The organism is Rhizobium sp. BT04, assembly GCF_030053135.1.
GTDB classification, from domain to species: Bacteria; Pseudomonadota; Alphaproteobacteria; order Rhizobiales; family Rhizobiaceae; genus Rhizobium; species Rhizobium binxianense.
The window spans coordinates 1-114,452 of sequence record NZ_CP125648.1; the positions used below are offsets into that span (position 1 = coordinate 1).

Annotated in this window: 99 protein-coding genes, 1 pseudogene and 1 riboswitch (1 of these 101 running past the window's edge); of the genes and pseudogenes, 63 read left to right on the forward strand and 37 right to left on the reverse strand. The window is 61.7% G+C overall.

All coding sequences use genetic code 11. From position 1 onward, the window contains the following. From QMO82_RS01315 to QMO82_RS01325, 3 genes are all read left to right on the forward strand, one after another. The gene (locus QMO82_RS01315; RefSeq protein WP_183610220.1) at window positions 1-1,347 is read left to right on the forward strand and encodes an LLM class flavin-dependent oxidoreductase; all 1,347 of its coding nucleotides are present in this window, start codon (window positions 1-3) and stop codon (window positions 1,345-1,347) included. A gap of 139 nt (window positions 1,348-1,486) precedes the next feature. Then, window positions 1,487-1,723 (forward strand): type II toxin-antitoxin system Phd/YefM family antitoxin, encoded by a 237-nt coding sequence (locus tag QMO82_RS01320; protein WP_246718404.1) that lies wholly within the window; start codon window positions 1,487-1,489, stop codon window positions 1,721-1,723. Then, window positions 1,723-2,154: a type II toxin-antitoxin system VapC family toxin gene (locus tag QMO82_RS01325; RefSeq protein WP_183610218.1), complete on the forward strand. Its 432-nt coding sequence runs from the start codon at window positions 1,723-1,725 to the stop codon at window positions 2,152-2,154. Before QMO82_RS01320 ends, QMO82_RS01325 begins: the two co-directional genes overlap by 1 nt. Here QMO82_RS01325 and QMO82_RS01330 read toward each other — a convergent pair. After that, a complete protein-coding gene (locus QMO82_RS01330) occupies window positions 2,151-3,488 on the reverse strand; it encodes an LLM class flavin-dependent oxidoreductase (protein WP_183610217.1) in 1,338 nt (445 codons plus the stop codon). The genes QMO82_RS01325 and QMO82_RS01330 overlap by 4 nt on opposite strands. A 320-nt stretch (window positions 3,489-3,808) precedes the next feature. On the opposite strand from QMO82_RS01330, the gene QMO82_RS01335 reads away from it, so the two are divergent. Continuing rightward, complete coding sequence (locus QMO82_RS01335) at window positions 3,809-5,026, forward strand: SfnB family sulfur acquisition oxidoreductase (RefSeq protein ID WP_183610216.1); 1,218 nt, start codon at window positions 3,809-3,811, stop codon at window positions 5,024-5,026. A 77-nt stretch (window positions 5,027-5,103) separates the two neighbouring features. Here the strand turns inward: QMO82_RS01335 and QMO82_RS01340 are convergent, their stop codons facing one another. Continuing rightward, on the reverse strand, window positions 5,104-6,312 hold the full coding sequence (locus tag QMO82_RS01340; RefSeq protein WP_183610215.1) for an acyl-CoA dehydrogenase family protein: 1,209 nt from the start codon (window positions 6,310-6,312) through the stop codon (window positions 5,104-5,106). Window positions 6,313-6,388: 76 nt separating this feature from the next. Next, window positions 6,389-7,435 carry a substrate-binding domain-containing protein gene (locus tag QMO82_RS01345; protein WP_183610214.1) on the reverse strand — a complete coding sequence of 349 codons (1,047 nt, stop codon included), beginning with the start codon at window positions 7,433-7,435 and terminating at the stop codon, window positions 6,389-6,391. A 233-nt stretch (window positions 7,436-7,668) separates the two neighbouring features. Between QMO82_RS01345 and QMO82_RS01350 the strand changes: the two genes are divergently transcribed. The 11 genes from QMO82_RS01350 to QMO82_RS01400 all read left to right on the forward strand — a co-directional run bounded on the left by QMO82_RS01350 (window position 7,669) and on the right by QMO82_RS01400 (window position 20,602). After that, window positions 7,669-9,153, forward strand: coding sequence for a sugar ABC transporter ATP-binding protein (locus QMO82_RS01350; protein WP_183610213.1), 1,485 nt, complete (start codon window positions 7,669-7,671; stop codon window positions 9,151-9,153). Further along, window positions 9,150-10,211, forward strand: a complete 1,062-nt coding sequence (locus QMO82_RS01355) for an ABC transporter permease (protein WP_183610212.1) — start codon at window positions 9,150-9,152, stop codon at window positions 10,209-10,211. Before QMO82_RS01350 ends, QMO82_RS01355 begins: the two co-directional genes overlap by 4 nt. A 17-nt stretch (window positions 10,212-10,228) precedes the next feature. Further along, window positions 10,229-11,626, forward strand: coding sequence for an LLM class flavin-dependent oxidoreductase (locus tag QMO82_RS01360; protein WP_183610211.1), 1,398 nt, complete (start codon window positions 10,229-10,231; stop codon window positions 11,624-11,626). 122 nt (window positions 11,627-11,748) lie between these two features. After that, window positions 11,749-13,359, forward strand: coding sequence for an ABC transporter substrate-binding protein (locus QMO82_RS01365; RefSeq protein WP_183610210.1), 1,611 nt, complete (start codon window positions 11,749-11,751; stop codon window positions 13,357-13,359). Between the two features lie 40 nt (window positions 13,360-13,399). Further along, on the forward strand, window positions 13,400-14,389 hold the full coding sequence (locus QMO82_RS01370) for an ABC transporter permease (protein WP_183610209.1): 990 nt from the start codon (window positions 13,400-13,402) through the stop codon (window positions 14,387-14,389). After that, on the forward strand, window positions 14,386-15,219 hold the full coding sequence (locus QMO82_RS01375; protein WP_183610208.1) for an ABC transporter permease: 834 nt from the start codon (window positions 14,386-14,388) through the stop codon (window positions 15,217-15,219). Before QMO82_RS01370 ends, QMO82_RS01375 begins: the two co-directional genes overlap by 4 nt. Then, window positions 15,216-16,004 (forward strand): ABC transporter ATP-binding protein, encoded by a 789-nt coding sequence (locus tag QMO82_RS01380; protein WP_183610207.1) that lies wholly within the window; start codon window positions 15,216-15,218, stop codon window positions 16,002-16,004. Before QMO82_RS01375 ends, QMO82_RS01380 begins: the two co-directional genes overlap by 4 nt. Then, complete coding sequence (locus QMO82_RS01385) at window positions 16,001-16,783, forward strand: ABC transporter ATP-binding protein (RefSeq protein ID WP_183610206.1); 783 nt, start codon at window positions 16,001-16,003, stop codon at window positions 16,781-16,783. The genes QMO82_RS01380 and QMO82_RS01385 overlap by 4 nt, the downstream gene beginning before the upstream one ends. A gap of 11 nt (window positions 16,784-16,794) precedes the next feature. Beyond that, window positions 16,795-17,895, forward strand: a complete 1,101-nt coding sequence (locus tag QMO82_RS01390) for an alanine--glyoxylate aminotransferase family protein (RefSeq protein ID WP_183610205.1) — start codon at window positions 16,795-16,797, stop codon at window positions 17,893-17,895. A gap of 62 nt (window positions 17,896-17,957) precedes the next feature. Further along, window positions 17,958-18,821 carry a glycerophosphodiester phosphodiesterase family protein gene (locus QMO82_RS01395; RefSeq protein WP_183610204.1) on the forward strand — a complete coding sequence of 288 codons (864 nt, stop codon included), beginning with the start codon at window positions 17,958-17,960 and terminating at the stop codon, window positions 18,819-18,821. 125 nt (window positions 18,822-18,946) lie between these two features. Next, complete coding sequence (locus QMO82_RS01400; RefSeq protein ID WP_183610203.1) at window positions 18,947-20,602, forward strand: diguanylate cyclase; 1,656 nt, start codon at window positions 18,947-18,949, stop codon at window positions 20,600-20,602. A gap of 52 nt (window positions 20,603-20,654) precedes the next feature. Here the strand turns inward: QMO82_RS01400 and QMO82_RS01405 are convergent, their stop codons facing one another. From QMO82_RS01405 to QMO82_RS01435, 7 genes are all read right to left on the reverse strand, one after another. Next, a complete protein-coding gene (locus QMO82_RS01405) occupies window positions 20,655-21,464 on the reverse strand; it encodes an inositol monophosphatase family protein (RefSeq protein ID WP_183610202.1) in 810 nt (269 codons plus the stop codon). Beyond that, a complete protein-coding gene (locus QMO82_RS01410) occupies window positions 21,464-22,468 on the reverse strand; it encodes a LacI family DNA-binding transcriptional regulator (RefSeq protein ID WP_183610201.1) in 1,005 nt (334 codons plus the stop codon). The genes QMO82_RS01405 and QMO82_RS01410 overlap by 1 nt, the downstream gene beginning before the upstream one ends. Continuing rightward, the gene (locus QMO82_RS01415) at window positions 22,452-23,231 is read right to left on the reverse strand and encodes a glycerophosphodiester phosphodiesterase (protein WP_183610200.1); all 780 of its coding nucleotides are present in this window, start codon (window positions 23,229-23,231) and stop codon (window positions 22,452-22,454) included. Before QMO82_RS01415 ends, QMO82_RS01410 begins: the two co-directional genes overlap by 17 nt. Next, window positions 23,231-24,286 carry an ABC transporter ATP-binding protein gene (locus tag QMO82_RS01420; protein WP_183610199.1) on the reverse strand — a complete coding sequence of 352 codons (1,056 nt, stop codon included), beginning with the start codon at window positions 24,284-24,286 and terminating at the stop codon, window positions 23,231-23,233. The genes QMO82_RS01415 and QMO82_RS01420 overlap by 1 nt, the downstream gene beginning before the upstream one ends. Then, a complete protein-coding gene (locus QMO82_RS01425) occupies window positions 24,286-25,128 on the reverse strand; it encodes a carbohydrate ABC transporter permease (protein ID WP_183610198.1) in 843 nt (280 codons plus the stop codon). Before QMO82_RS01425 ends, QMO82_RS01420 begins: the two co-directional genes overlap by 1 nt. A 2-nt stretch (window positions 25,129-25,130) precedes the next feature. Beyond that, entirely contained in the window at window positions 25,131-26,432 is a 1,302-nt protein-coding gene (locus QMO82_RS01430) for a carbohydrate ABC transporter permease (RefSeq protein ID WP_183610197.1), read from the reverse strand. 66 nt (window positions 26,433-26,498) lie between these two features. Beyond that, window positions 26,499-27,845: an extracellular solute-binding protein gene (locus QMO82_RS01435; RefSeq protein WP_183610196.1), complete on the reverse strand. Its 1,347-nt coding sequence runs from the start codon at window positions 27,843-27,845 to the stop codon at window positions 26,499-26,501. A gap of 273 nt (window positions 27,846-28,118) precedes the next feature. Between QMO82_RS01435 and QMO82_RS01440 the strand changes: the two genes are divergently transcribed. After that, the gene (locus QMO82_RS01440) at window positions 28,119-28,577 is read left to right on the forward strand and encodes a YbaK/EbsC family protein (protein ID WP_183610195.1); all 459 of its coding nucleotides are present in this window, start codon (window positions 28,119-28,121) and stop codon (window positions 28,575-28,577) included. A 98-nt stretch (window positions 28,578-28,675) separates the two neighbouring features. Next, window positions 28,676-29,689, forward strand: coding sequence for a Tim44 domain-containing protein (locus QMO82_RS01445; protein ID WP_183610194.1), 1,014 nt, complete (start codon window positions 28,676-28,678; stop codon window positions 29,687-29,689). Window positions 29,690-29,837: 148 nt separating this feature from the next. On the opposite strand, the gene QMO82_RS01450 is transcribed toward QMO82_RS01445, so the two are convergent. Then, entirely contained in the window at window positions 29,838-30,869 is a 1,032-nt protein-coding gene (locus tag QMO82_RS01450; protein WP_183610193.1) for a hydroxyacid dehydrogenase, read from the reverse strand. A 313-nt stretch (window positions 30,870-31,182) separates the two neighbouring features. Between QMO82_RS01450 and QMO82_RS01455 the strand changes: the two genes are divergently transcribed. From QMO82_RS01455 to cydX, 7 genes are all read left to right on the forward strand, one after another. Further along, window positions 31,183-31,782, forward strand: a complete 600-nt coding sequence (locus QMO82_RS01455) for a HupE/UreJ family protein (protein ID WP_183610192.1) — start codon at window positions 31,183-31,185, stop codon at window positions 31,780-31,782. Window positions 31,783-32,070: 288 nt separating this feature from the next. Next, the gene (locus QMO82_RS01460; protein ID WP_183610191.1) at window positions 32,071-32,649 is read left to right on the forward strand and encodes a GbsR/MarR family transcriptional regulator; all 579 of its coding nucleotides are present in this window, start codon (window positions 32,071-32,073) and stop codon (window positions 32,647-32,649) included. Between the two features lie 4 nt (window positions 32,650-32,653). Continuing rightward, on the forward strand, window positions 32,654-34,381 hold the full coding sequence (gene cydD / locus QMO82_RS01465) for a thiol reductant ABC exporter subunit CydD (RefSeq protein ID WP_183610190.1): 1,728 nt from the start codon (window positions 32,654-32,656) through the stop codon (window positions 34,379-34,381). Next, window positions 34,378-36,072: an amino acid ABC transporter ATP-binding/permease protein gene (locus QMO82_RS01470; RefSeq protein WP_183610189.1), complete on the forward strand. Its 1,695-nt coding sequence runs from the start codon at window positions 34,378-34,380 to the stop codon at window positions 36,070-36,072. The genes cydD and QMO82_RS01470 overlap by 4 nt, the downstream gene beginning before the upstream one ends. Window positions 36,073-36,147: 75 nt before the next feature. Beyond that, window positions 36,148-37,728, forward strand: coding sequence for a cytochrome ubiquinol oxidase subunit I (locus tag QMO82_RS01475; RefSeq protein WP_183610188.1), 1,581 nt, complete (start codon window positions 36,148-36,150; stop codon window positions 37,726-37,728). A gap of 6 nt (window positions 37,729-37,734) precedes the next feature. Beyond that, window positions 37,735-38,889, forward strand: a complete 1,155-nt coding sequence (gene cydB, locus QMO82_RS01480; protein WP_183610187.1) for a cytochrome d ubiquinol oxidase subunit II — start codon at window positions 37,735-37,737, stop codon at window positions 38,887-38,889. Between the two features lie 100 nt (window positions 38,890-38,989). Next, complete coding sequence (cydX, locus tag QMO82_RS01485; RefSeq protein ID WP_130767251.1) at window positions 38,990-39,112, forward strand: cytochrome bd-I oxidase subunit CydX; 123 nt, start codon at window positions 38,990-38,992, stop codon at window positions 39,110-39,112. A gap of 43 nt (window positions 39,113-39,155) precedes the next feature. Here the strand turns inward: cydX and QMO82_RS01490 are convergent, their stop codons facing one another. The 5 genes from QMO82_RS01490 to QMO82_RS01510 all read right to left on the reverse strand — a co-directional run bounded on the left by QMO82_RS01490 (window position 39,156) and on the right by QMO82_RS01510 (window position 45,356). Beyond that, entirely contained in the window at window positions 39,156-41,159 is a 2,004-nt protein-coding gene (locus QMO82_RS01490; RefSeq protein ID WP_183610186.1) for an aldo/keto reductase, read from the reverse strand. Between the two features lie 38 nt (window positions 41,160-41,197). Then, window positions 41,198-42,280, reverse strand: a complete 1,083-nt coding sequence (locus tag QMO82_RS01495; RefSeq protein WP_183610185.1) for an ABC transporter ATP-binding protein — start codon at window positions 42,278-42,280, stop codon at window positions 41,198-41,200. Between the two features lie 24 nt (window positions 42,281-42,304). Beyond that, window positions 42,305-43,141: a carbohydrate ABC transporter permease gene (locus QMO82_RS01500; protein ID WP_130704935.1), complete on the reverse strand. Its 837-nt coding sequence runs from the start codon at window positions 43,139-43,141 to the stop codon at window positions 42,305-42,307. Then, window positions 43,138-43,998 (reverse strand): carbohydrate ABC transporter permease, encoded by an 861-nt coding sequence (locus QMO82_RS01505; protein ID WP_017992298.1) that lies wholly within the window; start codon window positions 43,996-43,998, stop codon window positions 43,138-43,140. Before QMO82_RS01505 ends, QMO82_RS01500 begins: the two co-directional genes overlap by 4 nt. 83 nt (window positions 43,999-44,081) lie before the next feature. After that, entirely contained in the window at window positions 44,082-45,356 is a 1,275-nt protein-coding gene (locus tag QMO82_RS01510) for an extracellular solute-binding protein (RefSeq protein ID WP_018247019.1), read from the reverse strand. Between the two features lie 86 nt (window positions 45,357-45,442). Here QMO82_RS01510 and QMO82_RS01515 point away from each other — a divergent pair, with 86 nt between their 5' ends. The 8 genes from QMO82_RS01515 to atzF all read left to right on the forward strand — a co-directional run bounded on the left by QMO82_RS01515 (window position 45,443) and on the right by atzF (window position 56,379). Next, window positions 45,443-46,360 (forward strand): helix-turn-helix domain-containing protein, encoded by a 918-nt coding sequence (locus QMO82_RS01515; RefSeq protein WP_183610184.1) that lies wholly within the window; start codon window positions 45,443-45,445, stop codon window positions 46,358-46,360. 212 nt (window positions 46,361-46,572) lie between these two features. Further along, window positions 46,573-46,681, forward strand: a riboswitch (guanidine-I (ykkC/yxkD leader). Between the two features lie 74 nt (window positions 46,682-46,755). After that, the gene (locus QMO82_RS01520; RefSeq protein WP_047622182.1) at window positions 46,756-47,829 is read left to right on the forward strand and encodes a putative urea ABC transporter substrate-binding protein; all 1,074 of its coding nucleotides are present in this window, start codon (window positions 46,756-46,758) and stop codon (window positions 47,827-47,829) included. A 65-nt stretch (window positions 47,830-47,894) separates the two neighbouring features. Beyond that, window positions 47,895-48,713, forward strand: coding sequence for an ABC transporter permease (locus QMO82_RS01525; RefSeq protein ID WP_183610183.1), 819 nt, complete (start codon window positions 47,895-47,897; stop codon window positions 48,711-48,713). Further along, on the forward strand, window positions 48,710-49,540 hold the full coding sequence (locus tag QMO82_RS01530; protein ID WP_183610182.1) for an ABC transporter ATP-binding protein: 831 nt from the start codon (window positions 48,710-48,712) through the stop codon (window positions 49,538-49,540). The genes QMO82_RS01525 and QMO82_RS01530 overlap by 4 nt, the downstream gene beginning before the upstream one ends. Next, complete coding sequence (locus tag QMO82_RS01535) at window positions 49,537-50,358, forward strand: urea amidolyase associated protein UAAP1 (protein WP_183610181.1); 822 nt, start codon at window positions 49,537-49,539, stop codon at window positions 50,356-50,358. The genes QMO82_RS01530 and QMO82_RS01535 overlap by 4 nt, the downstream gene beginning before the upstream one ends. Before the next feature lie 12 nt (window positions 50,359-50,370). Continuing rightward, entirely contained in the window at window positions 50,371-51,021 is a 651-nt protein-coding gene (locus tag QMO82_RS01540; RefSeq protein WP_062941840.1) for an urea amidolyase associated protein UAAP2, read from the forward strand. Window positions 51,022-51,024: 3 nt separating this feature from the next. Further along, complete coding sequence (uca, locus tag QMO82_RS01545) at window positions 51,025-54,564, forward strand: urea carboxylase (protein ID WP_183610180.1); 3,540 nt, start codon at window positions 51,025-51,027, stop codon at window positions 54,562-54,564. Window positions 54,565-54,567: 3 nt separating this feature from the next. Next, the gene (gene atzF / locus QMO82_RS01550; RefSeq protein ID WP_183610179.1) at window positions 54,568-56,379 is read left to right on the forward strand and encodes an allophanate hydrolase; all 1,812 of its coding nucleotides are present in this window, start codon (window positions 54,568-54,570) and stop codon (window positions 56,377-56,379) included. 269 nt (window positions 56,380-56,648) lie between these two features. Here the strand turns inward: atzF and QMO82_RS01555 are convergent, their stop codons facing one another. Next, a complete protein-coding gene (locus QMO82_RS01555; RefSeq protein ID WP_272784564.1) occupies window positions 56,649-57,323 on the reverse strand; it encodes a GntR family transcriptional regulator in 675 nt (224 codons plus the stop codon). A 339-nt stretch (window positions 57,324-57,662) separates the two neighbouring features. Between QMO82_RS01555 and QMO82_RS01560 the strand changes: the two genes are divergently transcribed. Genes QMO82_RS01560 through QMO82_RS01595 form a run of 8 tightly spaced genes read left to right on the forward strand, consistent with a single transcriptional unit; the run spans window position 57,663 to window position 65,167 of the window. Further along, complete coding sequence (locus tag QMO82_RS01560; protein WP_180695574.1) at window positions 57,663-58,790, forward strand: BMP family ABC transporter substrate-binding protein; 1,128 nt, start codon at window positions 57,663-57,665, stop codon at window positions 58,788-58,790. A 20-nt stretch (window positions 58,791-58,810) separates the two neighbouring features. Then, on the forward strand, window positions 58,811-59,938 hold the full coding sequence (locus QMO82_RS01565; protein WP_183610177.1) for an ABC transporter permease: 1,128 nt from the start codon (window positions 58,811-58,813) through the stop codon (window positions 59,936-59,938). Then, window positions 59,938-60,864: an ABC transporter permease gene (locus QMO82_RS01570; RefSeq protein ID WP_183610176.1), complete on the forward strand. Its 927-nt coding sequence runs from the start codon at window positions 59,938-59,940 to the stop codon at window positions 60,862-60,864. The genes QMO82_RS01565 and QMO82_RS01570 overlap by 1 nt, the downstream gene beginning before the upstream one ends. Before the next feature lie 12 nt (window positions 60,865-60,876). Further along, window positions 60,877-61,893: a formamidase gene (locus QMO82_RS01575; protein ID WP_183610175.1), complete on the forward strand. Its 1,017-nt coding sequence runs from the start codon at window positions 60,877-60,879 to the stop codon at window positions 61,891-61,893. Window positions 61,894-61,904: 11 nt separating this feature from the next. Further along, a complete protein-coding gene (locus tag QMO82_RS01580; RefSeq protein ID WP_183610236.1) occupies window positions 61,905-62,606 on the forward strand; it encodes a cysteine hydrolase family protein in 702 nt (233 codons plus the stop codon). Further along, a complete protein-coding gene (locus tag QMO82_RS01585) occupies window positions 62,603-64,153 on the forward strand; it encodes an ABC transporter ATP-binding protein (protein WP_183610174.1) in 1,551 nt (516 codons plus the stop codon). Before QMO82_RS01580 ends, QMO82_RS01585 begins: the two co-directional genes overlap by 4 nt. Further along, window positions 64,153-64,821, forward strand: coding sequence for a cysteine hydrolase family protein (locus QMO82_RS01590; protein ID WP_183610173.1), 669 nt, complete (start codon window positions 64,153-64,155; stop codon window positions 64,819-64,821). Before QMO82_RS01585 ends, QMO82_RS01590 begins: the two co-directional genes overlap by 1 nt. Continuing rightward, on the forward strand, window positions 64,814-65,167 hold the full coding sequence (locus QMO82_RS01595; protein WP_183610172.1) for a cupin domain-containing protein: 354 nt from the start codon (window positions 64,814-64,816) through the stop codon (window positions 65,165-65,167). Before QMO82_RS01590 ends, QMO82_RS01595 begins: the two co-directional genes overlap by 8 nt. A gap of 202 nt (window positions 65,168-65,369) precedes the next feature. On the opposite strand, the gene QMO82_RS01600 is transcribed toward QMO82_RS01595, so the two are convergent. Then, complete coding sequence (locus tag QMO82_RS01600; protein WP_183610171.1) at window positions 65,370-65,936, reverse strand: recombinase family protein; 567 nt, start codon at window positions 65,934-65,936, stop codon at window positions 65,370-65,372. A gap of 166 nt (window positions 65,937-66,102) precedes the next feature. After that, a pseudogene (locus tag QMO82_RS01605) lies at window positions 66,103-66,312 on the reverse strand (helix-turn-helix domain-containing protein); the annotation flags it as partial. A gap of 99 nt (window positions 66,313-66,411) precedes the next feature. Here QMO82_RS01605 and QMO82_RS01610 point away from each other — a divergent pair. Together QMO82_RS01610 and QMO82_RS01615 are read left to right on the forward strand one after the other, a co-directional pair. Beyond that, entirely contained in the window at window positions 66,412-67,527 is a 1,116-nt protein-coding gene (locus tag QMO82_RS01610; RefSeq protein WP_183610169.1) for an efflux RND transporter periplasmic adaptor subunit, read from the forward strand. After that, window positions 67,524-70,637 (forward strand): efflux RND transporter permease subunit, encoded by a 3,114-nt coding sequence (locus QMO82_RS01615; protein ID WP_183610168.1) that lies wholly within the window; start codon window positions 67,524-67,526, stop codon window positions 70,635-70,637. The genes QMO82_RS01610 and QMO82_RS01615 overlap by 4 nt, the downstream gene beginning before the upstream one ends. A gap of 172 nt (window positions 70,638-70,809) precedes the next feature. Here QMO82_RS01615 and QMO82_RS01620 read toward each other — a convergent pair whose 3' ends face one another. After that, window positions 70,810-71,673 carry a class I SAM-dependent methyltransferase gene (locus tag QMO82_RS01620; RefSeq protein WP_183610167.1) on the reverse strand — a complete coding sequence of 288 codons (864 nt, stop codon included), beginning with the start codon at window positions 71,671-71,673 and terminating at the stop codon, window positions 70,810-70,812. Further along, window positions 71,670-72,353, reverse strand: a complete 684-nt coding sequence (locus QMO82_RS01625; RefSeq protein ID WP_183610166.1) for a TetR/AcrR family transcriptional regulator — start codon at window positions 72,351-72,353, stop codon at window positions 71,670-71,672. Before QMO82_RS01625 ends, QMO82_RS01620 begins: the two co-directional genes overlap by 4 nt. Before the next feature lie 221 nt (window positions 72,354-72,574). On the opposite strand from QMO82_RS01625, the gene QMO82_RS01630 reads away from it, so the two are divergent. From QMO82_RS01630 to QMO82_RS01650, 5 genes are all read left to right on the forward strand, one after another. Further along, a complete protein-coding gene (locus QMO82_RS01630) occupies window positions 72,575-73,468 on the forward strand; it encodes an NAD(P)/FAD-dependent oxidoreductase (protein WP_047640528.1) in 894 nt (297 codons plus the stop codon). Window positions 73,469-73,525: 57 nt separating this feature from the next. Next, window positions 73,526-73,903, forward strand: a complete 378-nt coding sequence (locus tag QMO82_RS01635) for an antibiotic biosynthesis monooxygenase (RefSeq protein WP_037222386.1) — start codon at window positions 73,526-73,528, stop codon at window positions 73,901-73,903. Window positions 73,904-73,941: 38 nt separating this feature from the next. Then, window positions 73,942-74,415, forward strand: a complete 474-nt coding sequence (locus QMO82_RS01640; RefSeq protein ID WP_037222385.1) for an isoprenylcysteine carboxylmethyltransferase family protein — start codon at window positions 73,942-73,944, stop codon at window positions 74,413-74,415. A gap of 144 nt (window positions 74,416-74,559) precedes the next feature. Beyond that, window positions 74,560-75,405 carry an alpha/beta fold hydrolase gene (locus tag QMO82_RS01645; protein ID WP_183610165.1) on the forward strand — a complete coding sequence of 282 codons (846 nt, stop codon included), beginning with the start codon at window positions 74,560-74,562 and terminating at the stop codon, window positions 75,403-75,405. 124 nt (window positions 75,406-75,529) lie between these two features. Then, window positions 75,530-76,345, forward strand: coding sequence for an oxidoreductase (locus tag QMO82_RS01650; RefSeq protein WP_183610164.1), 816 nt, complete (start codon window positions 75,530-75,532; stop codon window positions 76,343-76,345). 201 nt (window positions 76,346-76,546) lie between these two features. Here the strand turns inward: QMO82_RS01650 and QMO82_RS01655 are convergent, their stop codons facing one another. From QMO82_RS01655 to QMO82_RS01670, 4 genes are all read right to left on the reverse strand, one after another. Next, complete coding sequence (locus QMO82_RS01655; protein WP_183610163.1) at window positions 76,547-79,456, reverse strand: Tn3 family transposase; 2,910 nt, start codon at window positions 79,454-79,456, stop codon at window positions 76,547-76,549. Window positions 79,457-79,930: 474 nt separating this feature from the next. Beyond that, window positions 79,931-80,341 carry a VOC family protein gene (locus QMO82_RS01660; RefSeq protein WP_183610162.1) on the reverse strand — a complete coding sequence of 137 codons (411 nt, stop codon included), beginning with the start codon at window positions 80,339-80,341 and terminating at the stop codon, window positions 79,931-79,933. A 16-nt stretch (window positions 80,342-80,357) separates the two neighbouring features. Continuing rightward, the gene (locus QMO82_RS01665) at window positions 80,358-81,443 is read right to left on the reverse strand and encodes a Gfo/Idh/MocA family protein (protein ID WP_183610161.1); all 1,086 of its coding nucleotides are present in this window, start codon (window positions 81,441-81,443) and stop codon (window positions 80,358-80,360) included. 10 nt (window positions 81,444-81,453) lie between these two features. Then, window positions 81,454-82,464: a Gfo/Idh/MocA family protein gene (locus tag QMO82_RS01670; RefSeq protein ID WP_183610160.1), complete on the reverse strand. Its 1,011-nt coding sequence runs from the start codon at window positions 82,462-82,464 to the stop codon at window positions 81,454-81,456. 368 nt (window positions 82,465-82,832) lie between these two features. Here QMO82_RS01670 and QMO82_RS01675 point away from each other — a divergent pair, with 368 nt between their 5' ends. Further along, a complete protein-coding gene (locus QMO82_RS01675) occupies window positions 82,833-83,993 on the forward strand; it encodes a fumarylacetoacetate hydrolase family protein (RefSeq protein WP_183610159.1) in 1,161 nt (386 codons plus the stop codon). 1 nt (window position 83,994) lies between these two features. On the opposite strand, the gene scpA is transcribed toward QMO82_RS01675, so the two are convergent. Then, on the reverse strand, window positions 83,995-86,133 hold the full coding sequence (gene scpA, locus QMO82_RS01680) for a methylmalonyl-CoA mutase (protein ID WP_183610158.1): 2,139 nt from the start codon (window positions 86,131-86,133) through the stop codon (window positions 83,995-83,997). Window positions 86,134-86,231: 98 nt separating this feature from the next. Here scpA and QMO82_RS01685 point away from each other — a divergent pair, with 98 nt between their 5' ends. Further along, the gene (locus QMO82_RS01685) at window positions 86,232-87,590 is read left to right on the forward strand and encodes an LLM class flavin-dependent oxidoreductase (RefSeq protein ID WP_183610157.1); all 1,359 of its coding nucleotides are present in this window, start codon (window positions 86,232-86,234) and stop codon (window positions 87,588-87,590) included. A gap of 1 nt (window position 87,591) precedes the next feature. Here the strand turns inward: QMO82_RS01685 and QMO82_RS01690 are convergent, their stop codons facing one another. From QMO82_RS01690 to QMO82_RS01710, 5 genes are all read right to left on the reverse strand, one after another. Continuing rightward, window positions 87,592-88,245: a methionine ABC transporter permease gene (locus QMO82_RS01690; RefSeq protein ID WP_183610156.1), complete on the reverse strand. Its 654-nt coding sequence runs from the start codon at window positions 88,243-88,245 to the stop codon at window positions 87,592-87,594. After that, a complete protein-coding gene (locus QMO82_RS01695) occupies window positions 88,226-89,311 on the reverse strand; it encodes a methionine ABC transporter ATP-binding protein (RefSeq protein ID WP_183610155.1) in 1,086 nt (361 codons plus the stop codon). The genes QMO82_RS01690 and QMO82_RS01695 overlap by 20 nt, the downstream gene beginning before the upstream one ends. Window positions 89,312-89,399: 88 nt before the next feature. Continuing rightward, window positions 89,400-90,239 carry a MetQ/NlpA family lipoprotein gene (locus QMO82_RS01700; RefSeq protein ID WP_183610154.1) on the reverse strand — a complete coding sequence of 280 codons (840 nt, stop codon included), beginning with the start codon at window positions 90,237-90,239 and terminating at the stop codon, window positions 89,400-89,402. Window positions 90,240-90,479: 240 nt separating this feature from the next. Then, window positions 90,480-91,040, reverse strand: a complete 561-nt coding sequence (msuE, locus tag QMO82_RS01705) for an FMN reductase (protein ID WP_183610153.1) — start codon at window positions 91,038-91,040, stop codon at window positions 90,480-90,482. Window positions 91,041-91,258: 218 nt separating this feature from the next. Then, window positions 91,259-92,461, reverse strand: a complete 1,203-nt coding sequence (locus QMO82_RS01710) for an MFS transporter (RefSeq protein WP_183610152.1) — start codon at window positions 92,459-92,461, stop codon at window positions 91,259-91,261. A gap of 358 nt (window positions 92,462-92,819) precedes the next feature. Between QMO82_RS01710 and QMO82_RS01715 the strand changes: the two genes are divergently transcribed. From QMO82_RS01715 to QMO82_RS01750, 8 genes are all read left to right on the forward strand, one after another. Then, complete coding sequence (locus QMO82_RS01715; protein WP_183610151.1) at window positions 92,820-93,278, forward strand: helix-turn-helix domain-containing protein; 459 nt, start codon at window positions 92,820-92,822, stop codon at window positions 93,276-93,278. A gap of 26 nt (window positions 93,279-93,304) precedes the next feature. After that, entirely contained in the window at window positions 93,305-95,254 is a 1,950-nt protein-coding gene (locus QMO82_RS01720; protein WP_183610150.1) for an SARP family transcriptional regulator, read from the forward strand. A 129-nt stretch (window positions 95,255-95,383) separates the two neighbouring features. Further along, window positions 95,384-95,623: a hypothetical protein gene (locus QMO82_RS01725; protein WP_183610149.1), complete on the forward strand. Its 240-nt coding sequence runs from the start codon at window positions 95,384-95,386 to the stop codon at window positions 95,621-95,623. Between the two features lie 310 nt (window positions 95,624-95,933). Then, on the forward strand, window positions 95,934-97,148 hold the full coding sequence (gene repA / locus QMO82_RS01730; protein WP_183610148.1) for a plasmid partitioning protein RepA: 1,215 nt from the start codon (window positions 95,934-95,936) through the stop codon (window positions 97,146-97,148). Window positions 97,149-97,190: 42 nt separating this feature from the next. Then, window positions 97,191-98,243, forward strand: coding sequence for a plasmid partitioning protein RepB (gene repB / locus QMO82_RS01735; protein ID WP_183610147.1), 1,053 nt, complete (start codon window positions 97,191-97,193; stop codon window positions 98,241-98,243). A 149-nt stretch (window positions 98,244-98,392) separates the two neighbouring features. Continuing rightward, on the forward strand, window positions 98,393-99,685 hold the full coding sequence (gene repC / locus QMO82_RS01740; RefSeq protein WP_183610235.1) for a plasmid replication protein RepC: 1,293 nt from the start codon (window positions 98,393-98,395) through the stop codon (window positions 99,683-99,685). 252 nt (window positions 99,686-99,937) lie between these two features. Then, complete coding sequence (locus tag QMO82_RS01745; protein ID WP_183610234.1) at window positions 99,938-100,504, forward strand: sugar transferase; 567 nt, start codon at window positions 99,938-99,940, stop codon at window positions 100,502-100,504. A gap of 122 nt (window positions 100,505-100,626) precedes the next feature. Then, window positions 100,627-102,621, forward strand: coding sequence for a nucleoside-diphosphate sugar epimerase/dehydratase (locus QMO82_RS01750; RefSeq protein WP_183610146.1), 1,995 nt, complete (start codon window positions 100,627-100,629; stop codon window positions 102,619-102,621). 76 nt (window positions 102,622-102,697) lie between these two features. On the opposite strand, the gene QMO82_RS01755 is transcribed toward QMO82_RS01750, so the two are convergent. The 3 genes from QMO82_RS01755 to QMO82_RS01765 form a co-directional block, all read right to left on the reverse strand. After that, complete coding sequence (locus tag QMO82_RS01755) at window positions 102,698-103,972, reverse strand: O-antigen ligase (protein ID WP_183610145.1); 1,275 nt, start codon at window positions 103,970-103,972, stop codon at window positions 102,698-102,700. A gap of 363 nt (window positions 103,973-104,335) precedes the next feature. Continuing rightward, window positions 104,336-104,587, reverse strand: a complete 252-nt coding sequence (locus QMO82_RS01760; protein WP_183610144.1) for a hypothetical protein — start codon at window positions 104,585-104,587, stop codon at window positions 104,336-104,338. Between the two features lie 36 nt (window positions 104,588-104,623). After that, a complete protein-coding gene (locus tag QMO82_RS01765; protein WP_183610143.1) occupies window positions 104,624-105,037 on the reverse strand; it encodes a DUF2934 domain-containing protein in 414 nt (137 codons plus the stop codon). Window positions 105,038-105,289: 252 nt separating this feature from the next. On the opposite strand from QMO82_RS01765, the gene QMO82_RS01770 reads away from it, so the two are divergent. Then, on the forward strand, window positions 105,290-106,009 hold the full coding sequence (locus QMO82_RS01770) for a GntR family transcriptional regulator (protein ID WP_183610142.1): 720 nt from the start codon (window positions 105,290-105,292) through the stop codon (window positions 106,007-106,009). Window positions 106,010-106,054: 45 nt separating this feature from the next. Further along, window positions 106,055-107,242: a mannonate dehydratase gene (gene uxuA / locus QMO82_RS01775; RefSeq protein WP_183610141.1), complete on the forward strand. Its 1,188-nt coding sequence runs from the start codon at window positions 106,055-106,057 to the stop codon at window positions 107,240-107,242. A 137-nt stretch (window positions 107,243-107,379) separates the two neighbouring features. Here uxuA and QMO82_RS01780 read toward each other — a convergent pair whose 3' ends face one another. Beyond that, on the reverse strand, window positions 107,380-108,027 hold the full coding sequence (locus QMO82_RS01780) for a TetR/AcrR family transcriptional regulator (RefSeq protein WP_183610140.1): 648 nt from the start codon (window positions 108,025-108,027) through the stop codon (window positions 107,380-107,382). A gap of 133 nt (window positions 108,028-108,160) precedes the next feature. On the opposite strand from QMO82_RS01780, the gene QMO82_RS01785 reads away from it, so the two are divergent. Then, window positions 108,161-109,345 (forward strand): HlyD family secretion protein, encoded by a 1,185-nt coding sequence (locus QMO82_RS01785; RefSeq protein WP_183610139.1) that lies wholly within the window; start codon window positions 108,161-108,163, stop codon window positions 109,343-109,345. Window positions 109,346-109,369: 24 nt separating this feature from the next. Further along, the gene (locus QMO82_RS01790) at window positions 109,370-110,959 is read left to right on the forward strand and encodes a DHA2 family efflux MFS transporter permease subunit (RefSeq protein WP_183610138.1); all 1,590 of its coding nucleotides are present in this window, start codon (window positions 109,370-109,372) and stop codon (window positions 110,957-110,959) included. Window positions 110,960-110,996: 37 nt separating this feature from the next. Here QMO82_RS01790 and QMO82_RS01795 read toward each other — a convergent pair whose 3' ends face one another. Next, a complete protein-coding gene (locus QMO82_RS01795) occupies window positions 110,997-111,866 on the reverse strand; it encodes an aldose 1-epimerase family protein (RefSeq protein WP_183610137.1) in 870 nt (289 codons plus the stop codon). Between the two features lie 94 nt (window positions 111,867-111,960). Then, window positions 111,961-112,290: a DUF6665 family protein gene (locus tag QMO82_RS01800; RefSeq protein WP_183610136.1), complete on the reverse strand. Its 330-nt coding sequence runs from the start codon at window positions 112,288-112,290 to the stop codon at window positions 111,961-111,963. 144 nt (window positions 112,291-112,434) lie between these two features. Here QMO82_RS01800 and QMO82_RS01805 point away from each other — a divergent pair, with 144 nt between their 5' ends. Together QMO82_RS01805 and QMO82_RS01810 are read left to right on the forward strand one after the other, a co-directional pair. Continuing rightward, a complete protein-coding gene (locus QMO82_RS01805; RefSeq protein ID WP_183610135.1) occupies window positions 112,435-114,057 on the forward strand; it encodes an ABC-F family ATP-binding cassette domain-containing protein in 1,623 nt (540 codons plus the stop codon). A 101-nt stretch (window positions 114,058-114,158) separates the two neighbouring features. Continuing rightward, window positions 114,159-114,452, forward strand: the 5' portion of a protein-coding gene (locus QMO82_RS01810; protein ID WP_183610134.1) for a VOC family protein. The gene runs 99 nt beyond the window's last position; the window shows 294 of its 393 coding nt (coding positions 1-294); it begins with the start codon at window positions 114,159-114,161; the stop codon falls past the right edge of the window.

A 114,452-nucleotide genomic window follows, 5' to 3' on the forward strand; every position in this document is an offset into this window, starting at 1 on the left:
ATGTCAAGCAAGGGCAGACAACTCAATCTGAACCTGTTCATCTATCCGGGCGGCCATCACGAAGCCGGTTGGCGCTACAAGGACTCTTCGCCGGAGCGGATCCTCGACATCAAATATTACCAGGCGCTCGCGCAGCGCGCGGAAGCCGCGAAGTTCGACGCGCTGTTCTTCGCCGACGGCCCGGCGCTTACGGAAAACATCCGCTATGCGAGCCGGCCGCGGCTGGAGCCGCTCACATGGATTTCGGCAATGGCCGCCGTCACCGAGCGGATAGGCTTCATTGCAACCGCCTCGACGACCTATAACCAGCCCTATAATTTCGCGCGTTTCTTCGCCTCGATCGATCACCTGAGCAACGGGCGCGCCGGCTGGAATATCGTGACGACAGGGGATGCCGGTGCCGCGCAGAATTTCGGCCTCGACCAGCATCCGACCCATGCCGATCGCTATGACCGGGCAGGCGAATTCGTCGACGTGGTCACCAAGCTCTGGGACAGTTGGGAGGACGACGCACTTGTCGGCGACAGGCAATCCGGTATCTTCGCCGACGACCAGAAGATCCATCCGATCAATCACATCGGCAAATACCACCGGGTGCGCGGACCGCTGACCTTGCCCCGCTCGCCGCAGGGCCGCCCGGTCTATGTGCAGGCCGGCTCCTCCGAAGACGGGAAATCCTTCGCCAGCCGCTACGCCGAGGCGATCTTCACCGCGCATCAGACGATCGCAAACGCGCAGGAGTTTTACAGCGACATCAAGGCACGCGTCAAAGCCGTCGGCCGCAATCCCGACCAGGTGAAGGTGCTGCCTGGTATCAGTCCCTTCATCGGTTCAACGGAAGCCGAGGCAAAGGCGCTGTATGACGAATTCAACGAGTTGATCCAGCCGGAATATTCACTGGACCAACTCCGCCGCCTTCTCGGGATCGATCTTTCCGGCCATGATCTCGACGGCCCGTTCCCGCGCGAGCTGATCAGGATCGAAGGAGAAGTCGGCGTCAGCAGCCGCTTCCATGTCGTCCTCGACATTGTCGACAGGGAGAAGCCGACGATCCGCCAGCTTCTGCATCGCCTCGCCGGCGCGCGCGGCCACTGGGTGGAAAAAGGCACGCCCGAGCAGATCGCCGACAAGATCCAGCTCTGGTTCGAGAACGGCGCCGCCGACGGCTTCAACATCATGCCGCCCTACCTCACAGGCGGCTTCGATATCTTCGTCGACGAGGTCGTGCCGATCCTGCGCAAACGCGGTCTCTTTCGTCTCGACTACGAGGGAACGACACTGCGCGAGCATTTCGGTCTCGACCGGCCCGAGAGCCAATATAGCCTGGCGCAAAGCGCCATTGCTTGAGGGACGAAAGACATCAGGGGCGGCTCTTGGGCGGCCCCTTTTGCTTGATGCGGTAAACTCGGCTCGTCTTGCAATCCAGATGAAATCTAGTATATTTCTTACCGGATGTAGTATGGTGATTTCGATGAGAATGTCCTTCATGACCAGCGCCTCCTTTAACCAGAACCCCAGCAAGGCGAAAAGGGAAGCGAGCGAACGGCCGCTGGTGATCACCGATCACGGCGAGGCGACCTATGTTCTCGTCAGCTATGCGGAATTCCAGGCGAATTGGAAAGCGCCGAAGACGCTCTTCGAAGCGCTGCGCGATCCCCAAGCTGATGAAAAGGAATTCGAGCCGGCACGGCTGGACTTCGATAGCAGGACCGTCGAATTCTGATGGCATTCCTGCTTGATACGAATGTCATTTCCGCCGCGCGAAGGGTCGAGCGGCAGGCGCAGGAATTCCAGGACTTCATGACGGAGTTTTCCGTTGCCGATGCCTATCTCTCGGCGATCACGATCATGGAAATACAGTTCGGCATCCAGCGCGAGCGGTCAAGAGATCCTGGTTTCGCCAAGGATCTCCACCGCTGGATGGATGAGATCGTGCTTACCGAATTCGCCGAGCGCATCCTGCCTTTCGATACCGCAACGGCAAGCCGGGCTGGCCTGCTGCCGACCGCCGACAAACGCCCCTCCGCCGATGCGATGATCGCCGCCACCGCGCTGGAACATGGGCTGAAACTGGTCACGCGCAATGTCGCGCATTTCATCCCGCTCGGGGTCGAATGCATCGATCCCTGGCGCTTCGCCGGCGTGCAAACCTAAGCGCCAGCAGGGAAGAACCGGTTCTCCGGCCGCGGCAATCCGAGATGCTCGCGCAGCGTCGTGCCCTCGTATTCTCTGCGGAAGAGGCCTCGGCGCTGCAGCTCGGGAACCAGCCGTTCGGTCACGTCGGTGAGGCCCTGCGGCAGATAGGGGAAGACGACGTTGAAACCATCAGAACCTTCCTCATCCAGCCAGCGTTCCATCTCGTCAGCGATATTTGCCGGCGTGCCGACGAAGGCAAGGCCGGCATAGCCGCCGTAGCGCTGCGCCAGCTGGCGCACCGTCAGATTTTCCTCCGCCGCAAGCTTCAGCACTTGGGCGCGGCCGGTCTTGCTGGCATTGGTGTCGGGAATGTCCGATGGCAGCGGCGCGTCGGGATCGAAGCCGGAAGCGTCATGGCCGAGCGCGATCGAAAGCGAGGCGATGGCACTGTCGTAATGCACCAGGCTGTCGAGGGTGGCGCGTTTGGCGCGGGCCTCCTCGAGACTGTCGCCGACGATGACGAAGGCGGCGGGCAGGATCTTCAGATGGTCGCGGTTACGGCCGATCGCTTCCATGCGGCCCTTGATATCGGCATAGAGCGCCTTGCCGGCGGCAAGATCGCGCGGCGAACAGAAGACCATCTCGGCGGTTTCCGCGGCCAGCTGGCGGCCGGGGTCCGACTGGCCAGCCTGGACGATCACGGGCCAGCCCTGCGGCGGGCGGGCGATGTTGAGCGGCCCGCGCACGCTGAGTTCTTCGCCCTTGTGGCTGAGCACATGCATCTTCTCCGGATCGAAGAACAGGCCGCTCTCGCGGTCGCGGATGAAGGCATCGTCGGCGAAGCTGTCCCAAAGCCCGGTCACGACATCATAGAATTCCCGGGCGCGATGATAACGCTCGCCATGCTCCACATGTTCGTCCAGCCCGAAATTGAGAGCTGCGTCCGGGTTCGATGTCGTGACGATGTTCCAGCCGGCGCGGCCGCCGCTGATATGGTCGAGCGAGGCGAAACGCCTTGCGATGTGATAGGGCTCATCGAATGTTGTGGAGGCGGTGGCGACGAGGCCGATGCGCTGCGTCACCGCCGCCAGCGCCGACAGCAGCGTGAAAGGCTCGAAAGAAGTGACGGTGTGGCTGCGCCTGAGCGCCTCGACCGGCATATTGAGCACGGCGAGGTGATCGGCCATGAAGAAGGCGTCGAATTTCGCCCGTTCCAGCGCCTGCGCGAACGACTTCAGATGTGCGAAATTGAAATTGGCGTCGGGGTAGGAACCGGGATAGCGCCACGCGCCGGTATGCAGGCTAACGGGACGCATGAAGGCGCCGAGGCGCAACTGCCGTGAACGTGTCATGATTTCCTCATGGATCGGGCAAGGCGGCCGCCTGCTCCGCATTGGGCGTTCTGTCTGGGACCGCTGCGACGACGCATCGGATAGCGGTTACGTAGGAACTCGACGAATTCAAATCGAGGCCGGCTCCGCTAATTTCCGGTCGCGATTTCGGCGCTTTTCCGGCCACATTTTCGCGGAACCGCTGGACTGAGACACTAATCGCGGCAGCCAGAAGCCGATAAGCAAACACTTTTCATTTTCGACCACATCTATAGAATTTGTACTCTTATCTCGGCGCTCGATTTCTTTCACCGATAGCATCGTCAGAAGTGGAGACATCGATGAACACCGTGCTTAGGCAAGCAGACCAGATCCGGCCCGTGGCCCCACGTATCGGCAGCGACGAGGAAGCGATCGCAACCGCCCGCAGGCTGGCGGCGCAATTTGCCGCGCGCGCCGCCGAGCGCGATGCCGACCGGATCCTGCCGTTCGCCGAACTCGATCTTCTCGCGCAGTCCGGCCTGCTGGCGATCACCGTGCCCTCACAATATGGCGGGCTCGATGTTTCGAACGCAGTACTGGCCGAAATCACTGCGATCCTGTCGGAGGCGGATGGTTCGATCGGTCAGATTCCGCAGAACCATTTCTATATTCTTGAAGCTCTCAGGACCGACGGCAGCGAAGAGCAGCAACGCTATTTCTTCGGCCGCGTGCTCGCCGGCGACCGTTTCGGCAATGCGCTATCCGAGCGCGGCACGAAGACGGTCGGGCACTACAACACGCGCATCACCCGCGATGGTCCGGGTTACCGGATCAACGGCCGCAAATTCTATTCCACAGGCGTCCTCTTCGCCGACTGGATCACCATCTTCGCGCTCGATCCGGAGGATCGGCTGACCATGGCCTTCGTGCCGAAGGGCACCGAAGGCGTCGAGATTGTCGACGACTGGGACGGCTTCGGCCAGCGCACCACCGGCAGCGGCACGACCATCCTCGACAACGTCTATGTCAGCGCCGATTCCGTGGTCTTCCATCACAAGGGCTTCGAGCGGCCGACGACGATCGGCTCGGTCGGCCAGATCATCCATGCCGGCGTCGACCTCGGTATCGCGCGGGCGGCCTTTGCCGAAACGCTTGAGTTCATCAGGACGAAATCGCGCCCCTGGATGGATAGCGGCCTGGACCGCGCCTCCGACGACCCGCTGACGATTGCAAAGGTCGGCCAGATCGCCATTCGGCTGGAAGCCGCAACCGCTCTCGTGGAGCGCGCCGGCCACAAGGTCGATGCCGCGCAGGTCGAGACGACGGAGGAAAAGGTGATCGCGGCCACACTTGCGGTTGCCGCCGCCAAGGTGCTGACCACCGAAGTGGCGCTCGAGGCCTCAAACACGCTCTTCGAGCTTGCCGGGACCTCGTCGGTACAAACAGGCCTCAATCTCGACCGCCACTGGCGCAATGCCCGCACCCATACACTGCACGATCCCGTTCGCTGGAAGTATCATGTCGTCGGCAACTACCATCTGAACGGCGTGACGCCGCCGAAGAACGGCGCGCTCTGAAATTTTCGTTGCTTCAAAATGAAAACCCCACCGCCGACGCCGGCGGTGGGGTTTTGCTTTTGTAAATGACAGTCGCCTCAGCTGTAGAGACTGACCTCCGGTATTCTGTCGTTCAGCACGAATTCGCCGACTTCTCTCGCCTTGTAGAAAACGGGATCGTGCAGCGTATGGGTTCGGACATTGCGCCAGAACCGGTCGAAGCGGTATTTGTCGGCCGTCGAGCGTGCGCCTGTCAACTCGAAGACGCGTGAGGTGATGTCGAGCGAGACGTGGGTGGCGTGCACCTTGGCGGTGTAGGCTTCCGCTGCCGCCTCGCCGCGCTCGCGGGCCGTCACGTCGCGGCCGCGGGCAAGACCCGCCTGCACGGCGGCCGCCGCGCTGTCGGCAAGAGCCGCCGAGGCTTTTAGCGCCGCGGTGAATTCACCGACGCGTTCGAGAATATAGGGATCATCTGCCGCCCGCTCGACACCGGAGGTGATCCACGGCCGGGTTGTCGTGCGGACGTAATCGACGGCGGCCTGTAGCGCACCTTCGGCGGTGCCGAGGTAGAAGTTGACGAAAACAAGCTGGATGAACGGCGTGTTGAAGGTCGAAAGCACCGGCGGTGCTGCGTCCGGTGCGGCTGGCGCGCCGACGAAATCCTCCTCATAGACAGGGAAGTCGCGGAATTCGACACTGCCGCTGTCGGACAGGCGCTGGCCGATATTGTCCCAGTCGTCATTGGCGATATAGCCGGGGCGATTGGTCGGCACGGCGAAGCCGGCGATCTTGTCGTCGAGCGTCGCATTGGCATTGATATAGTCGGAGACCCGCGCCGCCGTGGAGAAGGACTTGCGCCCATTCAGCACATAACCGTTGCCGCGCCGGGTGAGCACCAGCCCGGGATCGCGCGGATTGACGGCCGCACCCCAATAGAGGTTCCTGGCGACGGTATCGCTGCCCAGCGCATGGGCGCGCGCGGGGTCGAGCGCCCAATAGATGTACTGGCTGTTGACATAGTGGTAGCCGAGCAGCTGGCCGATCGAGCTTTCGCCGCGGGCGAGGATACGCACCAGTTTCAGCCCGTCGACCCAGTCGAGGCCGCCGCCGCCGATCTCGGGGGGATGCAGCGCATTGAGCAGCCCGGCATTTTTCAGCTTGATGATCTCGGCAAGCGGCGGGCGGCCTTCGCGGTCGAGGTCTGCGGCGCGCCTGGAAAGGTCGGCAGAGATCTCTTCGGCACGGGCAAAGAGGTCTTCTCGCGTCGGATTGCGGCTCACCGCGAAGACGACATTGGACTGGCTCATGGGCGAAACTCCAATTCTCCAAAAGATGATCCGGCGGAAGCCGAGGCTCCCGCCGGAAGGATCGAGGGTGACCTCCTCAGAAGAGCTTGTCCGGAATCCAGCTCGCGGTTGCCGCATCGCTCGTGCTGAAGGCCGGGATTTTCGCGGCCAGGTCCTCGATCGTCTTGACGCCGGCCGCACGCAGGCTTTCCTGCGTCAGAAGCGTCGGCTTCACGGTGATCTGGTGGGGAACTGTCTGTCCGGCGATTTCGAGGGCTGCGGCGCGGATGGAGACGGCGCCGACGACGGCCGGATTGGTCGCAACGGTCGCGACCCATGGGCTGCCTTCCTCGGTGATCTCCTGAATATCGGCGGTCGAGACGTCAGCCGAATAGATCTTGAGCTTCTTAGCGATGCCGAGGTCGTTGGCTGCGAGCTTCACGCCGCGGGCGAATTCGTCATAGGGGGCGAAGACCACCGAAATTTCGGGATTGGCGGTGAGCGCGGCCTTTGCCTGATCGGCGGTCGAGGTCGCCGTCGTATCGCTGACATTGCCGAAACGGGCCTTTTCGATGACGCCCTTATTCTCCGACTTGAACTTGTCCCAGACCTCGTTGCGGCGGTCGAGCGGCGCAAAACCCGCGACATAGACATAACCGGCTTTGAAGTCTTTGCCGTTGTCCTTCACCACCTGTTCGAGCGCCAGCGAGGCGAGCTCGTGGTCGCTCTGCTCCACCTGCGGGATCTTGGGGTTGTTGAGGTTGACGTCGAAGGCGACGACCTTGATGCCCTTGTCGAGTGCCTGCTGCACGACGTCGCCGAGCGATTCCGGCAGGCCGTGGTCGATGACAATGCCGGAGACGCCGAGATTGATCGCCTGCAGGATCTGCTCGCGCTGCTCGGCGGCGTCCTGCCGTCCGGGGAAGACGCGCAGGTCGATATCCAGCGCCTTGGCCTGGGCTTCAGCCCCCGCCTGGTAGGCCTGAAAGAAGTCACCGGCCGAGATGTAGCTGATCAGAGCCACCTTGACGCCGCCCTTGTCGAAGGGGGCTGGAGCGCCGGACAGGCCGTCGGCTTTTGCGCCTTGAATGAAAATGAACGGAATGACGGCGGCAGACAGTGCGAGCCGTGCGAGGGATTTCATCGTCGCGTTCCTTCTAGCAATCGGAAGCGTCGTCTGACAGGTTGGGGGCCCCGCGACGCATCGGATTATTTAGATATAATCTCTATGTTTTTAGTAGAGTAAATGATCCGATTTTACGGGCTGCAAGAGATTCTTTGTTTCGCGAGGACAGTTTGCGAGGGAAAGGCGTGCCTGGAGTTCGACCGCCCGGACAGGGCACACTCCTGATACGAATGCAGTCCCGGACATGATCGATGCCGCTTCTTCACATTGAAAACATCACCCGCAGTTTCGGGTCGACGCGGGCGCTGGCCGGTGCTGATTTTTCGATGGAGCGCGGCGAGATCGTGGCGCTGATGGGGGCAAATGGCGCCGGTAAATCGACGCTGGTCAAGATCCTTTCCGGCGTGCTTTCGGCCGATGGCGGCACCGTCAGTCTCGAGGGCCGCCCCTTTGCGCCGCGCAGTCCGGCCGAAGCGGCAAAGGCTGGCGTTGTCACCGTACACCAATCGACGGATCTCGTCGGCGCGGCCGGTCTAAGCGTTGCCGATGCCCTGCTACTCAACCGGTTTGCCGATCGCGGCACGCCCTTCTTTATCTCACGCGCCGGCATCCGCCGTGCCGCGCAGGCAATGCTCGATGCCGCCGGCTTCAGCCTGCCGCTCGATCGTGATTTCGGCGAACTCACCAGCGCCGACCGGCAACTGGTGGCGATCGCCCGCGCGCTTGCCAACCGCGCCGATCTCCTCATCCTCGACGAGCCGACGGCGAGCCTTTCCGGAGAGGAGAGCCGCCGCCTCTTCGACATTCTTCTCAGCCTGCGCAAGCGGGGCCTGGCGATCCTCTATATCTCGCACCGCACGGCTGATCTCGAAGCCATCGCCGACCGCGCGCTCGTCATGCGCGGCGGCCGCGTCGTCGGCACATTCGCACGGCCGATCGATTTTTCCACAGCCATCGAGACGATGATCGGTCGCAGACTGGACGCGGCCCGGCCGGATGCGCGGCCGGCGGCCGGTCCGGCGATTTTCGAGATGCGCGATATCAGCCTGCTTCCTAAAGCTGCGCCCTTCGATCTGTCCCTGCATCAGGGCGAGGTGGTTGCGGTGACCGGCGTGCTCGGCGCCGGCAAGAGCCGGCTGCTCCAGGCGATCTTCGGGGTGACGGCGCTTAGCCGTGGTGCGATGTTCCTCGACGGCCGGCCTTACCGGCCGAAAAGCCCTGGTGAAGCGATCGCCGCGGGTGTCGCCATGGCGGCCGAGGACCGTCATCGTTCCTCGCTGATGCCGCCGGCGTGGCCCGGCCATTCGCTATCGGCGACGATCAGCCTGCCGCATCTCGGCAAATGGTATCCGCGTGGGTTTCTCGTTGGCGGCCGCGAGCGACGCGAGGCCGAGCAGGCGATCGCCCGTCTCGGCATCAAGGCCGCCGGTCCGCTCGCCTCGGTCTGGTCGCTGTCCGGCGGCAACCAGCAGAAGGCGGTGATCGCGCGCTGGGAAGCGGAGCCGAGCCGGCTGCTGCTGCTCGACGAACCTTTCCAGGGGGTCGATGTCGGCGCCCGTCATGACATCATCCGGGCAATCCGCGCCCGCACCGACCGGGCGACGCTAATTGCGACCTCTGATCCGGAGGAGGCCTATGAAGTGGCCGACCGCATTCTCGTCATCGACCACCACGTGTTGAGGCCCGCGGCAGACGGAGCCGCTCTTACCTCCGCAATCCAGGGAATATCCGCATGACGACGATCGACGACGACACGCTTCCACAGGCAAGCGGCCGGGCAAAGGCATCGCCGCAATCGGGCAGCAGCCGTCTCGCCGCCCTCGGAGCGTTCCTCCGGGCAGGCGCGGTGTTCATCCTGCTGGCGGCTCTCGTCGTCGGCTTCACCATCGCCGAGCCCGCCTTCATCAATATCGCCAATCTGATGAGCATCCTGCAGGCGGTGTCCGTCGTCGCTATTCTCGGCGCCGGCGTCACCGTGACGCTTGCCGTCGGCGGTTTCGACCTGTCGATCGGTGCGGTCGCCGCATCGAGCGTGATGGCGGCGAGTTATGCGATGATCGTCTGGCGCCTCGATGCCTATGCGACGGTGCCGCTGGTGCTCGCCTTCGGTGCCCTGGTCGGCCTCGTCAATGCCTTCTTGATCGTGCGCCTAAAGGTGCCGGATCTCCTGGCGACGCTGGCGATGATGTTCCTGCTCTCCGGCCTGCAGCTGATACCCACAGCAGGCCGGTCGATCTCGGCGGGCCTCACCCTACCGGACGGATCGAAGGCGACCGGCGCCTACGACCCGACCTTTCTGCTGATCGGCCGCTACAGCATCTTTGGCACCCTGCCGGTTGCCGTGGTGCTGATGGCGGTGGTCGCCGTCGCGCTCTTCATTCTCACCGAGCGCACTCGCATCGGCCGGTTGCTGTTTGCGACCGGCGGCAACGAGGTCGCGACCCGGCTTGCCGGCGCCTCCACCGTCAGGCTGAAGACGCTTGCCTATGTGCTCTCGGGCACCCTGGCCTCGCTCGGCGGCATCGTCATCGCCGCTCGCGTCGGGCGTGGCGATGTCTCCTCCGGCGGCTCGCTGCTGATGGATTCGGTCGCCGCCGCGTTGATCGGTTTTGCCGTCCTCAATCTCAGGCGTCCAAACGTGCTCGGCACCATTGCCGGCGCCGTCTTCGTCGGCGTGCTGCTGAACGGCCTCACCATGCTGAACGCTCCTTATTACACCCAGGATTTCGTCAAGGGCGCCGTGCTTGTCGGAGCCTTGGCGCTGACCTACGGCCTCGGCCGCAGCAATCCCTAATTCCAAGGAAGAAAGACATGACCCGCGAAATCAGGCTGAACGCCTTCGACATGAATTGCGTCGGACACCAGTCGCCGGGGCTCTGGCGCCATCCGCGCGACAAATCCTGGACCTACAAGGATCTTGACTACTGGGTGCATCTGGCAAAGACGCTGGAGCGCGGCAAGTTCGACGGGCTGTTCATCGCCGACGTGCTCGGCGTCTACGACGTGCTGAACGGCAATGTCGATGCCGCACTTCGCCATTCGGCGCAGGTGCCGGTCAACGACCCGCTGCAGCTCATCCCGACCATGTCTTATGAGACCGAGCATCTCGGCTTCGGCCTGACGGCATCGCTCTCCTTCGAACATCCCTACACCTTCGCCCGCCGCATCTCGACGCTCGACCATCTCACGAAAGGCCGCGTCGGCTGGAATATCGTCACCTCCTATCTCAACAGCGGCGCGCTCAATATCGGTCAGCCGGCGCAGACCAAGCATGACGATCGCTACGATCTCGCCGAGGAATATCTCGAGGTCTGCTACAAGCTCTGGGAGGGAAGCTGGGAGGACGGCGCCGTCGTCCGCGACCGCGAAACCGGCATCTTCACCCATCCCGACAAGGTCCATCCGATCCGCCATTCCGGCAAGCACTTCAATGTGCCCGGCATTCACTTGAGCGAACCGTCGCCGCAACGTACCCCGGTGCTCTACCAGGCCGGCGCCTCCAGCCGCGGCAAGGACTTCGCCGGCGCCCATGCCGAATGCATCTTCGTCGCCTCCCCGTCGAAAGCCGTACTGAAGCGTTACGTCGCCAATGTCCGCGAGGCGGCCGAACGGGTCGGCCGCAACCCGCGCGAAATCCTCGCCTTCAACCTGCAAACCGTGGTTCTCGGCGAGACCGATGCGGAAGCGCAGCGGAAATTCAACGAATACCGCAAATACGCCTCCTTCGAAGGGGCGCTGACGCTGATCTCCGGCTGGACCGGCATCGATTTCGGCCAGTTCGGGCCGGACGAAGTGCTGCGGCACCGCCATACCAATGCGGTGCAATCGGCTGTCGAGACCTTCACCACCATCGATCCCACCAAGGAATGGACGGTGCGCGAAATGGCCGACTGGGTCGGCGTCGGCGGTTTCGGCCCGGTTTTCGTCGGCTCGCCGCAGACGGTCGCCGATCTGATGCAGGAATGGGTCGAGGACACCGACGTCGACGGCTTCAATCTCGCCTATGCCGTGACGCCCGAGAGTTTCGAGGATGCGGTCGATCTGCTGGTGCCGGAACTGCAGAAGCGTGGCGTCTACAAGACGGACTATGCCAGGGGAACGCTGCGGGAAAAGCTTGGGGGCGCCGGACCGCGGCTTGCCGCGCCGCATCCGGGTGCGGCCTATCGTAATCTCTTCAAAGAGCCCGCACGTTTTGCGGCCAGTGGTTGAGGGAATAATGACCGGTGACAAAAAATGTCTCGCGGTGTCCGCGGTTTAGAATTTAACCTCTATGACAATCGGCGTTTCGCCCTGAATATGGGCGCTCGATATTTCATCGATCAGGAGGGGTCATGACCGTACCATCTATCTCGCGGCGCACACTGATGAAGGGCACGGCCCTGTTCCTCGCTTCGACGGCGCTCGCCCGCCAGGCGCTGGCGCAGACCGCTCCCGCCGGTGGCCGGCTGATCGTTGCGGCCGATTCCGAGCCGAAGAACCTCAATCCTGCGATCGTCGCCTCGAACGGCGTCTTCTTCATCGCCAGCAAGGTGATCGAGCCACTCGCCGAAGCGTCGTTCGACGGCAAGGACGGACTTTCGCCGCGACTTGCCACCTCCTGGGAGGGCTCGGCCGACGGTCTTTCCGTCACCTTCAAGCTGCGCGACGGCGTCACCTGGCACGACGGCAAGCCGTTTACCTCAGTCGATGTCGCCTTCTCCGCGCTCAAGATCTGGAAGCCGTTGCAGAATCTCGGCCGCCTGGTCTTTGCCAATCTCGAAGCCGTCGATACGCCGGATGATTACACTGCCATTTTCCGTTTCTCCAAGCCGACGCCGTTCCAGCTGATCCGCAACGCGCTGCCTGTTGTAACAAGCGTCGTTGCCAAGCATATTTTCGACGGCACCGATATCGCCACCAATCCGGCCAACAATACGCTCGTCGGCACCGGCCCGTTCAAGTTCGCCGAACACAAGCCCGGCGAATATTACCGGCTGACGCGCAATGAAAATTATTGGGACAAGGACCAGCCGAAACTCGATGAGATCGTCTTCCGCGTGCTGCCCGATCGCGGGTCGGCAGGTTCGGCGCTCGAAGCCGAGGAAATCCAGCTTGCCGCCTTCTCGGCGGTGCCGCTCGCCGATCTCGACCGCATCTCGAAGGTCGCCGGCATCAAGGTGATTTCGAAGGGCTACGAGGCCCTGACCTATCAGCTCGTCGTCGAGATCAATCACCGCCGCAAGGAACTGGCCGATCTGAAAGTCCGTCAGGCGATCGCGCATGCGATCGACAAGAAATTCGTGGTTGACACGATCTTCCTCGGTTACGCCGCTGCCTCCACCGGCCCGGTGCCGAAGAATGCGCCGGAGTTCTATACACCGGATGTCGCGACCTATGACTTCAACCCCGCCGCTGCCAACGAAATCCTTGACAAGGCCGGGTACAAGCAAGGGCCGGATGGCAACCGCTTTACGCTGAAACTTCGCCCCGCGCCCTATTTCAACGAGACCCGCCAGTTCGGCGACTACCTTCGCCAGGCGCTCGCCAAGATCGGCATCGATGCGGAAATCGTCAATGCCGATGCCGCCGCGCACCAGAAAGCTGTTTATACCGACCACGACTTCGATCTCGCCGTTGGTCCGCCGGTCTTCCGCGGCGATCCGGCGATCTCCACCACCATTCTCGTCCGGTCCGGCACGCCCGATGGCGTGCCCTTCTCCAACCAGGGCGGTTATGTCAATCCGGAGCTCGACAAGATCATCCAGCAGGCTTCCGAAACCGTCGACACGGCGGCGCGCACCGATCTCTACCGCAAGTTCCAGCAGCTCGTCGTCGCCGATCTGCCGCTGATCAACGTTGCGGAATGGGGCTTCATCACCGTCGCGCGCGACACCGTGCTCAACGTCTCGAACAATCCGCGCTGGGCCGTCTCGAACTGGGGCGATACCGCGCTGCAATCGTGATAGAATCGGCGGCAATTCTCTTCCAGAGGCCCTGTCCGGCGTGAAACGAGCCATCATCCTCCTGAGGCGCAGGGCGATCAGCAGCATTCCGGTGCTGCTGATCGTGGTGATCTTCACCTTCTTCCTGCTTGAATCGGCCTCGGGCGATGCCGTCGACGCCTATCTGGGCTCGATCGGCGGCGGCGATGCGGCCCTGGTCCAGTCGCTGCGCGAGAGCTACGGCCTCGACCGGTCCATGCTCGCCCGCCTATGGCTCTATCTTTCATCGCTGGCACGCCTCGATCTCGGCTGGTCGGTCGCCTTCAACAGGCCGGTCGGCGCGCTCATCACAGAACGCCTGCCCAACACGCTGCTGCTGATGGGCAGCGCGACGGCGCTTTCCTTCGGCCTCGGCGCGGCGCTCGGCATCCTTGCCGGGGCGCGGCCGGGAAGCTTGCGCGACCGATTGCTGTCGATCGGTTCGCTGATCGTCTATGCCATCCCGAGTTTCTGGCTCGGCCTGGTTCTGAGCATCGCTTTCTCGGTGAAGCTGCGTTGGTTTCCGATCGCCGGCATTGAAACGATCGCCTCCGGTAAGACGGGATTTGCCCGCGCGCTCGATATTGCGGATCATCTGGTTCTGCCGGTCGGCGCGCTTGCCCTGATCTATCTCGCCTTGTTCCTGCGGGTGATGCGCAGCGGCATGGCGGAGGCCTGGAAGCTCGATTTCGTGCTCTTCGCCCGCGCCAAAGGCCTGGCGCGCAGCCGGATCGTGCTGCGCCATGTGGCGCGCAATGCGCTGCTGCCGCTCGTCACCATGCTCGGGCTGCAATCGGCGGCGATGCTGGGCGGCAGCGTGGTGATCGAGAGCGTCTTTGCGATCCCGGGTTTCGGGCGGCTGGCACAGGAAGCTGTCAATGGCCGCGATGCGCCGCTGCTGATGGGCATCGTCGTCACCAGCGCCGTTCTCGTCATCTCGGTCAATTTCCTCGTCGATCTCGTCTATGCCGCGCTCGACCCGCGCATCGGCGCGTCGGAGGGCGGCATATGAGCTGGCTGCGGCGCCTGCTGCGCACACCGGAAGGTGCGGCCGGACTTGCGATCCTTCTCGTCCTGATGTCGGCAGGGCTGCTCGCTCCCGTCGTTTCGCCGGGCGATCCGCTGAGAATTGCCGGCCACGCCCTGCTGGCGCCGTTCACAGATCCGGCTTTTCCGCTCGGCACCGACCGTCTCGGCCGCGACATCCTGGCGGGGGTGCTCTACGGCGCCAGAACCTCGCTTGCCGTCGGCCTGACGGCGGCGTTTTCGGCCATGGTGCTCGGCGTCTTCGTCGGCATGGCGGCCGGTTTTGCCGGCGGGCTCGTCGACGAGGCGCTGATGCGGGTGGTTGACGCCTTCCAGATCGTGCCAGCTTTTTTGCTCGCCCTTGCTTTCGTCAGCACGATCGGGGTGTCGACGCCGGTTGTCGTCCTAGCCATCGCGCTCGGCGCCTGGGCCGATCCGGCGCGGCTGACGCGGGCGCAGGTGCTGTCGATCCGCGAACAGGATTATGTTGCCTCGGCAAGGGTGATCGGCATGCATCCGGCCGAGATCGCCTTCCGGGAAATCCTGCCGAATGCGCTGCCGCCGGTGCTGGCGCTTTCCGCCACCATCGTCGCCGGTGCTGTTCTCACCGAGGCAGCGCTGTCCTTCCTTGGCCTCGGCAATCCCAATATCGCCACCTGGGGTTCGATGATTGCCGAGGGCCGCAGCGTGCTGCGTTCGGCATCCTATCTCTCGGTCATACCGGGCGCGGCGCTCGCCGTGACCGTGCTCGGCGTTCATCTCTTCAGCGAGGGTCTCGGCAAGGCGCTTGGCAATGACGGCGCGAGGGCGGCATGAGCGGCATTTTCTTGAGCCTGCGGCAACTTTCGGTCAACTATGACAGGAACGGCCTCGCCGCGCTGGCCGGCGTCGATCTCGATATCGTCGCCGGCGAAAGGCTGGCGATCATCGGTGAAAGCGGCTCCGGCAAGAGCACGCTCGCCCGCGCCCTTGCCGGCCTGCTGCCTGACGGAGCGACGGTCGATGGCGAGATGCTCTGGCCCGGGCTTGGCCATCTGCCCCGGCCGGGCCGCGATTTCGGCTTCGTCTTCCAGGATCCGGGCTCCAGCCTCAATCCCGTCCTGACGATCGGCGAGCAGGTTGCCGAGGGTGCCAGGCGTCATCTCGGTCTCAGCTGGAAACAGGCCTATATCAGGGCTGAGGAATTGCTCGAACGGGTTCGGATACCGCAGCCTGACAAGGTGATGCAGGCATTTCCGCACCAGCTTTCCGGCGGTCAGCGCCAGCGCGTGGCGATCGCCGCGGCGATTGCTGCGAAACCTCAGTTGCTGATAGCCGACGAGGCGACCAGCGCGCTCGACGTCGTGGTCCAGGCCGAGATCGTCCGCCTGCTCGACGGGCTGGTACGTGAGGATGGCATGACGCTGCTTTTCATCACCCACGACATTGCGCTTGCCTCAGGCTTCGTCGACCGCATCGCCGTCTTTCGCAATGCAAGGCTGGTCGAGGCCGGCCCTGTCCGTTCGGTGCTTTCCGCGCCCAAGAGCGATTATACCGCCGCCCTGATCGCCAGCCATCGCGACCTCGCGACGCCGCCGCTGATCGCGGAGGCGCTGCCATGAACGATGTGCTACTTTCCGTCGAAAACCTGTCGAAAGGGTTTTCTTTTGCAGGCCGCCGGGTCGCTGCCCTCGACAATGTCTCGCTGACGATCGCGGCCGGGGAAACACTCGGCCTCGTCGGCGCCTCCGGCAGCGGAAAATCGACGCTGTCGCGCATCCTGCTGCGGCTTGTCGGCGCCGATGCCGGTTCGGTCCGCTTCGAGGGAGCGGATTGGCTTGCTCTGGCCGGCGCGGCCCTCCGTCGCCGGCGGGCGCGCATGCAGATGGTGTTCCAGGACCCGCTCGCCGCCTTCAATCCGCTGGCGAGCGTTGGCGCCGTGCTCGACGATCCACTTCGCCTTCACGGCGTCGTCGCGAAAGACCGCCGCCGCGACGAGATCGCCATGCTGCTCGAACGTGTCGGCCTGCCCGCCGACTATGCCGGCCGGCCGGTCCGTGCGCTCTCCGGCGGCCAGCGGCAGCGTGTGGCGATCGCCCGGGCGATTGCCACACGGCCCTCGCTATTGGTGCTCGACGAAGCGGTCTCGGCGCTCGATGTGACCGTACGCGGCAGGATTCTCGAACTCCTGGTCGGTCTGCAGAAAGAACAGGGTATTGCCTGTCTGTTCATTTCGCACGATCTTGCCGTGGTCCGCGCCGTTTCCCACCGCATCGCCATCATGGATGGCGGGCGGATCGTCGAGACCGGTCCGGCAGCGGCGCTCGTTGCCGCGCCGCAATCCGATGCCGCCCGTGTGCTCGTTGCCGCCGTCCCCCGTCTCGTGACCGATCCCTGCTGAAGGAAGTATCCATGTCCGATCTTGGTTGGAATCCCCTGCATGGCGTGCCCTCCTATCCCACGGAGCGCTACGCCGTCCTTACCGACAGGGTCGGCGGCATCTTGCGCAGCCGCAATGATATAGTGCTGGTGCAGGCTGAGGCGGTGGTGGCGCTGGAGGCGGCCGCCGTCAGCCTTGCGCGCCCCGACCTTACGGCACTCAACATCATCACCAGCCCCTATGGCAGCTGGTTCGGGCAATGGCTGCGGCGGGGTGGCGCGGCGGTCGCCGATATTGTCGCCGAACGCGGCCTGCCGATCGAGATCGAAGCCGTGGCCAAAGCACTGGACGCCGGTCCTCGCATCGATGTGCTGGCTCTGGTTCACGCGGAATCCGCAAGCGGCATTCTCAACCCGCTGCCCGAAATACTGGCGCTTGCCCGTGCCCACGGCATCGTCACCGTCGTCGACGCGGTCGCCTCGGTCGGTGGCCATCAGCTCGACGTCGACGGTCTGGGCATCGACATTGCGGTGATCGGCCCGCAGAAGGCACTCGGCGGGCCGGCGGGCGTCTCCGCGCTCTCGGTCAGCCCTGGCGCCTGGGATCTCATTCTCAGAGATGGCGCACCACGCAATTCGATCTTGTCGCTGGCCGATCTGAAGACCTGGGTCGACAATGGTCGACGGAGCCTGCCGGGAACGCCGGCGCCGCTGGAATTCTTCGCGCTGGAGATCGCCCTCGACCGCATCGAGGCCGAAGGCCTGGAGAATATCGTTGCGCGCCATGGGCTGGCGGCATCGGCGACACGGGCGGGGCTAACCGCACTCGGCGCCCCGGCCTGGGTGCCGGCAGCAAAGGCTTCGAACCTTGTGACAGCGGTGCCGCTGCCGGAGGGCTTGGCGCCGGCCGCGCTGATCGCAGCCGCGGGACGGTTGGGCGTCGAGCTGACCGACGCCGTCGGAACCGTGCCGGCCCGTCTCTTGCGGCTGAACCACACAGGTCAGCGTGCCTCGTTCCAGACGGTGCTCTCGAATGTCGTGGCCTATGGTGCGGCCCTGAGGCAGGCCGGCCATCCCTGCGATATCGCCGCCGCTGCGGAAGCAATATCCGCGGCCTACAGCCGCCGACCGTAATCGGCCCTTGATAAACACGGCTCGTCAAGGCAGGAGAGTGGTAACACGGAGACTTGGTGCAGATGACGAGATTGCTGGATGCGCAGGGCCTGGAGATTTCGCATGAGGGGCATCGCACCCGGCTGAAATGGCACCGGTTGCGCAAACGATTTGCCGATCCGCTGTTCTCCGCCGCGGTGATGGCGGAGGGATTTGCCGCAGGCGCCTCGATGGAGCTCGATCTGCGGGTGCGCGCCGATGGCGGTTTCGTCGTGCTGCACGACGAGGAGCTCGAAGGCGAAACGACGGGACACGGACCGATCGCCGAAAAGAGCATGGGGGACCTCAGCGATATCAGGATGCAGGAGGGCGACCGGCCGCTGATCCTCAGCGAGGATCTCGCCGCCATGATGCAATCGACGCATCCGGCCGCGCTGCTGCAATTCGACATGAAGGACGATTACGAGGCGATCGGCGCCAGGGGCATCGAGCATCTTGCCGCGCATTTTCGTGATATCGCCGCCTCGGTCATCGTCAGCGGCGGCAGTCTCGACCTCATCGTCGCGGTCAAGGAGAAGCTGCCGCATCTCCTGCGCGGCATCGACCCCACAGGCAAGCTCTATGATATCAGGCAGGCCGGCGGCTGGAAGGCCGTCGAGATGGAATTGCGCGCCGACCTGCGCGGCCCGACCGAACCGGACACGATCTATCTCCACTGGCCGCTGATCCTTGATGCGGCCAATGGAGGCCTCGACATGATCGGGCTCTGCCAGGACGAAGGCAAACGCGTCGATGCCTGGACCTTTACCCTCAGGGATCCGGAGGCTGGTTTCAGCGAAGAGGAATGGCGGAACTTTGAGGCGTTGATGGCCCTGAAGCCGGATCAGGTCACGACCGACGAGGCGCCGGCGACCGAACGGGCCTGGGGCCGCCGCATGGCGGATTAACTGCCTTGGCGCATGCCGCCGAAGGGTGTGAGCGGCGTTCTATACCCTATTTCCGGGTTTGTCGGATGTTTCGTACAATTTGCATCATTTTAAACTTCTGATGTTATCCATATGCCAACAGACAAATGTTGGTGTTCGATATGCAAGCTGTTAATACTGTAGAAATTACTCAACAAGCAAATTCCAGCTTACAGCACGCGTGGCATCTTGGGTGTACAGGCCGTTCGGTCGAGGCACTCACACTGGCCGGCGAAATTCTGGTCGACGCCAAGGCGCGGGGCGACGATTGGCTCGCTGCGCGATGCGACACCGACATTGCCTGGTACTGTTTTCAGATCGGCAAGGCCGAACTTGGACTGACGCATGTCCGGCGGGCGGTAGACTTCTGGAAATTGCACGGGGAGCCTAGGCAGGAGGCCTATGCCCGGGCCTACTTCGGATGGCTGCTCTTGGAATTGGGCTTGCCGGAGGAAGCGATCGAAGAAGCGACCCGCGCGCTTGATCTTGCCGACAAGGCTGCAGACGCAAAAGCGCAAAGCCTGGCGACCAACGTCATTGGAATTATCTTCTGGTACAACAAGCAGCCCGACCGGGCGATCTTGATGAGCGAGAGATCCGTCGAACTCGCCAGATCGATCGGCGACAAAACCTATGAATGCTGGTGGCTCGTTAATCTCGGCGGCGCTCATTCGGAAGGCGGATATATTGCGCAAGCCCTCGGCAAACCGGAGGAAGGGCAGCGGATGCTGACCCGGGCGCTGGAACTGACCGAACAGGCGCTCGACCTCGCCATCGAGACCGGCGACCGCTGGGCTGCGCGCATTTGTCTCGGCAACAACGCCGATTACTACAGCCACCTGGGCGAGCACGAAAAGGCTCTCCAGTGCATGGACCGCTATCAGCTATTTCAAGAAAACAGCTATGTCAGGGACCGGCAGCAATATCTCTACACCTTGGGTCAGATCTACATCAATTACGGAAAATTCGCCGACGCCCTGTCGCTGCTGCTCGAGGCGATGGAACTGATCGGCGAGGGCGGCAGTTTCGATTCCTATATCCAGATCTATTTTTATCTGTCGCAGGCTCATGAAGGGCTGGGGCACTTCGACCTGGCGCTGGAGGCCCATAAGAAATACCACCAAGCCTACCTGCAGAACAGTGCCGAGAGAACCCAGCAGCGCGCACGTCTGGCCGAAATCTACTATGAAACCAAGCGGCTTAAGGAGGTTGCCGAAACGGAGTCGAAACGCGCCGATACGCTGGAGGCCTCCTATCAGAAATTGCAGGAAGAAACCGATATCCTTGCCAATGCCGTTTATCTGGACGCGCTGACCGGGCTTTATAACCGCAAATATCTCGACAGCCGCTTTAAGGAGCTGACGGCCGAAAAGCGTCCCTATTCCATCGCGATGCTCGATGTCGATCACTTCAAGTCGGTCAACGACAACTTCTCTCACATGATCGGCGATCAGGTTCTGAGTGCCATCGGAACCATATTGCGCAGCCAGCTGCGGATTACCGATCAGGCGATCCGCTTTGGCGGCGAGGAGTTCGTCGTCCTGCTGGCAGGCGCTCCCCGAGGTGCTGCCGATGTCTGCGAGAGGTTGCGCTCGGCGGTTGAACAATGGGACTGGTCGGAGATCTGCAACGGGCTGCGCGTGACGATCAGCATCGGTGTCGCCAGCACCCTGTCTGCCAATTCTCCGGACAAGATTTTGGCGATCGCCGATCAGAATCTCTATACGGCGAAAAAGACCGGTCGCAATCGCGTTGTGGCGTAACGGCGTTCCGCAGCTTGCGGACAAAGCTCGCAGCTTCATCAATCGGGCGGATCTATAGCCCCGCGATGTCGAGGATGAATGCGAATTCGCCGGCAAGCCCCGGCGCGTGGGCGATGACTGGCCCGCCCTGCACAAGCAGTCTGTCGACATCAGGCATTGCCACCGCCGCGCCGGCCTCTTTGGCGATCAGTGCACCGGCGAGCATGTCCCAGGCGTTGAGATGGCGCTCGTAATAGAGATCGGCCGCGCCCTCGGCGACACGAACGAGGTCGATGGCGGCCGCGCCCGTGCGGCGATAGTCCATGCCGCGTTCGTGGAGCCGCCGCAAGAGCGCCAGATGGTCGTCGAAGCTCGTCTTGCGGGAATGGCCGAGAATAACGAGCGCACGGGCCGGATCGACGGTCGCAGCCGCATGGACCGGAAGCCCGTCCTTGAGGGCCCCGCCGCCGCGGATGGCGTGAAAGACCTGGTCCTGCGCGGCGTCGTAGACCACGCCGATCTCGACCGTGCCGCCGGCGACGAAGGCGATTGAGACGCCCCAGTGACGGAAGCCCCTGATATAGTTGGTCGTGCCGTCGATCGGATCGACAACCCAGGTGCCGCCCTCGCCTGATCCTCCGCCGCTCTCCTCGCCCATGAAGGTATCATCGGGAAAGCGCAAGATGAGCCCGTCGCGGATCGCCTGCTCGGCCCGCCTGTCGGCGATGGTGACGAAATCCTGTAATCCCTTGTTCTCGACGGCGAGGGTACCGGGGTTCGAGCCGCGCCGAAACCGGGCCGCTTCCCGTCCGACCTCGAGGGCGACTGAGATCGCCACCTCTGAGCGTGCGCGGATGGTAGCGGCATCGAATGCGGAACTCATCAGGCCGTCCTTCTTCTTATCAGTGTCACCGGCGTGAATTCGACGCGCGCCGTCAGATCAGGTTCGGCCATCCGGCTCATCAGCAGGTCGACGGTCTGTTCGGCCTGGAGGTCGCAGGGTTGGCGGATGGTCGTGAGGTCGTAAGCGGTCCAGCTCGCCTGGGGAATGTCGTCATGACCGATAATGGAGAGCGGCGGCGCATCATCACGGCTGCGGCCCTGCATGACGCGGTCGACCACGCCGCAGGCCATATAGTCGTTGGCGCAGAACAGCCCATCGATGCCGGATGCGGCAAGTTCGGCTGCCGCATCATAGCCGCTCCGATAATCGTTGATCCTGACCTGCAGCATCTGCGCTTCGACCCCGAGCTGCTTGCAGCGTGCGACGAAGGCTTCGCTGCGCCGCCGCGCCGTATAGGATATGGCGGGAGCCGCCATGATGGCGAGCTTTCTTGCGCCGCTGTCGATCAGGTGGGTGGCGGCGAGATGGCCGGCCATGCGATCGTCGGAAATGATGCGGTCGACGAAGGGGATATCGTTGCCCTTGTTGATCAGCACGATCGGCACGCCTTCGGCCGCACATTGCTCGCAAATCTCGGTCGGCGGCGCGTCCGAGGTGACGATGACGCCAGAGACGGCGTAATGCAGCAGCTGGCCGATGACGGTCGAGGTATCCGCCTCCTGCGACGTCGGCAGCAGGATGGGGCGGAAATTGCGGGCGATCAGCACTCTTGCCAGATTCTCGATCTGCAGCGTCCGGAACGGATTGTCGAGACCGGCGGCGACGACGCCGACCAGATCGGAGCGTTTATTGGTGAGGCTTCGGGCAAGATAGTTCACCCGATAGCCGAGTTCCTTGGCGGCCTCAAAGACCTTCTCGCGCGTCTTCGGCGAGACGCTGGCATCCGGCGTGAAGGCGCGCGACACGGCGGCGCGCGAGACACCAGCGACCCGCGCCACGTCGAAGGAGGTTACCTTGCGCGGTCCCTTATCCCTGTCTGCCAACTGCTTCTTTCCTCTCTGCCGATGGCCGCATCAGATCGGGCAGATCCGTGCAGATGCCGAGAACCGGAAGTTTCATGATATCAGCGAGAACGGCCGGCCGCTCCTCGTGCCAGAGCACGATCTCGCGCCCCGCCTCGAAGGCTTGCCGCATCAGCGCGTCGGTCACCAGATCCTGCGGGCGTTCGCCTGCCCTCTCCCAGCAGAGATGCAGGATGTCGGCGCCGGCCTCGTCGCCGAGCGCATGCGGATCGTGGCCGACGCGGATCAGCACCGAGAGCGGAAAATCGCAGGCCGCGTCGCTGAGTTCACGCACCTGCGCCGTGTCGAAAGAACCGAGACAGGCGAAACGCTGGTTCATCTCGGCAAGGTGCCGCCAGCAGAGCATGCCGGTTCCAGGCGCCTTGAGTTCGACATAGAGGCCCGTCCCGGTCTCGCGGCCGAGAGCGGCCACCTCCGAAAAACTCGGAACGTCGACGCCCTCAAGCCCGGCGAGTTCTGCCGCTGTCATCTCCGAAATGCGGCGATCGATGCCGAAGACGCGCTCCAGGTGATCATCATGCGAGACGACGACCACGCCATCCCTGGTCAGTTGCGTGTCGAGCTCCCACATCTCGGCGCCGAGTTCGGCGGCGCGGCGAAAGGCGGCGATGGTGTTTTCGCGTTCATGGCCGCTGGCGCCGCGATGGCCGATGCAGAAGGGCAGCCGGCCCTTGCGGGACGGCCAGCCGTAGCGCCCGAAAAACGCCGAGAAATCGCGGGTCATCAGAGCCTCCTGCCATTTTCGTCGAAGACGAAGACGCCGCGGCTGTCGATTGCCCAGCGGACGTCGTCGCCGACATGGATATCGCTGCGCACCGGCTGGATCGAGCGCAGCAACGGCCCGCCGGCAAGATGCACGTCGTAGAGGTTCTCGCGGCCCTGCGTTTCGGCGAAGGTGACCTTGCCGGAAACGGCGACATCGCCCGCCGGCGTGAAATGCTCCGGCCGGACGCCGAGCATCAGTTTCGCGCCCTCGGCCGCACCGATGGTCACGGGCAGCGGCACGCGGATCTCGCTTTCCGGGATCGCGAAGGCGCCCTTGTCCATGACGCCGCGCAGGAAGGTGATCGGCGGATTGCCGAGGAAGCCGGCGACGAAGGCGGTGCGGGGATCGTTGTACATTTCGGCCGGCGTGGCGATCTGGACGATCTCGCCTTCCTTCATGATGGCGATGCGGTCACACATGCTCATCGCCTCCACCTGGTCATGGGTGACGAGGATGGCGGTGATGCCGGTTTCGCGCTGGATACGGCGGATTTCCGAACGCATTTCAAGGCGCAGCTTGGCGTCGAGATTGGCGAGCGGTTCGTCGAGCAGCAGCACATCCGGCTTGCGGATCAGCGCGCGGGCAAGCGCCACGCGCTGCTGCTGGCCGCCGGAAAGCTGCGCCGGTCGGCGCTCCATGAGATTGCCGATCTGCACGAGGCCGGAAATGCGCTCGACCTCCTTGCGGATTTCGGCGGCGTTGACGCCCTTCACCTTGAGGGGAAAGCCGATGTTTTCGGTAACCGTCATATGCGGATAAAGCGCATAGGACTGGAAGACGACGCCGACATTGCGGGCCTGGCTCGGCAGATCGGTGACGTCGCGGTCGCCGAAGAGAATGCGCCCGCCGGTCGGCCGGTGGATACCGCAGACCGCAAACAGCGTCGTCGACTTGCCGCAGCCGGAAGGGCCGAGGAGCGCCAGCATCTCGCCGTTGCCGACTTCGAGCGTCATGTTCTCGATGACTTTGGTGGAGCCGAAGCTCTTCGAAAAATTGTCGAGGAGGATGCGCATCAGCCTTTGTTCCCGCCGCCATAGATGTTCATGAGGTACTTGTTGAAGACTGCGTAAACGATCAACACCGGAACGAGGTAGAAGACGCCGACCGCCTTGAACATGTTGAAGTCATAGTTGTTGTCGTCGAAGAGGAAGCCCGCGAGATAGACCGAAAGCACCTGCACCTGATTACCGGGCGCCAGCACCTGCGGCAGGATGAACTCGCCCCAGCCGGAGAGGAAGGAGAACAGGCCGAGCGCCATGATGCCGGGCTTGACCTGCGGCAGCACGAGGCTGCGCCAGACCCGGAAGCGCGAGGCGCCGTCGACGACGCCGGCCATCTCGATTTCCCAGGGCACGGTGTCGTAGAAGCCCTTCATCAGCCAGATGCCGAGCGGCAGGTCGATCGCCGCCTTCACCAGGATGACGCCGATCAATGAATTGTAGAGGCCGATCATCTGCAGCACGATGAAGATGGCGATAATCAGCGTCACCGACGGGAAGGCATGCAGCACCATGACGCCGGCAAGGAAGAAGCCGCGTGCCGGCACGTTCAGCCGTGACAGCACATAGCCCGCCATCGACGAGACGATGAGCACGACGCTGGTCGTGCAGGTGGCGAAAAGCAGCGTATTCGCGGTCACCTGCCAGATGTTCGCCTTGCCCTCCATCGTCTGCCAGAGGAAACGCCAGTGGTCGAGCGTCAGGCCGGAAGGCAGCAGTGCATCCGCCTGCTTCACGGTCACGGTGTCGAGGAAGAGATAGACATACATCAGGAGCAGCGGCAGGCTGACGATGGTCAGCGCCGATATGACTGGCCAGCTGCTGTAATTTGCCGAGGGCTGCGATCGTTCGGCCATGGTCAATCCTCGATCAGGGGCTTGGCGACAAGCGTGCCGTAGTTGAAGACGCGCAGATACAGGAGCGACAGCGTCACGCCGATGACGACGAGCACCAGCGCCATGGCAGCACCCAGGCCGTATTCGAGGTTGCCGGCATAGTTCCTGAGTGCGGTATGATAGGCGGAAAGCGCCCAGATCTCGGTCGAATTACCAGGCCCGCCGTTCGTCGCAAGCAGGGTTTCGTTGAAGGAGGCAAGCAGCGACAGCGTCTGGTAGCAGGTGACGAAGAGGATCGGCCAGCGCATCTGCGGCAGGATGATGTAGCGGATCTGCTGCCAGCGCGAGGCGCCGTCGACCTCGCTCGCATAGAACTGGCTCTTCGGAATGGCCTTCATCGCAGAGGAGAAGACCAGCATGCCCATCGAGGCGCCGATGAAGCCGTTGATCATCACCACGAAGATCCAGGCATTATAGGCGTTGTCGAGCAGGTAGTTCTTCGGCGGATAGCCGAACTTGCCCATCAGGATCGAAATGAAGCCGGTGTCCCAGGCAAGCCACTTCCACATCATGACGTAGATGACGACAGGGGTGATGCGCGGCAGGAGCCAGATGCCGCGGAAGATCGAGGCTGGTGTCGGCGGCATATAGTGCGTCCAGATCGCCAGCAGCAGCGCATAACCGACATTGAAGATGACAAGCACCAGCGCGACGTAGAGCACGGTATTGAAGAGCACGCGCGCCATCTCGGGCGAAGTGGCCATGCGCGAGAAATTGTCGGTCGTCCAGACCCAGCCGGTATAGGTGGTCTTGGCGACCGTCTCCTTCTGTTCCGGCGTCAGCTTGAAACCCAGACTGTCCAGCGCCGAAAACAGCTGCTCCTTGCTGTCGAAGCGGGTGTTGAGGACGGAGCGGTTGAACTGTTCGGATATCTGCTTGACGTCGCGCGTCGAAGGACGCTCGGAGAGATCCTTGAGCATGCGCTCGATGTCGCGGCGTGCCGGAAAGACCTCGCCCGCATGTTTGGCGCGGAGTTCCGCGGCGATCCCAGGCGCAAGCCCGAGGCCTTCGACGGCCTTGAGGCCGGTCTCGTCGATCGTGTAGCGGGGTTCAGCCATCTCGGAGGCGATGTCTGGCATCGACGATTTCAGCGCGATCAGGGAGTTGGGTGCGATCTGGTAGACGCCGCCTGATATGCCGGTCGCGGTCGTCATGCTGGTCATGGAAAAGACCGCCGTGAGGATGACCGGCAGCAGGAAGAAGAGAACGATCATGATCGCGGCAGGCGCAATCATCACCAGTCCGAGCGCTCTGGACGATTTCATGGAAGCCCCCTCATCGCGGACCGACCGGGCAGCGGGGTCACCGCTGCCCGGAAGAGTGCTTCTATCTTAGCGGATGACGATCTTGTCGCCGAGCGTGCTCTTCAGTTCGCTCTCGGCATCGCCGACGGCGGCGTCAACGGTCTTGGCACCGGTCCAGGATGCTTCGAGGTTCTTCCACATGATGTTCCAGTACTTGCCGAAATCGGAATTGTTCGGCATCGCATTGGCATGCGGCAGCAGGCGCTCGGTGGCTTCACGCGTCCAGCGGTCGGCCGAGTAGAAGTCGACCGTGGATTCCGACTTGGAGATACCGAGATGGGCCGATTTGACCGCATGCAGCGCGTTGGTGCGCGGCTCCGAGGCGATCTTGATCAGCTGGGCGGCGATCTCGGTGTCTTCCTGGTCGTGACCTGCGGTCAGGAGATAGACGAGCGGGTGCGTCAGCGTGTTGGCCTTGCCGCCTTCGCCACCGGGGATCAGCGTGAAGATCACGTTGCCGAAGAAGTCCTTGAGGCCTTCCTGGTTGACGAGACGGGCATAATGCCAGGTGCCGCCGTCCCAGATGCCGGCCTTGCCGGTGGCGACTTCCTTCCACCATTGGTCGGCCGGCATGCCGATGTGGTTCTTCTTGGTGACGCCTGCCTTAACGGCATCGGCGAAGAGCTGATAGGTGCGGGTCATCGCAGCCTTGTCGAAAACGAGCTTGCCGCCTTCTTCCATCGTGCCGCCGAAGCTGGTGTAGAACTGCCAGTAATCAGGACCGTTGCTCGGACGCGGATAGAAGCCGTAGCCAGGCTGAACGAGACCCTTGTCCTGCATCTTCTTGGCGTCTTCGAGCAGGTTCTTCATGGTATACTTGCCGTCCTGGACACTCTGCGGCAGCGCATCCAGATCGGCGTCGCTGTAGCCGATCGCCTTCATGTAAGGCTTCCAGAAGAACATCGGGCGGGATTCGGCATCCTGCGGGATGCCGTAGACGGTGCCGTTATAGGACGCGATCTTCAACAGATTTTCATAGATGTCGCTGAGCGGCCAGGAGTCGAGATCGACATAATCCTCGATCGGAACGATGAGGCCTGCCTGCGACCACGGCGCGATGTCTTCATGGCCGCTGACGACGATATTAGGCGCGGTCTTGGCTTCGGCGGCAAGGGTCAGCGCCTGCTTGAAGTCGTCCCAGCCGGAATAGGACTTCTTCTCGACGGTGATCTTCAGGTCTTCGCCTTTCAGCGCAGCTTCGCGCTGCAGCTGCTGGGCGGCGATCTCGATGGCGTCGAGACGATAGACGTCGTTCGGGCCGGTGCCGCCGGCCCAGACGCTGATGTGAACGTCCTTGGCAAGCGCAATTGCAGAGGTCGAGGCCAGGATGGCGGCGGCGATGGTGAGGGATTTCAGTGTCGGCAAAATGGTCATCTTCTTCGTCTCCCTAGAAGAGCAGCGTGAAGCCTCTTGGCGGGTCAGCACTGCTGATGATGGCCGCTCCGAAACCCCACGAAAACGTGACGATGTCCGCTCTAGGGGTTTGATGTAACGGCCGAATGACAAAATTGAGCACGTGTGCAAAATTATTATGACGATGTCCGGACGACTTGCAAGCGGCGGTTTTCGACAGGCGACTTTTACGCGTCAAATCACGCTTTTCGAAAATCGATTCCGATTTTCGGGCCGATGCGCTAGCATGGCCTCATGAGCCTTGAATCCGTCCGCGCTTTCCTCCGTGCCCACGCACCCGATATCGAAATCATCGAAACCGCCGAGAGCTCTTCGACGGTGGCGCTTGCTGCCGAAGCCCACGGCGTCGAGCCCGCCCAGATCGCCAAGACGATCTGTCTGCGGGTCGGCGAGCAGATGATGCTGGTCGTTGCCGGCGGCATGGCACGGCTCGACAATCGCAAGTTCAAGGACACGTTCGGAGCCAAGGGGCGCATGCTCGACGCAGAAGAGGTGGTGGCGGTCACCAGCCATCCGGTCGGCGGCGTCTGCCCTTTCGGCCTGCCCTCGCCGCTGCCGATCTATTGCGACATCTCGCTGAAACGCTTCGATGAAGTCGTGCCGGCGGCCGGCTCGACGAATTCGGCCGTGCGCATCGAAACCGGACGGCTGGCCGAGCTGACCGGCGCCAGCTGGGTCGACGTCTGCCAGTAGGCGTATGGCGGTAATGGAGCTGCAGAACTTCACACCTGGGAAAGAGTACCTATATTATCTCCCGACATGCCGTGATTGCGCATGACAGGAGATCAGGAATGCCGGGTGCCATTTCGCGTTTTGCCAAGTTTGCGGTCATTGCCGCTCTGACGAGCGCTACAGTTTTTGCTTCCCTTGACGATGCGGAAGCGCGCCGGGCCGGCAGCGGCGGTTTCGGAAGCCGCGGTACGCGCACCTTCCAGGCCCCGCCGGTGACCAGCACCGCGCCTGCACCCGCCGCGCCGATCGAGCGATCGATGACGCCGCGTCCGCAGACCACGGCGCCTGCTACCGCGCAGCAGCCCTTCGGCGCCCAGCGTCCCGGTCTCTTCGGCGGCTTCGGGCGTTCGATGATCGGCGGCCTGATTGCCGGCGGCCTCCTCGGCATGCTGCTCGGTCACGGTTTCGGCGGCGGCTTCGGCTTCCTCGGCATGCTGCTGCAGATCGCTTTGATCGGCGGTGCCGTCATGCTCGCCATGCGTTATTTCGCCAACCGCCGCCAGCCTTCCTACGGCGCTGGCGGCCAGAGCCGATCCTACGGTCAGTCGTCCTATGGCCAGCAGTCCTACGGCATGTCGCCAGCTGGCAACTCGTCCTTCCAGATCCCGGCGATCGGTTCGGGTTCGTCCTCGCGCGGCAACCGCCCGAGCGACGAGATCGGGCTGGCGCAGGCCGATCTCGACCAATTCGAGGAACTGCTGACCCAAGTGCAGACCGCTTACGGTGCCGAGGATTACGGCACGTTGCGGCGGCTGACGACGCCCGAGGCGATGTCCTATCTTGCCGAGGAGCTCGGCGAAAACGCCACCAACGGCGTGCGCAACCGCGTCTCCGACGTCAAGCTGCTGCAGGGCGATATTGCCGAGGCCTGGCGCGAAGATGGTCAGGAATATGCGACGCTCGCCATGCGCTATTCCTCGATCGATGCCATGGTCGAACGCGACAGCGGCCGGATCGTTTCCGGCGACGATCGCCACCCGAGCGAAAGCACTGAGGTATGGACTTTCGTGCGCAAGCCGAGCGCCGGCTGGAAGCTCGCCGCGATCCAAGGGGCCGAGCAGCGCGCCGCCTGAGTGGCGCGCCTCTCCTGGCCCAGAGCGGTTCAGCTTTTTAACGGAAGCGTAGAACCGCTCTAGCTTTTGTTTGTTTTTACGCAATTCCCGGCAAAAGCGTTTCCCGCTTTGCCTGGGAAAACCGCTTCGCACTTTTCCTGGAATTGCTCTAATTCACTGCCACCGGTTTGGAACGCATGCGCGAAACCGTTTCGCGTTCCGCCCGCTTGCAACGCATCGGCGGCAGGCCGCGATCCATCAGGTCCAAGTCTTCGAGCACCATGTCGCCCATCTTCTTGAAGGCGCTGTCGAGGGCGCCGGCCCGGTGTGCCGAGCGGATGAAGCCTTTCAGGCTTCGCACCGGATGATCGGGCGGCAGCGGCTCTTGCGGGTAGACATCGCTCGCCGCGACGATATGGCCTGACGAGACGGCCGCCATCAATGCATCGAAATCGACGACATCGGCGCGGCTGAGCAGGATGAAGGCTGCGCCCTTGCGCATGCTGGCGAAGGCGTCCGCGCCGAGAAATCCCCTGTTTTCACTGGTCACGGCGGCCACGACGAAGATGAAATCGCTCTTCGTCAGGACATCCTCCAGGCTAGCCGGCTCGACGCCGCTTTCCTCGAGGATCGATTGCGGCAGCCAGGGATCGAACACCCGGATTCGGGCCCTGAAGCCGGACAGCACGCGTCGCAGCGCCCTGCCGAGATCGCCGAAGCCGACGATGCCGATTTCTGAGCCGGCGATCAGCCGCGCACTCGAATTACCCTCCCCGCCCCAGAATTCGCAGCCCTGGCGGAAGGCGACATCCGCATCGACGATGCCGCGCGCCAAGGCCAGGGCGAAGCCGAGACCGATTTCGGCGACGGGCTCGGCAAAGACCTGGCCGGTGGTTACGACATGGATGCCGCGCTGAAAAAGCACCTCATAGGGCATGTTATTGAGAAGATTGCTTTCGACGTTGAGGATCGAGCGCAGGGCTGGCATTCTCGCCAGCGTTTCCGCCGAAAGCGGCGGCTGGCCGATGATGTAGCGCGCCTTGCCGAGAATCTCCTCACCGAGCCCAGCGATATTCTCTGGATCGGCCTCGACGATCTCGTATTTCGCATGCAGTTCGGTGCGCGCCTTGTCGCTGAAGATCAGATCGAGCGTGCGCGGCTCGGGAGCGCTGATTGCCAGTGGCCGTTCGGTGTTCGTCATGGATGCCTCCTCCAACGCGCGGGCGATTTGTGTCGCCTCGTCCGGACGATTGATAGCCGCTGTGCCGCGCCGTTTCCAGTTCATGGAAGAGGAATGTGAAGAGTCGAGGTTCCTTCGGAGGGCCGATATTGAGGCGGATGCGCTATCGAAAGCGGCATTTGCCTATCGCATAAGCAATTGAATCGCCACGTAATTTATGCCTTTTTCGTTGACCGTGTAAACTCTTTGAACTAGCTTGGTGCGCGCGACTTGGAACCATGCCTGATGTTTCGGCGGCCGCAGGATGTTCAAAAACTCACGAGGGAATCGAGCAATGAAATCAGCACTCAAGAGCGTCCTGCTGGCTTTGGCTGCCGTAGCGCTTCCGGCCGTCGCCTATGCCCATCCCGCCATCGGCGAAGCTGCCGGCTTCAGCCATGGCTTTGCCCATCCGATTTCTGGCCTCGATCATGTCCTCGCCATGGGGATGGTCGGTGTTTTCGCATTCCAACTCGGCGGCCGCGCCACCTGGCTCCTGCCGATGACCTTCGTTCTTGTCATGGCGCTCGGCGGCGTTCTCGGCGCTGCCGGCATCGCTCTTCCCTTCGTTGAATTGGGCATCGCGCTTTCCGTCGTCGTTCTCGGCGCTATCGTTGCGCTCAACGTCAAGGCTCCGCTCGCTGCAGCGCTCGGCATTGTCGGCCTCTTTGCGATCTTCCACGGGCATGCGCACGGCGCCGAAATGCCGGAAAACGCCGCCGGTGCCGCCTATGCCGCCGGTTTCATGGTCGCGACCGTGCTGCTGCACGTCACAGGCCTTGCCCTTGGTTACGTCATCGGCCGCGTCGGTGAACGTCAGGGCGTTTTCGTGGCGCGCGCGGCCGGCGGCATCGCCGCCATATCAGGCGTCGGCATCCTGGCCGGTTTGATCTGAGCCGCCTCGATCAGCTGCGGCGTGCATAAACGCCGCTAGTCATCACAGTCAAACCAGAACGCCCGGCATGCGCATCGCATTGCCGGGCGTTTCTGCGTCATGGCTGCGAAATGGTGCAGATTGATCCAAGTCAAATACGGCTGTGTCGCGTCCTGTTATATCCGGCTCACGACCAACGAACGAAGATCCAAATTGACGCAGGGCCGCCTTGCCGATTGTCGGTGGGGCGCAAATGTCGCTATAGTAATTTCAGAAATTACTGAAATCACAGACGCAACGGAAATGACCATGAACCTTCCGCCTCTCGTCCAGTCCTTCGTTCTCCATTTCGGCGAAATGGGCTCCCGCTGGGGAATCAACCGTACGGTCGGCCAGATCTATGCCTTGCTCTACGTCTCGCCCGCGCCGATCTGCGCCGAGGAGATCGCCGAATCGCTCGGCATTTCGCGTTCCAATGTTTCAATGAGCCTGCGCGAATTGCAGGCCTGGAACCTCGTCATCCTCAAACACAAGCCGGATGATCGCCGCGATTTCTTCACCACGCCGGATGATGTCTGGCTCATATTGCGGACGCTTGCCGAGGAGCGAAAGAAGCGCGAAGTCGATCCGACGCTGTCGGTCCTGCGGGAGATCCTGATGCAGCGGCCGGCCAGCGACGCCGAACGGCATGCGCAGGCGCGCATGAGCGAGATGCACACGCTGATCGAACAGCTGACGCATTGGTATGAAGACGTAAAACAACTTGAAACGGAAAGGCTCGCGACGCTACTCTCGCTTGGCGCGAAAGTGACCAAGCTTCTGGAGGCCAAGGACCGGGTCATCTCGCTCGGCCGCAGCCGCCGGCCGAATCCTGCGAACAAGAGTTAGCGCCATGGGCACTGCTTTCGTCGACGCAACAAACGAAGCGGAGGCCCGGGCGAGGGATGGAGAAGTTCCACGCGCCGACTCGGCGAAAGCCCGGCTGCGGTATGCGGCGATGCTCCAGGCATTGGCCGCCGCCATCTGGATCCCGCAGGCCGGATTGCTGGCGGTCTCGGTCGGCCGTATCGCCGATGGCGGCGGGCTGCGTGATGTTCTCTGGCCGGCCTTCGGCATCCTCGTCCTTGGGTTGGTAAGAAGCTGTCTCGACGCGGCTGGCGGCCGCCTGGCTTTTCGCGCCGCGCGCATGGAACTCAGCCGCAAGCGGCAGGTCGCCGCGGCTGCCCTTTCCCTATCGTCGCCGGTCGACCGCGGCCGGCCGGTATCCGGCAAAGCCGCGAGCGTCATCGGCGAACAAGCCGAACTCATCGTGGCCTATCTCTCGCGTTTCCAGCCGGCACGGATGAAGGCGAGCCTTGTGCCGCTCGTCATCCTTGCCTTTATCCTCCCGGTCTCCTGGATCGCCGCGCTGGTCCTGCTGTTTGCCGCGCCGCTGATTCCGATCTTCATGGCGCTGATCGGCTGGCGCGCCCAGGCTGCTAGCGAAAGACAGCTTGTCGCGACCGGCGGCCTCAACGGTTTCCTGCTCGATCGCCTGCGCGGACTGACGACGATCCGCGCGCTCGACGCGGTCGAAACAACGGCCCAGCGACTGCGGCGCGAGGCGGAATCGCTTCACGTGCGCACCATGTCCGTGCTGAAAATCGCCTTTCTGTCCTCGGCCGTGCTCGAGCTTTTCGCGGCGCTCGGCGTGGCGATGGTTGCCGTCTATGTCGGCTTCAGCCTGCTTGGCGAAATCCGCTTCGGCACTTGGTCGGGCGAGCTCGATCTGACTGAGGGGTTGTTCATCCTGCTGCTCGCGCCCGCCTTCTTCGAGCCGCTGCGCGAACTCTCGGCCGTCTGGCACGACCGGGCTGCCGGCGAGGCGGCGCTGAAAGCGCTGGATGCACTTGCCGGCGGCGGCGGCTTACCCATCCGGGGATCGGCCGAACCGGCGGCTGTAGCCGGCACCGAGGCGCCGGACGTCCATCTCGAAAATCTCGCCTTTCGCTATGGTGCCGATGAACCACTGATCCTCGGCGGCTTCAATCTCGATGTCGCCGCCGGCGAACATCTGGCGCTGCTTGGCGCCAGCGGCTCCGGCAAGTCGACGCTTCTTTCGCTGATTGCCGGTTTGGCTCCCTGTACCGATGGCCGCATCCTCATTGGCGGCGTCGAGCTTACCGACGAAACTGCCGCGAACCTTCGGGGCGGCATGGCTTGGATCGGCCAGAAACCGCATATCTTTGCCGGCACCATCGCGGGCAATATCGCGCTTGGCAGGCCCGGCGTTCTGCGCGGCGATGTGGCGGATGCTCTTGCCGCCGCCAGCCTTGAAAAGGTGGCTGACGCCTATGGTCCCCAGCCGCTTGGCGAAAGCGGGGTCGGACTTTCCGGCGGCGAGGTGCTGCGGCTTGCGATCGCGCGCGCAGCCTGCAATCCGCACCTGAAGATCATCCTGGCCGATGAGCCCACCGCACATCTCGACGCCGCCACCGCGGCTGATGTGACCCAGAGCCTGCTTGCGCTCGCGCGGGGCCGTACCCTCGTCGTCGCGACACACGATCCGCTGCTGGCCGCCCGCATGCATCGCGCCATCCGCATCGATGCCGATCTCGCCATAAGGGAGGCAGCCGAATGAGTTTCTTTGTCGCGGATATCAGACCGATCCTGCGTCTCTTCCTCGCAGAGCGCCGACGTGCGTTGTTGCTCGGCGCGCTGCTTTCCGTAGCAACGGTGACGGCGGGCATTGCGTTACTCGGCCTCTCCGGCTGGTTCATCACCGCCACTTCGCTTGCCGGCCTTTCGGCCGCAGCCGCCATGACTTTCGACGTTTTTGCGCCGGCGGCCGGTATCCGTCTGTTGGCCATCATCAGGACGGCGGCACGTTACGGTGAAAGGCTCGCGACCCATGACGCGACGCTCGGCGTGCTTGCCGCGCTACGTGAAAGGCTGTTTCGCGGCTTTGCCGAACCGGGTGCCGCCCGCGCGCTCTTGCATCGCCCGGCGCGGCTGCTCTTCCGGTTGACGGCCGATATCGATGCGCTCGATTCCCTCTATCTCCGCATTCTCGTGCCGGCGGCGGTGGCGATCGGCGCAGCACTGGCTGCGAGCGTGGTGCTGGGGCTGATGCATCCCCTGTTCGGCCTGTGTTTCGGCCTTTTTCTCGTCGGCGCCGGCTTCGGTCTGCCTTTTTTGATCGCCGGCCGCACGGCGCGCAGACATGCTCGGCGGCGCGCCCATGGCATCGAAGCGCTGCGGTCGAGGACGATCGATCTCGTCGTCGGGCAAACCGACCTGTTGATGGCCGGCCGGCTTGAGGCGCAGAGGGGCGCGATCGCCGCGGCCGACAGCTATGCTGCTCGTGCCGATGATCGGCTGAACCGCGCCGAAGCCGGCCTGACCTTCAGCTTCGGCATCGTCTCCACCCTTCTGCTGACGGGGTCGCTGCTTGCCGTCGCAGCCCTAGCGGAAACGAAGGCGATTACCGCACCTGTCGCAGCCCTCGGCCTGCTCGTCGCCTTCGCGGCGGTCGAGCCCTTCGCGGCACTCCGCCGCGGCGCCCTGGAACTCGGGCGGACGCTGCTCGCAGCAAGGCGTATCGCACCGTGGCTTGCCGTCGCCGATGTAACCGAACCGTTGGCGACGCCGCTGCCGGGATATGCCTTTTCTCTAGCCGGCGTGTCCGCCTTTCATGAAAATTCTGCCGTGCCGGCGCTCCAGGGTATCGACCTCGTGCTCAAGCAGGGCGAACGCCTCGCCGTCATCGGCAGCAGCGGCGCCGGCAAGTCGAGCCTGCTCGCTCTGCTTTCCCAAGAGTTGCCGGCCAGGACAGGAGGCGTCGCCGCGATGACGGCGACCCTGCTGGCGCAGCGAACGGAACTCTTCGAGGATAGCCTGCGCGGCAACCTCGCCCTTGCTAATCCGGATGCCGGCGAGGCCGGCCTTCGCGAAGCGCTCGCCGCAGCCGGCCTGCTTGCCGATGTCGAGATCATGCCGCGCGGGCTCGACACGCCGCTTGGCGAAGGCGGCCTTGGCCTTTCCGGCGGCCAGTCGCGCCGGCTCGCGCTGGCCCGCCTCTTCCTGCGCGACACGCCGCTCTGGCTGCTCGACGAGCCGACCGAAGGTCTCGATGGTGCGACCGCCCGCGACGTGCTCCAGCGTCTTTCGGCGAAGGCGGCGGGCCGCTCGCTGGTGATTGCAACGCATATCCGCCGTGAAGCTGCCATCGCAGACCGCGTCGCCGTCATCGAAGGCGGCCGCATTTCAGAGATTTCGCGCCGCGGAGAGGCGGCGTTCGAAAAGGCGCTCGACCGGCTTCGGCCGGATTGAGCGAGACAACATGCCCTCAGGCGCCGGCCGGCGCTTGGGAATGCTCCGTACCCCGTGGGACCGTGGGAGAAGACAATGGAACTAGATATCGTAGCACTTTCGCGCTTCCAATTCGCGCTGACGGCGCTTTACCACTTCCTGTTCGTACCTCTGACGCTCGGCCTGTCCGTGCTGCTCGCGATCATGGAAACCGTCTATGTCATGACCGGCCGCCAGATCTGGCGGCAGATGACGAAATTCTGGGGCACGCTGTTCGGAATCAACTTCGTGATCGGCGTCGCCACCGGCATCGTCATGGAATTCCAGTTCGGCATGAACTGGAGCTATTACAGCTATTATGTCGGCGACATCTTCGGGGCGCCGCTGGCGATCGAAGGCCTGATGGCCTTCTTCCTCGAGGCGACCTTCGTCGGCCTGTTTTTCTTCGGCTGGGACAAGCTGTCGAAGGTCGGGCATCTGGTCGCCACCTGGGCGGTGGCGCTCGGCTCGAATTTTTCTGCCCTCTGGATCCTGATCGCCAATGGCTGGATGCAGAACCCTGTGGGATCGGCGCTCAATCCGCAGACGATGCGCATGGAGATCACAAGCTTCTTCGATGTGGTGTTCAACCCGGTTGCCCAGGCGAAATTCGTTCACACGGTGTCGGCAGGTTATGTCTGCGCCTCGATCTTCGTGCTCGGCGTCTCGGCCTGGTATATAATCAAGGGCCGGCATATCGAGCTTGCCAAGCGTTCGATGACGGTTGCGGCCTCCTTCGGCCTTGCTTCGGCGCTTTCGGTCGTCGTCCTTGGCGACGAGAGCGGTTATCTCGCCACCGAGAACCAGAAGATGAAGCTTGCCGCGATCGAGGGCATGTGGAAGACCGAACCGGCGCCGGCGGCCTTCACCGCCTTCGGTTTCCCTGACCAGGAGGCGCGCGAAACGCATTTTGCCGTGCACATCCCCTGGGTCATGGGCCTGATCGGCACGCGGTCGCTGACCACCGAAATCCCCGGCATCGACAAGCTCGAACAGCAGGCCGAAACCCGGATCCGGGACGGCATCAAGGCTTACGACGCGCTGATGCAGATCCGTTCGGCACGGGCACAGGACCAGGTTGCGCAGGAAGTGCGCAGCTCCTTCGAGGATCTCGGCCATGATCTCGGTTACGCTCTTCTTCTGAAGCGCTACGTCGACGATCCGCGCCAGGCGACCGAGGAGCAGATCGTTCAGGCCGCGCGTGATACGATCCCGCACGTGCCGACGCTCTTCTGGTCCTTCCGCATCATGGTCGGCCTCGGCATGTTCTTCATCCTGCTGACCGCCACCTTTTTCTGGCTGTCGGCGCGCCGCCATCTCGACAAATATCCGTTGCTTCTTAGGATTGCCGTGCTGGCGATCCCCCTGCCCTGGGTTGCCATCGAACTCGGCTGGGTCGTCGCCGAGTTCGGCCGCCAGCCCTGGGTGATCGAAGGCGTTCTGCCGACGGCTGCCGCCGTCTCCAGCCTTGGCGCCGGCACCGTGCTTCTGACCATCATCGGTTTTGCGGCACTCTACACGACGCTGATCGTCATCGAGATGGGCCTGATGATCAAGGCAATCAAGCAAGGACCGGAGCCGGACGACGAGCCGGAAGCGGTTCTGATTTCCGAAACCCTCGTCCCGGCCGCGGAGTGACCTGCCATGATCCTTCACGAACTCATCGACTATGAAACCCTGCGTCTCATCTGGTGGCTGCTGCTCGGCGTATTGCTGATCGCTTTTGCGACGACCGGCGGTTTCGATCTCGGCGTCGGCACGCTTCTGCCTTTCGTCGCCCGGACCGATACGGAACGGCGCGTGGCGATCAACACCATCGGCGCCACCTGGGAGGGCAACCAAGTGTGGCTGATCCTCGGCGGCGGCGCCATCTTCGCCGCCTGGCCGCCGCTTTATGCTGTGTCCTTCTCGGGCTTCTATCTGGCGATGTTCGCGATCCTCTTCGCGCTCATCCTGCGCCCGGTCGGGTTCAAATATCGTTCGAAGCGGGAAAGCACCAGCTGGCGGAGCGGCTGGGACTGGGCGCTCTTCATCGGCGGTTTCGTGCCGTCGCTGATCTTCGGCGTTGCCGTCGGCAATGTGCTGCAGGGCGTGCCCTTCCGCTTTGCCGACGATATGCGGATCTTCTACGAAGGCTCGTTCTTCGCCCTGCTCAACCCCTATGCGCTGCTCTGCGGCCTGCTTTCCCTAGCCATGCTGACGATGCATGGTGCGGCCTGGCTGGTGTTGAAGTCGAGTGGCCCGGTCGCAGTGCGTGCCAGAAGCTATGGCAGCATCGCCGCCCTTGCCGTCATCGTGCTTTTCGCACTCGGCGGCCTCTTCCTGTGGATCGGCGTCGGTGGCTATCGCATCACCAGCGATATCAGCCCGATCGGCCCCTCCAATCCGCTGCTGAAGACCGTGGCGCTGGAGAAAGGCGGGTGGCTGACCAACTACACCGCCCATCCCTGGACGATCATCGCGCCCGTCCTCGGCTTCGTCGGCGCGGCGCTGGCCTTCATCGCCATGCGGGCAAGGCGCGAGGTCATGACGCTGCTCTTCAGCAAGGTGGCGATCTTTGGCATCATCTCGACGGTCGGCCTGTCGATGTTCCCGTTCATCCTGCCCTCCTCGCTCGATCCGCGATCGAGCCTGACGGTCTGGGATGCATCCTCCAGCCACATGACACTGTTCATCATGCTTGTGGTGACAGTGATCTTCCTGCCGATCATCTTCGCCTACACAGCCTGGGTCTACAAGGTTCTGTGGGGCAAGGTCGATGAGAAGTCCATCACCGATGAAAATAGCCACGCTTACTAGAGCGATTCAGTGGAACCGCTCTAACCTTTTGTTTTTATGCAATTCCGGACGGAAACCCGCTTCGCACTTTTCCTGGAATTGCTCTGAGGGAGACCAAACGATGTGGTATTTTGCATGGATGCTCGGCCTGCCGCTGGCCGCCGCCTTCGCCGTCCTCAACGCCATGTGGTATGAGCTGATGGACGACGCGGCCAGGAAGAAAGCTTCCGAGCTGCGCAAGTAGAAATGCAAAGGGCGCGGTTCAAACCGCGCCCTTTGCTGTTGCTTCAGCCTTCCAGCCACTTCACCTGCTCGGGTGTGAGCTTGATGTCGAGCGCCGAGAGACTGTCTTCCAACTCGGCGACGGTGCGCGGCCCGATCAGCGGAATGACCGGGAAAGGCTGGGCGATCACATAGGCGAGTGCGATGTGGATCGGATTGCGGCCGAGTTTGTTTGCCAGTTCGATAGCACGGTCGCGGCGTCCGAAGTTGCGCTCGGAATACCAGACCCGCACGATCTCCTCGTCATCTCGCTTGTCGCGGCCGGCGCGGTCGGTAAAGAAGCCGCGACCCTGGCTCGACCAGGCAAAGTTCGGGATCTGCTTCTCGTTCAGCCACTTCTTCCAGTCGTCGTCGGAAGCGGCGACGCAACCGGCCCAGATCGGATCGAGCATTTCGGCGAGCGAGAAGTTGTTGGAGAGTGCTGCCGGCGCCGCCTTGCCGGTCTTTTCGGCATAGGCGATCGCTTCGTCGAAGCGGGCCCGCGTCCAGTTCGAGCCGCCGAATATGCCGCGGATGCGTCCGCGCTTGACCTCGGCATCCATGGCATCGACGAACTCGCCGACGGGCACGTCGGTATTGTCGCGATGCATGAAATAGATGTCGACATAGTCGGTCTTCAGCCTCGAAAGCGACTGGTCGAGCTGCTTTGCGATCATATCAGGATAGCAGAGCGGCGAATGCGCACCCTTGCCGATCAGCACGATCTCCTCGCGCGGCACCTTGCGGCTCGTGTGCCAGTCGCCGAAGATCGCTTCCGTCTTGCCGCCGCCATAGACATAGGCCGTGTCGAAGGCATTGCCGCCGGCCTCGTAGAAGGCGTCGAGCGTCAGCGAGGCGGCGGCGAAGTTCGGGAAGAACTCGAAGCCGAGCGTCACGACCGAGGCAGGTTTGGAAATGCCGGGGATCTGGCGCTGCGGAATGCTGTTGCCACGCGCGACCGTGCCGCCGGCAATGTTTGCCGTGCGCTTGCTGGCTTTCTCAACGCCGTATTCCAGACCGACCGAGGCACGCCATTGGTCGAGCACGCGCAGGTTTCCGATCGAATCCGCCCAGCTCATGCCGGGAGAGCTGAATTCCGTCTTGCCGGCGCGGATGGCGTCACCCGCCGCATCGGCCTCGAAGGAGTAAAGCCAGCGGTCTTCCCTGAGCTCGACGGTTTCCTGTTTGCCCCCCTTGAAGATCTCGATCTTGCCGACGCCGCCCTTGTGGCCGGAGGCGAACCAGAAGTCCTGGACCTCGATCCGGCCTTCCGAGCCGATGATGCGCAGCACATTGTCCTGATTCGCCATGATCGAGCAGGAGACTTCGGCGATGATCTCGTTCGGGAACTTCAGCACGGCAGAGGCCCATTCATCGACGCCGCTCTCTCCGAGATGGGCGACGCCCGAGACCTTCTCCGGTTCCAGGAAGGCCTTGCCCTGCGCCGCGCCGGCAATCAGCCGGGCCATCGAGACCGGATAACCGCCGACATCGAGAATGCCGCCGCCGGCGGTATCATTGGCGAAAAGCCGGTGTTCCGGCCTATAGCTGCCCATGTTGAAGCCGAAGCTCGAGCGGATGATGCGAACGGTGCCGATGACGCCGCTTTTGACGAGTTCGACCAGCTTCTCTGTCTGCGGATGCACGCGATACATGAAGGCTTCCCCGGCAAAGACGCCGGCTTTTTTCGCCTCGTAATAAACCGCTTCGGCATCATAGGCCGACAGTGCGATCGGCTTTTCCACCAGGATGTGCTTGCCGGCGCGTGCCGCCTTGATCGCCCATTCGGCATGGCCGGTGTGGGGGACGGCGATATAGATCGCATCGATCTCCTTATCGGAGAGCAGCGCCTCGTAACCATCGACGATGCGGGCACCGGGGAAGTTCTCGGCAAGACCCGGCTTTGCAGGATTGCGGGTGGCGATCGCCACCAGTCTGCCGGTGCGCGAATGAGCGACGCCATCGGCAAAGGTGCGGGCGATGGTGCCGGGGCCGATGATGCCCCAGCGGATCGGTTGATCTGAAGTCATGGAAAATCCTCTTTCGTCTTTCTGTCCTGGGATTTGGTTCAGCGAAGCCGCTTGCCGGCGCCGTCGAAAAGGAATGAGCGGTTGGCGGGAAGGCCGACTATCAGCGTGTCGCGATTGCCGGCGACGCGCGATTCCGGTCGCTCGATGATCAGTTGCTCGGGGCCTATGGTGGCGTAGATGTAACTGGTATTGCCGAGATGTTCGGCGACGTCGATGGTGACGGTGAGGTCGGCATCGCCCGTGCCCGCATCGACGAAATGTTCCGGACGGATGCCGAGCGTCACTTTTGCGCCAGCTTGGATGGGATCGGCGACCGGCAACGTCAGGCGGGTATTGGCGTCACTTTCCAGCGCGATCACTGCCCGGCCCGGCTGCGTTTCAACCACTACGGCGTTGAGGAAATTCATCTTCGGCGAGCCGACGAAACCGGCGACGAACTGATTGGCGGGATCATCGTACAGATCGAGCGGCGCGCCGATCTGCTCGATATTGCCGGCGCGCAGCACGACAATCCTGTCGGCGAGTGTCATCGCCTCCGTCTGGTCGTGGGTGACATAGATCATCGTCGTGCCGAGCTTCTTGTGCAGTCTTGATATTTCGACGCGCATCTGCACGCGCAGTTCGGCGTCGAGGTTCGACAAAGGTTCGTCGAACAGGAAGACCTGTGGTTCGCGGACGATGGCGCGGCCGATGGCGACGCGCTGGCGCTGACCGCCGGAAAGCTGCTTCGGCCGCCGCTTCATCAGCTCGGTGATCTGCAGGATCTCTGCGACATGGCGCACGCGCCGCTCGGTGTCGGCCTTCGGATTGCCGTTCATGCGCAGGCCGAAGCTCAAATTTTCCTCGACGGTCAGGTGCGGATAGAGCGCATAGGACTGGAAGACCATGGCGATGCCGCGATCGGCCGGCTCGACGTCGTTGACGACCCTGCCGCCGATCTGAAGCTCACCTGACGTAATGTCCTCGAGGCCGGCGATCATCCGGAGCAGCGTGGACTTGCCGCAGCCGGACGGGCCGACGAAGACGACGAATTCGCCGTCCTTCACCTCCAGATTGGCGCCGTGGATGATCTCAAAGCCGCCGAAGCGCTTGACGATGTTGCTGAGTGAAAGCTCTGCCATGCAGCCTCCCGATTATTTGCCCGATTATTTGATTGCGCCGGCCGCGATGCCGGCGATGAAATGGCGTTGAAGCGCCACGAAGATGACGAGGATCGGCGCCGTCAGCAGCACCGCGCCGGCCATGATGCCGCCCCATGACACCTTGGTGAGGCCGATCAGCGTTCCCAATGCCACAGGCGCCGTCATCATTCCCGGTTTGGAATTGATCAGCAGCGGCCAGAGGTAGTTGTTCCACGAGGCGAGGAAGAGGATGATCGCGAGTGCGGCCATGGTTGGGCGCGCCAGCGGCAGGGCGATGCGCAGGAAGATCTGCCATTCCTTGACGCCCTCGACCCGGGCGGCATCGAAAAGCTCGCCCGGCATCATCGAGAAGGATTGCCGCATGAACAGCACCCCGAGCGAATTGAACAACGGCGGCACGATCAGCGCCACCCAGGTGTTTGCCAGCTTGAATTCGCGGGCCACCATGATGAATTGCGGGATGACGACCACCGAAAACGGCAGCGTGATCGTGCCGAGGATGATGGCGATGACGATCGAGCGGCCGACGAAACGGTAACGCGCCAGCGCCCAGCCCGCCATCGAGGTCAGCAGTACCGACAGGACCGTATAGATGAGCGCGACGCCGATGGAGATCACCATCGCACCGATGAAATCGGTGTCGGCCTGCAGGTTCTTGAAATTCTCGACGAAATTGGTCGATGGCCAGAGCACGATGTCAGGGCTGAAGATGCCGTTGTCGGGCATGGTCGAGAAGACGAACATCATCCAGAGCGGAAACAGCCAGATTATCGCAAGCGGCGCCAGCGCGGCATGCAACGCGATCTGGCGCAGCAGAAGGGATTGCGATTTGGATTTCATTTCGGATCCCTCCCGACCCAGAGATTGAGAAGCGAGATCGCCACGGCAAGGGCAGCCATCGTATAGGCGATCGCCGAGGCATAGCCGAAGTTCAGTGAGGTGAAGCCCTGGCGATAAAGCAGCAGGCCGAGCGTCTCGGTGCCGCCACCGGGACCGCCACGATTGGTGATCAGGAAGGGCTCGGTGAACAGCTGCATGGTGCCGATCACCGAGAGCACCACGCAGAAGAGGATGATCGGTTTCAGCAGCGGCAGGGTGATGTGAAAGAATTGCTGGATCTTGCTCACCCGATCGAGCGTCGCAGCCTCATAGACATCGTCGGGAATCGACTGCAGGCCGGCGAGGATGATGATGGCGTTGTAGCCGGCCCAGCGCCATGTGACGGCGAGGATGATCAGCGCCATGGCGGCATTCGCGTTGTCGAACCAGGAGACCGGGCTGAGACCGACGGCCGAGATCAGCTTGTTGATGATGCCGAAATCGAGGCTGAACATCAGCCGGAAGACGGCAGCATAGGCGACCTCGCCGACGACAACAGGCGCAAAGAAGGCGAAGCGGAAGAGCGGCCGCGCTTTTAGCAGCGGCGAATTGAGCATTACGGCCATGACCGTCGCAAGCGCGATCATCACCGGCACCTGAATCAGCAGGATGATCAGGGTGTTGTAAAGAGCATTGTAGAAAGCCGGGTCGTAGAAGAGCCGGCCCCAATTGGCCTGAAAACTGAATTTCCACGGATTGATTCGGGTGTTCTGAAACGAAATCAGGAACGAATTGATGATCGGCCAGACCCAGAAGGTGGCAAAGACCAGCAGATAGGGAGCGAGGAACGCATAGGCGCTCCGAGTTCTGAACGGCATCAAGCCTCCTCCTCACGAACGAATGACCGGCCGCATTGCAAACCGGGGGAAAGCCGGGCGCCTGAAGCGCCCGGCATCGTCATTCATTGCGCGATCGGGAGACCGGTCGCCGAAGCGATCTGCTTGGCGGCGTCGTCGAGAGCCGCCTTCGCATCGGGATAGCCGCCAGCGAAGAACTTCGTCTGCGTTGCCTTGAAGATGGCTTCCGCATCGCTCTGGAAGGCGGTGCCGCGGCTCGGTACGATCTTCGGCAGTGTCGCCAGAATATCCGCCCAGACCTTCTGGCCGCCCCAATAGGGCTGCGGCTCATTGACGAAGGGATCCTTCTCAGCCGAAAGCAGCGACGGGACCAGACCGAATTCCTTCAGCATGGTGATCTGGCCCTCATCCGTGCCGAGGGCGTAGTTGACGAATTTCCAGGCGGCTTCCTTGTTCGCGGATGTCGCCGAAATGGCGAGCGACGAACCGCCGAGATTGGCCGCATGCGGGCCATCGGCCGTCAGGCTCGGCATTCTGTAGACGCCCCACTTGCCCTTGAGATCGGGAGAGGTCGAGCGCACGGTGCCCTCATACCAGCCGCCATACAGCTGGCTTGCGGCCTTGCCGGCGGTATTGGCCTGGATCTTTTCGTCCCAGTTGGCCGACGTCAGCGTCCCGGCATCCTTCATCTCCTTCACCTTTTGCAGCGAGGCGACGCAGGCCGGCTGGTTAATGGTGATATTCTGGCCGTCGGTCGAGTAGTAGCCGCAGCCCTGTTCGTTGGCGATCATGCGAAACCATTCGCTGTCGCCGTTGAAGTCGGCCTGCGCCATGACGACGCCGGGATTGGCGGCAGAAATCTTTTTGCCGGCAGCGATGAAATCGTCCCAGGTGCTGATCGTGCTCGGATCGACGCCGGCCTTTTCGTAGAGATCGCGGCGATAGAAGACGGCGACAGGGCCGGAATCCCATGGCATGGCATAGGCGACATCGCCGACTTCAAGCTCGGTGCGCTTGAAATCAGGGAATTTCGCTTGGATGTCGGCCGTGTAGCCGAGCTCCTTCAGATTGGCGAAGCAATCCGGGAAACGGCTCCAGAAGATTTCAGCCTCGAAATTCTCGATGCTGACAATGTCAGGCAAGCCGTCGCCGCCGGCAGCACACGCCGCGAGCGTCTTGTCAAAGACCTGGCTGTTGCCGAGGTCCTCGACGGTGATTTTGATATCGGGAAACTGCTTGTTGAAGCCTGGAAGCGTGGACTTCAATGCCGATGCAGCGACATTCCAGCTCCAGATGGTGAGATTAGCCGACTGCGCGAATGCGGAGCCGGAAGCAAGCACTGCGACAGCTGCGGTCGCAGCGAGAAGTTTGAAGCGCATTGAAAATCCTCCCTTTTCAATTGCCGATCTTTCACGAACGCGGTTAGACTATCTGTAAGGGAGCGGGTGTCTCCTAAAAAGGGAACATGAATTTGGCGGAAAGTAAGGTCGGCACACGTGCAATCTATCAGCCCGGCGCGAGCAGCATCGAGGGATTGCCAACGGCGCTGCAGATGTTTCATGCCCATCCGCCCGTCATGGCCATGCCGCACTGGCACGCGCAGGTCGAGGTCAACTACGTGATGCGCGGTACCGTGCACTACCGGATGAGCGACCACGAATTCCGGCTGAACGCCGGCGAAATGTGCCTGTTCTGGGGTGGCCAGCCGCATCAGATGGACGAATCCTCGGATGATTCGCTCTATGCCGGGGCCCATCTGCCGCTCGTCTATTTCTTCCGGCTGCGCCTGCCGATCAGCGTTTCCAGCCGGCTGATGAAGGGCGAGACGCTGCTGACCTCGGCAACGGATGCCGCCGACAGCGAGAACTTCACCCGCTGGTTCCGCTATGCCAACTCAGGCGATCCCGCCAAGGCCCAGCACGCCGTCGACGAGTTGCTGCTGCGCATCGAGCGGATCGCGCTCGAACCCTATTCGATGACGTCGCAGGCGGCCATCAATCTCGACGGCGATCACCCTTATCCGCATTCCTCGCGCAGCGTCGCGCGCATGTGCGATTTCATTGCCGCCAATTTCCTGCACGACATCGATTCGGTCGATATCGCCCGCGCCGCCGACCTGCATCCGAAATATGCGATGAACCTGTTCAAGCGATCGACCGGCATGACGCTCAGCAAATATGTGACGCTGCTGCGGCTGTCGCGCGCTCAGGCGATGCTGATGAGCGAGGGCGCCAACGTACTGCAGGTGGCGATGGACAGCGGCTTCGGCTCGATCAGCGCCTTCAACAAATCCTTCCGCCATATCGCCGGCATGTCGCCGTCGGACTTCCGCCGTGATATCCGGCTGGTGACGACGGTCCCGGCCGGCGCTTTCCGGAACTAGCTCAGGGCCAGCCGCAATTCGGCGTTCTGTGCATCCGCCTGCGACTTGTTTTTCACTGGGTAAAAAAGAACCAACGCCTAAGGTGGCGGCAGAATACGCACATTTTCTGTGCAAGTGCATGCACTATTACATCTGCTAGGGAATTGGCACCATCGCACTCTCAATAAAATCAATGATTTACAATTTGGCACACACTTTGCTTCGATAGTTGCAGAGTTGGTGGCTAGGGTTCCGGCGTCGCAAGGCGTGGCTGGTCCGAGAGCTACCACCGGCAGGGGAGACATCCCGCCGGGTGCACGGCGGGACAAAAGCCCGGGAGACCTCGTAAGCCAAGGGATTGGCGGCACGATGGTCATTGCCGATCCCTTTTGAAGAAAAGCAAAAGGGGAATTTCAATGCAGACTTTTTCGAAGATTCTATCGATTACCGCGCTGACGGCGTCCCTGGCGTTGGGACTCGGCTCCATCGCGAAGGCTGAACAGAAGACCGACTTCAAGGTCGCCTGGTCGATCTATGTTGGTTGGATGCCCTGGGGTTATGCTGCTGATCACGGCATCGTCAAGAAATGGGCCGACAAATACGGCATCAAGATCGAGGTGACCCAGTTCAACGACTACGTCGAATCGATGAACCAATATACCGCAGGCGCCTTCGACGCCGTGACGCTGACCAATATGGACGGCCTGTCGATCCCGGCTGCCGGCGGCGTCGATACCACAGCCGTGATTGTCGGCGACTTCTCGAACGGCAATGATGCCGTCATCCTCAAGGACAAAGCGAGCCTTGCCGACATCAAGGGGCAGAACGTCAATCTCGTCGAATTTTCCGTCTCGCATTATCTGCTCGCCCGCGCACTCGAAAGCATCAAGCTGACCGAGCGCGACGTGAAAGTGGTCAACACCTCCGACGCCGATATGGTCGCCGCTTACAAGACGGCTGACGTGACCGCGGTCGTCACCTGGAACCCGCTGGTCTCGACCATCCTGGAGGATCCCACAGCCAAGAAGGTCTTCGATAGCTCGCAGGTGCCGGGCGAGATCATCGACCTGATGGTCGCCAATTCAGGTGTGCTGAAGGACAATCCGAATTTCGGCAAGGCGCTCGCCGGCATCTGGTATGAAACCGCAGCACTGCTGACTGCCGACAGTGCCGACGGCAAGGCTGCGCGCGAGGCGATGGGCCAGGCATCGGGCACCGATCTCAAGGGCTTCGAATCCCAGCTTGCCGCCACCAAGCTGTTTGCCAAGCCGGCCGATGCCGTTGCCTTCACCGCCTCGGGCAGCCTGCCGAAAACAATGGATCTCGTCCGCAACTTCCTGTTCGAAAAAGGCCTGCTCGGCAATGGCGCGCCGTCGGCCGATGTCATCGGCATTGAAATGCCGGACGGCAAGATCCTCGGCGACAGCGGCAACGTCAAGCTGCGCTTCACCGAGACCTACATGAAGGCAGCCGCCGACGGTTCGCTCTAAGCGATCTCAAAGCTGCGGCGCGGCATTGACCGCGCCGCCTGACCTTCATCAGCGGAGCTTTCCTCATGCGCTGGATCAACACAAGGCCGAGCCGGGGCGCGCAGCTTGCCTTGACGCTGCTGCCCTTCGTGCTGCTGATCGTTGCCTACACTTTTGGCTCGGCGGCACGATTGGCGGAGAATGCCAATGACAAGCTGCTGCCCGGTCTTGCCGGTTTTGCCGATGCGATCGATCGCCTGGCCTTCGTTGCCGATCCGCGCACCGGCGAATACCTGCTCTGGTCCGATACCGGCGCGAGCCTGATCCGCCTTTTTGCTGGCCTTGGCATCTCCACGATCACCGCGCTCGTCATCGGCATGCTGATCGGCATGCTGCCTTACCTCCGGGCGCTGCTCTCCCCTTTCGTCGCCGTTATCTCGATGGTGCCGCCGCTGGCGCTGCTGCCGATCCTTTTCATCGCCATGGGGCTTGGCGAAGCCTCGAAGATCGCGCTCATCGTTATCGGCGTTGCGCCGACGATGATCCGCGACCTTGCGCTGAAGGCGCTGGAGCTGCCGCGCGAACAGATCGTCAAGGCTGAAACGCTCGGCGGCTCCTCCTGGCAGATCGGCCTTCGTGTCGTGCTGCCGCAGATCCTGCCGCGGCTGATCACCTGCCTCAGGCTTCAGCTCGGGCCTGCCTGGCTGTTCCTGATCGCCGCCGAAGCGATTTCGTCGGATTCCGGTCTCGGCTACCGCATCTTCCTCGTCCGCCGCTATCTCTCGATGGACGTCATCTTTCCCTATGTCGTCTGGATCACGCTGCTCGCCGTGATCATGAATTATATCCTCGATCGCATCCGCATCGCCGTCTTCCCCTGGTCAGAGCTGGAGAAGCAGGCATGAGCGAACTGGTGATCGAAAAGGTCTGGAAAGAGTATGGCGACCAGATCGTACTCGAAGACGTGTCGCTGACTGTCGCTTCGCGCGCCTTCGTCGCGCTTGTCGGTCCGTCCGGCTGCGGCAAGTCGACATTCCTGCGCATGCTGCTCGGCCAGGAGCGGCCAACGCGCGGCACCATCCTGCTGGACGGCGAAGCTCTGCCGGCCGAGCCAGGGCCGGATCGCGGCGTCGTCTTCCAGCGCTATTCCGTCTTCCCGCATTTGACCGTGCTGGGCAACGTGCTGCTTGGGCGGGAATTATCCGCTTCCCGCTACAAGGCCAAGCTTTTCGGCGCCGCCCGCCACAGCGCCATCGACGAAGCCCGGCGGCTGATTGCCGAAGTCGGCCTTTCCGGCGCCGAGGACAAATATCCGGCGCAACTATCAGGCGGCATGCAGCAGCGGCTGGCGCTGGCGCAGGCCCTGATCATGAAGCCGAAGGTGCTGCTGCTCGACGAGCCCTTCGGCGCGCTCGACCCCGGCATCCGTGCTGAAATCCACACCTTGATGAAGCGGCTTTGGCACGAAACGCAGATGACCGTCGTCATGGTGACCCACGACATGCGCGAGGCCTTCACGCTGGCGACGCGGGTCGTCGCCTTCGAGCGCAAGCGTGACCGCCCGGAGGAAAAGGAGCGCTACGGCGCGACGATCACCAAGGATATTTCGATCTGGCCGCCGAGGCTTGCCGGCGCGCCCTCCGTCTTCAGCCCCGACCGGGACGGCCCGGTCATTTCTCTGGGCCTTCGCCGGGACGACCCGGCTTCCAGTCCGTCAGGAGAAAAACCATGATGCATGTCAGACGTTCGCCCGAAGAGATCGCTGCCAACCGGCAGCGTTATGAGGAACATCAGAAGAAGGGACTGGAATTTGCGCCGAAGGCCTTGCCGGCACCGAGCCCCCTGCCCGCTCCCGCAATCGATGCGGCTGCGATCATCCATCAGGAGACCATCCCCGGCGGCTGGTACTGGTCGACTGCGCTGAAGCGCGGTGAGGCGCTCCGCATCGATCAGGGCGAGGGCGGATCGACCGTGGCGCTCGTTGCCTGGAACGCTGTCGATACGAGCGAGCGGCTCAATCTCGTCGATACGGTCAAGGTTCAGTGGACGACCGCCCTCGGCAAGGGCCGCGTCATCTTTTCGGATATGGGCCGGGTAATGTTTTCGCTGATCGAGGATAGCTCCGGCGCCCACGACTGCCTGATGGGCGGTTCGACGGCAGCGTCGAACGCCGCAAAATATCCTGACACCAAGACCCGCAACACCCGCGAGAATCTCGTGCTCCTCGCCGGCAAGCTTGGTCTCACCAGGCGCGATATCCCTGCGATTCTCAATCTCTTCGCCCCCGTCCGCGTCGACGATGACGGCGGCTTCCATTGGCGCGGCAAACTCTCCAACAGCGGCGATTATGCCGAGCTGCGCGCCGAAATGGACATGATCGTCGGCTTCTCGAATTGCCCGCATCCGCTCGATTCCGACCCGGTCTATGCGCCGAAGCCGGTCATCGTCACGCGCTTTCGCGCGCCCGTACCCGCAGCCGACGACCTCTCGCGCACGGCGACCGCCGAAGCCCTTCGCGGTTTCGAGAACAACGCCTCGATGCTGGCCTGAGGAGGGATTGTGATGACCGATTTCATCAAGACTTCAGCTTCGCGCAGCCTCGAAAACGCGGTGCAGGATCACTTCATTGCGGCCGAGGCGCCATGGTCCGGCATTGTCCGGAAGGGCCAGACGATCCGCATCGAGGACAGTTACGGCCAGCAGGCGATCGACACGCTGTTCTATCGCGCCGATGACTTTGCCGAGCGCTATTCCAACCAGGATACGATGCGGGCCCAAGGTGGCGCCTATATCGGCACCGGCACGAAGATCATCTCGAACGAGGGCAATGTCATGCTGGTCATGACGGCCGACAGCTGCGGCCGCCACGACACCTCAGCCGGCGCCTGCTCCTGCGAGAGCAACACCGTGCGCTTCGGCCATGGCACGAAATACCTGCATGCCTGCCGCGACAATTTCGTGATCGAGGTGACCAAGCACGGTATGAGCAAGCGCGACATCGTGCCGAACATCAACTTCTTCATGAACGTGCCGATCAAGCCGAATGGTGAGATGACCATCGTCGACGGCATTTCCGCACCTGGGGACTATGTCGAACTGGTGGCCGAGATGGACGTGCTCTGTGTCATCTCCAATTGCCCGCAGATCAACAATCCCTGCAACGGCTTCGATCCGACGCCGATCCGGGTGCTGATCTGGGACGGCGAGGACTGATCGATGTTCACCAAGGTCCTTATCGCCAATCGCGGCGAAATTGCCGTCCGGGTTATCCGGACATTGAAGCGGATGGGCATCGCCTCGGTTGCCGTCTATTCCGATGCCGACCGGTTCGCCAAGGCGGCGCTGACCGCCGATGAGGCCGTCCGCCTCGGCCCGGCGCCGGCCGCCGAGAGTTATCTCAATATCGATGCCGTCGTCGCCGCCTGCAAGGCGACGGGTGCTGAGGCCGTGCATCCGGGCTATGGCTTCCTCTCGGAAAATATCGGCTTTGCCGAGCGGCTCGCCGCCGAAGGCATCGCTTTCATCGGTCCGCGACCGCAGCATCTGTCGGCCTTCGGCCTGAAACACACGGCCCGCGAACTGGCCAAAGCGAGCGGCGTGCCGCTGCTGCCCGGCACCGATCTCTTAGAGAGCGTCGACGAGGCGCTTTCGGCCGCCGAAACCGTCGGTTATCCCGTCATGCTGAAAAGCACGGCCGGCGGCGGCGGCATTGGCATGCAGCTCTGCGCCGACGCTGCGGGCCTCAAAGCCGCCTTCGAAAGCGTGCAGCGGACAGCGCGCGCCAGCTTCGGCGATGCGCGCGTCTATATCGAGCGCTTCGTTGCCGAAGCGCGCCATGTCGAGGTGCAGATCTTCGGCGACGGCAAGGGCGGAGTGATTGCACTTGGCGAACGCGATTGCTCGCTGCAGCGCCGAAACCAGAAGGTGGTCGAAGAGATGCCTGCGCCTGGCCTTTCCTCGGAAATACGGGCGCGGCTGCACAAGGCGGCGGTCGATCTAGGACGCTCGGTCTCCTATGAATCGGCCGGCACTGTCGAATTCATCTATGATCCCCAGCGCGAGGAATTCTATTTCCTTGAGGTCAATACCCGCCTTCAGGTCGAGCATCCCGTCACCGAAGCCGTCTTCGGCATCGATCTTGTCGAATGGATGATCCGGCAGGCGGCGGGCGAAGACGTGCTCTCGGGCGCCAGAGGCCTGATGCCGAAGGGTGCAGCAATCGAGATGCGGATCTATGCGGAGATGCCGCATGCCGATTTCCGTCCCAGCGCCGGCCTGCTGACCGAGGTCGTTTTCCCGGACAATGCCCGCGTCGACGGCTGGATCGAGACGGGAACCGAGGTGACGCCCTTCTACGACCCGATGCTCGCCAAGCTGATCGTGGCGGCGGAAGACCGGCCGGCGGCGATCGGGAAGCTGAAGGCAGCGCTTGCAGCGACATCGATATCGGGCATCGAAACCAATCTCGATTATCTCAGGACCATCGCCGCTTCCGAGCTGCTTGCCGGCGCCAAGGTGGCGACGACGGCGCTGCGCGACTTCGCCTTTGTTCCCGATGTCGTCGAGGTTCTCGCCCCCGGCGCGCAGTCGAGCATCCAGGAACTGCCGGGCCGGCTCGGGCTCTGGCATGTCGGCGTGCCGCCGAGCGGGCCGATGGACGAGCGCTCCTTCCGTCATGCCAACCGGCTGGTCGGCAATGACGATGTGACGGCTGCGCTGGAGTTGACCGTTTCCGGTCCGACATTGCGGTTTTATTCCGACCAGACGATCGCGCTTGCCGGCGCGCGGATGCCAATGACATGCGACGGCGTGAAATTGCCGCATGACGCCCCGATGACAATCCGGGCGGGTCAGGTTCTGTCGATCGGTTCGATCGACGGACCGGGACAACGCGCCTATCTCGCCGTCGCCGGTGGTTTTGCCGCTCCCGTTGTGCTCGGCTCGCGCGCGACTTTCGGCCTCGGCCAATTCGGCGGCAACGCCACCGGTACGCTGAAGACAGGACACGTGCTGCATTTTGCCCGCCAGGCACCGGCCGAACCGGCAACGCCTGCGACGGAGCCGGCCGCCTTGACGCGCGAATGGGATGTCGGCGTGGTCTACGGCCCGCACGGGGCGCCCGATTTCTTTCAGGACAGCGATATCGAGACGCTGTTCTCGACGGCCTACGAGGTGCATTTCAACAGCGCCCGTACCGGTGTGCGTCTGATCGGCCCGGCCCCGCAATGGGCGCGCAGCGACGGCGGTGAGGCGGGGCTGCACCCCTCCAACCTGCACGACAATGCCTACGCGATCGGGGCGATCGATTTCACCGGCGATATGCCGATCATTCTCGGCCCTGATGGTCCGAGCCTCGGCGGCTTCGTCTGCCCAGCGGTGATCGCCCGCGACGAGCAGTGGAAGATGGGCCAGTTCAAGCCCGGCGACCGTATCCGTTTTCATGCACTGGCGCGGCTGGAAGACCCGATCGCCGGCCCGGCGGTGCGGCGACCCTCGGAAGAAGCAGGTTCGCCGATCGTCGGCATCAGCGAGGATGGACCGGTTTCTGTCGTCTATCGCCGCCAGGGCGACGACAATCTGCTCGTTGAATATGGGCCGATGACGCTCGACATCGCGCTCCGGCTGCGGGTGCATCTGCTGATGCAGGCGGTCGTCGAGGCCCGCCTCCCCGGCGTCGTCGACCTCACCCCCGGCATCCGCTCGCTGCAGATCCACTATGACGGCACGCAGCTGACGCGCCGGCGCCTGCTCGGGCTGCTCTCCGAGATCGAAGCGACGCTGCCGGCGGCACAGGAAGTCACCGTGCCGAGCCGCATCGTGCATCTGCCGCTCTCCTGGAACGATCCGGATGCGGAGCTTGCGATGCGCAAATATCAGGAGCTGGTGCGCCCGAACGCGCCCTGGTGCCCGTCGAATATCGAGTTCATCCGCCGCATCAACGGTCTTCCCGATGAACAGGCCGTCCGCGATATCGTCTTCGATGCGAGCTACCTGGTGCTCGGGCTCGGCGATGTTTATCTCGGCGCGCCGGTTGCGACGCCTACCGATCCGCGTCACCGCCTCGTGACGACGAAATACAATCCCGCTCGCACCTGGACGCCGGAAAATGCCGTCGGAATCGGCGGCGCCTATATGTGCATCTACGGCATGGAGGGACCGGGCGGCTATCAGCTCTTCGGCCGCACCATCCAGGTCTGGAACACCTGGCGGGAGACACCAGCCTTTGCCAAGGGAAAACCCTGGTTGCTGAACTTCTTCGACCAGATCCGCTTCTTCCCGGTCAGCAATCAGGAGCTGACGGAGGCGCGCGCCGCCTTCCCGCATGGCGGCTATCCGATCAGGATCGAGGAGACGGAATTCTCCTATGCCGCCTACGAGAAAGAGTTGCAGGTCAATTCGGCGTCGATCGGCCGCTTCAAGGCAACGCAGCAAGCTGCCTTCGATGCCGAACGCCAGCGCTGGAAGGAAGCCGGGCTCGACAGCTTCGTCACCGACGAAGGCACGGGCGAAAGTCCGGACGGGGATATTCCCGACGGCTGCTTCGGTGTTGCCAGCGCCGTGCCCGGCAATATCTGGAAGTTGCTGGTCGAGCCGGGCGCCCCGGTTGCGGCCGGCGATACACTCGCCATCATCGAGTCGATGAAGATGGAAATCAACGTCACCGCCCATGCGGCAGGCCGCGTCCGCGACCTGCGCGCCGGGCCGGGACGAAACGTCAAAGCGGGCGAGATCATTGTTGTTCTGGAGGAATGCTGACCCATGCTGCCGACCATTCTTGATCTGACCAGCCTTAGCGAAGCCTATGCGGCAGGCAAAAGCCCGCTCGATATCATCGAGATCGTCATTGCCCGTCGGGCCGCCTCGACGGATCCCGCTATCTTCATCACGCCGACACCTGACGACATATTGCGGGCCGAAGTGCGCGCCCTGATGATGCGCGCACCGGAACCGAACAGCTTGCCGCTTTGGGGCATTCCCTTCGCCGTCAAGGACAATATCGACGTGGCGGGCCTGCCGACGACGGCTGCCTGCCCTGCCTTTTCCTACCGCCCAGAGAAGGACGCAACTGTCGTTGCGAGACTGCGGGCTGCAGGCGCAATCGTCATCGGAAAGACCAATCTCGACCAGTTTGCGACCGGTCTCAACGGCACACGCTCACCCCACGGAGCACCGCGCTCGGTCTTTGACAAGAACTATGTGTCGGGCGGCTCGAGCTCCGGCTCGGCGGTTGCCGTCGCCTCGGGCTTGGCAAGCTTCGCGCTCGGCACGGACACGGCCGGCTCTGGTCGCGTGCCGGCGGCTTTCAACAATCTCGTCGGCATCAAACCGACACCCGGACTGGTGCCCAATGTCGGGGTTGTGCCTGCCTGCCGCAGCGTCGATGTCGTCACCGTCTTTGCCCCAACGGTCGGCGACGGCGTCGCAATCCGCAAGGTGATGGAGGGCTTCGATGCCGCCGATCCGTTTTCGCGCAAGGCGGTTCCCGCCAGCTTGCCCGCCTCCGGTCTGCGCATCGGTGTGCTCGATGGAGCGGAGCGGGAATTCTTCGGCGACAAGGAGGTGGAGGCGCTCTACGACCAGGCGATCGAGCGGGCCAGAGGGCTCGGCGCGACCATCGTGCCGTTCGATTACGCGCCATTCCGCGAGGCCGCCGCCCTGCTCTATGACGGGCCGTGGGTCGCCGAGCGTCTGGCGGCGGTCGAGACCTTCCTTGCCACGAACGCAGCTGATTTCGACCCGACGGTGCGGGGAATCATCGAAGGCGCCAAGGGCAAGACCGCGGTCGAGGCCTTCAACGGCCGCTACCGGCTGGAGGAACTGCGCCGCAAGACCGAGGCCGAATGGGAAAAGGCCGACGTGCTTCTGCTGCCGACCTCACCGACCACTTATACAGTCGAAGAAATGATGGCGGATCCGATTGTGAAAAACGGCCATTTCGGCCGCTACACCAACTTCGTCAATCTGCTCGATTGCGCGGCGATCGCCGTTCCGGCTGGCTTCGACGCCGACGGTCATCTCCCGGCCGGCATCACTCTAGTCGGCTCCGCCTTTGCAGATGACGCCCTTGCTCCCTTCGCCGACGCCATGCATCGCACCTTGAATGCAGGAATGGGCAAGGACCGTCTGGCGGCAATACCCGAAGCAAGCCGCGTGCCGCAGGCCGATGACGGCTTGGTGCCGATCGTCGTCGTTGGGGCGCATCTTACCGGCATGCCTCTCAACCACGAACTGACCCGACCGGGCGGCAGGCGCATCAAATCCTGCCGTACTGCACCGGATTACCGCCTTTTCGTTCTGCCCGATACAGTCCCGCCGAAGCCAGGCCTGATCCGAGAGCCCGGCTTTGACGGCAAAGGCCTCGAAGTTGAGGTTTGGAAAGTCCCCGCGGAAGCTTTCGGGCGCTTTGTCCAGAACATCCCGGCGCCGCTCGGTATAGGCAAGGTAACGCTCGATGACGGTTCCCAAATTGCAGGTTTTCTCTGCGAGGCTCATGCAATCGAAGGCGCCCGTGAAATCACTGAATTGGGAGGCTGGCGCGCCTACGTCACGGATCAAAGGATCCCGAAATGAAATGAGCATGAAGTATCATCTCAAAAGGATCCTCCTGGCGATACTTGCGGGCCTTGAAGCACGAAGCGACGCGCGCCGGTTCGGTCGCGCAAGAAGGTGATTGACCATCGGTCAAACCCTTCGCCGCAGGATCACGTGACGAGGCCGTACCGGGGCGGCGCGCGCTTTTTCGTCCGGAATTGCGTAAAAACAAAGGGATGGAGCGGTTCGGGCTTCCGTTAAAAGCTGCACCGCTCTAGCGGCGCCTGATTTTTGGCGCCGTGTCCTCGTTACTCCCCGGCCGCTGCAAATACCGCGCTGGCATCGCTGACAATTTCCACATGAGAATATGCCGCCTGCCCCGCAGCCGCGGCATCCGCCCGCATGATCGCGGTCACGATCCGGCCGTGCTCCTCATAGGATTTTGCCAGACGCCCCGGCAGACGGAACTGCGCCCGCCGAAAAGGCGCGAGCCGCGCCCGCGTCTGCGTCACCATCTCGAAGACATGATCGTTATGCGCGCCGCGATAAAGTCGGGTATGGAATTGGGTGTTGTAAGCCGAATATTCCTCTTCTGCGCCGGCATGCACGAGCCTTACTGATGCCAGATGCTCCAACTCCAACGCGCGCCGCTCATCGACCGTCATGCGCTCAGCCGAGAGCCTGGCGCAGATTGCTTCAAGCTCCGCCATCGCCTCGAACATCGAATGCAGATAGGCCTCGCTGACATTGGTAACGAGGGCACTGCGGTTTGGCTCGCGTGCAATCAATCCCATGGCGCCCAGCTCACGCAGAGCCTCTCGTACCGGTGTGCGCGAAACGTCGAAACGAACCGCGAGCGACACCTCATCCAACTTCGCGCCAGGCAGGATTTCACCTGTGACGATCATGTCGGCAATCGCCCGCACCATCTGTTCGACGGTGGTTCCGGTACGGATCACTTCTTTGCGCCTAGTCTGCTTCACGATACGAATCTGCTCACGTCAACATTCTGCATACAGATGCGGTTCGAGAGTCGATAAGTCAAATCCAGTGGCGAAGATATTGTTAAAATTTCGCTTTCTGATGCACGAGCACCTCAGGCAATCCGACTTTATTGCCAACTGCGCAGTAACAATGAACAAGAAATATCTATTGATTACTTTTTGCGCAAGGATTCGATCAATCTGCATGCACTTTGCAAAACGAAAATCTTGGTGTGACGGATAAACTATAAAAAACAACTGGTTAATTTCTGGCACATGCATTGCATGCACTTTTCTGTACCTGTTCACAACCGGCCCAGCGCCGCAAGGAGCATTCCGATGACCAAACTCCTTTCCATGAACCGCCGCAATTTCCTCCAGGCTTCTGCTGCCGGTGCGCTCGCCGGCGCTATGCCTGGCCTGATCGGCTCCTCCGCCGCAGCCCAAACCGCGCTGACCGTCGGCTTCATCTATGTCGGCCCCAAGGACGACTACGGCTATAACCAGGCGCATGCGGAAGGTGCGGCCGTTATCAAGGCGCTACCGGGCGTGACGCTGGTCGAAGAAGAGAATGTGCCGGAAACCGTCGACGTCCAGAAGACCATGGAATCCATGATCAACCTAGACGGCGCGACCCTGCTCTTTCCAACCTCCTTCGGCTACTTCGACCCGCACATGCTGGCCATGGCCGCTAAACATCCCGACATCCAGTTCCGCCACTGCGGCGGCCTCTGGCAGGAAGGCAAGAACCCGGCCAATACGGGCTCCTATTTCGGCTATATCTTCCAGGGCCAGTATCTGAACGGCATCGCCGCCGGCCATGCGACGAAGAGCAAGAAGATCGGCTTCGTCGCCGCCAAGCCGATCCCGCAAGTTCTGCAGAATATCAATGCCTTCCTGCTGGGCGCACGCACGGTCGATCCTGGTATCACCTGCCAGGTGATCTTCACCGGCGAATGGTCGCTCGCCGTCAAGGAGGCCGAGGCCACCAATGCGCTGGTCGACCAGGGTGCCGACGTCATCACTTGCCACGTCGACAGCCCCAAAGTGGTCGTCGAGACGGCTGCCGGCCGCGGCGCCTTCGTCTGCGGCTATCACGCCAACCAGAGCCCGCTTGCTCCTGAAAAGTATCTCACCGGTGCCGAATGGGCCTGGGGCAACGTCTACAGCGATTTCGTCAAGAAGGCGCAGGCCGGCGAAAAGCTCGGGAATTTCGTGCGCGGCGGCCTGAAGGACGGCTTCGTGAAGATGAGCGCGCTCGGCCCCGCCGTGTCCGCGGAGGGCCGCAAGGCCTTCGAAACCACGCAGGCAGAGATGATGAAGGGCGGCTTCTCGGTCTTCAAGGGTCCGTTGAAGGACAATAAGGGCGACACGGTCGTTGCTGCCGACAAGAGCTACGCCGAAGACGCGATCGAGCTTGAGAGCATGAATTATCTGGTCGAGGGCGTGGTCGGGTCCACAGCGTAAACCACGAAGGGAGAAGCGCCATGACCATTGAGGCCAATGATCCCGCAATAGCCATCGTGGAAAAACCAGCTTCGCTGCGCCCCGTCCTCGAATGGATCGCGCGGCGAGCCGAGCCTGTTGTCATCGGCCTCGCGGCCATCCTGATCGGTCTTGCGTTCTTCTCCCTCTTCATCCTGGCGGTCGGCAAGTCGCCGGCCACCCTCTTCCAACTGATGTATACCGGCGGCTTTGGCAGCTGGTTTTCGGTGCAGAACAGCTTAAGTCGTGCCGCACCCCTTCTCCTGACGGCACTCTGCGTCGCCCTGCCCGCCCGTCTCGGCCTCGTCATCATCGGCGGGGAAGGAGCGGTCGTGCTGGGCGGCGTTGCCGCCGCAGCCATGGCTCTGCCGCTCGCCGGCAGCGCGCCTGTTTTCCTCACCCTCATTCTGATGGCAATCGCCGCCATGGTGGTCGGCGGCATCTGGATCGGCCTTGCCGGCTTCCTGCGCCATTACCGCGGCGTCAACGAAACCATCTCGTCGCTGCTGCTCTCCTATATCGCCATTGCCCTGATGAACCAGTTCGTCGAAGGGCTGCTCCGCGATCCGGCAAGCCTCAACAAGCCGTCGACCAGGCCGCTGCCGGCAGAATACATGCTCGGCAATATTCCAGGCATGGACGTGCATTGGGGCCTCGTCATCGGTATCCTCGCCTGCATGCTCTCCTGGATCGTGATCGAGGCGACGAGCTATGGTTTTGCCGCCCGCATCGCCGGCGGCAACGTGCGCGCCGCCCAGATCCAGGGGCTGCCGGTCGGCAAGCTGATTGCCGGATTTACCGCGCTTGCCGGCAGCTTTGCCGGTCTGGCGGGCATGATCGAAGTGGCGGCGGTGCAGGGAAGTGCCAACGCCTCGCTTGCCGCCGGCTACGGTTATACCGGTATCCTCGTCGCCTTCCTCGCCAGGCACAATCCGCTGGCGATCATTCCGGTCGCGATCCTGCTCGGCGGCATCGACGCCTCGGGCGGCCTCATCCAGCGGCGTATGGGCCTGCCGGATGCGACGGTTCTGGTGCTGCAGGGGACGCTCTTCATCGTCATTCTCTTCTGCGAGACCTTCTACGGCCGCTTCAAGATCTTCAATCCCGACCTCTGGAAAAGGAGCCTCTGATGGAAGAGACAGGCATCGGCATCTGGGGCGTGCCGCTGGCGATCTTCGCCGGCGCCATCCGCGTTTCCACCCCCTTCATCTTCGTCAGCCTCGGCGAGACGATCACCGAACGCTCCGGCCGCATCAATCTCGGCCTCGAGGGCACGCTGGTCTTCGGCGCCATGACGGCCTATGCGGTGGCCGTCATGACCGGCTCGCCGACCCTCGGCGTGCTCGCCGCAATGGTGGCGGGCGCGATCTTCGGCCTCATCCACGGCTGGATCTGCAAATTCCCCAAGGTCAACGACATCGCCATCGGCATCGCCATGATGCAGTTCGGTCTCGGCATGGCGTTCTTCCTCGGCAAATCCTTCATCCAGCCGGTAGCGCCGAAACTGCCCTCGATCCCGCTCGGCAGCTGGTCGAGCATTCCGCAGGTTCAGGCGGCGCTCAATATCAACGTGCTGTTCTTCATCGGCGCGGCACTTGCCCTCTTCCTGTTCTGGGCCTTCAAGAACACCCGCATCGGCCTGATCCTGCGCGTCGTCGGCGACAGCACCGACGCGGCCCGGGCCATGGGCATCCACCCGGACCGGGTTCGGTTGCTGGCAACGGCAGTGGGCGGTTCGCTGGCGGCAATCGGCGGCGCTTATCTCTCGCTCTACTATCCGGGCTCGTGGAACGAAGGCATCTCTTCGGGTCAGGGCCTGATGGCGGTGGCTCTCGTCATTTTCGCTCGCTGGAATCCGATCGGCTGCTTTCTCGCTGCCCTGCTTTTCGGCGGTGCCGGCGCGCTCGGCCCGGCGCTGCAATCGGTCGGCGTCACACAAGGCTACTACCTTTTTTACGCCGCGCCTTACGTGCTCACCCTCATCATCCTGATCGCCACCTCCTCGCCCACCCGCTCGCTCGCCGGAGCGCCGGGTGCGCTATCGCTCACGAAATAACGGAGCATCCCGATGAACGGCCTTGGCGGTCTCAACAAATCCGAACACGGCATCGGTATCGGCCTGGTGCAGCTCCAGCTGCCGGTGACCGTCACCAAAGCGGACTTGGCAAAACAGACGCAGGTGATCGTCGATCTGGTGGCCAAGGCGCGGCGCAACCAGCCGGGCATGGACCTCGTCGTCTTTCCCGAATACGCGCTGCATGGCCTTTCCATGGACATCAATCCGGAGATCATGTGCACGCTCGACGGGCCGGAGGTCGCGGCCTTCAGGCAGGCCTGCAGGGACAATCGGATCTGGGGCTGCTTCTCGATCATGGAGCTGAACCCTGACGGCATGCCCTACAATTCCGGCATCGTCATCGACGATCAGGGCGAGTTGAAGCTCTATTACCGCAAGATGCATCCCTGGATCCCCGTCGAGCCGTGGGAGCCCGGCGATCTTGGCATCCCTGTCATCGAAGGCCCGCGGGGCGCCAAGCTCGCGCTGATCATCTGCCATGACGGCATGTTCCCGGAGATGGCGCGCGAATGCGCTTATAAGGGCGCCGAAATCATGATCCGCACAGCCGGCTACACGGCGCCGATCCGCGATGCCTGGCGCTTCACCAACCAGGCCAACGCCTTCTGCAACCTGATGGTCACCGCGAATGTCTGCATGTGCGGTTCGGACGGCACGTTCGATTCCATGGGTGAAGGCATGATCTGCAATTTCGACGGCACGATCATCGCCCACGGCACCTCCGGCCGCGTCAACGAGATCATCACAGCCGAGGTGCGTCCTGACCTGGTGCGCGAGGCCCGGCTCGGCTGGGGCGTGGAGAATAATATCTACCAGTTCGGCCATCGCGGCTATGTCGCCGTCGCTGGCGGCGCCAAGGATGCGCCCTACACCTACATGCACGACCTTGTCGCCGGCAAATACCGCCTGCCATGGGAAGACGAGATAAAGGTCAAGGACGGCACGTCCTGCGGATTTGACAAGCCGATGCGCCGTTACGGCGAACCCCTCAAACCTGCCGCGGAATAGGAGAGAGAATGATGGACGCGATGGTCGAAACCAACGGGCATTTTATCGACGCCGATCCGTATCCGTGGCCCTATAACGGCGCGCTGAGGCCTGATAACACCGCCCTCATCATCATCGACATGCAGACGGATTTCTGTGGCAAGGGCGGCTATGTCGACCACATGGGCTACGACCTGTCGCTGGTGCAGGCGCCGATCGAACCCATCAAACGTGTGCTTGCCGCCATGCGGGCCAAGGGCTACCACATCATCCATACCCGCGAGGGCCATCGCCCCGACCTCGCCGATCTGCCGGCCAACAAACGCTGGCGCTCGCAGCGGATCGGCGCCGGCATCGGTGATGCCGGCCCCTGCGGCCGCATCCTGACGCGTGGCGAACCCGGCTGGGACATCATCCCTGAACTCTACCCGATCGAAGGCGAGACGATCATCGACAAGCCCGGCAAGGGTTCGTTCTGCGCCACCGACCTCGAACTCATCCTCAACCAGAAGCGCATCGAGAACATGATCCTCACCGGAATCACCACCGATGTCTGCGTCTCGACGACGATGCGCGAGGCGAACGACCGCGGCTACGAATGCCTGCTGCTGGAGGATTGCTGCGGTGCGACCGACTACGGAAACCATCTCGCCGCCATCAAGATGGTGAAGATGCAGGGCGGCGTCTTCGGCTCCGTCTCCAATTCCGAATCCTTTGTGAGCCAGCTGCCATGAGCACCGTTCGCGACACGCCCCTCCCCCAGGCCGGCAAGGCGGTCGGCATCGATACGCTTGGCATGACCATGCGCTTCGGCTCGTTCACCGCGCTCGACAACGTTTCGATCGCCGTTCCGGCCGGCTCTTTTCACGCGCTTCTCGGCGAAAACGGCGCCGGCAAGTCGACACTCGTCAAATGCATCATGGGCTTCTATCACGCCACGTCAGGCTCGCTGTCGGTCGACGGCCGCGAGGTGGCGGTCGCCTCACCCAAGGATGCCGCGGCCTATGGGCTCGGCATGGTCTACCAGCATTTCACACTGGTTCCCTCTCTGACCGGCGCGGAAAACCTGGTCATCAGCCGCACCGAAGTGCCCGCGGTGATCAACTGGGCCAGGGAACGTAAGGATCTGGCGGATTTCATGGAGCGCATGCCGTTCAAGATCCCGCTCGACAGGCCGGTGAGCGAGCTCGCGGCCGGCGAAAAACAGAAGCTCGAAATCGTCAAGCAGCTCTATCTCGGCCGCTCCTTCCTCGTGCTCGACGAGCCGACCTCGGTGCTGACGCCCGCCGAAGCCGATGAGATGCTCGGCATCGTCCGCGGAATGACCGAGCGCGGCGAGCTCACCGTGCTGATGATTTCCCACAAGTTCCACGAGGTGACCAAGTTCGCGGATGCCGTCTCGATTCTGCGGCGCGGCAAGCTGGTCGGCACCGGCAAAGTCGGCGAGCTCTCCACCGCCGAGATGGCGGGGATGATGATCGGCGACGTCAAGCTCGCCGAGCTCGACAGCCGTCTGCCGGTGGCGGAAGCGGCAAGACCCGTGCTGACCGTCAGCCAGGTGAAGGCCCCGGATCGCTCCGGCCTGAAGACGATCGAGATCGACGCGCTGACGGTCCACTCCGGCGAGATCGTCGGCATTGCCGGCATTTCGGGCAACGGCCAGAAGGAGCTGACGGAAATTCTGGCCGGCCAGCGCCCGACGCATAGCGGCCAGGTCATGGTCAATGGCGAGGCTTACGGCGCCACCCGCGATGAGACCCGCAAGAACAAGGTACGTTTCATTCCGGAAGAGCCGTTGCAGAATGCCTGTGCCCCCAAGATGACCGTGAGCGAGAACCTTGCGTTCCGCACCTTCGACTTGAAGCAGGACGGCAAGGACGCGATCTGGCTGAATAAGGGCAGCATGAAGAAGCGTGCCTCGGCGCTGATCTCCGACTTCAAGGTCAAGACGGCCTCTTCTTCCTCGCCGATCGCAGCGCTTTCGGGCGGTAACGTGCAGCGTGCGGTGCTCGCCCGCGAACTGACAGGTGAGGTCGATCTGCTGATCGTCTCGAACCCCTGTTTCGGTCTCGATTTCTCGGCGGTCGCCGAAATCCGCGCCCGCATCATGAAGGCACGCAATTTGGGCGCCGCCGTGCTGCTGCTTTCCGAAGACCTCGACGAACTGCTCGAGATGTCCGACCGCATCATGGTCATTTCGGAAGGCAAGCTGGTTTACGAAACGCCGGCGCGCTCGGCCGATATCGGCGTGATCGGCGCCCACATGGCGGGGCATCATTGATGGCGAAGATCAAAGCCGAACCTTTCGCCTTTCCGGTGAAGCACGATGAACTTGCCCTCATTGTCATCGACATGCAGCGCGATTTCGCCGAGCCCGGCGGCTTCGGTGCAAGCCTCGGCAATGATGTCAGCCGCATCACCAGGATCGTGCCCGATGTCAAACGCTTGATCCAGGGCTTCCGCAATGCCGGCCTGCCCGTGATCCATACGATGGAGTGCCACCGGCCGGATCTTTCCGACCTGCCGCCGGCCAAACGCGACCGCGGCAATCCGTCGCTCAGGATCGGCGACGAAGGCCCAATGGGCCGCATCCTGATCTCGGGCGAACCCGGTACGGCAATCCTGCCGGAACTCGCTCCGGTGAAGGGCGAAGTCGTCATCGAAAAACCCGGCAAGGGCGCTTTCTACGCCACCGAACTCGCCACCGTGTTGCAAGAGAAGGGCATTCGTCAGCTCGTCTTTGCCGGCGTCACCACCGAAGTCTGCGTGCAGACGACGATGCGCGAAGCAAACGACCGCGGCTATGAATGCCTGCTCGCCGAGGAGGCGACGGAGAGCTATTTCCCCGAATTCAAAGCCGCAGCCATCGCCATGATCCGCGCCCAGGGCGCGATCGTCGGCTGGACCGCCCATGTCGACGACATTCTGGAAAGTATCGCCCATGCCTGAAACGACCCGCGAACGCCTGACGTCAGGCGGCTGGAAGGCGCTGGAATTCGGCCCTTTCCGCGATGCCGTCACCATTCACTGGATCCGCCCCTTCGAGGGTGATCAGCCGGGCGTGGCGCTGCTGAAATATGAGCCTGGCGCCTCCGTTCCCCGCCATCGCCACGAGGGGCTCGAGACCATCCTGGTGCTCGACGGCGTTCAATCCGACGAGACGGGCGATTACATCAGCGGCAGTTATATCGTCAATGCGCCGGGCAGCGAACACTCGGTCTGGAGCGATACCGGCTGTCTCGTGCTCATCCAGTGGGACCGACCCGTGAAAATGCTCGAAGGGGAAATTGCCTGAACCCGACATCGCGCGTGCGGCGCGGGGTTAACTGGGCAAGAGTGCGGTGTTCGGTCCGGATTCCTTTGCCTTTCCGCGTCAGGAATCGGCAATCCCGGGCGAGGAAGGGATTGCCGCGGCAACCGTCGACACCACCAATCTGGCCCAGTCGGCCCGAAGCTGCGATTTTGGCCAACTAAAGAATGGAAAGTGAACGGCGCAATCAGATAGAATCTAACTGCGCGTCTTGACCTTCCAAAGCGCGGTAAACGGTCATCCTTGAAACATTCAGATCGCGGGCAACTTGAGCCTTGGTTGTACCTGCAGCGATCCGCCTTCGGATTTCGGCATCATCGACATTCTTCTTTCGTCCCTTGTAAACGCCCTCAGCTTTTGCCGCGTCAATTCCGGCTCTTTGCCTGTCTTTGATGAACTTGAGTTCCAAGTCAGCAACCATGCCGAGGATGGTGACTACCATCTGTCCCATGCTTCCGGCGGTTGTCACTTCTGGTTCAAGGACACGAAGCGATGCACCTTTCTCGTCAAGTTCGTGAACGAGATTGAGAACATCGCGAGTAGACCGGCCGAGCCGGTCAAGGCGTAACACCACCAGCTCGTCACCCGCATGTAGAAACTGCATGATGGTGTCCAGCTCGGACCGGCCTTTTCTTGAAGCCCCCGATCCGGTTTCAGAACGTATGATTTCGCAACCGGCGGCCTTCAGGCGCGCGTTTTGAATATCCAGGTCCTGATCTGTGGTGCTGACGCGGGCGTATCCGATGCAGGCCATAGCGAATCTGTAACATTAGGGTGGCTTTGATTGTGTAGCGTCACTTTCATCGAAAATCCACCCATTTGTTACGTTCGATTTGCGTCACATCTGGCTGTAGCTCATGGGTGTACCTAAAAGTGACGTTGAGCGAGACGCTGTCGCGAAGTCACCCACTTCGGGAGGGCGCAGTGAACAGCGCCTCCTTGTTCTCGAAGTGCCAATAGATGCTGAGCTCCCAAAGCTTCGCTCGTTTGACTACCTTGTCCGGGGTCGTAGCCTGAAAACCCAATTCCACAAAGTCGCACGCGGTGTCGATAATCGTTTGACCAAGTGTTGACGGACCGCCGCGCCGGCCTTGTCGATCTTCGTTCTCGACATTTTCAGTCCTTGACAGTATCCCAATTACTGCATTATGATACCAGTTAGTATCTATATATGTGCTAGTCAATGGGTGGGTTTCAGCCATGTCCTCTACTCAAGAAAAGATCGTAAAATGAAACGCAAACATGTCCTGACTTTCGCGGGTCTCGTGGCAGCGGCGGGTGCCGCTGCCTTCATTCTGGTTTTCGAAACGCCAAAAAGGGAAGCTAAGGCCGCGGACCCAAGGACTGCTTCGCCACTGGTAAGGGTGGCAGAGGCGAAAAGGACTGAAACAGCGGCGCGCTCGTTTACCGGCACGGTCGCTTCGCGGGTACAGAGCAACCTCGGCTTTCGGGTTCCGGGCAAGATCGTCCAGCGGATGGTCGATGCGGGCCAGCAGGTCAAGCAGGGCCAAGCCCTGATGCGGATCGACGAAACCGACCTCCAGCTCGCGCTGACGGCGAAACGCAACGCCGTGACGGCAGCGCGTGCTGTCCTGACCCAGGCGCAAGCGGACGAGAAACGTTATGCGGTGCTGGTGAAAAACGGATTAGCCGCCACTCAACAGCGTTATGAACAGGCAAAGGCGGCATTGGATACGGCCGCAGCGCAGCTTGCTGCGTCCGAAGCAGACGCCGGGGTCGCCGAAAACGCTGCCAACTATACTGTTCTTGTTGCAGACTCGGACGGAACGGTCGTTGATACGCTCGCAGACCCGGGCCAGGTCGTGGCCGCGGGCCAGACGGTCATTCAACTGGCGCAGGCCGGGCCGCGTGAAGCTGTTATCTGGCTTCCGGAGACCCTGCGGCCGGATATCGGATCCGAAGCGCAAGCCAGTGCCTATGGCGGAGACGGGCTGAGCGGAGAAGCCCGTTTGCGACAGATTTCCGATTCTGCCGACCCGCAAACACGGACCTACGAAGCGCGTTATGTTCTCGAAGGCGCGGCTGCCTCTGCTCCGCTCGGCTCGACTGTGACGATCAGTATTCTGGACGCCGACCGACAGTCAGAGGTCGCCGTGCCCGTCGGTGCCATTCTGGACGACGGTAGCCGGACAGGTGTGTGGACTATCGACAATGCCACATCCACCGTGAACTTCACGCCTGTCGAGATCAAACGGATCGGCGACGAGACGGCGTTTGTGACCGGCATCACGATCGGTCAGCAGATCGTCGCGCTCGGCGCACATCTCCTTCAGGACGGCGCGATAGTCAGAACAGGCGTGAAGCAAGAGGTGGCAAAGCCATGACCTTCAATCTCTCTGCCATCGCGGTTCGCGAGCGCGCCGTCACACTGTTCTTCATCATTCTGTTGGCGGCCGCCGGCGTCTACGCCTTCGTCAAACTAGGACGCGCCGAGGATCCCTCCTTCACCATCAAGACCCTGACGGTAACCTCAGTTTGGCCGGGCGCCACCGCGCGCGAAATGCAGGATCTTGTCGCCGAGCCACTCGAGAAGCGCGTCCAGGAACTCACCTGGTACGACCGGGTCGAGACGACCACGCGGCCTGGCTACGCTTTCCTCACGGTGACACTTAAGGACAATACGCCAGCATCCGCAGTTGAAGAGGAATTCTATCAGGCGCGCAAGAAGCTCGGCGACGAAGCCCGAAATCTTCCTCCGGGCGTCATGGGTCCGTTCGTCAATGATGAATACTCGGATGTGAGCTTTGGTCTTTACGCGTTGAAGGCGAAGGGGATGCCGATGCGAGACCTCGTTCGGCAGGCAGAGGTCATCCGTCAGGATCTCCTGCATGTTCCGGGCATCAAGAAAATCAACATCCTCGGGGAACGCCCCGAACAGATCTTTGTCGAGTTCTCCTTTACCAAGTTGGCGACGCTTGGGATATCGGCGCAGGATATCGCCGCAGCTTTGCAGCGGCAGAACACGGTGACGCCCGCTGGCTCGATCGATACGCGCGGACCACAGGTTTTCATCCGTTTCGACGGAGCCTATAACAGCGTAGAGGCCATTGCCGATACGCCAATCGTGGCCGCCGGCCGGACGCTAAAGCTTTCCGATGTGGCGGATGTGCGGCGCGGCTACGAAGATCCCGCGACCTACATCATCCGCCATCAGGGTGAGCCAACGATCATGCTGGGCGCGGTCATGCAATCGGGCTGGAATGGTCTGGAGCTTGGTAAGGCGCTTGAGGCGCGGTCCGCCGCGATCGCGCAGACACTGCCGCTGGGCATGGCGCTCACCAAAGTCAGCGATCAGGCCGTCAATATCGATGAGGCGGTCGGTGAATTCATGCTGAAGTTCGCCATGGCGCTCGGTGTTGTTCTGTTCGTTAGCCTTGTCGCACTCGGCTGGCGTGTCGGCATCGTTGTGGCCCTTGCAGTGCCACTGACCCTTGCCGTCGTCTTCCTCATCATGCTGGAAACCGGCCGGTTCTTCGACCGCATCACGCTCGGCGCGCTCATCCTTGCGCTTGGGCTTCTGGTGGACGACGCCATCATCGCCATCGAGGTGATGGTGGTGAAGATGGAAGAGGGCATGGACCGCATAAAGGCGGCCGCCTATGCCTGGAGCCACACGGCGGCGCCGATGCTGTCCGGCACACTCGTCACCATCATCGGACTGATGCCCGTGGGTTTCGCCAAGTCCAGCGCCGGGGAATATGCCGGCAACATCTTCTGGGTCGTGGGATTTGCCCTGATCGTCTCCTGGTTCGTTGCCGTGATCTTTACGCCATATATGGGCGTGAAAATGCTGCCTGATATCAAACCGGTCGAGGGTGGGCACCACGCCATCTATGATACGCCCAACTACCGCCGCCTGCGCTCGCTCATCGAGTTTGCGGTTCGCCATAAGTTCATGACCTGCGCGGTTGTTGGCATCACGATGGCCGTCTCGGTTGTCGGGATGGGGGGCGTAAAGCAGCAGTTCTTCCCGACTTCGGACCGGCCTGAAGTTCTTGTCGAAGTCCGCATGCCTGAAGGCGCGAGCATCGAAAGCACGACGGCCGCAGTGAAGAAAGTCGAAGGCTGGCTGCAAAAGCAGCCGGAAACGAAAATCGCTACCAGTTACATCGGGCAGGGCGCACCCCGGTTCTTCTTCGCCATGTCACCGGAATTGCCCGATCCCGCTTTCGCCAAAATAGTTGTGCTGACACCTGACGCTCATTCACGAGAAGAATTGAAGCATCGCCTTCGCGCCGCTATTTCCGACGGTCTTGCTCCAGAGGCTTCTGTCCGCGTAACGCAGCTTGTGTTCGGGCCATATACACCGTTCCCGGTCGAGTTTCGGATCATGGGGCCGGATCAGGATGAACTCTATAAGATCTCCGAGCATGCTCTGGCGATCATGAAGACTGTTCCTGATGTTCGGCAAGCCAACCGCGATTGGGGCAACCGAACGCCTGTCCTGCGCTTTGTCCCGGATCAGGAGCGGCTTAATCTGATCGGTCTTTCGCCTTCAGAGGCAGCCCAGCAGATGCAATTGCTGCTGAGCGGGATTCCAGTCACGCAGGTGCGCGAAAACATTCGTAACGTTCCCGTGGTGGCACGAAGTGCTGGCGAGAACCGCCTCGATCCATCACGCCTTGCTGACTTTTCGCTGATGAGCAGGGCTGGCCGCCAGATTCCACTCGACCAGATCGGACATTCCGAGATCCGCCTGGAGGAACCTATCCTGAAACGTCGCGACAGGACACCGGTCATAACGATCAGGTCCGATATCAACGAGGCGACACAGCCACCGGAAGTTTCGCAACAAGTGATGGAGGCTCTCCAGCCGCTGATCGCGTCGCTTCCGGTCGGGTATCGTATCGAAATGGGCGGGAACATCGAAGAGTCGCAAAAGGCCAATATCGCACTCGTCCAGGTCTTCCCGCTGATGATCGCGGCGATGTTGATCGTCATCATCCTGCAGGTTCGCAGTCTATCGACGATGACGATGGTGATGCTGACCGCACCGCTTGGCCTTGCCGGCGTGGTGCCGGCATTGCTCCTGTTCAATCAACCCTTCGGCTTCAACGCCATTCTCGGCTTGATCGGATTGGCAGGCATCCTGATGCGCAACACGCTCATTCTGACGGAGCAGATCAAGGAGAACCAGGCGGCTGGTCTTGATGACTATCATGCCGTCATCGAAGCGACCGTGCAGAGGACTCGTCCAGTTATCCTGACAGCGCTCGCTGCCGTCCTGGCCTTCATACCTCTGACGCATTCGGTGTTCTGGGGATCGATGGCCTATACGCTGATTGGCGGAACGGCAGCCGGGACCGTGATGATTCTGCTCTTCCTTCCGGCCCTCTACGCTGTGTGGTTCCGGATCAAGCCTCCAAAGCAAGCGAGCCGGCCCGAGGCGATTATCGATGAGCGGCATTCTGCCACTGCACTTGCCGCCGAGTAGAGCTGTCTTTGCGCAAGGGAGACGCCGCAACGATATCGGCCGTGCCCAAGCATGGCCGCCTTCATGCCAGATCCACAAACCTTATTTATCGTCCTCGCGCCAATTGCGTTCGAGAGACGCGCGCCACGTTGCTAGCCAATGCGAAACGAGGCGTCTGTCCTGTTAATCCCTGTCAATATGCCGGATTACGCGCGGTGACGATCCACGTCGCGCCGTTGATCATCACCGACCGCTCACCGGGGCACCCTGCAAAAGCGGCACGAACCGCAGCCGAGGCGCGGGCGCGAATATCGTCAGTCTGATCAGCAAGTGCGCGCGCCAGCGGGCCGACCTCGAGTGTCATCGCCACCGCTTCGTCGAGCGCCGCATCCCGCGTTTCCCCCGTGCCAAACGGAATGGAGGCATCGAACGGTTCGATAGCAACGTCAGTGAAGCCAGCTGCCATCAGGATACGCTCTACCCGCGTCTGGTCGCCAAATGAGAACGCACCGGGGGCTTCGGGATGGGGCGGCGTCATCGGCGGGAGGATACTTTTGATCGCACCCATCGGCAGGCGCACCCAATCATTCTCGGCCATGCTGCGCCAGCAGACGAAAGCGACCCGCGCGCCCGGCTTGAGCGCACGGCGCATGTGAGCGAACGCCGCAGCAGGATCGTCAAAGAACATCACTCCGAAGCGCGAGTACAGGATGTCGAACGTACCCTCGGGCAAGTCTGCGCTGCTGGCGTCGGCCACCTGGAACATAGCCAGCGTATCCTGCGGTGCTAGCGAACGCGCTCTGCCGATCAGCGGCTCGGATATGTCCACGCCTAGCACATGGCCCCCCGCGCCGACGTGCCCGGCTAGATCCAGACTGGATGCGCCCGCGCCGCAACCGACGTCCAGCACGCGTTCGCCTGTAGCGGGCGCGGCGGCTTCGATCGCGGCCTGGCCGAACACCGCCATCATGGCATCGAGCCGGGCCTGATAAGCCAACCAACGCTCTCCGCTTTGGCCTTTCCAGTTGGCTACCTGATAAACATTTTCCTCTGTCATGCCATATCCTTGTTCTGATCCGACCTAACCAGGTTCTCCGTCCCAGTATTGTGGCCACCGTGCGCGGCGATGAACATTGTGACGGCCGACCGGCAATAGGATTCGATTTCGTTATCGTCCTCTGCTTTTGCCTCATCGAAGCGCGCGATAAGCAGGAGATCGGAGCCTTTGATAAGCGCACCGAACAAGCGGGCGGACTGGTGAGGATCGGGCACGTTTAGTACTGACTTCGCGTGTAGCCGACGCAGAAGGGTCTCGATCTGTGCCGTGACGTGCGCAGGGCCGGCTTCGTAAAAACGCTTGGCTAACGATTTTTGGTTGGTCTTGTCGGCCATGACCATGGCTTCCACACCGCGAACGTCCGGGCTCATCAGCGTGCGGAGGAGGCCTGACCCAACCGCCATGAGCTGCTCTTCAGCCGTACCTTCAACGCCCTCGAAAAGGGCCTCTGCTGTAAGCTGATGGCAGCGCGCGGTGATGGCGGCGCTGAACAGCGCCTCCTTGTTCTCGAAGTGCCGATAAATGCTGAGCTTGGAAATCTTCGCACGCTGGGCGACTTTGTCCAATGTCGTCGCCTGAAAACCCAATTCAACAAACAGTTCGCACGCCGTGTCGATAATGGTTTGGCCAAGCGCTTCGTTCGCGGGTCGGCCGCGCCGGGCCTGTTTATTTTCGGTCATGGTGAAATCCAGTCCTTGACAGTATCGTTATTCTTGAATTACGATACCATTCAGTTTCACAAATATGCAAGCCAAAATACGCCGACCTACAACACGAGGGTGCCATGCAACGACGAACACTGCTGAAGCTGGCCGCGCTTTCCACCATCGGCGTCCCCCGTGCCCAGGCCGCGGCCACGCCCAACTCAACGGACTCGATCCCCAACCCGGAGCCCATCACAATGAATGACGTCATCATCATCGGCGGCAGCTTTGCCGGCCTCGCCGCCGCCCTTCAACTCGGCCGTGCCCGCCGCAAAGTAATCGTTCTCGATACCGGCCTGCCACGCAATCGCTTCGCCGGCCGCTCGCACGGCGTGCTCGGCCACGATCACAAGCCACCGTCCGAAATCCTGGCCCAGGCGCGGCAGCAACTGGAGCGCTATCCCGCAATCAGGCTGGTCAATGCCCGCGCCGAAAACATCTCCGGTAGCATCAACAATTTCTCAGTCCTCACTGGCGATGGCGAAAGCCTTGGCGCGCGCCGCCTGATCATGAGCTATGGCGTTGTTGACCAGATGCCGGCTGTTCCAGGCTTCGCGGAAAGCTGGGGTACATCCGTCATCCCATGCCCCTACTGCGACGGCTTCGAGGTCGCCGGCCAGCATTGGGGCCTCGTCTGGTCTGGTCCACAGTCGATGAATCAGGTCAGGCTGTTTCACGATTGGACCGACACATTGACGGTCTTCGCCGATGGTCACGACATCACACCCGAGATCAGGGCCGATCTGGCGGGCCGAAAGGTACCTGTCGTTGATGGTCGGATCACCGGGATCGCCCGTCACGGGGACCACAATGCCACTATCAAGCTCAATACCGGCCCCGATGTCGCAGTCGATATCCTGTTCGCGCATCCGCGCAACAAGCCGTCCGCAAGCCTGCATGAAACACTCGGGCTCGACACGGTCAATACGCCAACCGGCATCGCTATCAAGACCGACGAGCGCCGTGAAACCAGCATACCCGGCATCTATGCCGCCGGCGACCTCGCCAACCCCGGAATCCCCTCGGTCACCACGGCAACGTGGCAAGGAGCGATGGCGGGCATCTTCGCGCAGCAGTCGATGCTGGCTTGAGAGCCGACAGCGTCGATCACGTCAGTTTCGTCTTCACACCAGACGGGAGTATTCCACATGGAAGTCATCAAGAAGTTCAAGCCGCTAGACGAAAGATTCCCGCTTGAGCGCCAGCTCGACATCTCGGCCGCGCCAATCGTGCTCATCAACATTTTCACGGTCGATGCCGCTGACGAAGCGGCCTTCCTGGAAAACTTTAAGGCAGCTGGCACTGTGTTCACCAAGCAACCTGGGTATATTTCTTCCCAACTGCACCGAGCGATCGGAGATAGCCCCACTTATCTAAACTACGTGGTTTGGGAATCCACCGAGACGCTCCGCGAAGCCTTCTCCCGTCCCGAATTCTTCGAGAAGGTTTCGGCCTATCCGGCATCCGTGGTAGCCACCCCGCACCTGTTTCAGAAGATCGCGGCCCCCGGCCATGGCGCGGCCTGACCCCAGCCGATTTTACAGCACAGATCGGAGGGACGAGCATGGCGGTCGAACCAGATAGCGCGGGTGTGCGCTTCCCTCCGCCACTCATTTATCTGGGAGCGCTGCTGCTGGGACTGTTGGCGGAGCGGTTCTTCAGCCTGCGCTCTTTCGGCATCGACTGGCGGTTGCTGGCCACGACGGGCGTGCTGCTTTTCGTTGCCGGCGTGGCGATGATGCTTGCGGCGGCCGGTTTGTTCCGGCGGCTTGGCACCAACGCTCCACCGACGCAGCCGACGACCCTAATCGTAACGACAGGTCCCTATCGCTGGACTCGCAATCCCATGTATCTAGCAATGGCGCTCATCTATGCCGGCCTTGCGATCGGCTTCGACGGGCCGATCGCCCTGACCTTGCTCCCGTTGGTGCTGATCATCATCCAGACGCAGGTGATCGCGCGCGAAGAGCGCTATCTCGAAGCAAAGTTTGGCGACGAATACCGCCGCTACAAGGTGGAGGTTCGCCGCTGGCTCTGACTATTCCGCCGCTCCCTTGGAGGCTTTTGACAAACCAGCGTTGGCTTACTTGCCGCGAGATATCAATCACGGAAGGTCGCGGGCCGGTGTCAAAGACCGACTGGTCGCCTGCCCGCCCGACTGCTCCTGAAAAGGCTGACACATATGGATTTTGAACACGTCACCTTCGATCTGCCACACGGCACCTTCCACGCGTTGCAGGGGGGCGACCCCGATGGCCAGCCGACGATTGTCTTGCACGGCTTCCCGGACCATCCGCCGACCGCGAAGCCCTTCCTTGCCGAGCTCGGCCGCCGGGGGCGTCACGTCGTTGCACCCTGGCTTCGCGGTTATGCGCCGTCCCCGACCGCGGGGCCGTTCGACTTTGCAGCCCTCACCAGCGACGTGCTCGCGCTGATCGACCGCTGGTCTCCGGGGCGACCCGTGGAGCTGATTGGCCACGATTGGGGCGCCCTGATCACATATGATACCTGCGTCACTGCGCCGGAGCGAATTGCTCGCGCGGTCGCGCTCTCGATCCCTCACCCGCTCACTTTCATGAGCAGACTGACGCACCCTGCTCAGTTGCGCCGGAGCTGGTACATGGGGCTTTTTCAACTGCCGGGAAGCGGCTGGCTGGCTACCGCCCGCGATCTCGCCCTCATCGACCGCCTCTGGCGTCAGTGGTCGCCCGGCCTCTCGCTTGATCCTGCTCTCAAGGCGGAACTACACGAGCACCTGCGGGCGAGTATGCCCGCGCCTCTAAAATACTACCGGGCGATGATGCGACCCGGCATGCTTGGGGCGACACGCCGCATGTCTCACCCGATCGCGGTGCCCATGTTGCAGCTTCACGGTGCCAACGACGGCTGCATCCTCCCAGCGGAGGTTGATGACCAACATCGGTTCGCGGCGCAGCGCACGAGGGAGGTCGTCCCCGACGTCGGTCACTTCCTGCACATCGAGGCCCCCGAGGCGATTGCGGAACGGATTGCGGCATGGGCCAAGTAGGGGCCTTTCAGCCCTGCAAAAACACTCGAACGAAGCTCCTCGACGACGGGAACTGACCGGACTGGCGCACGGGGCACAAAAGGAACGTCCATGCCTCTGAAGAGAAAAAAAGGAAGTGATCCTCATGAATACAACTAATCCTCGCGTCGCCTTGGTGACCGGCGCGTCCTCTGGCATCGGCCTCGCCACAGCAAAATCCCTACGGATGGCGGGCTTTCGGGTGTTTGGAACCAGCCGCCGCGCCGTGGCGGAGAGTTTAGACGGTATCACTATGCTGACCTGTGACGTTACCGACGATGAGTCGGTGGCAAAATTGGCCGAGCGGGTCCTGGCTGAGGCCGGCCGCATCGATCTCCTTGTCAACAATGCCGGCAGTGGTCTGTTCGGCGCCGCAGAGGAGTCCTCGACGGTCCAGGCGCAGGCGCTGTTCGACGTGAATGTCTTCGGCGTTCTACGCATGACCAGGGCGGTGCTACCGGCCATGCGCCATCAGAGGACAGGCAGAATCATCAATGTGAGTTCAGTGCTGGGCTTGATCCCGGCTCCCTATTCCGCCCTTTATGCGTCGACCAAGCATGCCATTGAAGGCTATTCCGAATCGCTTGACCACGAGCTTCGCACCTTTGGGATTCGCGTTGTGTTGGTCGAGCCCGCCTTTACAAGGACGGCATTTGAAGAAAACCTTGCTAGACCGGACCAATTGCTTGACGTCTATGACGCCGCGCGCGCCAGCATGAATATAATCAACAAAAAAGCGATAGAAACCGGCGACGCCCCGGACGTCGTCGCCAGGACGATTGTCGAAGCGGCGAGCGCAGTCGTTCCAAAGAGGCGCTACGCGGCGGGAAAAATGGCGCGACGGATCAGTCTCCTGCGCCGTTTCGTCCCCGAATCCGCCTTCGACAAGAGCCTGCGAAAACAGTTCGGGTTGCCGATCTGACGACGATAAACATCCTGCACATCGAGGCCCGCCGAGGCGCTTTCCGAACGGATTGCGGCATGGGCCGACTAGCGGATCGCTCGTCCAGGCCGAAGTCAGTACCGTCCCCAAAGTCAGCCTACTCCGTAGCTTTCGCAAAAATCCCAACAAAAGTTGGAATTTTACGCCTGAGTTTTGCATCGCGCATTTCTGCGCCGCTACTCACGCGGCGATTTTGCTGAAATCTATCCGGCTGTCCAGATCAAGGTCGAACCGGCCGTAAGGGTTGACGTGGGCATAGATCAGCGGCGTGAGGCCGCGATGATCTTCCGAGGTCATGCGGCCGTGCCAAGCTGGTTCGGCAAGTACGGTTTGCAGCATGCGCGTGTTCACATAGACGAGCGAGGCTTGAAGTAGATGCAGTGCCAGTGCCGAAACCTCCTGCTCGTCAATGCTGTTGGTCGCCATTTCTCCGCCCTTGCCGAAGAAGACAAAGCCGTTGGCGCTATTCCAGTTTTCGACGACGTTTAGGCCTTCATGAATTTCCCGGCGGAACGCTTCCTGCCGCAGATACCGGCACAAAAAGATCGTTTTGACCGCACGGCCGAGTTCGCTCAGAGCCTTGTAGGTTGGGTGCATCACTTCGGCCCGTGAGAAGCGGCGCAGGATCGCTTCCGGATCGGCAGTGCGCGTCTGCATGGCAGCGGCATACTTGACCATCTCGTCATACTGCTGCTCGATCTCCTCCCAGTCGATCGGGTTAGAAAGGATTGGAAGCAGGTTCGGCAATCTTGCCCGGAAGCTCGTATCCGGTAACGCCAGCTTCTGCCGGGCAATCGCCTTCAGGCGTGGGGCAAGTTCAAAGCCGAGCAAGCGGCAGAAGGCAAAACCAACGGCGCTCTGCCCATGGCTGTCGACATATTGCCGCTGTATTTCCAGATCAGTGCAATGGCGAAGAACGCCTTCGATCATCGATGCAACTTCCGAAGACGAGCACCGCTTGAGCTGTGAATAGACGCAAGTGGCTCGCTTTTCGACATGCCAGTATATCATGACGCCGCGCCCGCCATAACGGGCATGCCATTCCGTCATGAGGTTGCGATCCCAGGCTCCGAACTTCGTGGAATCTGAAGCGCAGGCGGTTCCGGCATCACCCCAGACCGCCGCATTGCGAATTGCAAGTGTAGCATTGGCGACCCGAGCGCAGGCTTCCCGCAATGCGCCCGAGTGAATGAAGCGGCGATGCACATGCAAAAGCTCCTCATAACTGGCATCGGTGGTGGCACCGGCGACCCGCTTCAGCCCGGCATTGGTGCCGAGACCATAGAGGCAAAGTAGCAATCGTTGATCCAGAACGGGCTTGGGAAGGGCGACACGGGACGCCGAGGTTTCGAACGCGTCGAGAAGCCCGGTGTCGAGGGCTGCTTCCTTCAGAACGTCGAGGAGGCCCGTCATCGGCCAGCGCTGCCCAATTTCCGATTTGATGGCTGCCAGCCCTTTCGGTTCCGGCGCTGGCTTGAACGGCGTGATCGATATCCGGTTTTCGCCGCGCCAAAGGATTCTCACCTTCTCGTTTCGCGGGATTGTTTCGTTCAGGAGCAGCAACTCGTGTTCCAGCTCCTTGCGAACCAACGCAACAAACTCGTGAGGCTCCTGTGTCAGGTTCAGCCGGGAATAATAAGATGAGCGGCGGACAGCGAAATCCTTCGGCAGATCGTCGTCAGGATTGCGGTAACGGTCAGCATCAGCAACCCAGATTTCCTTGGACCGGATGCACTCGCGCAATTGGGTCAGGACGCAGAGTTCATAGCTGATGCGGTTGACGCGACCGTTTCCGTCAATGACCGAACTGCGCCATTTCGCCGGGATTACGCCGTCTATTGGCACATCCTGTTGGGGCACGAACCGGCATCCATCGTCCAGCCGCGCTGTGATCCAGTCGAGAGCGGCCAAGACGGGCCGCCAGACCGCATTGTTCGACCGGAATTCCAGCACTGAGAGCAGGCTCGGCAGCATTCGGCGATAATGATTGGCCCATGAATTGCGCATCACCGCGTAAATACGGCGGTCGAGCGCGCCCTTGGCGTTGCTTTCCTTGATGATCGCCGCCAACTTGTCCTTGCCCACGATTGGAAAGATGACATCACAAATGCGGCCGTCAGGGTCGTCAATCGATGCCGTGGCAATATCGACAAGCAACCGTTCCTTGCCATAGACCCGTTCGACGTCCCTGGCGATATCGCCCACGACTTTCCGTTTCGACCGGGTTCCGATCTTGTGTACCGTCTCCACCAGAAGATCGACCATGGCGTCGGTCATCGCCGTTTCGCGCGCCATCAGATACACCGCATACAGTGCAAGCTGGCGAGCCGGTGTATGGCGTCGCATCTCTGACGCCTTTTCGCCGGAAACGCGGCGGGCAACATGCTCGATCCACGCCGGGTTGATGTTTGAATACATATTCCGTGGGAGGTTCAGTTTCCGGATGAACGCCAGCCGGGCGGTCACCTCCAGAATGTTGTCCAGGGTTGCTCGCCCCGCGTCGGCCTTCATCGTATTGAAGCCCGTCGGCCCTTCCGCGTCAGCCAGGGAGCTTTCCATCGCTGCAACAGTCTCAGGCGGAAGCGCGGCGCTCACCTCATGAAGCCAGCCGTCCAGATATTGTTGCCGTTGCGAACGAACAAGTCGTTCAAGCTCCTTGGCAGACGGACCATAGATATTGCGATCCCGGCACCAAAGAAACACCACCTCAAGCATGGCGCTGACGGATTGTCCGGTAGGGCAAAGCTCGCCGATGATCCAGCGAGAAAGCGCCTCCCGATCTCCTCGCGTCATGCGGCGAAAGCCGAGATACTGTAAAATCTCGGCGCAATGCCGACGGGCTGTTCTCCCGCCGAAATCATAACCGGACAGTTCGTCGGCTGGGACGCCGATTTGCTCGGCCAGGTATTCGGCAGCATCGTGCGGGATCAATGTGCCATCGTCAGCGAAGAAACCGCGACCGCTGAAAAACTTTAACTGCGCGGCCAAGCCGAGCCTCGTAGCGGCCGGTTTGGAATTGATGAAATCAATGTCGGCGAAGCTCAGGCTCCATTGGGCGACAAAATCCGAACTCGAAATACCCGTACTCATCACTACGCTCCTCAAATTGGAGCGCAATGTCATGAGCGGGCGCTTCTCAGGTCAATCCCGCAAGCCATGTTCCCACAACGTTCTTCGAGTTGGCCAAAATCGCAGCTTCGGGCCGACTGGGCCAATCTCGATACGCCGTATCCGACGATCATTGTCCGGCGAAAGGATCTTGTTGTCATACGGCAGCCGCATCACGATCAGCCGCTCGTCAAATGACATCAGTGAGAGGCCGGTACGAAGTCCACATTCAGATACACGACCGTCCCGCAGATCGTCGCGGGGCCGGGCTGCATCGCCGAAGCCCATGGGATGAAGGGTGCCGAGGAATCGCGGCGCTTGGCGGCTGGCGCAACTATATCAGCGCCAAGCTGGCAAGCTGAGGGGAGCCTTCGATGACAGCAAAACTCATCCGGCGCCTGATCGATCTGCTGCGGGACGGTCTGACCCGCGGCCAAGCGATCGGCAGCGCCTGTGTCACCCCTGGCGGCTCTGAGAGCGTTCGGCAAGCTCGACGACGATGCCGTCGGGATCGCGAATGAAGGCGATCTTGTTCAGCATCTCGGAGTGGACGGCGAGGCGCGGCCGCTCCTTGATCTCGACGCCCGCCTGTTCAAGACGGCCGAAGGTCTCGTCGACATTATCGAAATGGAAGGTAAGGTGCCGCATACCGGCCGTATCTTCAGGCACGTCGACCGCCCTCGATGCACCGCCGGGCGGAGCAAAGACTTCCAGCATGCCGCCGCCTGCATCGAGGAACGCCACCTGCATGCCATTTGCCATCGTCTTGCGCAGCACGAGGCTGAGGCCGAGCAGGCCGCAGTAAAAATCAATGGCGCGGTCCATGTCGCTGACGGTCATGCCGATATGCTCGAAGGATTTCAGCATAGGAGCCCTCCCCTGCTCAGACGCTGCGTTCTTCTTCGGGGAGCCAGGAGCGATAGAGCGGATGATCGGCGGCGATCGGCATCGCCGTCGGCCGGCCGGTGCGCTGCGAGAAATAGGCTGCGGTCACCAACTCCAGCGAGTTGCGGGCATCCTGCAAAGTCACCGGCGGGTCGGTGTCCTCGACGATTGCCTTGTGGAAAAGCTCGAACTGACGGGTGTAGCCATCCTCGCCGGGCACATAGGTGGCAAGTGCTGCGTCGACCCGTGCCTGATGTTCCTCTGTCCCGGCGACGAAAGTCCACGGATCACGGCCCATCGTATAGGGTTCTATGATGCTTTCGGCGACGAGATCGTTGAAGCAGAAGCGCAGCCGCGAGATCTCCTTACGCGAGCCGAGCGTCATCGACAGTGTTGCCAGCGAGCCGTTCTGCATCTTCACCGAAAGGGCTGCGGTATCTTCGACCTCGATCGGATTGACCAGCGTGGCGCCATAGGAAAACACCTCGGCGCAGGGGCCATGCACATAGTTCAGCATGTCGTGGGCGTGGATGGCATGGCCGAGAAGGCCGCCGCCCAGTTCGCTTGCCCACTTGCCGCGCCACGGAACGGCATAATAATCCGGACCGCGCCACCAATGGGTTTCGATCGTTGTCAGGAACGGCTTGCCGGCGAGGCCGCTTTCGATCAGCAGCTTCAACTTCTGCAGGCCGGAGCCGTAGCGATACTGGAAGATCGGCATCAGCTTCCTGCCGGGGAAGCGCGCAAGGATGCGCCCCATCTCGTCGACCTCGGCGATCGAGCCGAAAAGCGGCTTTTCGCAGATCACATGCTTGCCTGACACAATGCCCTTGCGGCAGAGCTCGAAATGCGAACTCGGCGGCGTCGAAATGTCGATGATATCGAGATCGTCGCGGGCAAACAGCGAATCCGTATTCTGCGTATATTCGGCAATGCCGTATTCCTCGCACAGCGCCCTGCCGCGCTCCTCATCGAGCGAGCAGAGCACGGGAACCTCGAAGAGATCCTTGTTCCAGCCGAAGCCGGCCAGATGCCGCGCGGCAATGCCTGCGCCGATGACGCCGACGCGCAATTTCCTGGTCATGATATCCTCCTCAGCGAGCGCCGATGCGCGCGGCTTTCACCTGGGCTTCGAGCGAAAGACGGCAGACTTCGAAAACGTGATCCTGCGTCATCGCCGTCTGCGTGCGGTTGCCGACATCGGCGGTGAAAGCGTCGAAATAATCGAGCTTTTCCCCGCTGCAATCGATATGGGTCATTTCCTTGCCGTTGACCAGGAAGAGGTGATCCTTGCCCGGCCGGCCGGCGATGTCGATATATTTGCGCAGTTCGATGTAGCCTTCGGTGCCGAGAATGGTCAGGCGCCCGTCACCCCAGGTCGGCAGCGCCTCTGGCGTAAACCAGTCGACGCGGACATAACCCGCCGCCTTTTCCGAGCGAAGAAGCACTTCGCCGAAATCCTGGAAGGCGGGTTTGTCGGGCATGCCGAAATTGCCGATCGAGCTTGCGACGACCTCGCCTGTGGTCGAGCCGGTATAGAACAGAAACTGGTCGATCTGGTGCGAGGCGATATCGACGATGATGCCGCCGAAGGCTTCGGGATCGAAAAACCAGTCGGGCCGTGTCGGCAGTTGGAGCCGGTGGGGGCCGACGCCGAGCGTCTGGATCACCTTGCCGATCGCACCCTCGGCGACGAGTTTGCCGGCCTTGACGGCTGAGCGCACGCAATGGCGCTCGGAAAAGCAGATCGAGAAGATCTTGCCGGTCTTGGCAACGGTCTTCTTGACCTCCTCGAGCTGGGCGAAGGTCGTCACGCCAGGCTTGTCAGTCATCACGTCCTTGCCCGCCTCCATCGCGCGGATGGCAAGCCCGGCGCGGTCGCGCGGGATTGCGGCAATGCAGATGACATCGATCGACGGATCGGCGAACAGCTTCTCCCGGTCGATCTGCGGCGCGTCGGGATAGGTCTTCTCGAAGGCCTCGCGCAATGCAGGCACCGACGTCTGCGGGCAATAGCCGACGAACTCGCCGCCTGACGCAAGCAGTCCTTTCACGTGATCGAACGTATGCCCATGGTCGATTCCGACGACGGCAAATCTCAACATCGCTACAATATCCTCCCGGGATTTTCGTAAGCCCGGCTGACGCCGGCACGTCCATGTCGGGCAAAACAGATAACGAAAGCTGGCGCCTGTCAAGGCAAGATCAGGGGTCAATTTTCCCGTTTTGCAAATTAAATATTTGAAATATAACGATTATTTTGTATCTAAATAGTTATTTTGCAGGCTTTTCGGCGATTGGAATTTCCCAGATGGCGGCGGCTCGATCCGATCGGGCGAAAGTCTTTTTCCCCAGCGTGTCTTGCCCCATCCCGATGAATGTGATCGATTTCGGCGGCCGCCGGGCTGGAGGGCGGCAACACCCCGCAATTTTTAAAAGAGCGCTCCCCGCTCGCCTGTGACGGAAGATCGCCATGTCTCATCCCCTTCTCGATGCCGCCGCTTCGGGTGGTCTTTTTGTCGGTCGCGTCTGGAATCCTGGGGTTGCCGGGCCGAGCGTCGTGACGCTTCGGGAGGGGGCCCTGGTCGACATTACCTCACGCGAGGCGCCGACACTGAGCGCCCTGCTCGAGCGGCAGGATCCCGCCGGCTTCGTCCGCGCGGCAAGCGGCAAGGTGATCGGCTCACTGGAGGAGATTGCCGCCAACAGCACCGGCACACCCGACGAAGCACACCCCTATCTGCTTGCGCCCGCCGACCTGCAGGCGGTCAAGGCCTGCGGCGTCACCTTCGCCCAGTCGATGATCGAGCGCGTCATCGAGGAGAAGGCTGCCGGCAATCCGGAGCGTGCCGCCTCGATCCGCGAGCGCGTCAGCACGCTGATCGGCGGCAGCCTTACCAATCTCAAGGCCGGCTCGCCGGAGGCCGCCAAGGTCAAGCAGGCGCTGATCGACGAGGGCATGTGGTCGCAATATCTCGAGGTCGGCATCGGCCCCGATGCCGAAGTCTTCACCAAGGCGCCGGTGCTCTCCTCGGTCGGCTGGGGTGCGGATGTCGGCCTGCATCCGATCTCGACTTGGAACAATCCCGAGCCGGAAATCGTGCTCGCCGTCAACAGCCGCGGCGAGATCAAGGGTGCGACGCTCGGCAACGACGTCAATCTGCGCGACGTCGAGGGCCGCTCGGCACTGCTGCTCGGCAAGGCCAAGGACAACAACGCCTCCTGCTCGATCGGCCCCTTCATCCGCCTGTTCGATGCCGGTTACGGCCTCGATGATGTGCGCAGGGCTGAACTCGACCTGAAAGTGACCGGGCAGGACGGATTCGTGTTGCACGGCAAGAGTTCGATGGCGCAGATCAGCCGCGACCCGACCGATCTCGTCAAGCAGACGCTGGGCGCCCATCATCAGTATCCCGATGGTTTCATGCTCTTTCTCGGCACGCTGTTTGCGCCGACTAAGGATCGAGACGCGCCGAAGCAGGGGTTCACCCACAAGATCGGCGATGTCGTCGAGATCTCCTCGGCGGGGCTCGGCGCGCTCGTCAACACCGTGCGGCTCTCCACCGAATGCCCGCCCTGGACCTTCGGCATTTCGGCGCTGATGCGCAACCTCGCGAAGCGCGGTCTTCTCTAAGCTACTGATTTCGCCGCCTGCCCTGCAATAGATCGAGAACGGAGTTTGCCGCCTCGAGAACGTTTGTACCGGGGCCGAACACGGCGGCAACGCCGTGTTCGTGCAGGAAGTCATAGTCCTGCCGGGGAATAACGCCGCCGCAAACGACGATGATCTCGTCACCGCCCTTTTCCCTCAGCCTGTCGATCAGCTGCGGCAGCAGCGTCCTGTGGCCTGCGGCCAACGACGAGACGCCGACGACATTGACCTTTTCGCTGAGTGCCATCTCGACAGCCTCGTCAGGCGTCTGGAACAGCGGACCGGCGAGCACATCGAAGCCGATATCCCCGAAAGCCGAGGCGATCACCTTGGCGCCCCGGTCGTGCCCATCCTGGCCGAGCTTGGCGACCATGATTTTCGGCCGCTGCCCCATCGCTTCCGTCACCTCCGTCATGCGTCCCTTGAGGACGGCGAGTTCCGGCTCGTTGTCATAGGCCTCGCCATAGACGCCGGTGATGACCTCAGGTGTCGCGGCATGATCGCCGAAGGCCGCGCGCATGGCATCCGATATCTCGCCGACGGTGGCGCGGCCTCGCGCCGCCTCGATCGCGGCTTCGAGCAGGTTGCCCCTGCCGCTCCGGGCGATTTCCGCCAGGGCTGCCAACGTCTCGCGTACGACGTTGCCGTCGCGGCGCCGTTTGGTTTCCTCGATCCGTTTGATCTGCGCGGTACGCACCGCGCTGTTGTCGATCTCCAGAATGTCGATCGGCTGTTCGTTGTCGAGCCTATAGCGGTTGACGCCGACGATGACCTCCTCGCCCTTGTCGACGGCCGCCTGACGGCGCGCGGCCGCTTCCTCGATCAGCCGTTTCGGCAGGCCGTCATTGACGGCCTTCGTCATGCCGCCGAGCGCTTCCACCTCCTCGATCAGCGCCCAGGCCTTGTCGGCAAGCTCCTTCGTCAGGCTTTCGACGTAATAGGAGCCGGCGAGCGGATCGACCACCTTGGTGACGCCAGTCTCATGCTGGAGGATCAGCTGGGTGTTGCGGGCGATGCGGGCGGAAAATTCCGTCGGCAGCGCCATTGCCTCGTCGAAGGAGTTGGTGTGCAGCGACTGCGTGCCGCCGAGCACGGCCGACATCGCCTCGAAGGCGGTGCGGATAATGTTGTTATAGGGGTCCTGTTCCTGCAGCGAGACGCCGGAGGTCTGGCAATGGGTGCGCAGCATCAGCGAGGAAGCCTTCTTCGGCTGGAACTCGTCCATGATCCGGCTCCACAGCAGCCGTGCGGCGCGAAGCTTGGCCGCCTCCATGAAGAAATTCATGCCGATCGCGAAGAAGAAGGAGAGCCTTCCGGCGAAATCATCGACATTGAGGCCCTTGGCGATCGCCGCCCTGACATATTCGCGGCCGTCGGCCAGCGTGAAGGCGAGTTCCTGCGTGAGCGTCGCGCCGGCCTCCTGCATGTGATAGCCGGAGATCGAGATCGAGTTGAATTTCGGCATCTCCCTTGCGGTATATTCGATGATGTCGGCAACGATCCGCATCGAGGGTTCCGGCGGATAGATATAGGTGTTGCGGACCATGAACTCCTTGAGGATGTCGTTCTGGATGGTCCCCGACAGCTCGGCCCGCGCCACGCCCTGCTCCTCGCCGGCGACGATGAAGGAAGCGAGGATCGGGATGACGGCGCCGTTCATGGTCATCGACACCGACATGTCGCCGAGCGGAATGCCGTCGAACAGGATCTTCATGTCCTCGACGCTGTCGATCGCCACACCCGCCTTGCCGACATCGCCTTCGACGCGGGGATGGTCGCTGTCATAACCGCGATGGGTGGCAAGATCGAAGGCCACCGACAGGCCCTTCTGGCCGGCGGCCAGGTTGCGGCGATAAAAGGCGTTTGATTCCTCTGCCGTCGAGAAGCCGGCATATTGGCGGATCGTCCAGGGCCGGCCGGCATACATCGTCGCCCGCGGGCCGCGGGTAAAGGGTGAAAAACCGGGAAGCGAGCCAAGGTGCTCGGCGCTTTCGATATCCTCGGCCGTATAGAGCGGCTTGACGGCAATGCCTTCCGGCGTTTGCCAGGTCAGCGTTTCGGACGAGGCGCGCAATTCCTTCTGCGCCAGTTCCGCCCAATCCGACAGCGTCTTTTTCGTCATGCCTTTCCTCCGGCTTATTTCATCCGCACCCTACCATTTCACAGGATCGCCGTGCGATACAAATCCTTGATTTTTATTCCCAGCTCTGGACCCGTCCGATGAAGACAATACAGATCTATGCCTTCGACATGAATTGCGTCGGGCATATCAACCACGGCCTGTGGACGCATCCGCGCGACCGGTCGATGCATTATACCGATCTCGATTATTGGACGGAGTTTGCCGAGACCGCCGAGCGCGGCAAGCTGGACGGTATCTTCCTCGCCGATATCGTCGGCGTCTATGACGTTTACAGGGGCAGTCCGGCGCCGGTGATCGCAACGGCGGCGCAGATTCCCGTCAATGATCCGCTGATCCCGATTTCGGCGATGGCTTACGTCACCAAACACTTAGGTTTCGGCGTCACCGTCAACACCACCTACGAGCCGCCCTTCCTGCTGGCGCGGCGTATGTCGACACTCGATCACCTGACCAAGGGGCGGATCGGCTGGAACATCGTCACCGGCTATCTCGATAGTGCTGCCCGCAGCATGGGTTTCGACAGGCTGCCGGATCATGATGCGCGTTATGACGCAGCCGAGGAATATCTCGAAATCGTCTACAAGCTCTGGGAAGGCAGCTGGGACGACGATGCGGTGTTGCGCGACAAGGCGGGCGGCGTCTATGCCGATCCCTCCAAAGTGCGGACTGTCCGTCACGACGGTAAATATTACCGGATGGAGGGTATCCATCTCTCCGAACCTTCTCCGCAGCGCACGCCCCTGCTCTTCCAGGCCGGCGCCTCCGCACGCGGTCAGGACTTTGCCGCCCGCCACGCTGAATGCGTCTTTCTCGCGGGCCCGAACCCCCGGGTGGTGAGGCCGACCGTCGATGCGCTGCGGGCGAAGGCGGCGGAATTCGGCCGCGGCGCCGATGCATTGAAGATCCTGAGCCTGATCACTGTCGTCGTCGGGCGGACGGAGACGCAAGCGCAGGAGAAGCTGGAGGATTATCGCCGCCATGCCAGCGTCGAGGCCTCGCTTGCGCATTATTCGGCTTCCGTCGGTATCGATTTTTCGAAGTATGACCTGGATGACGTCATCGATCAGAGTTCGACGAATGCCAATCAGTCGGCGCTTGCTGCCATCACCAGGCAAGCGGCAAAGCCTGTGACGAAGCGGGAGATCATCGACCAGATGGTTCTCGGCAGCCGGATGAAGCCGATGGTGGGCGCACCGGAGCAGATCGCCGATCATCTCCAGACATGGATCGAAGAGGGCGATATCGACGGTTTCAACCTGGCGCGGACGGTGGCGCCGGAGAGCCTGCGTGATTTCGTCGACTTGGTGGTGCCGGTGCTGCAGGAGCGCGGCCTCTTCAAGGCGGACTATGCGGAAGGGCCGCTGCGGCGGAAGCTCTTCGGCGGCGGGAACGGCAGGTTGCCCGCCGCTCATCCCGCCGCGCGCTTCCGCTGCTGACTTATCTCCGGTCCAGTTTGGCGACGAGCCGGTCGCCAAACCACTGAATGCCGCAGACGAGGACGATGAGCACTGCCACCACCGCGATCATCACGCTGGTTTCGAAGCGCTGATAGCCATAGCGGATGGCGAGATCCCCGAGGCCGCCGGCGCCGATTGCGCCGGCCATCGCCGAAGCGCCGATCAACGTCACCAGCGTGACGGTGAAACCGGCGACGATGCCGGCCAGCGCTTCGGGCACCAGCACCTCGCGGATGATCGTCCACCGGTTGCCGCCCATGGCGCGTACCGCATCGATCAGCCCGCGGTCGACCTCACGCAGCGACACTTCGGCGATGCGGGCGTAATAGGGGGTCGCGGCGATGGCGAGCGGCACGATGGCCGCCCAGGTGCCGAGCGCCGTACCGACGATCAGCCGCGTCAGCGGGATCAGCGCCACGAGCAGGATAATAAAGGGTACCGAGCGGAAGCCGTTGATGACGGCGCCGAGCCCGCGGTTGATCCAGAGGTTTTCAGCGATGCCGCCGCGTGCCGTGACAACAAGGGCAAGGCCGAGCGGCAGGCCGGCGACGAGCGAGATCACTCCCGAGGCGAAGGTCATCAGGATCGTCTCCCAGAGGGAGCGGACCAGCAGTTCAAGCATGATCGGTGTCATAACCAAGCACCTCCACCCGGGCGGACCGGGCCGTCAGGAATTGTTCGACCTTTCCGGCAAGCGCGGGATCGCGCGTGGGAACGGCGATGAAGAACCTTGCCACCGGCTGGTTCTGGATGTGGTCGATGCCGCCGTGCACGAGGCGGAAGGAATGCGGCAGCGCCGCCGAGAGCTCGGCAAACAGCGCGCCTTGCGCTTCAGGTCCGGCGAGATCGACACTGAGGATCGCCTCGCTTCCTGTCGTTACCGACAGCCGTCGGGCGATGTGATCGGGAAGCTGCGGGCGGATGCTGCCGAGCAGGCTCCCGGTGATGTCAGCCTGCGGGTTGGCGAAGACCGACCAGACCTGTCCTTCCTCGGCGATCCGCCCGGCATCGATGACGGCGACGCGATCGGCAATGCCGCGCACCACTTCCATCTCGTGGGTGATCAGCAGAATGGTCAGGCCGAGCTTGCGGTTGATATCCCTAAGCAGCGCCAGGATCGACCGGGTCGTTTCCGGATCGAGCGCCGATGTCGCCTCGTCGGACAACAGCAGTGCCGGGCGTGCCGCCAGCGCCCGGGCGATACCAACGCGCTGTTTCTGGCCGCCGGATAGCGATGAGGGATAGGCTTTCGCCTTGTCGGCAAGGCCGACGAGATCGAGCAGCTCATGCGCTCGTTTCAAGCGCTCGTTCTTGGCAACGCCCTCGATCTTCAGCGGCAGCGCGACATTCTCCTCGACGGTCTTGGCGGAAAGCAGGTTGAAATGCTGGAAGATCATGCCGATGCGGCGACGCAACGGCTGCAAATCCTGTTCCTGAAGTCTGGTGATATCGCGGCCTTCGATCAGGATCTCGCCGCTGTCGGCGCGCTCCAGGCCGTTCAGGCAGCGGATAAGCGTCGATTTGCCGGCGCCGCTGCGGCCAATGATGCCGAGGATCTCACCCCTCTTCACCGTCAGCGAAATACCGTCGAGTGCCGGCGTGGCTCCGAACCGCCGCTTTACGTCGGTCAGCTTCACCACCTCTTCGGCCGCCGCTTGCGGCTGCGTCTCGATCGCTGTGGCGGAAACAAGGGAATTCATATGCTTTTCCTTACAAACACTGAAGGCGGTCCGGGCAAGGAACGCCCGGACCGCCTCTCGCAGGCCTTAACCCCGGCCCTCTCTCGGATCAATAGGCGCTGAGACCCGTCCCCTTGTAGACCTTGTCGAATTCGGCCTTGACGGTGTCGTTCTGATAGGAAGACACAAGCGTCTTGACCCAGTCGGCATCCTTGTTGTCGTCCTTGACGGCGATGAAGTTGCGGTACGGATTGTCGGCGATCGGCTCCTGCGCGATGCGCTCGGCCGGCGAAAGACCGCTCTTCAGCGCCCAGTCGGTATTGACGACACCGGCATCCAGATCGTCGATCGACCGGCCGACGATACCGGCATCGAGCTCCTTGATTTCGATCTTCTTCGGATTGTCGGTGACGTCGGCGACGGTCGCGAGAATGCCGGTGCCGCCCTTCAATTTGATCAGGCCTTCGTTCTGGAGAACACGCAGCGCCCGGCCTTCATTCGAGGGATCGTTCGGCACGCCGATGACAGCGCCTTCGGGGATCTCGGCGACGGACTTGTATTTCTTGGTATAGAGGCCGATCGGCCAGACGCCGGTATAGCCGACGCGGGTGATATGGTAGCCATGCTGTTTGATCTGGTTGTCGAGATAGGGCTGATGCTGGAAGGCATTGGCGTCAACCTCACCGCGCTCCAGCGCTTCATTCGGCTGCGTATAATCGTTGAAAATAACGGTCTCGATCTTGAGACCCTTCTTGGCCGCCTCGCTGGCGACCACGCGCCAGATGTCCTCTTCCTCGCCGGCCATGATGCCGACCTTGATCGACTTGTCCTCGGCAAAGGAAGGAGCGGGTGCTGCGAAGGCAAAGAGTGTAGCAGCGGAAACGGCGACGGCGGCAAGAGCCGCGCGGCGCGAAAGGTGGAAGCCGTGAAGATTTTTGTTCTTGGTCATTTTTTATCCCGTCTGACTGAGTGGGGCCATACCCCGACCAGGCTGATCATCGCAAATGCGCGCATCGGTAGCGAAGCACGAATGTCCGATGTGGACGAAGGGTCGGAAAAACTCTTGCCCTGCCATTGATATCGGCAGGATAAATTTCCATCAAATTTGTGAACTATGACGACGAGAGAAGGGTGGTCCAAAAACGAAAACGGCGCCTCCGCGGCGCCGTTTCAAGCTATTGCGAACTCTTCATTCGGCAGCGATAAGCGCTTGATTCCGGCTGGGAAAGAAGGCTGAGAGCTCGCCGATGACTTCCCCGATCCGCTTGGAAAGCTGTTCGGATGAGACACGGTAATCGGTGAAGTCGCGATCGGAAGCGTAGACGGCCGTCGGCAGCGTGTGCGACATGAAGAAGCCGAAGAGCGGGCGCAGTTGATGCTCGACCATCAGCGCGTGCCGGTCGCCGCCGCCGGTTGCGGTGATGATGATCGGCTTGGCGCGCAGCTCATGCGGGTCGATCAGGTCGATCAGATGCTTGAAGAGGCCGGGATAGCTGCCCTTATAGGTCGGTGCGCCGATGACCAGCACATCGGCATTGACGATGTCGTCGATGACGTCCTTGGCGCGGCTGTCGAGGTCGTCACGTCGCAGCGCCTGGCCAAGCGAGGGGCCGACATCGGTCAGGTCGTAGATGGTGTTGTCGAAGCCGTATCTCTCGCCGGCGAGACCGGCGACGTTTTCGACGAGCGCGAAGGTCTTCGAGGGGCGGTTGAAGCTACCCGCAAGGCCGACCAGTTTGTGAGCAGACATGCCATTTCCTTCCAATATCGTGCCGAAACCGATGTCATTCTCCGACGAATATTATCTATAAAAATAGTGGATTAAAGGAATGGTGATCCCTCTTCCCCATATGAGGAGAAAAATACGTTCGTGCCTGTCGCGCTAGCGACGTACGAAACCGCATGATGCGTCGAGCCGGAATTTCCCAGGGATATCCGGGCTCGATGCATCATCTGCAGGCGACCGACCTAGACCGATTTATGCTTGGGGATGCGCGGCAGGAAGACCGTCAGGAGACCGAGCAGCGGCAGGTAGGAGCAGATGCGATAAACGAAATCGATGCCGTGGGTGTCGGCGAAATCGCCGAGCAGCGCTGCGCCCAGCCCCCCTGCCCCGAACGCAAAGCCGAAAAAGACGCCGGCAATCAGCCCGACGCGCCCGGGCACCAGTTCCTGCGCGAAGACGACGATCGCCGAGAAGGCGGAAGCGAAGATCAGGCCGATGACGACGCTGAGCACGCCCGTCCAGAAGAGGTTGGCATAGGGCAGCAGCAAGGCGAAAGGAATGACGCCGAGGATCGAGAACCAGATGACGAAACGGGCACCGAAGCGATCGCCGATCGGCCCGCCGAGGAAAGTGCCGACGGCGACCGAGCCGAGGAAGAGGAAGAGCATCAGCTGTGCCTGCTGCACGCCGAGCTCGAACTTGTCGATGACATAGAAGGTGAAATAACTCGAAACGCTCGCCATGTAGACGTTCTTCGTCGCTGTCAGCAGCACGAGGATGGCGAGCGCCCAGACAACCCTGTTCTGCGGCAGCGGCAGGGTCCGGCTCACGACCGGCTTGCTGGCATTTTCACGCCTGTGGCTGATGTACCAATTGCCCACCCAGCTCAAGACGACCATGCCGACCATGGCGATGGCGGCGAACCAGGAGACACTGTGCTGGCCGAGCGGCAGCACGATGAAGGCGGCGAGCAACGGACCGATCGCCTGGCCGGCATTGCCGCCCACCTGGAAAAACGATTGCGCGAAACCGTGGCGGCCACCGGAGGCAAGGCGGGCGACGCGCGAGGATTCCGGATGGAAGACGGCCGAACCGAAGCCGATCAGGCTGGCGGCAACGAGCAGCAGCTCGAAACTGCCGGCATTGCCGAGCAGGATCAGGCCGCAGAAGGTGCTCGCCATGCCGACCGGCAGTGAATAGGGCATCGGCCAGCGGTCGGTGACGACGCCGACCAGCGGCTGCAACAGCGAAGCGGTGACCTGGAACGTCATGGTCAGAAGGCCGATTTGCACGAAATCGAGATCGTAATTCGCCTTGAAGAGCGGATAGAGCGAGGCGAGCAGCGACTGCATGATGTCATTCAGCATGTGGCAGAAGCTCACCGCCATCAGGATGGACATCGTTGTTTTTTCGAAACGGGGCGCGCGCTCGGCAACGGTTGCCATGGACATTCCTCCTGGACGGCCCGGTTGGTTGCCGTGCCGCGTCGCTTTTGTTCGATGGATTTCGGGCGATCGGGGCTGGGGAGATGATCAAGCGACGGTCGCTGAAATGCATTTAGCTTAAGCCGGCGGGCAATCACAGCCCAGTTTCATCAGGATCGGTACGGCTTTTGTTCGATTTGCCCCTTTTTGCCGCTGATTCCTGCCTGGCTTGGCCGCTTGCCGGACGGGGGTTTTCATACCACAGTCAGCCGCGATCACTGCACATATAGTATGACATGTGAAAACAACCATGGAAAACCGGGGCGGGTGATACTACAGCTGCGCTGATTGAAAATGCGATCGAGGCTGAAAACACGCGATGAATGTCAAGACACCGAATGCAATAGACGGCTATGTCGGAGCGCGCATAAGAATGCGTCGGCAGCTGCTCGGAATGAGCCAGGAACGGCTTGCCGAGCAAATCGGCGTGACCTTTCAGCAGGTTCAGAAATACGAGAAGGGCATCAACCGCATCGGCGCGAGCCGTCTGCAGCGAATCGCCGATGTGCTTCACACGTCGCCAAGCTTTTTCTTTGAGCAGGAAAATTCCGAGCCGTTGACGTTGCAAGGGCTGGATCTGCCCGCAAATACCGATCCGGTCGCCGAATTCCTGCGAACGAAAGAGGGATTGGTGCTCAATCGCGCCTTTCTGAAGATCGCCGACCGGAATGTCCGTGAAACGATCATCGCACTGGTGAATGCGATGGCGCAGGCGGAAAGCCGCGGTGTAACATGGGGCGCCCCCGTTGCGGATATCACTGTTCCGCTCGGAGAATAGTCAGGCAGTCGGCAGGCAATATCCGCATGAAGCTGAGGCTCGAGTCATTTGGTGAGTTGCGGTTGATCGATCCGGCTGGGCAACCAGCGGCGTTCCCGGAAAAGGGCCTGTTGGCAATTTGTTATCTGCTGGACCGTGATCTGCGAGATGGGGCCGGGAGTGAATATCCGCGCTCGGCGCTGGCGCGGTTCTTGTGGGACAGCCATGACAATTCTGACATCATGGCCAACCTGCGCAAGACCATATCGCGCATTCAGGCGCGTCAGGCCGAGCTCGGCACCGAGCTTCTGGTCTTCACGACGACCGGTGTGCGGGTCAGGCCGGATGCATTTGTCGATGACCTCTCCGAACTCGCCAACCCCGGCGGCGAAGGCGCACTTGGCAAGCTGCGGCGGCTGGTTGCGATCCTTAGCCAGGATTTCCTGGCGGGGCTCGCCGACCAAAGCGTCAGTACGCGGCAATGGATCGCCAGCCAGCGCGACAGGCACATGGCAGTTCTGGTGGATGCGCTGAAGACGGCGCTGCCGACGGCCCGGTCGCGAGAAGATGTGAGCCTGATCAAGGAGGCGGCGCTCAGGATTTTCCGCGAGGCACCGGATGACGAAAACATTCGGCGTATCCTTCTCGAGGCCTATGAGTCCGAAGGACAGCTGGAGAAAGCGCGCCGGCTTTTCGAGACGAACAAGAATGAGCTGGAAAGCGCATTCGATATCGGCCTTGACGTCCAGGCGCTGGGAGAGATCCGCAAAATCTTTGCCGGCGGTCCACCACCGCAAAGCGCGGCGGTGCCGCTGAGCGACGGCGTCGTTCGAGTTCCCGGTCCCCTGCCCCGTCTGGTTCTGCTGCCGCCGGGCGGGACGCATGCGGTCGGTGCCCTGCCGATGCTCTCCGGAGCGCTGATCGAGGACGTGACCATCGGGCTTTGCGCACTGAATACGGTTTCGGTGGTGGCGCCCCATACGGCCGATCGGATCGCACGCAATGCCGACAAGGCTGAGCTGATCCAGCGTCATTCGATTTCTTATGTTCTCGACACGAGGCTGACCGACAATACGGGCGTCCCCGCGCTCTTTGTCCAGCTGATCCACACGGGCAGCGATGAGGTCATCTGGGCCGAGCGTTTCAGCCTCGAGAAATACGAATTGATAAGCCACCGGCGCGACATCGCCAGGCAGATCGCCAGGGAGCTTGCCGGGCAGGTCCGCCGGCATGAAACCATGCGCGATTCCTTCGAGGGTAATTCGGCCGCCTATCACAGCTACCTTCTCGGTCTGAGGGATGTGAAGCGGCTTGCCCTCCCCGATGTGCGCCGCTCCCGAAAGGCCTTCCGCGAGGCGCTTCAACACAGCGCCCATTTCGCTCCTGCGCTCAGCGGATTGTCGCGCACGTTTCTCGTCGAGTGGCTGCTGACGGCCCGCGGCGACAGCGAGTTGCTCGGACTTGCGGAGGACTATGCTAACCGGGCAATCGTCGCCGATCCTTCGTTTGCTGCCGGCTTTCGTGAGCTCGGCGTTGCCAAACTTTATCTCGGGGAGATTGATGAAAGCGTCCTGGCGTTGAAGCTCGCGGAAGAGCTGAGCCCGCATTATGCCGACGGAATTGCGAGTTATGCCGATACGCTCGTCCATGCGTCGCGTCCTGCCGATGCATTGACCAAGATCGAGCGGGCCATCTCGCTCAACCCGCTGAGCCCGACCGACTATCTCTGGACGGCAGCCGGCGCGAATTTCGCCCTCGGCCATTATGCCGAGGCGCTCGAGCAGATTTCCCTGATGGACGACCGCACGCCGGCCGACCGGCTTTCGGCTGCGTGCTGGGCCATGCTCGGCGATATGAAAAACGCGCGTATCTATATGCGCAAGGTGCGCGAGATCTATCCGGATTTCGATGTCGACAAATGGCTTTCCGTCGTTCCCTTCAAGGAGCAATGGCAGAAGGAACAGTATCGCGAGGCGTTGCGCCGGGCAGGTTTCTGAAGTCTGACGCCGACAAGTGTAAGCCGACAGATCCTGTCACGCCTCTGTCACGCGCGTCTTTCGTTCAAGAGGATTAAGCTGCCTTTGCTCTGTCGGCATGCGCCGGCATGAGAAGCTGGGGAATTCTCAATGCACGACGCCGCCGAAGCAACGCTCGCGCCGAAAAGTGAAGAAGAGCTCAAGGAGCTGGTATCGCTCGCCAGGCTCGTCGCCTATGCCAGAGAAAACGCCAGAGACCTGAACGCCGAATTTTCTGCCTATTGCCTGGACCTTGCGCTCGGCGCCTTGCTGCAGGACCTCGACAGACGCGGCGTGTCCTTTTCTCAAGAAAACGGCCAGGACGGTTATCTGCTCGGCACACGGCACTGAACGGCCGTCACTGTCGACGCCTCGCCGTCGCCGCTCTACCGCAAACAACCGGCACGCATCGATATTTCGATTCCAGCTTTTTCCGATCGGCTATGATGCCGATGCGGTCCTTGTTCCGCCGATTCGGCCCAAAAATCGCGGTTTGCTGCGCCGACAGCACCATTGGGTGGATGTCCAAGCCCTTGAAAAAGATTGGACAAGCCGGCGGTAGGGTCTTGTTAACCCTATTTGCCTTGCCACTCTTCCAGAATCGGCGCTAAATGCGCTTTCAAAGCTCGCAGGGCTTTTAAATCGCATTTTCGAGATTTCCATGAATATGGCACCGCAGATAGAAAAAGCAATTTCCGATGTCGACCAGTTGATCATTGGTCAGGCACAGGAACTCTCCGACAAGCTGAAGCAGCATCGGCTCGAAATGTTCCCGCCGCGCGCGCTGAAGGGACTGCGGGAGTTTCAGCTTGCCGAAGTGGCGCGGTTTCTCGGCGTTACCAGCGGCTATCTTCGCAATCTGTCACTGGAAGGCAAGGGTGTCCTTCCTCAGGTCACACCATCGGGCCGCCGATCCTATACGGCGGAGCAGATGGAAGAGATGCGCAGCTTTCTGGAGCACAATGCCCGCGCCGGAACACATTACGTGCGTCATCGCCGCGGCAACGAGCATCTGCAGGTCGTCGCCGTCGTCAATTTCAAGGGGGGTAGCGGCAAGACAACGAGTGCCGCGCATCTTGCCCAGCACCTTGCCCTGACCGGTCACCGTGTTCTTGCCGTCGACCTCGACCCGCAGGCGTCCCTCTCTGCCATCCACGGCTTTCAGCCAGAGTTCGACGTCAACGAGAATGAGACGCTCTACGCCGCCATCCGCTATGACGATCAGCGGCGGCCACTCCGAGAGATCATCCGGCCGACGAATTTCCCGAACCTGCATCTGGTGCCGGGCAATCTCGAGCTGATGGAATTCGAACATGAGACGCCGCGCGTGCTTGCTCAAGGCAAGGCAGGCGACTATGGGCGCGTCTTCTTCGCGCGGCTGGACGAGGCGCTGTCCTCGGTCGCCGACGATTACGACGTCGTTATCATCGACTGCCCTCCCCAACTCGGCTTTTTGACGATGAGCGCCATTTGCGGCGCAACGGCGGTTCTGATCACCGTTCATCCCCAGATGCTCGATGTCATGTCGATGTGCCAGTTCCTGCAGATGCTCGGCGAGGTGCTGAATACGCTGAAAGGCGCCGGCGGCGACATGAACCTCGACTGGCTGCGTTATCTCGTGACCCGTTACGATCCGCAGGACGGGCCGCAGACGCAGATGGTCGCCTTCATGCGTTCGATGTTCAAGAACCATGTGCTGACCAATCCGATGTTGCGCAGTGTCGCGATCTCCGATGCGGCGATGACCAATCAGACGCTTTACGAGGTCGAGCGGAGCCAGTTTACCCGCGCCACCTATGACCGTGCCATGGAGGCGATGGATGCCGTCAACAATGAGATCGGCGATCTCATTCACAAGGCCTGGGGGCGGAAATGACCGAGAAGTTTACTGCGGTAAACCGAGGCAAGGAGTGGGCTGATGGCGCGTAAGAATCTCCTTTCCGGCCTGATGGACGATTCCAAGAAGTTTACCGCGGTAAACAGTGAGGACGAAGCCGTCCATAGGGATGAGAAACAGCAGATCACCTATAAAGGGATCGGCGCTCTTGGTGCCGTCACACGCAGTATCGATGCGCTGGCTGCCAAGGCCGATGCGGCCAAAGCGATCGAGGAGAAGCTGGCGACCGGTGAGACGGTGATTGATCTCGACCCTGCCCTGATCGAAGATTCCTTCGTGATGGACCGGCTGGCCCATACCGACGAACAGTTTCGCGAATTGGTCGAGGCGATCCGCCTGCGTGGCCAGGATTCGCCGATCCTCGTTCGCCCGCATCCTGAGAAGGACGGCCGATATCAGATCGCCTTCGGCCACCGTCGCGCCCGCGCCGCCAAGGAACTCGGCAGATCTGTCCGCGCCGTGGTCAAAAAGCTCGACGATCGCGACCACGTCATCGCGCAGGGCCAGGAGAATTCGGCGCGCGCCGATCTCTCTTTCATCGAGAGGACGATGTTCGCCGACAAACTCGACAGGTTGGGTTTCGACCGGGAAACGATCATGTCGGCGCTCAGCGCCGACAAGACGACGGTTTCCAAGATGCTGTCCGTCACCAAGCGGATCCCCGCCGAAGTCCTGACGGCGATCGGTGCGGCAAAGACCACCGGTCGTGACCGTTGGCACGATCTGTCGGTAAAATTCGAGACCGAAAACATTTCCGCTCGGGCGATCGAGTTCAGCAGATCGGCGGAATTCGAGACGGCGGAGCCGGATGCCCGCTTCGATATGCTGGTCGCCTTCATCGGCAGGAGGCAACAGCCGGCGTCATCCCCAGCGGCGCTTCGGCCGGCAGCTCGCGCTTGGCAGCGCAAGGACGGCGCGGTCAAGGCGAAGATCAAGGACGACGGGAAACAGTTCACCATCGCGCTGAAGGCGGAAAAGGCGTCTGCCTTTGGAGCCTATATCGCCAGCAATCTGGATCGCCTCTACGAGGCGTTCGAGAAGACACAGGATTTGACGAAGAACGGAGATCAATAAGCAAAAGAAAAGGCCCCCGAACGTTGCCGTCGCGGAAGCCCTCTCTGATCTAGACACCCAGAGAATCACATTTCCGCGAATCATAGTCAAGAGTCTTTGGCGCCGAATTTGGTGAGCCGTGATCTTTTGCCTTGAAGAAGGCGAAGAAAATGGAAAGCGGAAGTGTGACGACGCCCTTTGGGCGGCGGCCGATGACGTTTGGCATGTTGGCAAGCCAAGCGGCGGCTCGAAAAATCGAGCCCGGCCAATCAATTGACAAATGGAAGCTCTACCGTGCCCTGTGCGAGGCTAGGCCGCTACTCGGCGTCACCGACCGGGCGCTCGCCATCTTGAACGCCTTGCTGAGCTTTTATCCGAAGGGGGAGATCTCCGAAGACAATGGGCTTGTGGTGTATCCTTCTAACGCACAGCTCTCCTTGCGCGCCCATGGAATGGCAGAACAGACGATCCGCCGCCACCTCGCGACCCTGATCGAAGTGGGGCTGCTGATCCGCAAGGACAGCCCGAACGGCAAGCGTTATGCCCGTAAGGAGCAGGGTGGCGAACTCCGCGAGGCATTCGGTTTCTCGCTGGCGCCGCTGCTTGCGCGTGCCGAGGAGATCGAACGGCTGGCAGCGGGAGTGGCAGCGGAACGATTGCATCTGCAGCGGCTCAGAGAGCGCCTGACGCTTTGCCGGCGCGACGTCGCCAAGCTCATCGAGATGGCATTGGAGGAGGGGGCCGCGGGCGATTGGAACCGGGTCCACCTGCATTTCCGCGATGTTGTCGAGCGGTTGCCGCGGTCACCGTCCGCCGAACAGGTCGCCGCCGTGCTTGAGGAATTGGAGATGCTGCGCGAGGAGATCATCAATCAATTGGAAATGCAGGTTAAAACTCAAAATCAAAGCGGCAATGCCCAACATTCTGAGCGGCACATACAGAATTCAAACCCAGACTCCATCTCTGAACTTGAACCAAGCTTCGAACCGAAGCAGGGCGCAACGGCGGATGATCGATCCGCAGGTCAAGTCGAGCCGATCGGTCGAAGAGGGAAAAATGGAGAGGGGAACGGCCATGTCGCAGCCGCAAGATCTGCCTCCGCTGCCAATGGCGCGCTGAAATCCTTCCCGCTGGGGCTGGTGCTGCAGGCCTGCCCTGAGATCGCTGCCTATGGACCCCAGGGCTCGGTCGGCACTTGGCGTGATCTCATGGCGGCGGCCGTGGTCGTTCGTTCGATGCTCGGCGTCAGCCCGTCGGCCTACGAGCAGGCCTGCGAGGTCATGGGGCCCGAAAATGCTGCCACTGTCATCGCCTGTGTTCTCGAAAGGGCAGGGCACATCAACTCCGCCGGCGGTTATCTCCGCGATCTGACACGCCGTGCCGAAAGAGGAGAATTCGCCATTGGTCCGATGCTGATGGCCCTTGCCCGGATCAATGTGCCGCACAGAGGAAAGACAGGATGAAGGTACGCTTCACGACCTTCTCAACGAGACTGTTATGGTTAACGAAATGTGACGGAAATGAAGGTCGAGATGACTTCTGATTGGGAGCTTATCGCTTTGAGATCATGGAGTTACATAGCCGCGCCAAGGCCGACCAAAGAGAAATCACGATATCATCCTGCAGTTGACGCGAAACGCCTTTTGACGATACGGCAGGGCAACGACGCAAATGGCGGGAAGACCGCCGGTGAGGCAAGGGAAGAGCTGCGGAAGATGGGTTTGAAACGGGCGGTGGATTTTTTTCTGGCTGTCGTTGCGTCGGTAATCCTGCTCGCTCCCATCCTTATTGTCGCTCTTTGTGTTCGTCTTACCTCGCCGGGACCGATACTCTATTGGTCAAAACGTGTCGGCCGTTTCAACCAGATCTTCCTGATGCCGAAATTCCGCAGCATGCGCGTCGACACGCCGACAGTTGCCACGCATCTGCTCGAAAATCCGGATCGGTTTTTGACCCCCATCGGCTCGTTTCTGCGCAAATCCAGCCTCGACGAACTGCCGCAACTCTGGTGTATCCTCAAGGGGAAAATGAGTTTCGTCGGCCCCCGGCCAGCGCTCTACAATCAGGATGATCTGATAGAGTTGCGGACAGCCCATGGCGTCGATACGCTCCTGCCCGGATTGACGGGGTGGGCGCAGATCAACGGCCGCGACGAGTTGCCGATTCCGGAGAAGGTGAAATTCGACGTCGAATATCTTGAGCGGCGTTCATTCGATTTCGACATGCGCATCCTGTTTCTGACCGCAGAGAAGGTCATACGCCGTAAGGGAATACGGCATTAAGCTACCTACTTCTGATAGATAAGCGGTGCGGAAGACCTTGATTTCCGATTATTTCAGTTGCGCTCATTGCAGAAAGCGACAAGAAGGTGGTTGTCTGTTGATCTGCGAGACGCTGGTAAGCAATGCCTGAAAATTCTCCCTCTGAGATACGGCGCTCAGGACGGTTCTTAGTGCCGATGCAAGCGCTCGTCGCCCCTCTGCTGGCGATGCCGAGGTTTGCCAAACGTGCTCTGGCTTTGCTGGTGGATTCCAGCTTTTGTGTTCTGACGATCTGGCTGGCCTATTGCTTCCGCTTGAACGAATGGACGGTGCTGACCGGCGTCCAGTGGCTGCCGGTCTTCGTTTCGCTCTGTATGGCCCTTCCCATCTTCATCGTCATGGGCATGTATCGGGCGATCTTCCGCTATGCCAATATGGCTGCTTTCATTACTGTTCTGAAGGCGATTGCGATCTACGGCTTCGCCTTCATGACGATATTTACGGCGCTCAGCGTCCCGGGTGTTCCGAGAACCGTCGGCATCCTCCAGCCCTTTCTGCTGTTGATTGCGATCGGGCTGTCGAGGTTGAGTATCCGCTACTGGCTCGGGGATGCCTACCAGCGCATCCTTCACAAGAATATGCTCGCCAAGGTGCTGATCTATGGGGCAGGGACGGCCGGGCGGCAACTGGCCGGCGCCTTGATCAACAGTGCCGAACTCAATGTCGTCGGCTATCTGGATGATGATCCACGCCTCAAGGGCGGTGTCATGGGTGGCTTGCCGATCTACGACCCCTCGGATCTTCCGGTGCTCGCCGAGGCTCTTGGCGTGCACAATGTGCTGCTTGCTCTTCCATCGGTATCGCGGCAGCGGCGCAACGAAATCCTGGAACATATCCGCAAAGCCAGGGTGAATGTTCGCACATTGCCGGATCTCACGGCGCTCGCTCAGGGACGTGTCGCCGTTTCCGACATTCGTGAGCTGGAGATTGAAGATCTGCTGGGCAGGGAAGCGGTCGCGCCGCGGCAGGAGCTGCTCGACAAGGCAATGCGCAACAAGGTGGTGATGGTCACAGGTGCCGGCGGTTCGATCGGCGGCGAGTTATGCCGGCAGATTCTGCGCAACGAGCCTTCCAGTCTGATCCTCCTCGATCAGAACGAGTTTGCGCTTTACAATATCCATGCCGAATTGCGGAAGCTCGCCGAACTGTACGAACATGAAAATCTGCAGATCGTACCGATCCTCTGTTCCGTCCGCGATCAGGATCGCATGGAGCATATCATGCAGAGCTGGCGACCGCAGACGCTCTATCATGCCGCCGCCTACAAGCATGTGCCCCTTGTTGAACATAATGCCGTGGAAGGCATCAAGAACAATGTCATGGGTACGCTGGTCACCGCCCGCGCGGCGCATAAATGCGGCGTCTCGAATTTCGTGCTGATCAGCACGGACAAGGCTGTGCGACCGACGAATGTGATGGGCGCCAGCAAGAGGCTGGCGGAGATGGTTCTGCAGGCGCTCGCAGCAGAACTGACGACCGACAGAATGCGAACGAATTTTTCCATGGTCCGCTTCGGAAACGTCCTCGGCTCCTCCGGATCCGTCGTGCCGCTTTTCAGGCAACAGATCAAGGATGGTGGCCCCGTTACGCTGACGCATCCTGACATAACCCGCTATTTCATGACCATTTCGGAAGCCTCGCAGCTCGTCATACAGGCCGGCGCGATGGCCGAGGGCGGCGATGTTTTCCTGCTCGACATGGGAGAACCCGTTCGCATCGCAGATCTCGCCCGCAAGATGGTCGAGCTTTCCGGGTTGGCCGTCCGCGATGACAACAATCCCGACGGCGATATAGAGCTTTCCGTCACCGGTCTGAGGCCCGGCGAGAAGCTCTATGAAGAACTGCTGATCGGAGACAATCCGGAAACAACCGAACATCCCCGGATCATGAAGGCGCGTGAGGATTTCCTGTTCTGGCCGGAGCTTTTGAAAAAGCTCAACGCTCTCAATGCGGCATTGGACCGGAACGATATGATCGCCGCACGTGCGACGTTGGCGGAGCTTGTTTCCGGCTATTCGTCAACGGGTGAGGTCTCGGATCTGGCTTTCACCGGCGCCGAAACCAATACGGCCGCTTGAGACACCAATCATCCTGCTCTGAATTCAATAGACCAGGATCGCGTTCGAAAACCGCTCACAACTTTGGTGCCAAACGTCAGTTGTGAACAACGGGCGCAAAGCCTGTGCTGCCGCGATCCACGCAAATAAGGGCGACGAGATAGGCGAAGATCGGATCCAAGGCCTTCTGATTGAACATGATGCCAAAGCTGCCCGTTATGACATAGCTGCTGACGAGCAGAAGAGCGAGCGCAATGGCCAAGTCCCGGCCCGGCCCAGCTTCCTTTCTCCACGCGCCGATCACGGGTGTCGCCAGCATTAGCGAAAGCGCTGCAATGCCGAAGATGCCGGCGTCGATCCCTGCAGTGAGAAAACCATTGTGGACATGCGAATAGGTCAGTTGTGGCCTTATGCTATCGGGCAGCTCTGCCAGCACCGAAGCCATCCGGTTTTGCGGGCCATAACCGGTCAATGGGTCCTTGCTGATCGCTGATACCGCACCCTTGTACAGAGCGAACCGTGCACTCAGCGACGTGACTTCGCCGTCGCTGCGTTCGAGCGATGCCATATTTTCCTGCAGCGCCTCGATGCGGTGGAGGATTTGGCCGCTGCCGAGGGCAATCAGCCCCGCAAACAGCAAAGAGCCGGTAATGGCGAGGCTGCGTAAACTCAGATGGAAGCTGTGTTTGCGGAAGTACCAGAGAAAGATGACGATATGAATGGGTATCACCAGCCAGGCCGAGCGCGTTCCGGAAAGCAGGACGCAGCCCAGACCGGCGGCATATCCCAATATGGCAATTCTTTGCTCGACACTCTTGGGTGATTGAACGTTAAGAAGCGCAATACCGCCGAAAAGAACGCCTATCACGCCCAGCAGCGCAGCGTTCGAAGTTCCGGCCTCTGCCCTCTCCATCAGAAACATGATCTGCAGCAGACTAAAGAGGAAGGTAATGATCATGCCGATACCGGCGCCGAGGATAAACAGCGGCACCAGGCTGCCATCGGGAGATTGGCGCATTCGCGGCAATATCAGCCAGACCGAAAGGAACGGCAGCAGCCGGAATATCCAGTCCAGTTCTTCGGAGTAGGGCGGATTGATGAATATGCTTGCGATCATCACCAGCGGGTAGATAGACATGCCGATGGCAACCAGCCGGTCGGATCTCGACAGGTTTAAGGCAAGCCGGCCCGTCGCCAGACAGTAGATGCCCCACACCATCGATGCCAGAAGGATGAACGAATTAAAGTTCGGCGAAAGTCCGGGAAGGATTGCAAAGGAAAAGACCGCTATGCGGTTGTTTCGATCGAGTGCGCTTCCCGCCCCACTATCGGGATAAAGCACCGCCATCTTCAGTTGTCTGAGGTATTTCACTTGCCGATCCTGACCATGCCGATGCCGTCTCGCTAAGGATCGTGGTCACGGCTGTCAAGCCGAGGATTGCGTGCAATCTAAGGCTTTATTCGTCGTGGTATTCCAGCAACAGGATCTAGGATCTACAGACGGATGTTGTTTCACGAAAGGACGGGATGCGACACAAGGCCAGCTTCGGCAGTAAACACGTCTGAGGTGCAGGTCGGCTCGAAGGTTTGATCGTCACGCAAGTGTTTTTAACACACGCGCGGGGATGGAAGGGCGGGTGCGAAGCACTGACGAAATGATGCGATAGGCTGCGTCGAGACGCGGACTGGGATTTCGCTACAGATGTTTGATCCGGCGAGCCCACTCCTTGTCACCCTATCGCCAATATCGGCCTGTCATACTTTCGGTCGATGATCGACCGACGAGATAGCCGAGGCCGAACGCCAGAATGCCGGTGCCGAGCAACAATGCGCTTGCAGTGTGCGGGTGAGCGCGAACGCCGGAGGCAACTGCGTAGACCTCACGCGTCACCCCGTCGGCCGCCGACTTCGCAGCTTTGGTCAATCCCTCCGGCTGCTCAGCCGGTGTTCCGGTAAATCCGGCGTTCAACTTTTGTTTGTCTACCATGTCGGGACCTTTCCTGAGATCGGCTCGGGCGGAAGTTCAACGCTGCTCGCGCCCGCCCGGGGAGGCTTCGCGTTGATCGGCATCTTCAAGATCCGTTTTGACGAGGAATGCATCGGCATGTTGGCGCGAGGCTTCTCGCAGTGCCGCGAGATTTGGAGCATTGCCGGTGTCGCGTGAATCGCGTTCTTGCGCATCGAGTTCCTGCTCAGCCAAGGTCCAATGATGCCGGTGCTGGCCTTCTGGCTTACCTTCCTTTTCCCATAGGGAATATGCTCTTTTCCGGATCTCCTCCTCGCGGGGGGCTGCCGGCGATGCGCCGTTCTGTCTGTCGATTTCGTTTGCGGCTTGCCGAGCCGTCTTCTGTCCGCGCCCGTCGGCGGCAGATGAAAATTCCGGCCGGGCGGCGTCGGCCGTGGTTTCGTTTGTCTTGCGTCGTGCTGGGTTTTTCATGAACGTCTCCTTGGGATTTCAACCAACACGGCCGGTCTAAGTTCCAAACAAAGAGTGCCTTGATGCGAAGATCTGGCCTCCCGCATATCGCTGCATTCGATCTGGGGGCCTGCAGGCGACGGTCGAAACGATCGATTTGCGGAGGGCTGAACCTGCGGATGCATTGTCATACGTCGCTTCCGGCGGCATGTGTTGGCAAGGTGAAATAACTGGTATACTAGTATGCCGCAAAGTCGCTCTGTGATGGTCTTTATGCGGCAGGCATCAGAAACCGAAGTTTTGGCCGTCCCGGCCGCGCCAGAGATTGGCAGGCTGCGTCGTATCACCACGGCCGGCGCCATCTATGAACGCCTGCATGCCAATATCGTGTCGCTGCGGATGCCGCCTGGCATGTTGCTGCAGGAAAAGCGTATCGCCGACGATTTCGGCGTCAGCCGCACGCCGGTGCGTGAGGCGCTGCTGAGGCTTTCCGAAGGCGGTCTGGTCGACATTTACCCGCAGTCGGGCACCGTCGTGTCGCGTGTGCCGGTTTCTGCGATCCCCGAGGCGGTCGTCGTGCGCAAAGCGCTCGAAGGCACGACCGTCGAGACTGCAGCTCTGATCGCCACCGCTGCAGATATTGCGCGTCTCGATGCCATCATCGCCCGCCAGCGGTCGTATGCCGCGACCGGCAATACCTCGAGCTTCCATGAGGAAGACGAGGCCTTTCACGAGGCGATCGCACAGATATCGGGCTATCCCGGAATCTGGACGATTCTGAAAACGGTCAAGGTGCAGATCGACCGGGCGCGGCGGCTGACGCTGCCGGTGCTGGCGCGGATGGACAATGTGGTGCACGAACACCTGATCATCCGCGATGCGCTCGCCGCCCATGATGCGTCGGCAGCCCGTAACGCGATGATCCATCACTTGAGCGCCGTCATTCCCGATGTCGACGAGCTGCGCTCGCGCTACCCCGATTATTTCTGCTGACGGCAGGACCGAACACGAAACGAAGAGGCGAGAGAAGGAAGAAGAATGCGGCAAGGTTGGAGATGGTTCGGGCCGGAAGCGCCGGTGACGCTGGATGATGTCCGTCAGACGGGCGCGACCAATATCGTCTCTTCGCTGCATCAGGTGCCAATCGGCAGGGCCTGGACGGAAACGGAAGTGCGCGAACGTCAGTCGCTGATCGAGACGACACCCGGCGACCGTTCTGCCCTCGTCTGGTCGGTGGTCGAGAGCATCCCGATTCCCGATGCCGTCAAGCGCAAGGGCGGGGAGGCGAAGGCCGAAATCGAGGCGTGGATCGCCAGTCTCGAAGCGGTCGCCGCCTGCGGCATCCCCATCGTCTGCTATAATTTCATGCCTGTTGTCGACTGGACCCGCACCGAACTCGATTTCGTGACGCCGACGGGTGCAACCGCCATGCGCTTCGATCATGAGCGTTTCGCAGCCTTCGACCTCTTCATTCTGGAGCGGCCGGATGCGGCACAGCACTATTCTGCGGAAGACCGCGAACGCGCGCGTATCGTCTTCGAAGCCATGTCGGACGACGAGATCGCCGACATCACCCGGATCATCACTTCGGCTCTGCCCGGCTCGACCACTGAACCTCTGACCATTCCGGCCTTCCGGGAGAAACTGGTCGCCTATAGCGGCATCGATGCAGCAAGGCTGCGCCGGCATCTGATCGAGTTCCTGGAGGCGGTGACGCCGGCTGCCGAAGCGCGCGGTGTCAAGCTGACGCTGCATCCCGACGATCCGCCGCGTTCGTTGTTCGGCCTGCCGCGCATCGCCTCGACGGCCGATGATTATGCCGCTCTCTTCGATGCGGTGCCGTCGGAGGCGAACGGCATGTGTTATTGCACCGGCAGCCTCGGCGTGCGCGCCGACAACGACCTGCCGGCGATCGCCCGGCGCTTCGCCTCGCGCATCCACTTCGCCCATCTGCGCGCCACGACGCGTGAAGGCGATGGCCGGACGTTCCATGAAAGCGCGCATCTCGAAGGCGACGTCGATATGGTTGCCGTTCTAAGCGAGCTGGTTGCCGAAGACCGCCGCCGCGGCCCCGAAGACACGATCGTCTTCCGCTCGGACCATGGCCACCGCATGCTCGACGATCTCGACAAGGTTGTCACCCCAGGCTACCCGGCCATCGGCCGCATGCGTGGTCTCGCCGAACTCCGCGGCATCCTGCATGCGCTGGGCGCCCCGCCGACCTGAGGTGTTGTCTCTGGCTGAGGAGGGGCAAGGCGCTGCCACTTGTCTTTTCTCCCCGCCGGGGAGAAGAGGGGAACAAGCCGCGCCCGCACCGGTTGCCCGTAAACGAAACCATCGCACTCTGAAGCCCGAGCGATGCTTCAGAGTGCGCAACCCTTCAGGAAAAGATTGGCGCACATCTTCGCCCGCGCCTGGATCACCTCGATCGTCGGCGGCGGCTCCTGGCGCAGGATCGCCGCGCGCTGCGGCTCCATGGCCATCATGCCGCGCAGCATGCCGCAGGCTTGATGCGGATCGTCGAGCGCAATGAGGCCGCGCTCGACCTGCCGGCGCAGCCAGTCCTCCATCAGGTCATTGGTGCGCAGGATCGCCTGTTCGTAGAAGGACGTGGCGATCTCCGGAAAGCGGTCTGATTCGCCGATGACGAGGCGCATGATGGTGACCGTATCCTCCGACAGCGACAGCATGCCGTAGGCCATCAGCATGCGCTCCAATCCTTCCCTGAGATCGGCAGTGGCGAGCGTTGCCGGGTCGAGTGCAAGCAGGAAACCGACGATACGTTCGGAAATCACGCTGGCGAAGAGGTCGGCCTTGGTCGGGAACAGCCGGTAGAGGGTCTTTGTGGAAACACCAGCCTCCTGAGCGATCGTGGCGATGCTTGCCGCCGCGTAGCCATTCTCGTGAAACTGGGTGTTCGCAGCCTTGACGATCAGGCCCCTGGTGTCGTCGTCACAGCGTATCTGCGGCCTGCCTCTCGGCCTCTTCTCGATTTGTTGATTTTGGACCATCGTTATTTTCCAAATTCCTATTGACTTTCGTTTTGTAGAACATATTTTGGAAAATATCAAGTTTCCTAAATATGAATTACCGAACACAGAGGCCGCAGCCCAAGTGACGGCGACCGTCATCCGGAGAGAGACAATGACCATCAAGAAGCTGCAAGCCTTGAACAATAATACCGCCGTCGAGACCGTTGCCGAAGCCGCCCCGGCAAGCCTGGATGCCGGCAAGGCGCCGCGCATCGTCGAAGCTGCCGCCCCCGCCCTCGAGGAAAAGCCCGCCCGCAAGCGCGGCGGCCGCTCCCTGCTTCTCGGCGCCACCGCGCTCGTGCTGATCGCCGCCGGCGCCTATTACGGCCATGATTACTGGACGGTCGGCCGCTTCCATATCTCGACCGACGATGCCTATGTGAAGGCTGACAACAGCACGATTGCGCCCAAGGTCTCCGGCTATCTCGCCGAGGTCCTCGTCATGGACAACGAGACCGTCAAGGCCGGTCAGCCGCTTGCCCGCATTGATGACCGCGATTTCAAGGCGGCCCTCGATCAGGCCAAGGCCGATGTCGCCGCCGCGGAAGCCATCGTCAACGCCAAGCAGGCTTCGCTCGATATCCAGCAGTCGACGATTGCCGCCGCTCGCGCGACCCTCGACGTCGATCGCGCCAACGAGACTTTCGCCGAGCAGAACAACAAGCGCTATTCGAACCTTGCCACCAGCGGTTATGCCCCGGTCCAGACCGCGCAACAGGCCGCCTCGCAGATCGCCGCCGCCCAGGCCGCGATCGTCCGCGACAGCGCCTCGCTCGATGCCGCCATCAAGCAGGTCGATCTTCTCAACGCCGAGCTCGCCCAGGCAAAGGCGGCTCTTGCGCGCAGCCAGGCCGTCCAGCACCAGGCCGAGCTCAACCTCTCCTATGCGACGATCACAGCCCCCGTCGACGGCACCGTCGGCAACCGGACGCTGCGCGTCGGTCAATATGTTCAGGCCGGCACCCAGCTGATGTCGGTCGTGCCGACGACATCAGCCTATGTCATCGCCAACTACAAGGAAACCCAGCTGACCGACGTCCGTGCCGGCCAGCCTGTTGATATCGAGGTCGATATGTTCCCCGGCCGCACCTATCACGGCCATGTCGACAGCCTCGCTCCGGCAAGCGGCCAGGAATTCGCGCTGCTGCCGCCCGACAACGCCACCGGCAACTTCACCAAGGTCGTCCAGCGCATCCCGGTCAGGATCGTGCTCGACGGCGACGCCGCCGCAAACGGCGATCTGCGCCCCGGCATGTCGGTCCAGCCGAGCATCGACACCAAGAACGACCGCAGCTAGGCCGGGGGACGAGGAGTTCGTGTCATGTCCACCATCGCAGCAACCGCCGTCGCCGTTCCGCAGCCAAGGGCAGGGGCCAGCACCAGGGACTGGATCGCCGTTCTCGCCGGCATGATCGGCGCCTTTATGGCGATCCTCAACATCCAGATCACCAACGCCTCGCTCCTCGACATCGAGGGCGGCATCGGAACCGGCGTCGACAACGGCGCCTGGATCTCGACGTCCTACCTGATCGGCGAGATTGTCGTCATTCCGCTGACGGCCTATTTCAGCAACGTCTTCTCGTTCCGCCGCTATATCCTGGTCAACTCAGTGCTCTTTCCGCTGTTTTCGATCGCCTGCGCCTTCGCCCATGATCTCGGCACGATGATCGTGCTGCGCGGCCTGCAGGGTTTTGCCGGCGGCGTGCTGATCCCGATGGCCTTCACCATGGTGCTGACCAAGCTGCCGAAGCCGCAGCAGCCGCTCGGCCTGGCGATCTTCGCGCTCTCGGTGACCTTCGCCCCGGCGATCGGCCCGACCATCGGCGGTTATCTCACCGAGAACTACGGTTGGCAGACGATCTTCTTCATCAACGCCGTGCCGAGCGCCATCATGGTCGTCGCCCTCGCCCTGACGCTCGACAAGCAGCCGATGCAGCTCCGCCTCCTGAGAGAAGGAGACTGGGCTGGTATCGTCACCATGGCGATCGGCCTCTCGGCATTGCAGACCGTGCTCGAAGAAGGCAACAAGGAGGACTGGTTCTCCTCACCCTTCATCGTCAAGCTCAGCATCCTCGCCGTCGTTTTCCTTGTCGCCTTCATCTGGATCGAGCTGACGGTGGAGAAGCCGCTGGTCAAGCTCCGGCTGCTGAAGCAGCGCAATTTCGGCATCGGCGTTGCGGTCAACGTGCTGGTCGGCGTCGCCCTCTTCGGCACCGTCTATATCCTGCCGCAATATCTCGGTCAGGTGCAGCGCTACAATGCCGAGCAGATCGGCAACGTGCTGGCCTGGACCGGCCTGCCGCAACTGCTGCTGATCCCGCTCGTACCGATGATGATGAAGCGCTTCGATGCGCGTTACATCGGTTTCCTCGGCATCTCGATCTTTGCGATCAGCTGCTTCATGAACATCATGCTGTCGGCCGATAATGCAGGCGACCAGTTCTGGATTCCGAACATCGTCCGCGCCATCGGCCAGGCTCTGGTGCTGACGCCGATCACCGCCATCACCACGGCCGGCATCGCACCTTCGGATGCGGCCGCTGCCTCAGGCCTCACCAACATGCTGCGCAATCTCGGCGGCGCCGTCGGCACTGCAACGCTCGGCACGGTGCTGACCAAACGCGAGCAGTTCCATTCCAACATCATCGGTCAGTCGGTGACGCTCGGCCGCGACGAAGTCCGCAACCGCCTCGACCAGCTGACCGGCTACTTCCTGTCGCACGGCGTCTCCGACCATGCCGTCGCAGCCCAGAAGGCCGTCGTAGCGTTGGGTCAGGTCGTCAAACGCCAGGCTCTGATCATGGGCTTCAGCGATACGTTCGCCGTGATCGGCATGGTTCTTGCCATTGCAGCCGTCGCCCTGCTGCTCACCCAGAAGCCGCGGGCCGGGGGAGGCGCCGGCGCCCACTAAAACAGAAGCGCTCGCCTGGCTTCCCGGCGAGCGCTTTCTATTGCGGAATTTCGACCGTAAAGGCGAAGCGGGCCACAGCGCCCGGCGCCAGGATCGTGGTCGATGGCCGCGCCGACAGCTCGCTCGACCTTCCAGCTTCCGCAGCCGTTCCATGCCAGGGCTCGATGCAGAGGAAGGGCGCACCCGGCTTGGTCCAGAGCGCAAGATTGGGCAGGTTTTCGAAACGGAACTGCATGGCCGGCCCGCCTTCGGCGCCATAACTTAAACCTTCGCCCGCACCCTTCGGGAAAATCATCGCATCCTGTTCGAACATCGTGTGATCCAGCACCAGACGGCCAGCATCAAACGGTGAGGGCAGAGGCACCGGGTTGATCAGGCCGCCCGTCAGCCGCACAAGCGCCGGCTCGCCTTCATTGGCGAGCGTCACGATATGGTCGCGCCCGGCAGCACCGGGCAGTGGCCAGGCGAAAGCCGAATGGAAGCCGAGGCCGAACGGTATCGGCTTCTGATCGCGATTGGTGACCTCCGCCGTCACCGTCAAGGCACGGTCCTCGACCGCATGCACTACAGCCAGCTGAAATTCGAACGGATAGACCGCACGGGTCGCCTCCGAAGCGGTCAGTTCGAACCGGCACATCGTCTCGGTGGATGCGGCAAGGGCGAATTCGCTGCGGCGGGCAAAACCATGCTGGGCCATCGGGTAGACCGTGCCGTCGATCGCTATCTTGTCGTCGGGCGCCTTGCCGACGATCGGAAACAGGATCGGCGACCGGCCGGTCCAGAAGGCTGCGTCGCCCGTCCACAACCAGGAGCGTCCGTCGCTTGATGTCAGCGCCTGCATCTCGGCGCCGAGGGGAGAGATATCGACGGTGAGGTCCTGATTGCCGATCCGGATTAAGGTTGGCATCGCAATTCCCTTTCGCACTGGTTGGTATCAAGCCATACCTTTCCGCGCCGGGGATTTCCAGCCAATAGGTGGAAGGGCCTCGCTCGGGCGGAGGCTATTTTCGGACCGCGCCCAATCTTGCGATCACTTCATTCGGGATGCCGTAGCGCTGGATGGCGTCGCGATTGTTGCGCAGCCCGCAGATCTCGCGCTGGATGAAGAATGCCCAGACGGCGTCGGATGCTTCATTGAGAAGCCTCTCGCGCTCCTCGGCACTCTGGCGCTCGGGAGTCCAGGTCTTCAGGCCGGCGAGCGCTGCCTCCACCTTCAGCCCGTGACGCCCGAGTGAATCGGCGCGTTCAGACATCAGCTCGTATTCGAGGACGTTGAAGCCGTTTCTATCCTGCTGGGATTGTCTGAAGGACTGCGGCGGACGAACGCTCATTGGCACGAATTCCTTGTCAGCGTAGGCCACGATCTTAGCCAATCCGGCTCGACAGATCGAGAGGGTTCGAAACAGGCCTATCCCGGCGTTTCGACGCGTGGCATAAGGGCGCCGAAACCTTTCCCCCTAGACCCAGCGCGCATCATGATTCGTATCGAAAATATCAGCAAGCAGCTCAGCCACAGGATCCTCTTCATCGAGGCATCAGCAGCCCTTAACAGAGGCGAGAAGATCGGTCTTGTCGGCCCGAACGGCGCCGGCAAGACGACGATCTTCCGGATGATCAATGGCGAGGAGCAGCCCGACGAGGGTCAGGTCTCCTGCGAAAAGGGCGTTACCATCGGCTACTTCAACCAGGACGTCGGCGAGATGGCGGGCCACAGCGCCGTTGCCGAGGTGATGAATGGCGCCGGTCCGGTCAGCATCGTTGCCGCCGAACTGCGGGAGCTGGAAGCCGCTATGGCTGACCCCGAGAGGGCCGGCGAGATGGAGGAGATCATCGAGCGCTACGGCGAAGTGCAGGCGCGCTACGAGGAGCTGGACGGCTATGCGCTCGAAGGCCGCGCCCGCGAAGTGCTCGCGGGCTTAAGCTTCAGCCAGGAGATGATGGACGGCGACGTCGGAGCGCTGTCGGGCGGCTGGAAGATGCGTGTGGCGCTCGCCCGCATTCTGCTGGCGCGTCCCGACGTCATGCTGCTCGACGAACCGAGCAACCATCTGGATCTCGAAAGCCTGATCTGGCTGGAGGAGTTCCTGAAGGGCTATGAAGGCGCGCTGCTGATGACCTCGCACGACCGCGAATTCATGAACCGCATCGTCAACAAGATCATCGAGATCGATGCCGGCACGCTGACGGCCTATTCCGGCGACTACGAATTTTATGAGCAACAGCGGGCGCAAAACGAAAAGCAGCAGCTGGCCCAGTTCGAGCGTCAGCAAGCGATGCTCGCCAAGGAAATCAAGTTCATCGAGCGGTTCAAGGCGCGCGCCTCACATGCCTCGCAGGTGCAGAGCCGCGTGAAGAAATTGGAGAAGATCGACCGGGTCGAGCCGCCCAAGCGCCGGCAGTCGGTCGCCTTCGAATTCCAGCCGGCGCCGCGCTCCGGCGAGGATGTGGTCAGCCTGAAGAACGTGCACAAGAAATACGGCAGCCGAAGCATCTATGAGGGGCTGGACTTCATGGTGCGGCGCCGGGAGCGCTGGTGCATTATGGGTATCAACGGCGCCGGCAAGTCGACGCTGCTGAAGCTGGTGACCGGCACCGCCGAGCCTGACGAAGGCAGTGTCGCGCTCGGCGCCAGCGTCAAGATGGGTTACTTCGCCCAGCACGCCATGGATATTCTCGACGGTGAGCACACCGTCTTCCAATCGCTGGAAGACCGGTTTCCCCAGGCGGGGCAGGGGCCGTTGCGGGCGCTCGCCGGATGTTTCGGCTTTTCCGGCGACGATGTCGAAAAGCGGTGCCGTGTGCTTTCGGGCGGCGAGAAGGCGCGCCTCGTCATGGCGATGATGCTGTTCGACCCGCCGAACCTGCTCGTGCTCGACGAACCGACGAACCATCTCGACCTCGACACCAAGGAGATGCTGATCAAGGCGCTGTCGCAATATGAGGGCACCATGCTGTTCGTCTCGCACGACCGGCATTTCCTGGCGGCACTTTCCAACCGGGTGCTGGAACTGACGCCCGACGGCATCCATCAATATGGCGGCGGCTATACCGAATATGTGGCGCGCACCGGCCAGGAGGCGCCCGGCCTGCGAAGCTGACCGGTATTTTTTGCCCGGCATGTCGAAACCGTCAGCGTCGAAACGACCAGTGAAGAACCGGCCAGCGATATCGGTTGGCCGCTCGAAGCAACGGAGGAGGAATGCCCATGCAGTTGGATCGGATCGAAGTCGTCACCCTGTTCGTCGATGATATCGACGAGGCCAAAGCGTTCTACCGAAAGGTCTTTGCGCCTGACGTCGTCTATCAGGACGCGGTATCCTCTGTCCTGAAATTCTCGGGAACGATGGTCAACCTGCTGGATGCGGCGCAGGCGGCTCAGCTGGTCGAGCCATCCGCGGTGTCATCCCCCGGTGCGGGCGCACGCGTCCTGCTGACGATCAAGGTCGATGACGTCGATGCGGTTTGCACCGAACTGCGCACACTCGGGGTCACG

Bases quoted from the DNA above. Each gene is read 5' to 3' on its own strand.
- QMO82_RS01715 (WP_183610151.1), top strand. From the start codon at position 92,820: ATGAATGTCAAGACACCGAATGCAATAGACGGCTATGTCGGAGCGCGC.
- atzF (WP_183610179.1), top strand. From the start codon at position 54,568: ATGCTGCCGACCATTCTTGATCTGACCAGCCTTAGCGAAGCCTATGCG.
- uca (WP_183610180.1), top strand. From the start codon at position 51,025: ATGTTCACCAAGGTCCTTATCGCCAATCGCGGCGAAATTGCCGTCCGG.
- QMO82_RS01575 (WP_183610175.1), top strand. From the start codon at position 60,877: ATGAACGGCCTTGGCGGTCTCAACAAATCCGAACACGGCATCGGTATC.
- QMO82_RS01725 (WP_183610149.1), top strand. From the start codon at position 95,384: ATGCACGACGCCGCCGAAGCAACGCTCGCGCCGAAAAGTGAAGAAGAG.
- QMO82_RS01650 (WP_183610164.1), top strand. From the start codon at position 75,530: ATGAATACAACTAATCCTCGCGTCGCCTTGGTGACCGGCGCGTCCTCT.
- QMO82_RS01745 (WP_183610234.1), top strand. From the start codon at position 99,938: ATGGGTTTGAAACGGGCGGTGGATTTTTTTCTGGCTGTCGTTGCGTCG.
- QMO82_RS01510 (WP_018247019.1), bottom strand. From the start codon at position 45,356: ATGCGCTTCAAACTTCTCGCTGCGACCGCAGCTGTCGCAGTGCTTGCT.
- QMO82_RS01565 (WP_183610177.1), top strand. From the start codon at position 58,811: ATGACCATTGAGGCCAATGATCCCGCAATAGCCATCGTGGAAAAACCA.
- QMO82_RS01405 (WP_183610202.1), bottom strand. From the start codon at position 21,464: ATGAGTTCCGCATTCGATGCCGCTACCATCCGCGCACGCTCAGAGGTG.
- QMO82_RS01420 (WP_183610199.1), bottom strand. From the start codon at position 24,286: ATGCGCATCCTCCTCGACAATTTTTCGAAGAGCTTCGGCTCCACCAAA.
- QMO82_RS01670 (WP_183610160.1), bottom strand. From the start codon at position 82,464: ATGTTGAGATTTGCCGTCGTCGGAATCGACCATGGGCATACGTTCGAT.
- msuE (WP_183610153.1), bottom strand. From the start codon at position 91,040: ATGTCTGCTCACAAACTGGTCGGCCTTGCGGGTAGCTTCAACCGCCCC.
- QMO82_RS01795 (WP_183610137.1), bottom strand. From the start codon at position 111,866: ATGCCAACCTTAATCCGGATCGGCAATCAGGACCTCACCGTCGATATC.
- QMO82_RS01390 (WP_183610205.1), top strand. From the start codon at position 16,795: ATGTCCGATCTTGGTTGGAATCCCCTGCATGGCGTGCCCTCCTATCCC.
- QMO82_RS01785 (WP_183610139.1), top strand. From the start codon at position 108,161: ATGACCATCAAGAAGCTGCAAGCCTTGAACAATAATACCGCCGTCGAG.
- QMO82_RS01515 (WP_183610184.1), top strand. From the start codon at position 45,443: ATGAATTTGGCGGAAAGTAAGGTCGGCACACGTGCAATCTATCAGCCC.
- QMO82_RS01430 (WP_183610197.1), bottom strand. From the start codon at position 26,432: ATGAAATCGTCCAGAGCGCTCGGACTGGTGATGATTGCGCCTGCCGCG.
- cydX (WP_130767251.1), top strand. From the start codon at position 38,990: ATGTGGTATTTTGCATGGATGCTCGGCCTGCCGCTGGCCGCCGCCTTC.
- QMO82_RS01440 (WP_183610195.1), top strand. From the start codon at position 28,119: ATGAGCCTTGAATCCGTCCGCGCTTTCCTCCGTGCCCACGCACCCGAT.
- QMO82_RS01720 (WP_183610150.1), top strand. From the start codon at position 93,305: ATGAAGCTGAGGCTCGAGTCATTTGGTGAGTTGCGGTTGATCGATCCG.
- QMO82_RS01345 (WP_183610214.1), bottom strand. From the start codon at position 7,435: ATGAAATCCCTCGCACGGCTCGCACTGTCTGCCGCCGTCATTCCGTTC.
- QMO82_RS01760 (WP_183610144.1), bottom strand. From the start codon at position 104,587: ATGGTAGACAAACAAAAGTTGAACGCCGGATTTACCGGAACACCGGCT.
- QMO82_RS01690 (WP_183610156.1), bottom strand. From the start codon at position 88,245: ATGACACCGATCATGCTTGAACTGCTGGTCCGCTCCCTCTGGGAGACG.
- QMO82_RS01335 (WP_183610216.1), top strand. From the start codon at position 3,809: ATGAACACCGTGCTTAGGCAAGCAGACCAGATCCGGCCCGTGGCCCCA.
- QMO82_RS01750 (WP_183610146.1), top strand. From the start codon at position 100,627: ATGCCTGAAAATTCTCCCTCTGAGATACGGCGCTCAGGACGGTTCTTA.
- QMO82_RS01530 (WP_183610182.1), top strand. From the start codon at position 48,710: ATGAGCGAACTGGTGATCGAAAAGGTCTGGAAAGAGTATGGCGACCAG.
- QMO82_RS01490 (WP_183610186.1), bottom strand. From the start codon at position 41,159: ATGACTTCAGATCAACCGATCCGCTGGGGCATCATCGGCCCCGGCACC.
- QMO82_RS01805 (WP_183610135.1), top strand. From the start codon at position 112,435: ATGATTCGTATCGAAAATATCAGCAAGCAGCTCAGCCACAGGATCCTC.
- QMO82_RS01585 (WP_183610174.1), top strand. From the start codon at position 62,603: ATGAGCACCGTTCGCGACACGCCCCTCCCCCAGGCCGGCAAGGCGGTC.
- QMO82_RS01625 (WP_183610166.1), bottom strand. From the start codon at position 72,353: ATGACCGAAAATAAACAGGCCCGGCGCGGCCGACCCGCGAACGAAGCG.
- QMO82_RS01520 (WP_047622182.1), top strand. From the start codon at position 46,756: ATGCAGACTTTTTCGAAGATTCTATCGATTACCGCGCTGACGGCGTCC.
- QMO82_RS01350 (WP_183610213.1), top strand. From the start codon at position 7,669: ATGCCGCTTCTTCACATTGAAAACATCACCCGCAGTTTCGGGTCGACG.
- uxuA (WP_183610141.1), top strand. From the start codon at position 106,055: ATGCGGCAAGGTTGGAGATGGTTCGGGCCGGAAGCGCCGGTGACGCTG.
- QMO82_RS01505 (WP_017992298.1), bottom strand. From the start codon at position 43,998: ATGCCGTTCAGAACTCGGAGCGCCTATGCGTTCCTCGCTCCCTATCTG.
- QMO82_RS01445 (WP_183610194.1), top strand. From the start codon at position 28,676: ATGCCGGGTGCCATTTCGCGTTTTGCCAAGTTTGCGGTCATTGCCGCT.
- QMO82_RS01580 (WP_183610236.1), top strand. From the start codon at position 61,905: ATGGACGCGATGGTCGAAACCAACGGGCATTTTATCGACGCCGATCCG.
- QMO82_RS01320 (WP_246718404.1), top strand. From the start codon at position 1,487: ATGACCAGCGCCTCCTTTAACCAGAACCCCAGCAAGGCGAAAAGGGAA.
- QMO82_RS01765 (WP_183610143.1), bottom strand. From the start codon at position 105,037: ATGAAAAACCCAGCACGACGCAAGACAAACGAAACCACGGCCGACGCC.
- QMO82_RS01425 (WP_183610198.1), bottom strand. From the start codon at position 25,128: ATGGCCGAACGATCGCAGCCCTCGGCAAATTACAGCAGCTGGCCAGTC.
- QMO82_RS01525 (WP_183610183.1), top strand. From the start codon at position 47,895: ATGCGCTGGATCAACACAAGGCCGAGCCGGGGCGCGCAGCTTGCCTTG.
- repA (WP_183610148.1), top strand. From the start codon at position 95,934: ATGAATATGGCACCGCAGATAGAAAAAGCAATTTCCGATGTCGACCAG.
- scpA (WP_183610158.1), bottom strand. From the start codon at position 86,133: ATGACGAAAAAGACGCTGTCGGATTGGGCGGAACTGGCGCAGAAGGAA.
- QMO82_RS01535 (WP_183610181.1), top strand. From the start codon at position 49,537: ATGATGCATGTCAGACGTTCGCCCGAAGAGATCGCTGCCAACCGGCAG.
- QMO82_RS01610 (WP_183610169.1), top strand. From the start codon at position 66,412: ATGAAACGCAAACATGTCCTGACTTTCGCGGGTCTCGTGGCAGCGGCG.
- QMO82_RS01630 (WP_047640528.1), top strand. From the start codon at position 72,575: ATGAATGACGTCATCATCATCGGCGGCAGCTTTGCCGGCCTCGCCGCC.
- QMO82_RS01380 (WP_183610207.1), top strand. From the start codon at position 15,216: ATGAGCGGCATTTTCTTGAGCCTGCGGCAACTTTCGGTCAACTATGAC.
- QMO82_RS01475 (WP_183610188.1), top strand. From the start codon at position 36,148: ATGGAACTAGATATCGTAGCACTTTCGCGCTTCCAATTCGCGCTGACG.
- QMO82_RS01435 (WP_183610196.1), bottom strand. From the start codon at position 27,845: ATGACCATTTTGCCGACACTGAAATCCCTCACCATCGCCGCCGCCATC.
- QMO82_RS01700 (WP_183610154.1), bottom strand. From the start codon at position 90,239: ATGACCAAGAACAAAAATCTTCACGGCTTCCACCTTTCGCGCCGCGCG.
- QMO82_RS01415 (WP_183610200.1), bottom strand. From the start codon at position 23,231: ATGACCCGCGATTTCTCGGCGTTTTTCGGGCGCTACGGCTGGCCGTCC.
- QMO82_RS01595 (WP_183610172.1), top strand. From the start codon at position 64,814: ATGCCTGAAACGACCCGCGAACGCCTGACGTCAGGCGGCTGGAAGGCG.
- repB (WP_183610147.1), top strand. From the start codon at position 97,191: ATGGCGCGTAAGAATCTCCTTTCCGGCCTGATGGACGATTCCAAGAAG.
- QMO82_RS01655 (WP_183610163.1), bottom strand. From the start codon at position 79,456: ATGAGTACGGGTATTTCGAGTTCGGATTTTGTCGCCCAATGGAGCCTG.
- QMO82_RS01355 (WP_183610212.1), top strand. From the start codon at position 9,150: ATGACGACGATCGACGACGACACGCTTCCACAGGCAAGCGGCCGGGCA.
- QMO82_RS01570 (WP_183610176.1), top strand. From the start codon at position 59,938: ATGGAAGAGACAGGCATCGGCATCTGGGGCGTGCCGCTGGCGATCTTC.
- QMO82_RS01645 (WP_183610165.1), top strand. From the start codon at position 74,560: ATGGATTTTGAACACGTCACCTTCGATCTGCCACACGGCACCTTCCAC.
- QMO82_RS01660 (WP_183610162.1), bottom strand. From the start codon at position 80,341: ATGCTGAAATCCTTCGAGCATATCGGCATGACCGTCAGCGACATGGAC.
- repC (WP_183610235.1), top strand. From the start codon at position 98,393: ATGGAAAGCGGAAGTGTGACGACGCCCTTTGGGCGGCGGCCGATGACG.
- QMO82_RS01640 (WP_037222385.1), top strand. From the start codon at position 73,942: ATGGCGGTCGAACCAGATAGCGCGGGTGTGCGCTTCCCTCCGCCACTC.
- QMO82_RS01780 (WP_183610140.1), bottom strand. From the start codon at position 108,027: ATGGTCCAAAATCAACAAATCGAGAAGAGGCCGAGAGGCAGGCCGCAG.
- QMO82_RS01770 (WP_183610142.1), top strand. From the start codon at position 105,290: ATGCGGCAGGCATCAGAAACCGAAGTTTTGGCCGTCCCGGCCGCGCCA.
- QMO82_RS01365 (WP_183610210.1), top strand. From the start codon at position 11,749: ATGACCGTACCATCTATCTCGCGGCGCACACTGATGAAGGGCACGGCC.
- QMO82_RS01560 (WP_180695574.1), top strand. From the start codon at position 57,663: ATGACCAAACTCCTTTCCATGAACCGCCGCAATTTCCTCCAGGCTTCT.
- QMO82_RS01635 (WP_037222386.1), top strand. From the start codon at position 73,526: ATGGAAGTCATCAAGAAGTTCAAGCCGCTAGACGAAAGATTCCCGCTT.
- QMO82_RS01710 (WP_183610152.1), bottom strand. From the start codon at position 92,461: ATGGCAACCGTTGCCGAGCGCGCGCCCCGTTTCGAAAAAACAACGATG.
- QMO82_RS01685 (WP_183610157.1), top strand. From the start codon at position 86,232: ATGAAGACAATACAGATCTATGCCTTCGACATGAATTGCGTCGGGCAT.
- QMO82_RS01455 (WP_183610192.1), top strand. From the start codon at position 31,183: ATGAAATCAGCACTCAAGAGCGTCCTGCTGGCTTTGGCTGCCGTAGCG.
- QMO82_RS01790 (WP_183610138.1), top strand. From the start codon at position 109,370: ATGTCCACCATCGCAGCAACCGCCGTCGCCGTTCCGCAGCCAAGGGCA.
- QMO82_RS01500 (WP_130704935.1), bottom strand. From the start codon at position 43,141: ATGAAATCCAAATCGCAATCCCTTCTGCTGCGCCAGATCGCGTTGCAT.
- QMO82_RS01315 (WP_183610220.1), top strand. From the start codon at position 1: ATGTCAAGCAAGGGCAGACAACTCAATCTGAACCTGTTCATCTATCCG.
- QMO82_RS01590 (WP_183610173.1), top strand. From the start codon at position 64,153: ATGGCGAAGATCAAAGCCGAACCTTTCGCCTTTCCGGTGAAGCACGAT.
- QMO82_RS01460 (WP_183610191.1), top strand. From the start codon at position 32,071: ATGAACCTTCCGCCTCTCGTCCAGTCCTTCGTTCTCCATTTCGGCGAA.
- QMO82_RS01325 (WP_183610218.1), top strand. From the start codon at position 1,723: ATGGCATTCCTGCTTGATACGAATGTCATTTCCGCCGCGCGAAGGGTC.
- QMO82_RS01665 (WP_183610161.1), bottom strand. From the start codon at position 81,443: ATGACCAGGAAATTGCGCGTCGGCGTCATCGGCGCAGGCATTGCCGCG.
- QMO82_RS01695 (WP_183610155.1), bottom strand. From the start codon at position 89,311: ATGAATTCCCTTGTTTCCGCCACAGCGATCGAGACGCAGCCGCAAGCG.
- QMO82_RS01540 (WP_062941840.1), top strand. From the start codon at position 50,371: ATGACCGATTTCATCAAGACTTCAGCTTCGCGCAGCCTCGAAAACGCG.
- cydB (WP_183610187.1), top strand. From the start codon at position 37,735: ATGATCCTTCACGAACTCATCGACTATGAAACCCTGCGTCTCATCTGG.
- QMO82_RS01360 (WP_183610211.1), top strand. From the start codon at position 10,229: ATGACCCGCGAAATCAGGCTGAACGCCTTCGACATGAATTGCGTCGGA.
- cydD (WP_183610190.1), top strand. From the start codon at position 32,654: ATGGGCACTGCTTTCGTCGACGCAACAAACGAAGCGGAGGCCCGGGCG.
- QMO82_RS01340 (WP_183610215.1), bottom strand. From the start codon at position 6,312: ATGAGCCAGTCCAATGTCGTCTTCGCGGTGAGCCGCAATCCGACGCGA.
- QMO82_RS01450 (WP_183610193.1), bottom strand. From the start codon at position 30,869: ATGACGAACACCGAACGGCCACTGGCAATCAGCGCTCCCGAGCCGCGC.
- QMO82_RS01400 (WP_183610203.1), top strand. From the start codon at position 18,947: ATGTTGGTGTTCGATATGCAAGCTGTTAATACTGTAGAAATTACTCAA.
- QMO82_RS01385 (WP_183610206.1), top strand. From the start codon at position 16,001: ATGAACGATGTGCTACTTTCCGTCGAAAACCTGTCGAAAGGGTTTTCT.
- QMO82_RS01600 (WP_183610171.1), bottom strand. From the start codon at position 65,936: ATGGCCTGCATCGGATACGCCCGCGTCAGCACCACAGATCAGGACCTG.
- QMO82_RS01675 (WP_183610159.1), top strand. From the start codon at position 82,833: ATGTCTCATCCCCTTCTCGATGCCGCCGCTTCGGGTGGTCTTTTTGTC.
- QMO82_RS01495 (WP_183610185.1), bottom strand. From the start codon at position 42,280: ATGGCAGAGCTTTCACTCAGCAACATCGTCAAGCGCTTCGGCGGCTTT.
- QMO82_RS01330 (WP_183610217.1), bottom strand. From the start codon at position 3,488: ATGACACGTTCACGGCAGTTGCGCCTCGGCGCCTTCATGCGTCCCGTT.
- QMO82_RS01470 (WP_183610189.1), top strand. From the start codon at position 34,378: ATGAGTTTCTTTGTCGCGGATATCAGACCGATCCTGCGTCTCTTCCTC.
- QMO82_RS01375 (WP_183610208.1), top strand. From the start codon at position 14,386: ATGAGCTGGCTGCGGCGCCTGCTGCGCACACCGGAAGGTGCGGCCGGA.
- QMO82_RS01395 (WP_183610204.1), top strand. From the start codon at position 17,958: ATGACGAGATTGCTGGATGCGCAGGGCCTGGAGATTTCGCATGAGGGG.
- QMO82_RS01620 (WP_183610167.1), bottom strand. From the start codon at position 71,673: ATGACAGAGGAAAATGTTTATCAGGTAGCCAACTGGAAAGGCCAAAGC.
- QMO82_RS01800 (WP_183610136.1), bottom strand. From the start codon at position 112,290: ATGAGCGTTCGTCCGCCGCAGTCCTTCAGACAATCCCAGCAGGATAGA.
- QMO82_RS01615 (WP_183610168.1), top strand. From the start codon at position 67,524: ATGACCTTCAATCTCTCTGCCATCGCGGTTCGCGAGCGCGCCGTCACA.